This window comes from Stenotrophomonas sp. STEN009, assembly GCF_056760395.1.
In genome coordinates, this window is record NZ_JBRRES010000002.1 from 1 (window position 1) to 115,343 (window position 115,343).

Genomic DNA, 115,343 nt, shown 5'->3' on the forward strand with positions numbered 1-115,343 from the left:
GGCGTAGTGCACGGCGTAGTCGGCACGGTGGGCAGCGCAGCAGGCGAGACGCTGCACGAAACCGTCGGCACCGTAGGTAGCGCAGTGGGCGGCACGCTGCACAACACCGTGGGCGCAGTAGGTGGCACGCTTCACGGAGCTGCCGGCACGGTCGGCGGTGCGGTGAGCGGTGTACTGAACGGCACTGTCGGCACCGTGGGTGGCGCAGTGGGCGGCACGCTGCACAACACCGTGGGCGCAGTAGGCGGCACGCTCCAAGGGGCTGTCGGTACGGTCGGCAGTGCGGTGGGCGGTGTACTGAACGGCACCGTCGGCAACGTCGGTGGTTCCCTGGGCGACACGTTGAACAACACCGTAGGTGCTGTAGGTGGCGTCCTCGATGGAACCGTCGGCACCGTCGGTGGTGCTGTGGGTGGCGCGCTCAACGGCACGGTCGGCACGGTCGGTAGCGCCGTAGGCAGCGCTTTGAACGGTACCGTGGGTGCCGTAGGTGGCGTCCTCGATGGAACCGTCGGCACGGTCGGTAGCGCCGTAGGCGGCGCTTTGAATGGCACGGTGGGTGCAGTCGGCGGCGTCCTCGATGGAACCGTCGGCACCGTCGGGGGTGCGGTGGGCGGTGCGCTCAACGGCACGGTCGGCTCGGTCGGCTGCGCGGTGGGTGGCGCGTTGAACGGCACCGTAGGTGCGGTCGGCGGCGTCCTGGATGGAACTGTCGGCACCGTTGGCGGTGCGCTCAACGGCACGGTTGGCACGGTTGGCAGTGCCGTGGGTGGCGCTCTGAACGGCACCCTAGGTGCGGTCGGCGGCGTCCTGGATGGAACCGTCGGCACCGTTGGCGGTGCGCTCAACGGCACGGTTGGCACGGTTGGCAGTGCTGTGGGTGGCGCGTTGAACGGCACTGTAGGTGCGGTCGGCGGCGTCCTGGATGGAACTGTCGGCACGGTCGGCGGTGCAATCGGTGGTGCGCTGAACGGCACGGTCGGCACGGTCGGCAGCGCGGTGGGCGGCGCGTTGAACGGTACGGTAGGTGCAGTCGGTGGCGTCCTGGATGGAACTGTCGGCGCGGTCGGCGGTGCAGTCGGCGGTGCGCTGAACGGCACCGTTGGCACAGTCGGCAGCGCCGTAGGCGGTGCTTTGAACGGCACCGTGGGCGCAGTCGGCGGTGCAGTCGGAGGCGTGCTCAACGGCACGGTCGGCGCAGTCGGTGGTGCGGTGGGTGGTGTGCTCAACGGCACCGTCGGCACCATCGGAGGTGCCGTGGGCGGTGCACTCAACAATACGGTCGGCTCGGTCGGCAGCGTTGTCGGTGGCCTGCTCGGGGGTGGCAGCACCACGCCGGGCAGCGGGCTGGACGGCGTACTCACCGGCACGCTCGGCAACGTCGGCGGTGCGGTGGGCAACCTGCTGGAGGGCAACCTCAACGGTACCGTCAACAATCTCGGCGGCGCAGTCGGCGGGCTGGTGGGCGGCACGCTGGGTGGCCTGGGCCTGACCCAGCCCTCGGCGATTCCGCCGGACAGCCCGAAGGCACCCGCTCCGGCTGATCCGAATGCGGGACTCATCATCGGTACCGGTGGCCTGGTCGGCAACGTCGGCCAGCTGATCGGCCCGACGACCAGCAGCCTGTTCGGCGGTGACGGCTATCTGCACAACGGCAATCTCAAGCTCAGCAATGCGAACGTGATGCAGGCCTACTCCACGGTCAACGTGCTCGGCCTGCCGGTCGTGAACCTGTCACCGGTCGGCAGCACCCTCAATGGCCTGGGCGGCGCGGTGACCGGTGGCAGCTCGCACCTGACCCTGATCGGTGGCGTCACCTCCGACAGTTACATCTACAACATCAACAACGGCAACCCCGGTGGCCTGCTGGGCCTGCTGCTGCCGACCGATTCGCCGGCATGGGCCGCCAAGTGCCTGGATATCGCGTTGGCCGACATCTCCTGCTGGGCGGTCAACGCCGCACAGGATTACCAGGTGCTGATGGGTGACGGTGCCTTCGCCAACGGCTCCAAGGAAGTGGTGATCGGCGCCAATGCCCGCCATGAGCTGCCGAAGGTGGATGCCAACGTGGCGTTCCCGGGTGCCGGTCCCAACGATCCCACCAATCCAACCGGCGTGCCGACTGCGGACTACGCCGCGCGCATGGGCCACTCGGTGATTGTCGGCGACAGCGCGGTGGGTACTGCCAACGGCCAGACCCTGCTGGGTGCGGAGGCGACCTCGAACCAGGCCAATTCGGTGGCGCTGGGCTACCGTTCTGCTGCGCTGCGCGGCGCACAGGCCAGCTACAGCGCCTATGGCCTGACCGCCGCCCAGGTCTCTGCTGGTGAAGTTTCGGTGGGTACCGCCAACGGTGGCGAGCGCCAGATCACCAACCTGGCTGCGGGTAGCGCCAATACCGATGCGGTCAACGTCGCCCAGTTGAAGGGCGCGATCAGCCTGATCGATGATGTTTCGGCCGGCGCGGTGATGTACGACGTCGATGGCGCAGGCAATCCGGACTATCGCCGCGTCACGCTCGGCAACGGCACGGGTACCACCACCATCGGCAACCTCGCCGCGGGTGCGGTGACCGCCGGCAGCCTGGAAGCCGTCAACGGCGGCCAGCTGGCCACCACCAACGCCGCCATCGCCGGCTTCTTCGGTGGCATCACCGCCTTCGATCCGGTCAGTGGCGCCTTCACCGCGCCGCTGTTCGAGATCAGCACGATCTCCACCGATGGCGCCATTGCGCAGGGCCTGTACAACAATGCGACCGATGCCTTCGACGCCGTCGACGGCTCGCTGGTCAATCTCAACACGCAGATCAACGATATCCGCAACGGCGGCACCAAGTACCTGCGGGTGAACTCCACGGGCGTGGAGGCAGTGGCCACCGGTGCCGACTCCATCGCGGTCGGTACCAACGCCCGCGCCACGGCGGCCAACGCGATCGCGGTCGGTGCCGGCAGCCTGGCTGACCGTGCGAACAGCGTGTCGATCGGTGCCGCGGGTGCCGAACGCCAGGTGACGAATCTGGCCGCCGGTACGGCTGCCACCGATGCGGTGAACCTGGGCCAGCTGCAGGCCTCGGAGGAAGGCGCGCTGCGCTACGACCTCAATGGCGATGGCAGCGTCAACTACGCCAGCGCCACGCTGGGTCAGGGCGGCACGGCGACCACGCTGCGCAACCTCGGCCCGGGCCAGGTGAGCGCCACGAGCAGCGAAGCCATCAATGGTGCCCAGCTGTTCGCTGCCAACCAGGCTGTCGCCACCCATCTCGGGGGCGGCGCGGCGGTCAATGCGGCCGGTGTGCTGACCGCGCCGACCTACACGATCAACAACATCGCCGCCAATGGCACCATCAGCCAGGGCAGCTACAACGACGTCGGCACCGCCTTCGACGCGGTCAGCAATTCGCTGGCCAATGTCGCCGACCAGACCGACGATATCGACAAGCGCGCGGTGAAGTACGATGTCGATGGCAGTGGCAACGTCGTGAACACGGTCACCCTGAGCGGTACCGGCACGGGTGCGGTGAAGGTGACCAACGTGGCGGCCGGCAGCATCCTTGCAGGCAGCAGCGACGCCATCACCGGCGACCAGCTGTTCAGCACGAACTCGACCATCGCCAGCTACTTCGGTGGCAGCACGGCCTTCGACGGCACCACCAATCTGTGGACCGCGCCGTCGTTCAGCATCTCCAGCATCGCCACCGACGGCACCCTGACCGCCAACGACTACAGCAACGTCACCGCGGCGTTCTCCGCGGTGGACGGTTCGCTGAGGGTGCTCAACCAGCGCATCACCAACGGTGGCGGCAGCCCGTACCTGGCAGTGAACTCCAGCGCCGCGGCGGCCGCTGCGGCAGGTGCGGAGGCGCTGGCGGTGGGTCCGCAGGCCAGTGCGGCAGGTGCTTCGGCCGTGGCAGTCGGCAACGGTGCCAACGCCAGCGCGGACAACAGCGTGGCACTGGGTGCCGGCTCGGTGGCCAGCGTCGGCGCGCAGAGCGGCTATACCGGTGCCTATGGTCAGACGGGTGCCAGCAATTCGGCAGGCGAAGTGTCGGTCGGCAGCAGCGGCAGTGAACGCAAGATCACCCACGTTGCCGACGGCTCGGACGATCACGACGCGACGAATGTCGGCCAGCTGAAGAATGGCGTGAACTATGCCATCGATCAGTCCAAGGCCTACACCGACCAGAAGATCCAGAACATCACCAACGTCGCCGGCAGCTTCCGCGCCAACAACAGCAACAACCTGGCCGATCCGGCCGCGACGGGCGCCAATTCCGCAGCCGGTGGTGCAGGATCGACGGCCGCCGGTGCCAATTCGACGGCCCTGGGCAACGGCTCGCAGGCACAGGCCGACAACTCGGTGGCCCTGGGCGCAGGGTCGGTGGCCAACCGTGCCAACACGGTTTCGGTGGGGGCCAGCGGCGCCGAACGGCAGGTGGTCAATGTGGCAGACGGCACCCAGGCCACCGATGCGGTCAACGTGCGGCAGCTGCAGGCCTCGCAGCAGGGCACCATCCGCTACGACACCACCGTCAACGGAGCCACCAACTTCAACAGTGTCACTCTCGGCAGCAGCACCAGCGGCCCGACGACGGTCCGCAACGTTGCCGCCGGTACGGCAGGCACCGACGCGGTCAATGTCGACCAGCTGAAGTCCGGCATGGCGCAGACTCTGGACTGGTCGAAGGCCTATACCGACGAGCGCATGGGCGGCTTCGAGCGCGACCTGCGCAGGACCGACAACCGCGCTTCGGCCGGCATCGCTTCGGCCATGGCCACGGCCTCGCTGCCGCAGCCGAGCGAAGCGGGTCGCAGCATGGCCTCGTTCGCCGCCGGCAGCTACAACGGCGAATCGGGCGTGGCGGTGGGCCTGTCCGGTGTCTCGGAAGGAGGCCGCTGGATCTACAAGTTCAGCGGCTCCACCAACAGCCGTGGCGAGGCCGGTGTGGCCGTCGGTGCCGGCATCCAGTGGTAACCGCCGTAGCCGGGCCGCAATCGCGGCCCGGTTGCCGCGCAAACGTCTACAGGGGGAATGACATGAATCAGCATCGCATCGCCCGCGCTGGCCGCATCGCCGCGTCGCTGGGCCTGATCCTCGCCGCCGGCCTGCTGGCCGCCTGCCGCAGCCACGCGCCCGCCGGTGAGGGTCCGGCGGAGGCCACTGCAGTGGCCTTCCCGGAAGTCTCCAAGGCGTCGCTGACGGAGGGTACCTATCCCGACATCGCCGACCTGCGCCGCTTCGCGCCCGGGATGAGCAAGCGGCAGCTGTACAGCCTGCTGGGTACGCCGCACTTCAACGAAGGCATGTGGGGCGTGCGCGAGTGGAACTATCTGTTCAACTTCCGCACCGCACAGGGCGCCGAGTACTTCACCTGCCAGTTCCAGGTGCGCTTCGACAACAAGGGCATCGCCCAGGCCGGCTACTGGAAGCCCGAATCCTGCGCCGCCGTGCTCGACCCGCCGCGGCCACCACCGCCGCCGCCGGCACCCGCGCCACTGCCCGAACAGCCGCTGCGCCTGGCCGCCGATGCACTGTTCGGTTTCGACAGCGCGGTACTCAGCGCCGAAGGCCAGCAGGCGGTGCAGGGCATCCTGGCGCAGGTCCGTGAGGCCAGCAAGGTGCAGTCGATCCAGGTCGTCGGCTACACCGACCGTATCGGTGCGGCCAGCTACAACCAGCAACTCTCGCAGAAGCGGGCCGAAGCGGTGCGCACGGCCCTGGTGCAGGGCGGAGTGCCGCCGGGCAGCATCAGTGCCGAAGGGCGCGGCGCGGCTGAACCGATCGTGCAGTGCGCACAGCGCAACCGTCGCGAACTGATCGCGTGCCTTGCGCCGAATCGCCGGGTGCAGATCGTCGGGATCGCGCACCCGCGCTGAAGTCTCCCGCGCCGTGGCCATGCCCCGGCATCCCGAGTCCCCCCTGACCACCGGCAGGACGTGGCCACGTCTCCCCCGTCGTCCACCCCTGCCGGTGGCTCAGGTTTTCATACGGTGCACGCGATGAACGCCCAATTCCTGCCTCTGTCCATGAAGACGGAAACCACCCTCAGCGTGTATGGCCAGCTCGGCAATCATGCGGTCGTGCGCATCCCCGGGCGGCGCCTGCCGGGCCTGATCCTGCAGGCCGATACCGTGGCCGGGTTCCTGGCCCAGCTGCAGGAAACCCAGGCCTGCCTGCGCAGTGGCCGGGCGCAGCGTGCCGATGCAGAGCTGGACATGCTGATCGACATGCTGGAGCAATGGTACGCGTTGATCGAGTCGCGGCTGGCCGATGCCGGCGAAGCGCTGTAGCAGCGGGGCGGGCGATCAATCGGCGTCTTCGACGCGCTCGCCCATCAGTTCGCGCTGGCGCTTGTCCAGCTCCTCGGCGTAGCGCCTGCGCACGAAGGCCTCGGAAACAATGCCCAGCAGCTGGCCATCGGCGGCAACCACGGCCAGTTCGTCGGCCTGCGTCCGGTCGAAGCACTGCATCACGCTGACCACATCCGCGCCCGGCAACAGTGACACCTCGCGGTTCTCGGCCAGATCGCCAACGGGTGTCTCCGGCTTCACGCCGTCGGCGTAGACGCGCGGAATCTGCACGATGCCGGCGTAGTGGCCTTCGCTGTCGATCAGGACCACGCGACTGCCGGAGCCCAGCGGGAAACGCTGGCGGAACGCAGCGGCATCCAGCCCGGCCGGAGTGGTGGCAACGCCCTTGCGCATCATCCGCCCGGCGTTGAGGGTGTGGATCCAGCCGACGTCGCGTGCGCTGCGGATGGTTTCACCGCGCAGATGCATGCGCCATGTCGAGAACGAGTAACCGAACCACTGGCGGACCAGTGTGCTGGAGACCAGTACCGCGCTCATCACCACGCTGGTCAGCAGGAAGTCGTGGGTGCCTTCCAGCACCAGCATGGCCATGGTCATCGGCGCGCCGACCACTGCGGCGGCCAACGCGGCCATGCCCGCAAGCGCCGCGGACGTGGCGTCGACCACGGGCACGCCATTGGCCATCGCCAGCAGGCCGGCAAACAGGGTGCCGACCAGGGTGCCCATGAACAGCGACGCAAAGAACAGGCCACCGCGGAAGCCGAAGCCCAGGGAAATGCCCGAGGCCAGAAGCTTCAGGGCGAGCAGGCCGCCGATCCAGATCAGTGGCAGCTGCGTGGTCAGGTCCAGGTGCAGCGCACCGTGACCGGAGGAAAGCACCTGCGGGCTGGCCATGGCCAGTGGAATCAGCAGGAAGCCGCCGACCACCGGGCGCCCCCACAGGGGCAGTGGACTGCGCTTGACCACGCCTTCGATGGAGGCGATCAGCCGCATCACGCCGATCCCCACCATGGCGCAGCAGCAACCGAGCAGGCCGTAGATCGCGTAGTCGGCGGCGCGCACATCGATGGTCGAGGCTGCGGGCAGCAGGTACGCCTCGATGCCAGCCTGGTCGGCGACGAATGCACCCGCCAGTGCGGCCAGGGCCACAGGCGCGAGAGCGGCGGGCGTGTAGGCGCCGATGACGATCTCGAACGCGTAGAACGCGCCGGCCAGCGGAGCCCCGAAGGCCGCGGCGATGGCGCCGGCGGCACCGGCACCGACCAGGATGCGCACATCATTGCGGCGCAGGCGCATGACACGGCCCAGCTGAGAGCCGCTGCCCGCACCCATCTGGGTATACGAAGCCTCAAGGCCGACGGACGCACCGCAGCCGTTCGACAGCAGGGTCTGGGTGAGCACGATCAGATTGTCGCGCATCGACATGCGACCGCCATGCAGGGCATTGGCCTCGACCGCGTCGAGCAGCGGGCGCTTGCGCCGCGCGGCCGCCAGGCTGACCAGCCCGACCAGCAGGCCGCCCAGCGGCAGCACCAGCAGGGCGGTCCAGCTGAGCGTGGGCAGGGAGCTGAGGCGCATGCCGGGTTCCAGCCCGTACAGCGCACTCTGCAGCCCGCGCGCGATGTCCGACTGCAGCAGCGTCAGGCCACCGGCGATCAGGCCGACCAGCAACGCCAGTGCGATGAACCACAGGTCGCTGCCACGCAGGCGCAGTCGCAGGCCCTGGAAGGCCAGATGCAGGCGCGATGGTGGAACCGTGGAGGCCATGGTGGCGGCATGATACGCCGCCATCGTGATCGCCACCGTCACCGCATCGGGCATTTACCGCATCAGAAGCGGTAGCGTCCCTGCAGGTAGAAGGTGCGTGGCGCGGCCACCATGCGCCCGGCATTGCCGTCGACATTGCGGGTGTACCAGCGCTTGTCGGCCAGGTTGTTCACGCCGGCCGTGATCTCGCTGTCGCCCAGCCCCGGAACCTGCCAGGCCACCTGCGCATTCCACAGCCGCACCCCCGGCACGCGGCCCACACGTGCATCGGCGCTTTCCTGCCAGGTGTTGGCAGCGTCGGAGAACTGGCCGCTCTGGTGCGTGCTGGAGACATTGAAGGTCCAGGCCGACAGCGCATAGCGGGCGCCGATGCTGTCGGTGTCGCGCGAGTAGAAGGGCACGTCCTGGCCGCGGTTGTCACCGGACTGCTGGATCGCCTTGGTCCAGGTGTAGTTGGCGTACAGCTCCAGTCCGGCCAGCACGCTGTCTTCGGCGAAGCGGTATTCGAGCGCGCTTTCCACACCCTTGTGGTCGGTCGCACCGATGTTCTGGAAGGTGGGAGGAGTGATTCCCGGCACCTGCAGGATCTGGTTGTCGAAGCGCATCCTGAACACCGTGACGTCCGCGCGCAGTGCGCCGTCCTGCCAGCGGGCGCCCAGCTCGGTGGTCCTGGCCACCTCCGGATTCAGCGGATTGCTGGCGGTCTGCGAGTTCAGCTGGATGTTCTGCACCGGCCCGAACGAGGTGGTGTAGTTGCCGAACACGGTCAGCTGCGGGGTCAACAGGTAGGCGACGTTGAGCGAGGGCAGGGCTTTGTCGTTGCGGCTGCTGAAGGTGGTGCCGCCATCGGCCTGGCGGCGGTCCATGTCGATCCATTCCATGCGCACCCCCGGCGTGATCCGCCACTGGCCGATGGCGATGCGGTCGTCGAGATAGAAGGCGTGGGCGTCGGTGGCATTGTCGAAGCGGTTGATGGGGCTTGCGGCGCCGGTGCGGCGGGTCACCGTGTAGCTGCGGTCGTTGCCGCGCTCGCGCAGGAAGCGGTAGCCAGCGGTGACGTCGTGCACGCTTGCCCCCCAGTGCAGGCGCTGGGTGTAGCGCGGTTCGATGCCGAGCACGCGGTAGTCGCGCGGCTGCACGCTCACCTGGGTGTTGGCAGCGTTGATCAGCGAGCTGGCACGGGTGCTCTCGTTGTAATAGGCCAGTACCTCGAACTCGCTGGTGTCGGACAACGTGTGGGTGTAGCCCAGATCGATGCCCGTGCGGTGGCCCTTCCAGAAGTCATCGGGACGCGTGTTCTGGAACGGATCCGCCTCGTACTGCGCGCGGGTCAGGCCGCCTGGCGTCAGCGAGCGGACGTCGTAGTAGGACAGCTTGGCACGCAGCGTCTGCTGGTCGTCGATGGCGTAGGCGAACTTCAGTGCCAGATCGTTGAAACGGTCGTCGCTGCCTTCGCGCCAGCCGCGACCGTCCTGGCCGGAATAGAGCAGGGCGACGCCCAGGCCGTTGTCGCTGGTGCCGCCGAGGAAGGTGTTGTACTGGGTGCTGTCGCCGCCGCCATGGTCATGGGCGTTGTAGCGGATCCCGACCTCGCCGTGCAGGCCGCTCTGCTGCGGAATGGCGCGGGTGCTGAAGTTGATGATGCCGCCCACGTTCTGCGGCCCGTAACGCACGGCTCCGCCGCCACGCACGACGTCGATCGATTCGATGTTGGACAGGCTGGCCGGCGCGAACGACAGCTGGGGCTGGCCGTAGGGTGCGACGGCCAGCGGCACGCCATCCAGCAGCACCGTCGAGCGGGGTGAGTAGCGGCCGGTGAGGCCGCGCACGCCGATGTTCAGCGACACCGAACTGCCGGCGGTGCCGGAGTTGTCGGTGACCTGCACGCCGGGGATGCGGCGCATGGCGTCGCCGATGCTGGTCGCGCCACTGGCCTCGATGCGCTGGCGATCGACCACCGTACGTGCCCCGGCGAAGCTCTTGACGCTGTCATGCAGGCCGGTGCCCAGCCAACTGCCGGAGACCTGGATGCTGTCGAGCGTGGTCGGGGCGTCCTGGGCGAGGACGGAAGCAAGGGGCATCAGGCACAGGGCGAGGGCTGCCACCAAGGGCAGCTGGGCCGGTTTCGGGGTGCGGAGGGGCATCTGGACGGCGCAGGAAGGTGGTAAATGAGAATTATTGCTGATTCCATTCGTGAATGGAATCGAGGGACGATGGCCTCTGGGGTCGGGTGGTAAAGTGAATGATTGCCTCCTGACTCACCGAGATCCGTCATGCCTGCAGCTGTCTTCTATCCCGTCGGAACCCCTGGCCAGCCGTGGGGAGCGGCGGAACGGGAGCAGTGGCGTGCGCGCCAGCAGCGCCTGCGCCGCTACGACGAGGAAGTACTGCCGCGCATCGAGGCACTGGCAGCGCGCTTCGACAAGGTGGCCTACGGCCAGCTCGACTACGCGGGAGAGACCTATACCCTGTTCGCCCTGCGCAGCCGCGACTGGAACCCGGCGCTGCCGGCGGCGCTGGTCACCGGCGGCGTGCACGGCTACGAAACCAGTGGCGTGATGGGTGCCCTGGAGTTCCTTGAAAAGCACGCGGCCGATTACGCGGGCAAGGCCAACCTGCTGGTGGCACCGTGCGTCAACCCATGGGGTTTCGAGCGCATCAACCGCTGGAACTTCGACGCGATCGATCCGAACCGCAACTTCCGTGCCGGTGGTCCGGCTCGCGAATCAACCGCGCTGATCGAGCTGATCGAACCCCTCAAGGGCCAGTTCGCGCTGCACATCGATCTGCATGAGACCACCGACAGCGATGAAAGCGAGTTCCGCCCTGCGCTGGCGGCGCGCGACGGCAAGCCGTTCGAACCGGGCCTGATTCCTGATGGCTTCTACCTGGTGGACGACAGCGCCAATCCGCAGCCGGCGTTCCAGCAGGCCGTGATCGCGGCGGTGGAAAAGGTGACCCACATTGCACCGGCCGACGACAAGGGCGAGATCATCGGCTCTCCGGTGGTGGCCCATGGCGTGATCGAGTACCCGCTGGTGGAATTGGCCCTCTGTGCCGGCATCACCGGTGCGCCGTACACCACCACCACCGAAGTCTACCCGGACAGCCCGCGCGCCACGCCGCAGCAGTGCAACGACGCGCAGGTGGCCGCGGTCTGCTCCGCGCTGGACTACGCACTGGCGCATCGCTGAGGGGGAGTGCCGAGCCCATGCGCGGCTGCGGTTGCAACAACCTTGATACATCCCGGGCCGATACGGCCCGGCGCTACCGCAGTGCGTCGGCCCACCACAGTGCGGCCGGCCCGGGTGGCGTGTCGCGTCGCCACACCAGGTCGCTGTGGATGCGCCGCGGCCAACCGGGCAGGGCCAGTTCCACCAGGTGTCCGCGGTCGTAGCGCTGCACCAGCGCTCTCGGGAGTTCGGCCCAGCCGATGCCTTCCTCGGCCATTTCCATCACCATCAGGTAGTCCGATGCGGTCCAGGCCGGGCCGGCGACGGCACGCGCGTGATCGACCTGTGCGCTCAAGCGAATCTGTCGATGGCGGGCAAGCTGCGGTGCGGCGCGCGCACCGGCCGCGGCCAGTGCGTGTCCGTGCGCGACATACACCGCCAGCTCGCTGTGATGGGCCAGGGGCTGTGCGATCACTGCATCCGGATAGCGCTCCTGGCGAGGCAGCAGGCCCAGTCCGGCGCGGCCGCTGCCGACCAGTTCCAGCACATCGTGCCCTTCAGCGTCGAGCCACTCCAGTTCGATTTCGGGAAAGGCTTCAGCGAAACGCTGCAGCACCTGTTGCGCCGGGTCCAGCTGGTAAACATCGGAGAACACCACCGTCAGCCGGGGTTCGACAGGTGCAGCCAGGCGCACGCTCAGCTGCCGCAGGCGCGCATCGGCAGCCAGGATTTCCTGGGCATGGCCCAGCACCTGTCGCCCCGGGTCGGTAAGCTGCGGATAGCGCCCGCTGCGGTCGAACAGCGATACGCCCAGATCGGCTTCCAGATGGGCGATGGCGGTGCTGACCGTCGATTGCGTCTTGCGCAGGCGCCGCGCGGCAGCCGAGAAGGAGCCCAGTGCGGCAGCCTCGACGAACGCCTGCAGGGATTCAGGAGAGTAGGGCATCGATCCATCGCTAATATCGATGGATTCCATTTTTGATCCATCGTAAATGGCGATGATACTGGACGCCATCGCCCCTGTCAGCGGGCGCTGTGAATCCTGCTGGAGTTTTCCCATGACCCGTCGTGTTCCCGCCCCAGGCCCCCTGATTGCCTGGGCCTGCCTGACCGTGGCGATCGTCGCCGAAGTGGTCGGCACGTCCTTCATGGCCCATGCCGCCCGCGCCGGTGGCTGGACCGGCTACCTGGTGATGGCCGGGGCGCTGGCGTTGTCCTATTACTTCCTGGCGCTGTCGGTACGGCGCATCGCGGTCGGCGTTGCGTATGCGGTGTGGGAGGGGCTGGGGCTGACCCTGCTGACCCTGGTCGGCATTGCGGTGTTCGGCGAGAGCCTGTCGATGGAGCAGCTGGCCGGCCTGCTGCTGGCGGTGGCCGGCATTGTCTGCGTCACCCTTGGGGAGGCGCACTGATGAATGCAACGGCACTGTTCTTCGTGATCTGTTCCGCACTGATCGACGTCGCGGCAAACATGATGGTGGCCAAGTCTGAAGGCTTCCGCCGCTGGCAATGGGGTGTCGCTGCCGTCGTCATGGTCTGGATCGCCTTCGCGCTGCTGGGCCAGGCAGTACGCCACCTGGACCTGGCCACGGCCTATGCGCTGTGGGGTGCCATCGGCGTGATCGGCACCGCTGCCTGCGGGCGCCTGCTGTTCGGCAATCGCCTGCGGCCCATCGGCTGGATCGGCATTGCACTGGTGACGGGGGCGGTGCTTCTGCTCAGTACCGCATGAGCGGCGACGATTGCAGACCGGAGCGCGCTGTCCGACACTGCGGTTTTTCCGCAACGGAGTGCCGCCATGTTCAGCCACATCACCGTCGGTTCCAATGATCTTGCGGTCTCGCGCCGCTTCTACGACGCACTGTTCGCAGCCATCGGCGGCCGACCGGGCATGACCGATGAAGATGGAAAACTGGTCTACATCAAGGACGGGCGGATGTTCATCGTGACCCCGCCCATCGATGGCCAGCCGGCGTGCCACGCCAATGGCGGCACCATTGGTTTCGCGCTGGAGACTCCGCAGGCGGTGCACGCCTGGCAGGACGCAGGCATCGCCCACGGCGGCAGCGCCATCGAAGATCCACCGGGCGTACGCCACAAGGCCGGGCGGCCGCTGTACCTGGCCTACCTGCGCGATCCCGACGGCAACAAGTTGTGCGCCGTGCACGTGATGCGCTGAACTTCGCGGCGCGCGCGTGATACCACGCGCGTGCTGTCCCTGTGCTGTCATCGCGCGACAGCACTTCATCCTGCGTCCACCGCCGTTCAGCCAGAATCCGCCGGCTCACTCTTTGATCGACCGGAGAACGCCGCCCCGTGGAAGCCCTGGAGCCGCAACAATCCCCGGTGCGCACCCTGCGGCCTGTATTCGCCTTCGCGGCGATCATCGTCGTGGCGTTCGCGCTGTTCGTCAGCCTCTATCCGATCGGTGCCGGTCGCCTGCTGCTCAGCGCACAGGACTGGGCGGCACTCAACGTTGGCTGGTACTACCTGCTGGCGATGACCCTCTATCTGGTGTTCGTGGTCGGCGTGGCGCTGTCCAAGTATGGTGGCATCAAGCTCGGTGCCGACCATGACGAGCCCGAGTTCAGCTATCTCTCCTGGGCGGGCATGCTGTTCGCCGCGGGTATCAGCATCACCCTGTTCTTCTTCTGTGTCTCCGAGCCGCTGACCCATTACCTGCAGCCGCCGCAGGGCGATCCCGCCGCCGGTGAGGCCGGCGCGCGCCAGGCCATGCAGCTGCTGTTCCTGCACTGGGGCCTGCATGGCTGGGGCGTGTTCGCGCTGGCGGCAATGGCCATGGCCTACTTCGCCTATCGCCACAACCTGCCGTTGGCGCTGCGCTCGGCGCTGTATCCGCTGATCGGCAAGCGCATCAACGGACCGATCGGCTACACCGTGGATGCGCTGGGCATCGTCGCCACCGTGTTCGGCATCGGCGCCGACATGGGCTTCGGTGTCCTGCACCTCAACGCCGGGTTGTCGCACCTGTTCGACATCCCGCACTCGAACTTCGTGCAGATCGCTCTGGTCGCCAGCATGATGGGGGCAGCGGTGGCCGTTGCAGTGTCCGGCGTGGAGAAGGGGGTCCGCTGGATGGCCAACATCAACATGCTGCTGGCGATCGCGCTGGTGCTGTTCATGCTGTTCGCCGGGCCCACCCAATACCTGTTCGGCACGTTGATGCAGAACCTGGGCGACTATCTGGGCAGCGTGGTCGGCAAGAGCTTTGACGTGTACGCCTATGGCGGACGGCCGGCATGGCTGGGCGGCTGGACGGTGTTCTACTGGGCCTGGTGGATCGGCTGGGCGCCGTTCGTCGGCCTGTTCATCGCCCGCATCTCGCGCGGACGTACCATTCGCGAATTCGTGTTCGGCGTGCTGCTGATTCCGCTCGGCTTCACCCTGGCCTGGTTGTCGATCTTCGGCAACAGCGCGCTGGACCAGGTGCTGCACCATGGCCAGCAGCAGCTGGCACAGCTGGCCGTGGATGACCCACCGACCGTGCTGTACGCATTGCTTGATGGTTATCCGTGGAGCCGCACGGTGATCGCGGTGACCGTGCTGGTCAGCTTCATCTTTTTCGTGACATCGGCCGATTCGGGCGCGGTGGTGCTGTCCACGCTGTCGTCGCACGGCGGCGCTCCGGAAGACGATGGCCCGCGCTGGCTGCGCGTGTTCTGGGGCACGGTGATCGCCGTGCTCACCGCAGGCCTGCTGCTGGCGGGCAGCATCGATGCGTTGAAGTCGGCGGTGGTGCTGGCGTCGCTGCCATTCTCGGCGGTGCTGCTGCTGATGATGTGGGGCCTCACCCGAGCCTTCAGTGACGAATCGCACCGCAAGCGCGCGCTGCAGTACCGGCCATCGCCGCTGATCGGCGACGATCGCCACCACCAGGGCTGGCGCCAGCGGCTTGCGCAGGCCATGCACTTCCCGGTGCGCGACCAGGTCTACCGCTTCATGGATGACACGGTGAAACCGGCGATGGAAGCCGTGGCCGAGCAGCTGCGCGAACAGGGCTGGGACGTACATACCCGCATCGAAGCCGGCGACATGGAGCTCTCGGTCAACCATGGCGAGCAGCAGGACTTCCTGTACCGGGTGATCCTCAGCGGTTACCTGACGCCGTCGTTCGCCGCCCAGCAGCTGCGCAACCAGCGCTACTACCGCGCCGAGGTGCATCTGTTCGAAGGCAGCCAGGATTACGACCTGGTCGGATACAGCCGCAAGCAGATCATCAACGACATCATCAGCCAGTACGAGCGGCACCTGCAGTTCCTGCACCTGAGCCGGTGATGCACGACCGCTGCGATGGGTGCGGACCGTTGGTCCGCACACTCCGTGGAGCCGAGCCCACGCTCGGCTCCATCAAGCCGGTAGAGCAGCCGAGCATGGGCTCGGCGCTACATGTGCAGTTTCCGCATCAGAACCGGTAGCGTGCCCCCACCGTGACGAACTGGCCGCGCAGGTTGTACTGGCTGATGTCGAAGCCGTTGGAGCCGCCCGCCGGGTCGAATGGCGGGTCCTTGTCGGTCAGGTTCAGCACCGACAGCGACAGCGTGGTGTTGGGAATGCCTTCGTACGCCACGTACAGGTCCAGCTGGTGATAGGGCTTGACGCGATCGCGCAGGCCCGGGTTGCTGGTGGCCGTCGCTACCCGCTGGTCGTAGCCGCTGACATATTGCAGGCTCAGCGTGCTGTTCCAGTCGCCCACCGCCCAGTTCAGTGACGTGGTGCCACGGGTGCGCGGCAGCGCGCCGTGGCGGTTGTTGCCCGCGCCGTCATAGGGCGCCTGACCGGCTACCAGGGGCTGCTTGAAGCTGAGCAGATGGGTCCAGCTGCCGGCGAGGGTGAGGTTGCCCCAGCCGTCGGTGCGGAAGGTGTGGCTGGCCTCCAGGTCGAGACCGGACGTGGTCAGCTCCCCCTGGTTGGCGTACTGGTTGGTGATGAACTGGATGCGACCCTGCGCATCGCGCTGGACCCGGCCCGGAAACAGGGCGGGATTGTCGACGATGAACTGTGCGCTGTCGGGCTTGACCAGGTTGTCCTGCTCGATACGGTACCAGTCCAGGCCGATGCTGCTGTCAGCGTCCGGCGACCACACCGCGCCAACGTTGAGATTGCGCGAGCGTTCGGCCTTCAGGTCGGGATTGCCGGTGCGGATGTTGGTGACACCGCGGCTGCCACCGGGCTGCAACGGGTCGAGCGGGTCGATCACCGATCCGTAGCTGACCGTCTGCCCGGGTGCGATTTCCGGCAGCGAGGGAGCGCGGAAACCGCGCGAGAACGAACCGCGCAGCAGCAGGCTGTCCAGCGGCTGCCAGCGCAGCGCGAACTTCGGCGAGAACGCCTTGCCGAAGTCGTCGTAGCGGTCGCCGCGTCCGGCGACCTGCAGTTCCAATGTGCGATGCAACGGTACGCTGAACTCGGCGTAGGCGGCGCTGACCTGCCGCTCGCCATCGACCACGTTGATCGCCGGCCGCAGCTCCGTTCCGGACAGCACCTGCGCACTGGTCCGTGCATCCAGCGATTCCTTCCGGAACTCCGCGCCCCAGGCGAAGCCGACCGCGCCGGCCGGCAGCTCCCACAGCGACGTCGATGCCTTGAGGTTCAGAGAGTGCAGCTGGTACCAGCCCGGGCGCTTGGTCTGCAGGCGCAGCGCGTCAAGCGCGGCCGGCGTGCTGGCCGGGTCGAGGAAGTTGTAGCTGCCATCGCGCAGGATCTGCTCGAACGCGTAGCGGTTGATGAAGTTGTCCACGTACTCGCGCTGCTCGCTCTGCGAGGTCAGTGCGGCGACCTCCCAGTCCCAGCGCTCGCCCTGGCCACGCACGCCGGCCAATGCACGGTAGAACACCTGCGTGTTGTCCTTCAGGCGCGGGCCGAGATCGAAGAACGTGTACTCGAAGGGCAGGGGAGCGCTGCCCGGGTTGTTCGGATGCCCGACCGGCAGCACTGCCGGAATGTCGAGCAGGGTGCCGGTGGCGGGGTTGTAGGCGCGCAGGCCCGGGCCGACGGTCAGTGGCGCGCTGAAGATCTGGTCGGCCTTGTTGTGGCTGTAGAGCACGTCGGCGAAGGCTTCGACGTTGTCACTGAAGCGGTAGGTCGCGCTCAGCGAGGCCTGCAGGCGTTCGGCACCGGGCTGCAGGGTCTTGAATGGCTGCGCATTGAACGCGCAGGCCTGGCCGGGCAGGCTGCTGCCGAAGTCGCTGTAGGGCCGCAGCTGGCTGCCCTCGGGGCAGGGCGAGAATGGCTGCGGCGCGCGCGGGTTCGCCAGCCAGTTGCCACCGGCAGTGGACCAGCCGGCCAGGCGACCACCGGGCTTGTCGCGGAAATCGCCGCTGCGGGTATAGGCGCGCTGGTCGGCGTCGAGCCGATCGCGCTTGAGCACGTCCAGCCCGAACAGCATGTTCCAGCCCTGCTGTTCGAGGTCACCGAAACCGGCCAGCAGATTGGCCTTGCGTTCGTCGAGGCCGCCCTGGGTGGCCGTACCGAAGCCGCCGCCCACTTCCACGCCCTGGAAGTTCCTGCGCAGGATGATGTTGATGACACCGGCGATGGCATCGGAGCCATACACCGCCGAGGCGCCGTCCTTCAGTACTTCAATGCGTTCGACCGCGCTGATCGGCAGCGCATTGAGATCGACGAAGGTGTCCTGGGTATTGAGGGCGAAACCGAAGTTGGCCACGCGATAGCCGTTGACCAGCACCAGGGTGTTCTTCGGCGACAGCCCGCGCAGGCCGATCGACGCCGAGCCCGCCGCGAAGCTGCCGGTGTACTGCTCGTCGAAGCTGTTGCCGGCATTGGCCGACAGGTTGCGCAGCACATCGGTCAACGTGCTGCGACCGGTCTGTTCGATCTGTTCACGGCTGACGATCTGCACCGGGTTGGGGCCGGCGGTGTCGCTGCGCTTGATGTTGGATCCGGTCACCAGCACGGTGCCGAGCGTGGTGCTGTCCTTGCCGGTATCGGTGGTTTCAGCAGCGCCGGCAGCGCCGGCGGTAAGTCCCAGCGCGATGGCGCCGGCAAGCAGGTTCAGGGTGGTGCGGTACATGGAAGCGACAACGCCGGACAGAAGAGGAGCCGCCAGTACCGCATGCGCTCGCCTGCGCCTTCCAATGACGAAAGCGCATTCAGTTATACATCACAGGTTCTTAACGAGTGACTGGCCCTGTTATCGACCGGTGCTGCGCATTCCTCTCAGGGGTCAGATCCCTTTCCAGCGGAGAGGGATCTGACCCCGGTTGGCCGACCGTCAAGGCCGCAAGAGCACCTTGCCGTTGCGGCCGGAACCTGCGCCGGCTTTGACCGCCGCAGCGATATCGTCGAGTGCGAACACCTGTTCCACCGGCAGCGTCAGTTCGCCGCCGGCTGCACGCTGCAGCAGTTCGCCCACCAGCCGTCGCTTGTCGTCCACCGCCATCGCCTGGCTGACCTTGCTGCCCCAGAAGCCTTTCACGGTGGCTTCCTTGTAGATCAGGCCTCCGGCGGGGATGCGCATGGGCTCGCCGCTCATCACGCCGAAGGACACCAGCGTGCCGTGGTGGCCGAGCAGGTCGACCAGGTCACCGCTGGCGTCGCCGCCGATGGAATCCACGGCGGCCGCCGCCTGCGCTTCACCGGTCACTGCACGCACGCGGTCCTTCCAGCCGTCCACCGAGGTATCGAATACATGATCGATGCCGAGCGCCTGCAGCTGCGCGACCGCATCGGCGTTGCGCACAAGGTTGGCCACATGGACACCCCGCGCCCGCGCCAGCATCGCCAGCGACTTGCCGACCGCGCCATTGGCGGTGTTCTGCACGATCCATTGGCCTGGCTCGACATGCAGGAATTCCAGCAGCATCAGCGCACTGAGCGGCATGGCAATCAGCTGCGCAGCGGTCTCGTCGGGGATCGATTCGGGCATCGGAATCACCATCCGTGCCGGCGCGATGAATGCTTCGGCCCAGGTGCCGTGCACCGAGGCGGCAGCGACACGCTGACCGACCCGAAGGCCGTCGACGCCGTCGCCAACCGCGTCGACCACGCCCAGTGCCTCGCTGCCACCGATTGCCGGCAGCGTCGGCTTGTAGCCATACAGGCCGCGCACGGTCAGCAGATCGTGGTTGTGGATGGAGGCGAGCACGGTACGGATGCGCACCTCGCCAGGACCAGGTTCAGGCAGGGCGGCCTCGGCGACGGCAAGGACGTCGGACGGGTCGCCGAAGGAGGAGTACTGGGCAGCGCGCATGGGGGATGTTCCGCGGAAAGTGGAGGTTGTATCGAAGTGGGGATGCGTGCGGCGTCGACAAGGCGGCGCAGACGCAACACGGCATCCTGCGACGGTTCGTCGCGGAGGGCGCTATTTACTGCATCTTGTGTTGACGATATCCATCATCCCCACTATGTTGGGGCCGTCACTCCCGGTCAGCCGCCGCCGCCGGACGATGCAAGACACGTCCCGCGGCCCGCCCCTGAAGGCTTGCCGTGTCGACGCGGCCGCCCTCGTGCGGACTCAGGTCGCCCCCACGGCCCGGATACCGGCCGCAGGCGCAGGCACTTGCCGACGATCTGGTGTTCCCGCGCTTTGGCATCCCACCCGATCGCCCCGTGCGCCGGTATCGCGTGCAGGGCCGCCATGGCATCGGCGCAATCGTGCGTGCGAGCCTGGAGACGCAGGACCATGACTGAATACACCTACCGCGCGGCCGATCCGGCCGGCGCCGGCGACGCCTTGCGCGCCGGTGGCGAGCGCGTGCCGACCTGGATCACCAAGGAGGCCGGCAACCGACGCCTGCCGTTCGACGCCGGGCGCCTGCAGCGCAGCATCGACGCCATCCATGCCGAGTTCCCGCAGCTGGACGTAGCCGACTACCGCCGCGTGGTACAGGCGATGGTTGAGCGCAAGCCCAGCATCAGTGCCGACGACCTAGTGGACCTGCTGATCCGCGAGGCGGAATCCCGTGTGGACCTGGTCGCGCCGGACTGGGAGCGGTTCGCCGCCCGCATCTACCTGCGCCGCCTGTACAAGCGCGCCAGCCGCAACCGCTTCTACGATGTCAGCCTGAAGTACGGCTCGTACGTAGGCCTGCAGGAGAGCCTGGCCGACCGTGGCGTCTACAGCAATGACATCCTGCGCTGCTACTCGAAGGAGGAGCTGCAGCAGGCCGGAGAGATGATCGATCCCGACCGCGACCGTCTGTTCGCGTACAACGGCCTGTACCTGCTGGCGACGCGCTACCTGGCCAGCGACCGCAGCCGCGAGGTGTACGAGTTGCCGCAGGAGCGCTGGCTGACCATCGCCCTGTACCTCATGCAGGAGGAGAAGCCGCGTGAGCGGCGGATGCAGCTGGTCGGCGAGGCCTACTGGGCGCTGTCGAACCTGTACATGACGGTGGCCACGCCGACGCTGGCCAACGCCGGCAAGGTCGGTGGACAGCTGTCCAGCTGCTTCATCGATACAGTGGACGACAGCCTGCAGGGCATCTATGACTCCAATACGGACATTGCCCGCGTGTCCAAGCACGGCGGGGGTGTCGGCGCCTACCTGGGCTACGTGCGCAGCAGCGGTGCACCGATCCGGGGTGTGCCCAACTCGTCCGGCGGCGTAGTGCCCTGGATCAAGCAGCTCAACAACACCGCGGTATCGGTCGACCAGCTCGGCCAGCGCAAAGGCGCGGTGGCGGTATACCTGGACATCTGGCACCGCGACATCGAGGCCTTCCTCGATCTGCGCCTGAACAACGGCGACCAGCGCCTGCGCGCGCATGATGTGTTCACGTCGGTCTGCGTGCCCGATCTGTTCATGGAGGCGGTCGAGCGTCGGGCCGACTGGTACCTGTTCGACCCGCATGAAGTGAAGCAGGCCAAGGGCTGGTACCTGCAGGACTTCTACGATGAGACGCGCGGTGCGGGCAGCTTCCGCGACCGCTACGCGGAGCTGGTGGCCGACGAGCGCATCAGCCGGCGCACCGTGCGCGCGATCGATCTGTTCAAGCGCATCATGCTCAGCCAGCTGGAGACCGGCAATCCATTCCTGTTCTACCGCGATGAAGTCAATCGCAGGAACCCGAACAAGCACGCGGGCATGGTCTATTCCAGCAACCTGTGCACGGAGATCCTGCAGAACATGAGCCCGACGCGGATGATCCAGGAGATCGTCAGCGGCGACCAGATCGTCACCACCCGCCGCGCCGGCGATTTCGTGGTGTGCAACCTGTCCTCGATCAATCTGGGACGGGCGGTCACCGCGCCGGACGATCTGCTGGCGAAGGACGTGCTGGAACGGTTGATCCCGATCCAGGTGCGCATGCTGGACAACGTGATCGATCTCAATGCCTTGCCGGTGCCGCAGGCCACGATCACCAACCGCAAGTACCGGGCCATTGGTCTGGGCACGTTCGGCTGGCATCACCTGCTGGCGCAGCAGGCGATCCCGTGGGAATCGCCGGAGGCGGAGGCGCTGGCCGACCGCCTGTACGAACGCATCAACTTCCTGACCATCCAGGCCAGTGCCGAACTGGCGAAAGAGAAGGGCCACTATCCGATGTTCGCCGGCAGCGACTGGCACACCGGCCGCTACTTCAGCGACCGCGATTACCGTGATGCGGCCTGGCAGGGCCTGGCGCGTGAGGTGGCCCGCCACGGCCTGCGCAATGGCTGGCTGCTGGCGGTCGCGCCGAACATGAGCACCGCCCAGATCGCCGGTTCCACTGCCTCGATCGATCCCATCTACAGCGCGTTCTACTACGAGGAGAAGAAGGACTTCCGACGGCCGGTCGCGGCCCCCGGGCTGTCGCTGGAGACCTGGCCGTACTACGAGAAGGGCGCCTACGAGGTGGACCAGTTCGCCAGCGTCCGGCAGAACGCCCGGCGCCAGCGCCATGTGGACCAGTCGATCAGCTTCAACCTGTATGTGCCCAGCACCATCCGTGCGAGCACGTTGCTGGAGCTGCACCTGAGCGCATGGCGCGCGGGACTGAAGACCACCTACTACGTGCGCTCCAACGACATCGACATCAGCGAATGCGAGTGGTGCTCGAGCTGATCGCTGCGCCCCAGCCGCGGTAGCGCCGGGCCATGCCCGGCGAGCGCACCGCGCGGCCACCGTACATTCCGCCGGGCACGGCCCGGCGCCATCCTCAGCAGGTAACACCATGGCAACGCCGCTTGACCGCATCAAGATCCTTGAACCACGCCATCCCAACCGCAGCACCGGCATCATCAACGGCCGCACCAGCGGCATACTGAACTGGAACGACATTCCGTACCCCTCGTTCTATCGGGCGTACAAGGAACTGTCGACCAACTTCTGGATCCCCGACGAAGTGGACATGAAGCTGGACGCACGCCAGTACGGTGAACTGTCCGGACGCGAGAAGAACGCCTACGACTCGATCATCGGCCTGCTGGCCACGCTCGATTCGCCGCAGACCCGGTTCATCTACAACGTCGCCGAGTACATCACCGATCCGGCCGCGCATGCCAATGCGGCGATCATCGGCCAGCAGGAAGTGATACATAACGAAAGCTACAGCTATGTGCTCGCGTCGATCACCGATCTGCCCAACCAGAACCGGGTGTTCGAACTGGCCCGCACGCATCCGACCATCATCAGCCGCAACGCGCCGATCATGCAGGCGTACGACGACTTCATGCGCGACAAGACCGCCGAGACGCTGCTGAAGTCGCTGATCCAGTCGTCGATCCTGGAGGGCATCAACTTCTATTCCGGCTTCGCCTACTTCTACAACCTGGTGCGGCAGAACCGCATGACCGGCACCGGCAAGATCATCAGCTTCATCAACCGCGACGAGCTGGCCCATACCAAGTTCATCAGCGAGGTGATCCGGGCCATCGTCGGCGAGAATCCGGAACTGCAGACCAACGAGCTGACTGCCTACGTACACGATGCATTCGAGCACGCCATCACCCTGGAGACGCAATGGTCGTCGGAAGTGCTGGATGGCATCGACGGCATCGATGTGGACGAGATGGTGCGCTATGTGAAGTACCGCGCCAACAAGATGGCCGGCATGCTGGGCATCGAGCGGCTGTACAGCGATACGACCGACAATGTGATGCCGTGGATCAAGGCCTACGCCGACAACTTCACCGAAACCAAGACCGACTTCTTCGAGATGCGCAATGCAAGTTACAAGAAGACCAACGTCGACAACGGCTTCGACGATCTCTGAGCGGGGGCCGGCGCTGGGCATCCTGATCGTGGTCGCCTCGCTCAGTGGTAATACCCGGGAGCTGGGACGGCAGATCGCCGAGCGGTGTCGCGCGGCGGGTCACGCGGTGCATTGGCAGGAGGCCGACGACCTGCGCCAGCCGGCTCCGCTGGCGGCCGATGAAGCCGACCTCGTGCTGCTGGGCAGCTGGACCGACAACGCCGGGCGCACACCGGCGGAGATGAAGGCGTGGGTGGCCGGCATTGCCGGGCAGGGTCAGTGGCCGCGACAGGTGGCGGTGTTCGGCACCGGCGAGACACAGTGGGGCCAGGAGTACTACTGCGGCGCCGTGCACCGCCTGATCCGCTACTTCCACAGCGGCTACCCGCCGCTGGAGATTGAACAGATGCCGCACGGCGAGCGTCACGCCGCCGCCATCGACGCCTGGACCGACGCAGTCCTGGCCCATTACCGGAGTACCACCGATGCAGATCATCGACGCCACCACGCCTGAGCAGCTCCAGCAGCTGTTGGCCGAACATCCCCGGGTCCTGGTGGATTTCCACAAGGACCAGTGCCCGGGCTGCCGGATGCTGGAGATGTCCCTGCAGCGTGTCGCCAGCAGCGGCGCGGGGCAGGGCATGACCCTGCTGCGGGTGCAGCTGGAAGTGCTGGGTGAAACCTTCTTCAGGGAGCTGGGGCTGCGGCAGACACCAACGCTTGCGCTGTTCCGTGACGGCAACGAACGCATCCGCCTGGCCGGATTCCAGTCGCCACAGCAGATCGAAGCCGCCATCGCCCTGCATCTGTAGAGCGGGGCCACGCTCGACAGCGCTGCACGCGTGCGTCGAGCATGGCCCGGTGGCGGCCCTCGGCCGTCAGGCGCCGGCGAAGGTGTCGACCAGCAGCTTCACATTCAGTGCCACGATCACCAGCGCGATCAACCAGGCGATCGTACCCAGCCACCGCGGCGCCACCAGTGCGCCCATGGTCACCTTGTCGGTCACGATCCGCACCAGGGGAATGATCGCGAACGGCAGCTGCATCGACAGCACCACCTGGCTCAGCACCAGCAGCTTCACCGCGCCCTGGTCGCCGAACAGCACGATCACCACCACCACCGGAATGATCGCCAGCGCCCGGGTCAGCAGCCGCCGCAGCCAGGGCGGCAGGCGAAGGCGCAGGAAGCCCTCCATCACGATCTGCCCGGCCAGCGTCGCGGTCACCGTGGAATTCAGGCCCGATGCCAGCAGTGCCACCGCGAACAGCGTCGCCGCGGCGCCCACGCCCAGCATCGGTGCCAGCAGCTGATGCGCCTGCTCGATGTCTTCCACGTCGAAGCGACCGTTGGCATGGAATACGGCCGCGGCCAGGATCAGGATGCTGGCATTGATGAACAGTGCCAGCGTCAGGGCCAGCGTGCTGTCGGTCACCGCCCAGCGCAGCGCGCTGCGGCGACCCTCGTCGGTACGCGGATACGCTCGGGTCTGCACGATGGACGAGTGGAGGTACAGGTTGTGCGGCATGACCGTGGCGCCGATGATGCCGATCGCGATGTACAGGGCGTGCGGATCGGTGACCACCTGTGCGCGTGGAATGAAGCCGCCAAGCACCGCCATGACAGGCGGCGCGGCCATCGCGATCTGGACCACGAAGCAGGCGAAGATCACCATCAGCAGCGCGATGACGAAGGCCTCCAGCGCGCGGAAGCCGCGGTTCATCAGCAGCAGCACCAGCAGCGTGTCCAGCGCGGTGATCACTGCACCCCACAGCAGCGGCAGGTCGAACAGCAGCTTCAGTGCGATGGCGGTGCCGATCACCTCGGCCAGGTCGCAGGCGATGATGGCGGCCTCGCACAGCCCCCACAGGGCCAGGTTGACCGGCTTCGGGTAGCGCGCGCGACAGGCCTGGGCCAGGTCCAGCCCGGTGGCGATACCCAGCCGCGCCGAGAGCGCCTGCAGGATCACCGCCATTAGATTGGACACGAGGATGACCGACAGCAGCAGGTAGCCGAAGCGTGAGCCGCCGGCCAGGTCGGTGGCCCAGTTGCCAGGGTCCATGTAGCCGACCGAGATCATGTAGCCCGGGCCGAGGAACGCCAGCAGGCGGAACCACCAGTGGCCCTTGTCGGGTACTGCCACCGAGGCATTGAGCGCACCCAGGCTGGCCGGGGCAGGGGCCGAAGGGTCATCGGGCGCCAGGGTGTTCATGCGCGTAATATAGCCCATGCTATATCCAATAGCAATGTGAAACAATCGTCTTTATCGCGTCACTGGTCCAGAATTCAGGTTCATTCCCGGACGACTTCGGCAGGACAGGCGCACGCGTGGGCAAGAGCGACGATTCGACATCGCCAAAGAATCCCCCCTTGATCGAGGCCGAGCGCCAGGTCGAGAGCTTCCGGCAGGTGCGCGAGGCGCACCGGATGGAACTGGTGGAGGACTATGTCGAGCTGATCTCGGACCTGCTGGCCGATGGCGGCGAGGCCCGCCAGGTCGACATCGCCACCCGCCTGGGGGTGGCGCAGCCGACGGTGGCGAAGATGCTGCGGCGGCTGGCCCGCGACGGCTGGGTCGTGCAGCGGCCCTATCGTGGTGTCTTTCTGACCGCCGAGGGCGAGGCGCTGGCCCATGCCAGTCGCCAGCGGCACCAGACGGTGGAGCGCTTCCTGTTGGCGTTGGGCGTGGATGCCGATACCGCCCGGCGCGATGCCGAAGGCATCGAGCATCATGTCAGCGAGCAGACGCTGGCGCTGTTCGAAGCATTCGTGCGCAAGGCCGAGGGCGGGTAGGGCCGGTGCCCGCGATCTGAAGGGTGGCGGTAGCGCCGGGCCATGCCCGGCGGCCGTGGAAGGAGCCGCAGATCACTCAAGCGGCGGGCAGCGCGCCTGTTCCTGTGCGCATGCCCGTGCCTGCCACAGCTTCAGCACAGGCTGCAGACCCTCATAGCGCCGCCCATGCCACCCCTTCGCCAGCACGCGACCTTCCGCGTCGATCAGCACCAGATTGGGCGGCGCGGGGCCGGCCAGGGCCTGCAGCACCGGCATGCGCGCGGCCCTGCGCGGGTCCAGCACCGGCCACGGCATGTCCTGGCGGCGCATGTAGCGGCGCAGCGCGGCCTCGCTCTCATCCTGGCTGACGTACACCACCTCGGTGTCCGCACCGGCCTCGCGCAGTGCGTCACGCACGCTGCGCAGGGTCGGCACGAAGGCATGGCAGGGCGCGCACCAGTCCGCACCGAAGTACAGCGCGATCAATCGCGGCGGCGGCGACCACTGCATCGGGCGCAGCGATCGCGCCTCTGGTCGCATCAGCGACGCCGAGACCTGCGCGTGCAGATTCTCTGCCGCGACCGGCGCGGCCATCAGCGCGCTGCCGGCGCACAGCAGAACGCGCAGTGCTTCAGAACGCATAGCGCAGGCTGACATACCACGAGCGCGCGAAGCGGGGCCCGTAGACGTAGTCGCTGTCGCGCAGCGCGCCGGCTTCAAGATCCTTCTGCCGCTGATCGAACACGTTCTTGACTCCGGCTGCCACGGACACCTCCTGTTCGGCGCCCACCCCCAGGTGGCGATGCCAGCGGGCACCCAGGTCGGTCACCCAGAAGGCACGGGTGCGGTGCAGTTCACCCAGCCGGTTGTTCAGCACTGGCATTGAACCGGTGTGGCGCAGCGCGATGAAGGTCTCCCACGGTTCCGAAGGCAACCAGCCGAGCTGGGCCAGCCCGGTCCAGCGAGGGGTCTTGAGGTAGTCGCGGCTGTCGATCACGGTGTCGCCGCCCTCGCCGGTGTCATCGAAGATGCGCTGGGGTTCGCGGAAGCGCGAGCGGTACCACGATGCGCCCGCGGTAAGACGCCATTGCGGCGAGGGTTGCCAGCCCAGATTGGTTTCCATGCCCAGTACGTCCGAGCCCGAGGCGTTGTAGCGCAGCTGGCCGAGCCGGCCATCGGCGCCGCGCAGGATCTCGCCCAGCGCAAAGGTGTCACGGATGCGCGCGTAGGAGGCGGTGGTATCCCACGTCCACACCGGCTCGGCCGGATCCGAACGCCAGTCGAAGCCGAGCAGGGTGGTCAGCGCACGTTCCTCCTTCAGGCCGTCGGCATTGCGCACGCGCACCTGCTCGCCACCGAGCGTGTCCACATGCACATCCTCGACGAAGATTTCCGGTGCGCGGAATCCGCTGGCAATGCCCGCCCGCCACTTCACGTTCTCCGTGGCCTGCCAGGCCAAGGCGACACGCGGTGAGAGCACCGCGTTGTCCAGTTCGGAACTCTTGTCCACGCGCGCGCCGATCACCAGGTCGATGTCCTCGCGCAGGCTCCATTCGTCCTGCACGAAGGCGCCCAGGTTGTGGAAGCTGGCGTCCTCCAGCACGGCCAGGCGCTGGCCGTCACCGGTCCGGTTGTCGTCGCGCAGGCGCTCGTGCTTGTACTGCACGCCGAACGCCAGGGCATGCGCGCCCAGCCGCCAGTTCAACTGGCTGTCGAGGTAATGCAGCGGATTGTGCGTGCGTCCGTATTGCCGCCAGGAGCGCGAGGCGGCGCTGCCGGCCACGGTGGGGTCGAGCTCGGAGGGATCGTATCCGGCTGCCGACGGGTCGGTGACCACATCGCCGAGACCGCCATAGAAGCTGTCGCGATCGATGTCGGCGAAGGCATAGGCGAGGCGGAAGTCGATGTCCGGGCTTACTTCCTGGTCCCAGGACACGCTGCCACGCCGGTACGTGGTGTCGAGCGATTCTGCGATGTTGGCCAGATACTCCGGCTGGTCGAGGCGGTTGCCGCCGCGCCGGCTTTCATCGGTGACCTGCACGTCCACGCGCAGCCGTGTTCCCGGTGTGGGCGCATACCAGGCCTGCAGTCCACCGACCTTGAGATCCTTGCGCGTGATCTCGGTGTAGTCATCACCGTTGTAGTCGATGCCACTGTTCCAGTTGCGCTGGGCGATCACCGACAGCCCGGCATCGATTTGCGCGGCGACCAGATCCAGCCGGACATCTGCATTCTTCTGCGGCGTGCCACGCAGCACATCCACGCCGGCCTGCACATGGCCACCACTGCGCGAGGGCAGGGGCGGAACCAGGTTGATCACGCCGGCCACCGCGCCGGGTCCATACAGCGCCGAGCCACCGCCCTTGACCACTTCGATGCGATCGACGAAGCCGGCGGGAATCTGCTCCAGGCCGTACACGCTGCCCAGCGTGGACAGCAGCGGGATGCCGTCGAACAGCAGCTGGTTGTAGGCACCCGGCAGGCCCAGCAGCTGCACTTCGCTGGTGTTGCAGTTCTGGCAGTTGCTTTCCACGCGCAGGCCATTGATCAGTTCGACCGCACGGGAGAAATCGGTGGCCGCACGCAGCGCGATGTCCTCCCTGCGCAGCACTTCGGTACGGATCGGCACATCGGCAAGCAGGCGCTCGCTGCGCGTGGCGGTACTGACCTTGACCTGCACCCGGTCCAGCTGCGTGGGCGAGGGCGTGCCGGCTAGTACCGGGGTCGACAGGGCAAAGAAGATGGCGGTGACCAGCGGAAGGTGGCACGGCGGCACGGCGTGGGGCATGGAGGCGTCGTCCTTGGGGAAGAGAGCGGCGAGGGCGACCTGGCTGGGATACATGAAAGCAAATGCTCATAGATATAGCAATTGCTATATAAAGCGCGACGCTGCTTTCATGGGCACGGCACAGGACGCCTCATCAGGAACGACGGTGTTATAACATTACAATAGACGACGTCACCCCTGCCGGATGTCATATCCGGCAGGGGTGTTCAGGCGCGGGTTCCGGGCGGGACGCCGGGTGTTACCAGGCGGCGCGCAGGCCGACCTGTGCACCGTGGTTGCGATAGCCGCTGTCGCCGCGCTGCACGCGCAGGTCGCCCCAGGCACTCCAGCGTTGCCCCAGCTGCAGCTGCGCGCCCGCCTGCATTTCGTAGCGGCTGTCGGGCGTCTTCGCGCTCAACAGCTCTTCGTTGAAGCGCATCGAGGGATCTCGCTGGCCGCGCAGCCAGTTGACCGCCAGGAAGGGTTGTACGCGATTGCCGCGCAGGGTGCTCTGTCCAAACAGACGCACACCCAGCCGGCTGTTCAGCCCGATGCTGCGGCCATCCTCGACCCGCGTTCCGTTGTCCTCAACCAGGCTGTCACTGTCGTAGTCGGTCCAGGTCAGCTGTGCCTGCGGCTGCAGGTACAGAGTGCTGGCCTCGCGGGTGCGGATCGCCCAGGCGTAGCCGAGCTCCAGCGACGCGCTGCGGACGTCCGCATCGTAGGTTTCCGCCGCAATGCCCTCGCCCTGCACATCATTGTCGAAGCGGGCAGCCTGCACCCAGCCGTCCACGTACAGACCGCCGCTGCTCTGTGCATCCTGCACCCAGCCCAGGTACACGCCTGCCGATTTGCCCTTGATCCTGCCGCGGGTGCCATAGCCGGACAGCATGGAGACTGCGCGGGTGGTGGCGTCGCCGGTGCCGAGCATCACGCCCACCTGGCCGCGCCCGTCGCTCCAGCGCCACAGATCGCTGCCCAGCTGCAGGACGTTGAGATGCGTGCGAGCATCGACCTGGCCGGCAATGCTGGCCTGGATCTGATCGCGGCCACCACGCACCCAGGTTCCCGGGCGCGCGCGGTCGAAGCCGGGCTCGCCGCGATCGTGACGACGTACCTGGAACATCTGCTTGGCCGCGATCTGGTTGGCCAGATAGGCACCCGGCTCCGGGCGCAGCACGGGTTCGGGATCGGGGTCAGGATCGGGAGGAGGAATCACCGGATCCTCCGGATCGCACTCCGGCAGGGAAGGATTGATATCGCATGGATTGCCCGTGTAGGCCGAGGTCAGGTACCAGTTGCCGTTGGCCGTCGTGGCCGAGCCTTTGTGCAGGAAGTACTCGTACATGCCGCCGATGGCGCGGCCCTGCAGCGCGAAGCTGCCGTTGCTGGCGCCATCGACCTGGACCAGCAGGATGCCGTCGACCGTCTGCGCGCCAGCGCCCGCGATGTTGTTGACAGTGACGTTGGTGGTGCCGCTGGTGGCGCCGGTCACATGCAGGCGCGAACTGGCGGCGGCGTCGCCGGCCAGCACGGTGTTGAAATGCAGGATGCCGCCGTTGCCGGTGTAATCGCCATTGACGGTCAACTGCGCATACGCCGCCTGACCCTCCGCGCCGAGCAGGATATGGCTGTCCGCGCCGAGGGTGAGGTTGCCGGTGCTGCTGTCACCGGACAGCGTCCAGCGTCCGCCCTGGTCGACGATCACCTCGGCCGGGCCGGTGATCTGTCCGGTCAGCACCAGCCCCTCGAGGAAGCGCAGGGTCGTGCTGGCGGTATCGGCGATGACGAAGTTGCCGTTGAGGGTGGACGTGCGGGCGGTGAAATCGAGTGCCAGATCGGGGTCGACTTCCACCAGATTGCCGTTGCCACCGATGAGCGTTGCGCCGTTCTGGACGGTCAGGCGTGCCAGATCGGGAGCACGGCCAATCTCCATTCTCACCTTGACGGCGGGACCGGTGGTGCCCTCTACGCGTGATCCATCCACCAGTACATGCCAGTCCGCAGGGTCCGCATAGGGGGGTTGGCTCAGTCTGGAATTTCCCAGTAGCAGGCCGATGTCGCTGCCGATGGCGGCGGAGCCATCACGCAGCTCGATCGAGCCGGCCAGGCTGCGCATGCCGATGGCTCCGGAGAAGGTCGAGCGCTCGGCAACGATGGTGCCGCCACCACTGGCCTGAGCACCAATGGCGGCACCCGACACCTTGCTGTCGATGAGCTGGACGAAGCTGAGAGGCTGAGGGGTGGGGGCGTTAACCAGCGCGCTGGTTGAAAGGCCGACGCCGCTGGCATTCGTGTTGACGATCTCCGACCTGAGGAAGCGGCCCTGCGAGTTGGTTATCGATGCTCCCGCTCCCGACACATTGCTGGTAATGGTCGTGTCCGTCGCATTGACGACGCCCCCCTCGCGGGCACCCACGCGACCCACACTGACGCCATTGAGGTTCAATGTTCCCTCGACGGAAAAATCTCGGCCCTCATAAGGGCTTCCCGGATCCACCGTCAGCGTGGTGCCGGCCGGGACCGAAACTGACTGGGCATGACCTGTCAGCGGCACGCCGACGCAGGCCGCCAGGGCCAGCGCAAGCGGAGCGACCTGCGCGGGCAGGGCGCGTGAAGCGGATCTCATCGTGTACATGGTTTCTCTCCAGAACGTTGGATGGGCCCGTCCCCACAGGCCGGAGGCGGCACTCTGCGGGGCGACGGCCCGAAGAGCCATGCAATTCGTCTGAAACACCTGCAACGTTTTCCATCCAGCTTCAGCCAGCATCGACCTATTCAGCTGCGGAATTCGTGGGTGCTGGATAGTCCTCGCGAAGTGAAAGCGGCATGAAGCGCCCGTCAGGCTCATGCGAGAACACTTTCACCGATCTAAATCGTGATGTGGGTCACGCAATCGCCCCGGCGGCACCGGCAAACATGCTGCGGCGCAACATCGCAGCGCGGTGGCGCATGGCCACCTGTGCGATCAGCCGCGGCGGAAGGCGGCCGGGGTGCGGGCGCCGACGATGATCATGCGGATCATCGTGGAGATCTGTTCGACCAGTTCCGGATCTTTCTCCGGCGGCAGGTCCATCGCGGTGGCGCCCATCGCGAACACCAGGCGGGTGATCGCCTTGGCCACCAGTTCCGGTGCATGCAGCACCGCGCCGTCGAGGGCCGCCAGGCGCACCAGGTCGTGCTGCAGCTCTTCCTCGAAGTAGTGCAGCTCGCGCTCGACGGCGTGCTTGAAGTCATCCGAACCGACTGCGCCTTCGCGCAGCAGGACGTGCAGCAGCTTGTCGTCTGCGCGCAGCTGCTCCATGAAGGTCTCCACTGATACCCGCACCACGCTGGTGGCGGAGGAGGTCGCGCGCTGCCGCGCCTCGCCGATGATGGTGCGCAGCGAGCGGCCGGCCACATCGATGAGGGCCACGGCGAGTTCGTCCATGTCGCGGAACTGCCGGTAGAAGCTGTTCGGCGCGATGCCTGCCTCACGCGCGACCTCGCGCAGGCTGAGGGTGGACAGGCTGCGGTGCGGGCCGATCAGCTTCAGGGCTGCGGCCAGCAGATCTTCGCGGCTCACCGTACGGCGGGCCGGGCTCTGCGCATCTTCGGGTATCGACAGGACGGTGGCAGCGGCCATGAGGGTTCCGGTGGGGCAAGGCTGAATCATACCCAATCCGGTTCAATATACACGTGTATACACAGGTGTATGTGCGCCCGTATAGTGGCTGCCATGAGCGCTGTCGTCCGTCCGTCCCCGTTTTCCCTGCACCGCTGGCTGTCGCCCACGCTGTTCGATTTCTGGGCCGGCCAGATCAATCCGTTGTGGACGCTGCGCGAGCCCTTGGCACGCCTGGTCCGACGCGAACCAGCGGGCGAGGGCGCGGCCACCCTGATCCTGCGCTGCAACCGGCACTGGGCCGGCATGCGCGCCGGCCAGCACGTCACCCTCGGCGTCGAGCTTGAGGGGCGGGTATGGCAGCGCAGCTACAGCCCGACCCCGCTGAGTGGCCGCGAACTGGCCATTACCGTCAAGGCCGTGGAAGGGGGGCGGGTCAGCCAGCACTTGGTGAACCAGGCGCGGCCCGGTGACCTGTTCCGCATCGATGCCGCCTTCGGTGACTTCCATATGCCGGCCGCCGCGCCGGTGTTGCTGCTGGCGGCGGGCAGCGGCATCACGCCGATGCGCAGCCTGCTGCGCGAGGCCTGCCAGCGACCGCTGGGCGCGCCGGTGGACCTGTTCTACTGGGAACGCACAGCGGCCGCCATCCAGTTCCGTGACGAACTGCATACGCTGGCGACAGCGACGCCGGGCCTGCGCGTGCACCTGCTGACCACCCGCGAGGGCGAGGTGCCGGCCGCGCGCATCGATACCCACGCCCTGCAGATTCCCGGCGATGACACGCCGCTGGCACAGCGCCATGTACTGGCCTGTGGCCCGGACGGCTTCGTTGCCGCCGCGCGCCGCCGCCTTGCGCATCAGGTGGCCGGTTTCCAGGCGGAAGCCTTCACGCCGCCCGCGCCGCTGCTGGATGCCGACGGCGAAGGCGAGGTGTCGCTGACCCTGGCACGCAGTGGGCGCCAGCTGCGCGTGCCGCGCGGCCGCTCCCTGCTGGAGAGCCTGGAAGCGCAGGGCATCAAGCCCCGGCACGGCTGCCGCATGGGCATCTGCAACAGCTGCAGCTGTGAACGCGTCAGTGGCGGTACCCGCCATCTGCGCACCGGCGATACGCATTCCGAAGCGGCACAGCCCGTACGGATCTGCGTGAGTGCGCCGACCACCGACCTGACCCTGGATCTCTGAGGAACCGTTGCCATGACCCGCGCTACCGACCGTGCCCTGAGTCCTGCCGAAATGAACGCCTTCGGCCAGGAACTCGACGCGATCCGCGATCGTGTGATCGGCAGTCTCGGCGCGTCCGATACGCGCTATATCCGGCGCGTGGCCGCTGCCGTGCGCTGGTTCGGCGTCGGCGGCCGCAGCCTGCTGTTCCTGGCGGCGTTCTCGCCGCTGCTGTGGGCACCGCTGCTGTGGCCGGCCGCCATCGCCGGCACGCTCATGCTGGCGCTGTCGAAGATCCTGGAGAACATGGAGCTGGGCCACAACGTGATGCACGGCCAGTTCGACTGGACCGGCGACCCGAAGTTGAACGGCAACACCTACGAGTGGGACATCGTTGCCACCGCCGACAACTGGCGCAAGACCCACAATTTCCGCCACCACACCTATACCAACGTGCGTGGCATGGACGATGACATCGGCTACGGCCTGCTGCGCATCTTCCCGGAACAGCGCTGGAAGCCGTTCTATCTGCTGCAGCCGATCATCGCACCGATCTTCGCGCTGCTGTTCCAGTGGGGCGTGGCCGCCCAGGACCTGCGCCTGGGGCGCTGGCTGAAGGGCCGCATCAGCAGCCGCGCGATGTGGCTGCAGACCCGTCCGGTGGCGCGCAAGATGCTGCGCCAGGTGCTGAAGGATTACGTGCTGTTCCCGCTGCTGGCCGGCCCGTTCTTCTTGACCGTGATGCTGGGCAACCTGGTCGCCAACGGCCTGCGCAACATCTGGACCTACGTGATCATCTTCTGCGGCCACTTCACCGCTGAATCGGAGACGTTCCCCAAAGAATGCCTGCGCAACGAATCGCGTGGCCACTGGTACCTGCGCCAGCTGCGTGGCTCGTCGAACATCAGCGGTGGTTTCCTGATCAACGTGCTGTCGGGCAACCTCAGCCACCAGATCGAACACCACTTCTACCCGGATCTGCCGGCCAACCGCTATGCGGCCATCGCCAAGGAAGTGAAGGAGATCTGCCTTCGCTACGGTCAGCACTACAACAACGGTTCGCTGCCACGGCAGTTCGGCCAGGTGGTGTGGCGCATCCTGCGGCATGCCTTCCCGAGCAAGCCGCGCCGCCTGCCGATGCCGGACATCATGACGGCGCCGGCACCGGCCAACGCGGGCTGATCGATGCGGCCGGCCTGTGCGGCCGGCTCAGCCCGCGCTCTCCTGCGGCGCCGGCTGTTCGCGCTTTAGCCGGCGCAGAAACACCTGCATTTCCTTCCGAGCCTGCTCATCGCCCTGGTGGCTGGCCACGCTCAGGCCCCGTTGCCATGCCTCGCGAGCCGCCTGCGGCTGGCCACCCGCCAGCCAGGCCTTGCCCAGCAGTTTCCACGCCGCCGAGTAATGCGGATCAAGTGCCACGCAGCGGCCCAGATGGGTCGCCGCGCGCGCCGGATAGCCGGCGTCGAGCCAACCCTTGCCCAGCCCGAAGCGCAGCAGCGCGCTGTCGTGGCCGTTGGCGAGCAGGTCCTCCAGTGCCTCGATGGTCATGTCTGTACCTCCCGCAGGGTGTCCAGCGGCCCCGGCAGGAAGCGGCCACGGTGGAACATCAGCGGCGCACCGCCGGTCTCATTGATCTCGATGATGCGGCCGGCCAGCAGCAGGTGATCACCCACCGGCCATTGCGCATGACGGGTGCAGGTCAGGTGCGCGACCGCGCCGGCGATGCGCGGCGGCGCGTCGTCTTCGTCTGGAAGCAGGGGTACGCCGTCGAAACGATTGCGCACCTGGGGATCGGCGAACGTGCGCGCCAGTGCTTCCTGGTCCGCGCCCAGCACGCTGATCGCGAAGCGCGTGGCGCGCTGGAAGGCCTGCAGGCTCTGTGCGTGCAGGGCCAGGTTCCACAGTACCAGCGGCGGCTGCAGCGACACCGGCACGAAGGAATTGATGGTCAGGCCCAGCGGTGTGCCCCGTGCGTCGCGGGTGCAGACGATGGCCACGCCGGTAGGGAAGTGGCCGAGCAGCCGCCGCAATGCACGCGGCGGCAGACTGACCGAGGGTACCGGAGCCGGGGCGGGGAACACCCCTACCCACGGCCCGGCGTAATGGGGAGTGCCGGTGCTCATGCGCCGCCCGCCTGGCGGTAACGGCGACCGACTTCGGCCCAGTCGATGATGTTGAAGAACGCCCCGATGTAGTCCGGACGGCGGTTCTGGTAATGCAGGTAATACGCGTGCTCCCACACATCCAGGCCGAGGATCGGCGTGTTGCCGGACAGGCCGGCCGCCGCGCCCATCAGCGGGTTGTCCTGGTTGGCGCTGCTTTCAACCCGCAGGCGACCGTCGCGATCGCTGGTCAGCCAGGCCCAGCCGCTGCCGAAGCGGGTGAGCGCCGCCTTGCTGAAGGCATCCTTGAAGGCATCGAAGCCGCCGAGGTCACGGTCGATGGCCGCCGCCAGCACCTCATCCGGCGTGCCGCCGTGTGCGCTGAGCACGGTCCAGAACAGGCTGTGGTTGGCGTGGCCGCCACCGTTGTTCCGGACCGCGCCGCGCTGGGCCTCCGGCACGGCATCGAGGCGGGCGATCAGCGCCTCGACCGGCTGTTCGGAAAGGCCGGCCTGCTCGACCGCGGCATTGAGGTTGCTGACGTAGGTCTGGTGGTGCCTGCTGTGGTGGATCTCCATCGTCCGCGCATCGAAATGCGGTTCGAGGGCATCGTAGGCATAGGGGAGCGGGGGAAGCGAGTACGACATCGAAGCAGTCTCCGTAGCGAAGGCCAGGGGCTGGCCGTGGGGAGACTGTTATCGCACCTCAACATTGGTTGAGGTCAACCCGCCTGCGCCTTCATCCCCTCAACCCAGCCAATCCCTGCACGCCCCATCCACCTGATTGCCGCACGCCTGCTGCATCCGCTGCTGCAGCCGCGCCAGCGTCTGCGCGCCCTGGTGCTTGCCACTCCATGCCTTCAGCTGCCCGGCCAGGCGTTCGAAGCGCTGGCGGGTGCGCTGGTGGTAGCCCGACGGCTGTGCCTCCAGTTCGGCGATCAACGAGGCGGTCGCCTGCTCGATGCGCGGCGCATCGTCCGGCGCAAGCTTCAGCAGGCCTTCCACATACAGCACACCCCATTGCACCCGGGTCGCCGGGCCCTGCGCACCGTCGTAGGCACGCTTCAGCCACTCCAGAGCACCGGCGGTGTCGCCGCGCTGCTCGGCCAGCTCGGCCAGCTCGGGCATGTAGTAGTACGGCTGCTCGCTGCGCTTCAGTTCGGCCAGCAGCAGCGACTCCGCGCCGGCGTCGTCGCCGACCTGGCGCAGTGCGTAGACCGCGCTGCTGATCGTAGCCTGGCGTGCATGCGCATCGGTGGCGGCGGCATCGGCGGCGGCCACGCGCTGCTTGACCCGATCAACCAGAGTAGCGGGCAGTGCGCCCTTGGGCTGTTGCAGTCGGGCCAGCGATACTTCGGTCAGCGCGCGCGACAACGCGTCGTCGGCGCGGTCGCCACGCTCGGCGTCTGCGCGCTCGAGCGCGACCAGCAGTTGCTGTCCCAGGGTGTTGCTGGTGGCGGGCCCGGTACTGGCCTGCTTGACCAGCTGTACGCCCGCATAGCCCAGCAGCTCGCGGTTGCGTCGTACCTCCGCGGGGTGCGCCAGCACGGCCTGCAGCAGCTCGCGCACTTCGGTGGGCGAGGCATCGGGCTTTTCGGCTGTCGCCAAGGCAAGCAGAGCGAAACGGCGCTGCAGGGCGGCCTCCGGTGCGGCCTTGGACAGCTGGCGCAGCACGTCCTGGCTGTTGCGTTCGCCGGCCAGGCGGTTGGCGTCGACTTCCCAACCGTAGTCGCCCAACACCTGCCAGTCTTCGGCGGCCAGTTGCTCCGGCGTCGTCAATGCGGTGGCCAGGGTGGCGGCAACGGCACTGCGGCGGCCTGCGGCCACGGTCAGTGCCCGGGTCAGTTCGGCGGCATCGTTGCCGCCGGCCACGCGGGTGATTTCGTTGCGCTGTGGGTCCAGCACGATCAGGGTCGGATAGCCGCGCACGCCGAAGCGCTCGCCCCAGGCCTGCGCACCTTCCTCGTCGCCATCCAGGTAGACGGGAACGAATTTGCTGGTCAGCGCGATGAAGGCCGGGTCCTTGAACAGACCCGCCTTGAGCTGGTTGCACGGTGGGCACCAGACCGCACCCCAGTACAGCAGCACCGGCTTGCCGCTGTCGGCGGCTTCGGCGAAGGCGTCGTCGACGTCGCCCTGGCGCCAGGCGATGGCGGACGCCGGTGCGGGGGCCTCGGCGGAGTTGGCGGTGGAGCCCGGGGCCGGGGTGCAGGCGCTCAGCGCCGAAGCCAGCAGCAACACGGAAAGCGCAACGCGCATCGGCAGCATCTCGAAGGGCAGGGTGACAAGCCATTGTAGGAATGACGGCAGAGGCTGCTGATTCAGTTTGCTCATGAAGGGTGCGCTGCAGGGCATGACGTCCGCCGCCCGCACCCTCTGCCGATACACCACCCCATTGAACCCACCGGCTTGGCACGCACCTGCGGCAGGGCTCCACGCTAAGCTGACAGCATGAGCGATTTCAATTCTGCCTACGCTGCGCTGTTTGCAGAACAGGGCCTGAGCCTGGGACTGATGACGCCGGTGGCGGCGCACGGGTTGGCCGATCCGCATGAGGCGCGGCGTATCGCCCGGTTGGCCGATGACCTCGGCTTTGCCGCGCTGTGGACGCGCGACGTGCCCTTGATGGTGCCGCAGGGACCGGAGGCGACCGCGAGCGCGCTGGATGATCCCTTCCTGTGGCTGGGCATGCTGGCCGCCGCGACAGAGCGCATCGTGGTTGGCAGTGCGGCCATCGTGCTGCCATTGCGCCAGCCGCTGCAGGTGGCGAAGTCGGCCTTGAGCCTGGACCGCATCAGCGGCGGGCGTTTCGTGCTGGGCCTGGGTTCGGGTGACCGCCCGGAGGAATTCGCCGCGTTCGGCGAGGATCTGGAGGGCAGGGCCGCGACGTTCCGTGAGCGCTGGTCGTTGCTGCGGGCGGCGCTGTCGCCGCAGGCACACGAGCGGGCCGCCGTGCTGCAGGTGACCGGAGGCTTCGACGTGCTGCCTGCGCCGGCCGCGCGTATTCCGATGCTGGTGGTGGGTACCGCCAGGCAGAGCCTGCAGTGGATCGCCCGGGAGTCTGAAGGCTGGGCCACCTATCACCGCGAGGAGGCTGCCCAGGAGGGACGCATCGGTCTGTGGCAGCAGGCGTTGGCGCAACAGGGCGCGGCGGGCAGACCGTTCGTGCAGTCGATGCTGCTGGACCTGCAGGCGGATCCGCAGGCACCCGCCGAGCCGTTGCCGCTTGGCCTGAAGGTCGGCCGCGATGGCCTGCGTGACTATCTGCTGCGCGTGCATGCGCAGGGCGTGGCGCATGTGATGTTCAATCTGGTCGACAACGGCCGGCCGGTGGAGGCCGTGCTGCGCGAGATCGGGGAGCGGGTGCTGCCGCATATCCCCCGGTAGCTGTGCTGCGCCCGCCGGGCATGGCCCGGCGCTACCGACGTGTGGGCGGTGTCCTGAACGTTCGCATCTGCGTATCATTCGCATCTTCTGTCCCTGCAGGAGCCCGATGTGACCCCAGGCAATCCCATGCACCCCGTCGGACGGCTGTTCGCCGTGGTTGCCTTCATCGAGGCCATCACCTGGGCCGGCCTGCTGGTGGGCATGTGGCTGAAGTACGGCCCGCAGGCCAACGTCGCCCTGGTCAAGGTGTTCGGGCCGCTGCATGGCGTGGCGTTCCTGGTGTACGTGGCCGTGACCCTGTTCTCCGCAGTGCGCCTGCGCTGGCCATGGTGGGCCAGCGCGCTGGCCCTGCTTGCTGCTGTCCCGCCGCTGGTCACGCTGCCGCTGGAGTGGTGGTTCCGCCGTCGCGGCCTGCTGTCGCCGCGTGTGACGCGCTGACACGGCTGTTGCGGGTCCATTCAATTGAATGGGTATCAAATGCAAATACGAGCCGTTATCATTTAAGGGTGATGCCGCTGCGTGACGTGGCGGCATCGGGCGGAGCGTCGTGCTGGCGTTCTGCCGTCCTTCCCTGTCACGGCTGGTGTTCCATGCACGCACGTCCCGTCGTTCCCGGTTTGCCGGCCCTGGTGTTGGCGGCCCTGATCGGCACCATGGCCATGATGTCTTTCGTCGCCGTGATCGGCCCGGTGGTCCGGCTGCTGGGCCTGTCCGAATGGCACGCGGGCCTGTCGGTGACGGCCGCCGGCGTGCTGTGGATGCTGGCGGCTCGCCGCTGGGGCCAACTCAGCGACCGCATCGGTCGCAAGCGCGTGCTGCTGCTGGCGATGGGCGCGTACACCGGCGTCTACCTCGCGCTCGCCATGTTCATCGATGTGGCCCTGCAGGTCACGCCGCCGGTGGTTGTGTCGGTGCTGGTGCTGGTGGGCGCGCGCGGGCTGATCGGGCTGTTCTATGCCGCGGTGCCACCGACGGCCGCAGCCTTGATCGCCGACCAGGCGCCGGCCGGCCAGCGCACGCAGTTTCTCGCCCGTCTGGGCAGTGCCAATGCACTGGGGATGGTGCTGGGCCCGGCGGCAGCAGGCTGGCTGGCCTACACGCATCTTTCGCTGGCGCTGTATGTGGCCGCGCTGTTGCCGCTGCTGGCGCTGGCACTGCTGGCGTGGCGTCTGCCTTCGACAGCGCCGGCAGCGGCGGCATCGTCAGCACGACGGACACCCCTGCGCCGTCTGGACCGGCGCCTTCGGCTGCCCCAGCTGGCCGCGTTCCTTGCAATGGTGTCGGTGACCATCGCGCAGGTGACGGTCGGCTTCTTCGCGATCGATCGCCTCGGCCTGGCAGCGGCCGAAGGCGCGCGCATGGCCGGCATCGCACTGACGGCTGTGGGCGTCGGGCTGATCCTGGCGCAGGCACTGGTGATGAAGCTGGAGGCGCCACCGCGGCGCTGGATCGTGCTGGGTGCATTGATCGCCGGTATCGGCTTCGCCTCGGTCGCCGCCGTGCAGCAGTCCTGGCAGCTGCCGGCGGCTTATGCGCTGGCGGCATTCGGCATGGGCTTCGTGTTCCCGTCGTTCCAGGCGCTGGCCGCCGATGCGGTGCAGGCACACGAACAGGGTGCCGCCGCCGGAACGGTCGCTGCGGCACAGGGGCTGGGCATGGTGGTCGGGCCGATGCTCGGCACGCTGTTGTATCGGGGCGGGCCGAGCCTGCCGTATCTGCTGGTCGGTGTGCTGCTGCTGTTGCTGTGCGTGCTGGCGGCAACGCACCGGATGAAGGAGGCGACATGAACGATTCGCTCAGGGACGATGCATGGCAGGAGACGGCGCCGTTGCCGTTGCCGGCTGCGGATGACCCCACGCTGTTCCTGCTGCAGCATGCAGGGCAGCATGTGCATGTGCGTGGCTGTCGTGCGGCGCTTGCGTCCGGTCCGCTGGTGACGCTGGCCGGGCGCGTGGCTGCGTTCTTCGCGCAGCAGCGGGGCGGGCCGGGCCTGCTGGTCGGAGCGATTCCGTTCGAACCACGTGCCGACGATGCGCTGTACCAGCCCGAACGCGTGCTGCCTGCGTTGCCGGTGCAGCCGCAGGCTGCGCCTGCGCTGGAGGGTGTCGTGCAGGCCGAACCTTCGGCGGACGACTACGCCGCAGCGGTGGATAGGGCAGTACAGGCCCTGCGTGATCCCCGACAGGACCTGCACAAGGTGGTACTGGCGCGCAGCCTGTTGGCACACACACGCCACGCCCTGACGCCCGATGTGCTGCTGGCGAGACTGGGAGCCGATCCGTCGGTAGCGACCTACGCGGTGCCGCTGCCGGTGGAGCTGGGCCAGGCCCCGGCATGGCTGGTCGGGGCGACGCCCGAGCTGCTGCTGCGCAAGCGCGGCGCGCAGGTGCTGTCGCACCCGCTGGCCGGCTCAGCCCGACGCAGTGCGGATCCGGTGCAGGACGAGCGTGCCGCGCAGACCCTGCTGGCGTCGGCCAAGGATCACGACGAGCACCGTCATGTGGTCGAGGCCATCGTTGATGGCCTCTCTCCCTATTGCAGCCATATCGACGCGCAGGCGCGGCCGGTGCTGCATGCCACGGCCACCATGTGGCACCTGGGCACCCGCATCCATGCCACGTTGAAGGATCCACGGGTGCCGGCCGCCGCCCTGCTGGCGCAACTGCATCCCACGCCCGCCGTATGCGGCACGCCGCAGCAGGCGGCGCTGCAGCGCATCCGCGAACTGGAGCCGGTTCCACGCGGTTTCTACGCCGGTGCCGTGGGGTGGCTGGACGCGCAGGGCGACGGCGACTGGTACGTCGCCATCCGCTGCGCACGACTGCAGGGCACGCAGCTGCGCCTGTATGCGGGCGCCGGCATCGTCGCCGGGTCGCAGCCGCAGGCCGAAGTGGCCGAAACCGCAGCGAAGTTTGCTGCCCTGTTGAACGCGTTGGGCGTCAGTGAGCCCGCGCCCCCGACCGAGCCCCTCGCATGAGCCGATCTCCTTCCCGCCTGCCATTGCAGCAGGTATGGCCCGAAGACCGGGTCGCCCACTATCGCCGGATGGGGCATTGGCGCGGGGAGACCTTCCCGGCCTTCCTGCGCGAGCGCGCCGAACGCTACGCCGATGACATCGCGGTGGTGGCAGGTGATGTCCGACTGAGCTATGCGCAGCTGTGGCACGAGGCCGGGCGCATTGGCAGCGGCCTGCTGGCGCTGGGCCTGCAGCCCGGTGAACGGGTGCTGGTGCAGCTGGGCAACAGCGCGGGCTTCATCGCCACCGTCTGCGGCCTGTTCCGCGCCGGCCTGGTACCGGTGTACGCGTTGCCCGCGCATCGCATCACCGAGCTGGTGCACTTCGCCACGAAGGCCGAGGCCAGTGCCTTTGTCACCGCCGATGTGCACGAGGGTTTCGATCATCGCGGGCTGGCACGGGCACTGCAGGCGGAGGTGCCGGCCCTGCGCCAGGTGGTGATCGACGGCGATGCGGAGGAGTTCGTCGCGCTGGCGAACCTGCAGGGCGACCGCAGCCAGCTGCCGGCCGACCCGGATCCGCAGTCGGTGGCGTTCCTGCAGCTGTCAGGTGGCAGCACCGGCCTGTCCAAGCTGATTCCGCGCACGCACGACGACTACATCTATTCGTTCCGTGCCAGCAACGCGATCTGCGGGATCGACCGCGACAGCGTGTATCTGGTCGCATTGCCGGCCGCGCATAATTTTCCGATGAGCTCGCCGGGCTTCTTCGGTGCGCTGTATGCCGGTGCCCGCGTGGTGCTCAGTCCGGGGCCGGGCCCGGATGTCGCGTTCCCGCTGATTGCACGCGAGAAGGTGACCTGCTGTGGGCTGGTGCCGCCGCTGGCCCTGCTGTGGGCGCAGGCAGCGGCATCGACGAAGCACGATCTGTCCAGCCTGCGGGTGCTGCAGGTGGGCGGCGCAAAACTGGTGCCGGAGGCCGCGCGGCGCGTCATCGATGGCCTGGGCTGCACGCTGCAGCAGGTGTTCGGCATGGCCGAAGGCCTGGTGAACTACACCCGCCTCGACGATCCCGAGGAACTGGTGGTGGCCTGCCAGGGACGTCCGATCAGCCCTGACGACGAGGTCCGTGTGGTCGACGACCACGACCAGCCGGTTGCCGAGGGCGAGATCGGACATCTGTTGACCCGCGGCCCGTACACCATCCGTGGGTACCACAACGATGCCGCGGCCAACGCGCGCTCGTTCACCGACGACGGCTTCTACCGCACCGGCGACCGCGTGCAGCAGCTGCCCGGGGGATATCTGGTGGTGCAGGGGCGTGCCGGGGACCACATCAACCGTGCCGGCGAGAAGATCTCCGCCGAGGAGATCGAAGACCATCTGCTGGCCCATCCGGGTGTGTTCGATGCGGCGGTGGTGTCCATTCCCGATGAGTACCTGGGCGAGCGCAGCTGTGCCTTCGTCATCCGCCAGGGCGAGCCGATCACGGCGCCGGCACTGAAGGCCTGGATGCGCAGGCGCGGGCTGGCGGCGTTCAAGGTGCCGGACCAGGTGGTGTTCGTGGACAGCTTCGATACAACAGCGGTCGGCAAGATCAGCCGCCGCGAACTGCGTGCGCAGCTGCGTGCGCGTCATCTGCAACAGACAGGAGGAACGCGCTGATGGCGCTGCCCCGCATTGCTTCATATTCCCTGCCGACCGCCAGCGAGTTACCACAGCCGCGCGGCCCCTGGCACCCGCAGCGCGAGCGGATCGCGTTGCTGGTGCACGACATGCAACGCTACTTCCTGGCAGCGTTCGACGCGGACAGCGAGCCGCTGCGCCCCGCCGTGGACAACGTCGCGCGCCTGCTGGCGCATTGCCGGGCGCAGGGAATTCCCGTGTTCTATACCGCCCAGCATGGCGATCAGGACCGGCGCGACCGCGGCCTGCAGGCCGACCTGTGGGGGCCCGGCATGCGCCGGAGTGACGAACATGAGCCGATCATCACCGCGCTGGCCCCGCAGCCGGGCGAGCACGTACTGGTCAAGCATCGCTACAGCGCGTTCCAGCGCAGCAACCTGGAGACGCTGATGCGCGCGCGCGGGCGCGACCAGTTGCTGGTGACCGGTGTGTATGCGCATATCGGCTGCACCGCGACCGTGGTCGAAGCCTTCCAGCGTGATATCGAGGCATTCATCGCCGCGGATGCGGTCGCCGACTTCTCGCGCGCCGATCATGAGCAGGCGCTGCACTGGATCGCACGGACCTGTGGCGTACCGATGACCACCGGCCAGCTGCTGGAGACACTGTGATGGATAGGACGGGCGATGTGCTTGACCTGGAAAGGATGCGCGCGGACGTGGCGCGCGTGCTCGAATGCGAGCCGGCCGACATCGGCGATGACGACAACCTGATCGATCTCGATCTGGATTCGATGCGCATGCTCGGCCTCGTTCTTGCGTGGAGCAACACTGGCCTTCCGCTGGAGTTCTCGCAGCTGGCCGAGCACACCACGCTGCGCCAGTGGTGGCAGGTGGTGCAACGGCTGCAGGCCGCACAAGGCGCATGAACGGTGCGGCGCCAGCCTCACCGGTGGCATTGACCGAGGCCCAGGCGGGGCTGTGGTATGCCCAGCGCCTGGCTCCCGACAACCCTGCATTCAACACGGCCCATGCCGTATGGATCGACGGCGCGCTGGACGTGGCGGCGTTCACGGCCGCCGCCAACCAGGCGGCGGCAGAGGCGCAGGCGCTCGCACTGCGCTTCACGGAAGGCAGCGATGGCCAGCCGCTGCAATGGCATGAGCCGGCGCATGTACCGCTGCTGGCAGTCCATGATCTTTCCAGCGCTGCCGATCCGGTGGCCGACGCCAACGCCGCGATGCGGGCCGACCGGCTGAGCCCGGTCGATCCCACCCGCGACCGGATCAGCCAGCAGGTGCTCTACGCACTGGGAGGCCAGCGCTGGGTCTGGTACCTGCGCGTTCACCATCTCGCCGCTGATGGCTATGGCATGGCACTGTTCAGCGATCGTGTCTGCGCGCTGTACGCCGGGCGCGGCGGCGATGCGCTGCCGCCCCTGGCCGGTGTACTGGCCGACGATGCGGCATACCGCATCGATCCGCGTCGCGAGATGGCCGGTGCCTGGTGGCGCGACCACCTGCGGGACGCGCCGGCCGCCGCTGGTCTGGCCGGCATCGCCGCCGCCAGCGATGACGCGCTGCGCTGGGTGCAGCCGCTGGATGCCGCCTTCCGTGAAGAGCTGCTGCAGGCATCGGTGCGCTGGCTGCAGCCGTGGCCGGATGTGCTGGCCGCACTTGCGGCCGAGTACCTGCGGCGGATGAGTGCGGCCGAGGAAATGGTGCTGGGGGTGCCCTACATGGGGCGCCTGGGAAACGCGTCGGCGCGCGTGCCCGCGATGGTGATGAACGTGCTGCCGCTGCGCGTGGCCGCTGCCGAGGGCAGTGTCGAAAGCTACACCCGTGGCATCGGCCGGCAGTTGAGCCAGAGCCGCAGGCATGGCCGGTATCGCGGCGAACAGCTGCGGCGCGATCTGGGCCTGGTCGGTGCGCAGCAGCGCCTGCATGGCCCGCTGGTGAACATACAGCCGTTCTACAGGCCGCTGGCGCTGCCCGGCGTGCAGGCCACGCTGCAGGTGCTGTGCACCGGGCCGGTGGAGGATCTGGTGCTGGGCTTCCGCGGTGATGGCCAGGCCCTGCTGGATCTGGAGATCGAGGCGAACCCCGCCCTGTACAGCGACGCCGACGTGCAGGCGCATGCGCAACGGCTGCTGCATTTCGTGTCGGCGGCGCTGGATGCCGACGACATTGCCAGCGTGCCACTGGCCACCGCGGCAGAGGTCACGCAGGTGGTTCACAGCTTCAACGCGACCACCCATCCATTGCCTGCAACCACACTGGTGGAACTGTTGCAGCAGGGCATGGATCGCGACCCTCAGGCAACGGCGCTGGTCTGCGGCGACGCCACGCTTGAGCATGCCGCGCTGGAGGCACGCAGCTTCGCACTGGCCGCACAGCTGCGCGCGCTGGGGGTGGGGCCGGGCAGTGTGGTGGCGGTCGCGCTGCCGCGTTCGATGGAGCTGGTCATCGCCCTGGTGGCCGTGCTGCGTGCCGGCGCCGCCTATCTTCCGCTGGATCCTGCACATCCCGACGAGCGCCTGGCGCGCATCCTGCGCTCGGCGCGTCCGGCCTGCGTGCTGGCCGACAGCACGATGGCGCACCGGGCCGCAGGCGTGCCGGTGCTGCCGCCCGATCAATGGATGGCACAGGGGTCTGCCGCGCCCTGGCCGGACCCGGCGCCGGATGATGCAGCCTATGTGATCTACACCTCCGGCTCGACCGGCGAACCCAAGGGCGTGGTCATCGAGCACCGCGCCATCGTCAACCGCCTGCTGTGGATGCGCGAGCACTACGGCTTCGGCGCAGACGACCGCGTGCTGCAGAAGACGCCCGCCACGTTCGACGTGTCGGTCTGGGAGTTCTTCCTGCCGCTGCTGTGCGGTGCAACGCTGGTTCTCGCGGGTCCGGATGCGCATCGTGATCCCACCGAGCTGGGCCGGCTGATCCGCGCGCAGGGCATCACCACCGCCCACTTCGTCCCGTCGATGCTGGACGCCTTCCTCGCGGCGCCCGCCTCGCAGGGCCTGCAGCTGCGTCGGGTGTTCACCAGCGGCGAAGCGCTCGATGCCTCGCTGCGCGACCGCTTCCATGCCCGCATCGACGCGCAGCTGCACAACCTGTATGGGCCTACCGAAGCCGCGGTGGACGTCAGTTACTGGCCGGCCCCGGCAGGCGATCGCTCACGGCCGGTGCCGATCGGCTTCCCGGTCTGGAACACCCGCCTGTATGTGCTTGACGCAGGCATGCGACCCTTGCCGGTGGGCGTGCCGGGCGAGCTCTACCTGGGCGGCGTGCAGCTGGCACGGGGCTACCTGGGCCGCGACGATCTCACCGCCGGACGTTTCCTGGCCGATCCCTTCGTGGCGGGCGAGCGCATCTACCGCACGGGGGACGTTGCACGTTGGCGCAGCGACGGAGCGGTCGAGTATCTGGGCCGCAGCGACCATCAGGTGAAGCTGCGCGGTCTACGCATCGAGCTGGGGGAGATCGAGGCGGCGCTGCGGGAACTGCCCGGCATGGAGCGCGTGGAAGTGCTGCTGCGCCACGACCTTCCCGGTGACCCACGGCTGGTCGCCTATGTGCCGGTGGCAATGGCCGACGCCGCTGCCCTGCGCGCGCACCTGGCGGCGCGCGTGCCGGACTACATGGTGCCGTCGGCGTTTGTCGGGGTCGATCACTGGCCGGTGACCACCAACGGAAAGCTGGATCGCAGCGCGCTTCCGAAACCGCCGGAGGTCGGGATGACCGGTGTCGCACCGCGCACGCCACTGGAACATGCGCTGGCCGCCTTGTTCGCACAGGCACTGGGCCGTGAGCAGGCCGTTGCGGTGGATGCGGACTTCTTCAGCCTGGGGGGCGACTCGCTTTCGGCCGTGCACCTGCTGCTGGCCATCGAACAGCGCTGGCGCTGCGAGCTGGGCCTCGGCGTTCTGTTCGCGGAGCCGACGGTGGCGGCGCTGGCCCGGCGTATCGCCGAACCCCCGATGCTGGCCGATCATGCCTTGGGCCCGGTCATCGCGTTGACCACGACCGATGGGACTGAACCCCCGCCGCTGTTCGTGCTGCACCCGGCAGGCGGCATCGCCTGGAACTACCGCGCGCTTGCGCGTGCGCTGCAACCGGCGCGGGCCGTGTACGGGCTGCAGTCGCCGGCACTGGACGCCGCGCAGCCGCTGCCGGCCAGCATCGAGGCGATGGCCAACGAGTACGTGCAGCGTGTAGTGACCTTGCAGCCGCGCGGGCCGGTGCACCTGCTCGGCTGGTCGGTGGGGGGGATCATCGCCCAGGCGATGGCCGTGCGCCTGCACGAGATCGGTCGCAAGGTCGGCGAGCTGGTCCTGCTCGACGCCTATCCCAGTGAGTGCTGGCGGGCCGAGCCGGAGCCGGATCCGATCGCCGCACTGCGGGCGTTGCTGGCCATCGCCGGCCACGATCCCGACGCTCACCCGGAGCTGGACAGCCGCGAGCGCATTCTGGCCTTCCTGCGTCGAGGTGGCAGTGCGCTGGGCGGCCTGCCCGACGTGGTGCTGGACGGCGTGGTGCGCGCGGTCACCGGAACCAACCGCCTGATCCGCGAGCACCACCACCGGCCATTCGACGGCACCCTGGTGCATGTGCGCGCAGGGCGGGACCACCAGGCACGACCACAGCTGCAGTCGGCGCTGTGGAAGGCGCACGCGCGCACGGTGCAGGCGCTGGAACTGCCGTTCCTGCATGCCGAACTGACCGGCCGTGATGCGGTGGCGCAACTCGCGCCATGGCTGTCGGCGCGACTGCGGCATTGGGATGAACAACAGGAGATCGCAACATGCAGTTGACCGGTTTTGAGGGTCGCGTGGCGCTGGTGACCGGCGCAGCCGGGGGGATCGGCACCGCGCTGGTGAAGCTGCTGGTCGCCGCCGGCTGCCAGGTGGTGGCCACCGACCGCGAGTCGCCCGCGATCGTGGGCGAGCGCGTCCATGCCTGTGCGCTGGATGTCAGCGACAGCGCAGCGGTCGATGCGCTCATCGACCAGGTAGAGGCGAAGATCGGACCGATCGCCCTGGCGGCCAGTGTGGCCGGCGTGCTGCAGGTCGGCGCGGTGACGGATACCTGTGATGCCGATTGGCGCCGTGTTTTCTCGGTCAACGCTGACGGTGTGTTCCATCTCGGCCGCGCACTGGCGCGGGTGATGTCACCGCGCAGACAGGGCGCCATCGTCACCGTCAGCTCGAACGCCGCAGGCGTGCCGCGTCACGGCATGGCGGCCTACGCTGCCTCGAAGGCGGCAGCGACCATGTTCACCCGTTGCCTGGGCCTGGAGCTGGCGCCACTGGGCATCCGCTGCAACATCGTCGCACCCGGTTCGACGCTGACGGCCATGCAGACCGGCATGTGGGAAGACGCGTACGGTGCCGAGCGGGTGATTGCCGGCAACCTCGACACCTACAAGGCGGGCATTCCCCTGCGCAAGCTGGCTACGCCGGAGGACGTTGCCCAGTCGGTGATGTTCCTGCTGTCCGAGCAGGCCGGGCATGTGGCGATGAGTGACCTGTACGTCGACGGCGGCGCCACGCTGCGCGGCTGACCCCCTGATGCAGGGCCGGGCCTCAACCGGGGTTGCGGGGCTTGCGCGCGCGCTTCGGTTTCGCCGCATCACCGCCGCTGGCCGCACCGTCCTGCAGCGCCTGCAACCACGACAGGGTATCGACGTAATCGATGAAGTGGCGCAGATAGCCGGGGCTGGCGGCCTGCATCGAATCGAGCATGCGCTGCACCAGCACCGCAGAGTTCAGCGGGCCGCCGTCGGCGGGGGCCTCGGTGCGCAGCGAACGGCGCACCTGCAGTTCACTGCGCAGCTCCGACCACTCGCGCTGCACCTGTTGCAGCATCGGCACCTGCGGGTAGTCCGCCAGTGAGCGCGACCCCGCATCGAGATCGCGCACCAGTGCACGCAGCCCCTCCAGCGCTGGCAGCTTATCTGCCATCCGGTGCCCTGGGCCTGGGAATCGGCGCGATCTCCACGCGGCGGTTGCGCGCGCGGCCATCTTCGCTGGCATTGGAGCTGACCGGCTGCTCGCTGCCGAAGGCGGCGGCGAACACCGCATCGGCCGGTACGCCATCGGCGATCAGGGTACGGGTCACCGTCAGCGAACGCTGCGCGGACAGTTCCCAGTTGTCGGCGAAACGACGGTTGCCTTCGCGCACCGGCGCATCATCGGTGAAGCCGCTGACCATCAGGATCTCTTCGCGGCTGCCCAGGTAGGCAGCCAGCGGTGCGGCCAGGCTGCGCAGCAGCTCCTGGCCCTCCGGCTGCAGCTGGTCTGAATTGAGGGCGAACAGCACACTGCCGCTGATGCCGATGCGGCCATCGACCAGCGTCACCCGGCCCGCCGCCAGCGGGCCGGCCAGTGCCTGCTCCAGCGTCTGCAGGCGCTTGGCTTCGGCCTGGCGCTGCCTGACTTCATCCTCCAGCCGCTGCGAGAGTTCCAGCTGGACCGCTACCACGCCGACCAGGATCAGCACGAACGCGCCGAGCAGCACCGACATCAGGTCGCCGAATGCCGCCCAGATCGGCGCGTGCGAACCGCCGTCGACCTCCAGCTCGTCGCTCATGCGGTGCCGGCCTTACCGCGGCGCGCGGCCAACTGTTGCAGCTCCTCCATCACCTGCTTCTGCGACAGCAGGCTCAGGTCGACCACCTCGCGCGCCTGCGCCACGTAATAGGCCAGCTGCTCGTCGCTGCGGGCCAGCGAGGCATCCAGCGCGCCACCGATCTGTTCCAGCCGGCCCGACAGCTCGGCCGATGCGGCGCCGAACTGGGCCACGGCGTCGCCGAAGGCGCCGGCAAGGTGGCCGACTTCAGTGGCGCTGCCATCGAGCAGTGCGGCGATGCCGTCGAGCTTGCCGGTTTCGGCCGCGATGTGGTCGGTGAAGCGGTTGCCGACGCGCTCCAGCAGTTCCGCCGAGCCGCCCACCAGTGCATCGACCGCGCTGCGTTGTTCATGCGAGGCATGGTTGATCGCATCCAGAAGGGTCTGCACCGTCGCCAGCAGGCGGCCGCGCTCCTCCAGCATCGCGTTGTCGCGCACCAGACTCTCGGAGAGCGTGCTGCGCAGCTCGTTGATGACGTCGGCAGCGGCCTTCGGTGCGGCGGCAGCCGTCTGCAGCAGGGTCGAGACTTCCGCGAGCGTTGCGCTGGCCTGGGCACGGCCGTTCTCGCCGATCTGCTGCGCGGTCTCCGCCAGCGTGTCGCAGATCTGCTGCTGCTGCGCAGCCAGGCGTTCTCCATTGGCGTGCAGGCGTTCGGCCAGATCGTTCGACAGGGTGTGCAGCGCGTCGCTCCAGCGTTGCAGGCGCTGCTCGTCACCGGCCTGCAGTTGTGCCTGCAGCGCGGCGTGGGCCTGTTGCAGATGGGTGCTGGCGGCCTCCCAGCGCGCCTGGCGCTGCTGCTCGTGGTCCTGCAGCAGCGACTGGCTGGCTGCATGACGTTCTTCAAGCGCGTGAAGCAGCGACTGGGCCCGTTCGTCCAGATGCTGACTGACCGCCTCCAGTGCCTGCCGCTGGCGCTCGACCAGCGTGGTGTTGAGCGCATGCTGCTGGTCGGCCGCAGTGCGCCACGCGTCGGTCTGGCGGTCGGCATCCGCCTGCAGCCGTTCGCCGATGCGTGCCACCACTGCTTCGCCGTGTGCACCCTGGGCATCGCTGAAGGCCTGCAGATGCTGGCGAAGGTCGGTCACCAGCGCCTGCTGTGCCTGGGCCTGTTCGGCCATCACCCGCGTCCAGCTGGCTTCAGTCGATACGCGGCTGCGCTCGAAGCCGTCCGCCAGCCCGGCCAGCTGCTGCTGCACCGCCTGTTCAACGCGCGCATGCAGGGCCTGGCCGTGGCTGGCCAGGCCAGCCAGCGTGGTTTCCGCCATCGGCTGCAGGGCACCGCCGATGGCCGCTGCGCTGGCTTCGGCGCCTTCGCGCAGCGATTGCTGGAGGGAGGCCGCCAGGCGCTCCTGCAGCGCCTGGCTCTGGCTGAGGAACTCGGCCTGGCCGGCCAGCAGCCGTTCGTTGGCCGCCAGGCTGTGCTGCTCGAAGGCACCGGTCATCGCCTGCAGGCGGTCGACCAGGGCCGGCAGCGCTGCGGACTGCGCCTGCAGCAGTCGCAGGGATTCGGCGCGTTGCCACGCCTGCGAATACGGGTGCAGCGGGCCGGAGATGGCACGGTCGAGCTGCTGCACGGCCTGCAGGCGATCCCGGCGCAACAGCGCCGAAAGCAGCCCCAGCATGGCCGAACTGGCGACACCGGCAATCGACGTACCGAAGGCGACGGCCAGGCCCTGTACCGGGGATGCCAGCGAGCCGCGGATGGCGGCCATGTCGGTGGCGCTCTGCAGGGCGAGGCCGGTGCCGCGCAGGGTGTCCATCATGCCCAGCAGGGTGCCGAGCATGCCCAGCAGCACCAGCAGGCCGACCAGGTACGGTGTCAGGACCGGGCCGGGCAGGGCGGTGCGCTCACCTTCCACGCGCAGGCGCACGGCATTGCGCAGGCTTGCCGGCACGCGCTCCAGCCAGGGTGCCAGGCGCTCCTCGGCGGCGGACAGATCGCCCAGGGCATCGCGCAGGCCCGCGCTGGCCTGGCGATAGCGGTACAGCTCCACACCACCGGCGATGTAGCAGGCGGCAATGACCGCCGCGACCGCTGCACCCAACTGGTGCACCGAAACGTAGCCGATGCCGATCCAGCACACGGCCAGCAGGCCGACAAGGAAGACAACGACAGGGAAAGCAGTTCTGGACATGGTGTTCCGGGTCAGTGGGAGCGCAGGGCTGCCAGCAGCCCCTCGATCGGGTGGAAGCGCAGCTGCAGCTCGGCAAGCAGCAGCGAGCGCATGTCATGGCGGAATGCGGTGCGCCAGCCAGGCTGGCCATGCACGCGGTCGAAGCGGGTGCCCAGCACTGCCGGGGCGATGGCCAGCAGGCTGTGCTCGCGCGGGCTGAGGGTCTGCTCCATCACGGCGTCGATCTCGGCCAGCCGCGCCAACTCGGGCGAGGCCCGCAGCAACTGGTCACGGAGGCGTCCGCGCAGGCGCCCGGTCGCGGTCTGGATGGCCTGCTGCAGTACCCGGTAGCGCTGCCGCAACGAGGCAAAGGTGGGTGTGGCGGCCGCCTCGGCCAGATCGAGCAGGCGCTCGGCTTCGGCATCGTCACGAATCGACGCCAGCAGGCTGGCATGGGCCTGCTCGCAGTCGGCCAGCAGGTCGTCCATTGCCTCGCCCGCGTCCGCCGCTGCAGGCACGCGTCCGCCCAGTGCCGTCGACAGCGCGACAGCACGGCTCCAGTCCACCCACTGACCGAGGCGATCGGTCAGGACGGGACTGGTGGCCGGCATCGCGCCGTCGCTGAGACGGGCGAGCAGGCGAAGGAAATGCGGTCCACCCAGGACCGTCTGCGCTGCGTTCGCCATCAAGGGGTGAGGGGCCAAAAACCGTTGATTTTACAGCCAGATGAGCCTGGCTGGATGAAGGGCGGGACGGGTGGGCGGGCCCGCAGGCGCCACAAGGCTTAGAATGACCGGCTGCACTCACCACGTTCGACCTCTGGAGCACCCATGACTGTTGCGCAGTTCTACCCGATCGGCACCCCCGGACAGCCCTGGGGCGATCCGGAACGCGCGCAGTGGCGGGCCCGCCAGCAACGCCAGCGCAGCTACCATGACGATGTGGTGGCGGCGCTGGAACGCCTGGACGAGCGTTTCGACGTGATCCAGTACGGGCAGCTCGATTACGCGCCGGACCACTATCCCCTGTTCGCCGTGGTCAACCACGACTGGAACCCGGCACTGCCGACGGCGCTGGTTACCGGCGGCGTGCATGGTTATGAGACCAGCGGCGTACACGGTGCCCTGCAGTTCCTGGAGCAGCAGGCCGAGCGCTACCTGGGGCGTCTGAACCTGATCGTGGCCCCCTGCGTGAGTCCGTGGGGCTATGAGCGCATCCAGCGCTGGAACCCCGCTGCCCTGGACCCGAACCGCAGCTTCCGCGACGGCGGCCTGATCGAGGAAGCCGCCTCGCTGATGCGCTGGGTGGCCGGGCGCAAGGCCGACATCCGGGTGCACCTGGACCTGCACGAAACCACCGACAGCGACCTGCACGAGTTCGACCCGGCCCGTTGCGCCCGTGATGGCAAGCCCTTCGAGCGGGACACCATTCCCGATGGCTTCTACGTGATCGGCAACAGCGAAGACCCGCAACCGGCATTCCAGCAGGCGCTGATCGCCGCCGTGGCGCCGATCACCCATATCGCCCCGGCCGATGCCGAAGGCAACCTGGTCGGCCTGCCGTTGCAGTCACCGGGCGTGGTATGGGGTGAATCGCGCTCGATCGGGGCCTGCGCCGGATTCACCGATGCGCGTTTTGCCACCACCACGGAGGTCTACCCGGACAGTCCGCGTACCCACCCGCAGGAGTGCAACGACGCGCAGGTCGCGGCGGTCTGTGCGGGCCTGGATTTCGCCCTGGCGCACTGATCCCGACCGGGAATGCGACCGATCAGGATGACGCTGCTACGCGGCCATTACTCGGCGAAACTGGCGGTGTCCTTGCCTTGCCGCTTGGCGTGGTAGAGGGCTCGGTCGGCCAGTGCCAGCCAGTCCTCGACACTGCCGTGTCGCGGGCTCGCAGCGACTCCCATGCTGACACTGAAATCGCTCGCCGGTCCTGTCCGGCGTGCGTTCTCGTGCAGGCGTTGCCGGATGCGTGCCGCCATCTGCATGGCGTCTGACGTGGCGCAGTCGCGCAGCAGCACGACGAACTCATCCCCCCCGAGCCGTGCAGCTGTATCGGCCGGGCTGGCGAATTCGCGCAGTGTCGTGGCGATATGCCGCAGGACCTGATCGCCGGCGCGATGCCCCTGCGAGTCGTTGATGCGCTTGAAGTCATCCACATCCAGCATCAACAGGCACGCCATGCCACCGTGGCGCTGGGATTTGTCCAGCGCCTGCTGGGCACGGTGGATCAGGAAGCCCCGGTTGGCCAGCTCCACCAGCGGATCCATCCGGCTCAGCCGCCGCAGCTGCCGGTTCTGTGATTTGACCCGGCGCGCGAGTTGCCAGCTCAGGATGCTGAGGCCGATGCCGTACACGAACAGGAACGGCATGCTCAGCATGATGCTGCGTTGCGAGGTGGTCGGCTGGTAGGGGAAGCCCAGCGCGAACCAGACGAGTCCAAAACCCAGCACCAGCGCCAGCGTCGCCCGCAGCGCCAGCCGCACTCCCCCTGCTGCGATCTTGTCGGCCACCAGCAGGGCGGTGAACAGTGCGCTGGGCACGATGCTGAGGGCGATGAACGCGATCCACGCGCCGCCAAGGAAGGAATCGAACACCATGCAGCGGAACTGGGTGGCGGCCGGCTCGGGGGAACGCCGGGTGAGGACCAGAGCGATCGTCGGCCATGCCAGCGCGTTGAGCAGCAGCAGCGTCCATGGCCACACACCATCCTGGCGTTCGAGCAGGATGGAGGCCAGGGGGAGGGCCGCCAGGCTGCTGCCGACGAACCGCATCCAACCGATGCGCCGCGCCGCGCCGATACCCTCGACGGCCACCTCGGTCGAATCAGTGAAGTAGGGCATTGCCGATCCCCCCAAGATCGCACGACCAACGGCGCTCCACGGTGGAGCGCGCTCCAGCAGTCTGGCATTGCGACGTCAACGGCCCGTGCATGCTGCGGTCGCCGACGTCAGCGCCGGATGGCAACACGGGGCCGCGGGCGCCGGGCGCCGGTTTGCTTCGGTCCGGAATCATCGAGGGCAGCGCGGCAGGCGTCTAAACCTTCTGCACCCCTGCCGCATCCAAGGCAGGCGGCAATCTGCCGTTGCCCTCCACTGGAAGCCATCAATGCGCCAGTCCATACGTTCGTGGTACGTCGCCCTGGTTGCGGGGCTGCTTGTTCTTCCGCAGTCCCGCGCCGCGGCCGGGACGATCACCCTTCCTTTCGAGCAGGACAAGGATCACCGGATCTATGTGGAAGGGCGGATCAACCAGTCAGGACCGCTGCGCTTTCTTGTCGACACCGGCGCTGACGGACTGGCAGTCACGGTTGCCACCCGCAAGGCGGCGTCGATGCAGGTCGATGACCGCTCCGAGAACACCGGCTCCGACGGCGTGAGTTTCGTGGACTACAGTACCCACAACACGGTCGTCGTGGGAGACATGCGCCGGACGATGGGGGCGGCCGTGATCGACTACGGCAAGCGTCCGTTCGACGCCGTGCTTGGCTGGACATTCTTCGCGGGGCGCATCATCGAGATCGACTACGACCGCAAGCTGCTGCACGTGCACGACCGGTTGCCGGATCTGCACGGATACACCCGCGCGAACGTCCGCTGGATCGACAATACGCCCGCCATCGAAGTGCTTCTGCGTGAGGGTGGCTCGACACTTGCGGCCTGGCTGTTCGTGGACACCGGCAGCAACGGCGCCATCGATCTGGGTCATGCGTACAGCTCGCGCCACCGACTGCAGGAGGTGTTCACCCGCACCATCGGTACCTCACAGTTCAGCGGCTCGGCGGGCAGGAAGATCCGGGCCGTCGATGCACGGATCGCATCGGCCGATGTGGGCGGGCTGCGACTGGAACAGCCCAAGGTGTCGTTCACCATCGATGAGGATGGATCCAATGCCGACGGCACGCTGGGCAGTGAAGCACTGCGCAACTTCAACATCCTGCTGGATACCGGAACCGGGCAGCTCCATCTGCGGCCAAACGGTAACGCGCGCGCGCTGCCGAACTAGCCCTTCAGCGCCCACCGCTGGACGCAGCAGCGGCAGGCAGCGCAGGAAGGGCTGACCCATCGCGCGTCTGCGCCCGATGGGTCAGCCAGGGCTGCGTTCACCGACGCAGCGCGTCGACGATCACGCCGGTGGCGATTTCAACAAGCAGATACTCGGTGTCGCTCTGGCGGACCCAGCGCTGGCCGCGGCCGGGATCACGCAGCCTGTAGCGTGCGTAGTCATCCACCCAGTAGCGACGATCCACTTCCGCCCACGGCAGATGATCGCCGCGCCGCCATGCCTTCTTCTGCCATCCTGGCGGCGGTGCGTCGCGATTGTGCGGCCCGCCTGCGTGCGATGGGGGACCGTTTCCGCGGGCGTGGTGCGGCGGATCCGCCCAGGCCGGTGCGACGGCGAGCAGTGCCACCATCAGAGCAGGTACGACGTGTCGGGTCCTCATGGCATCCTCCTGTCAGTGGCCGGTCCTGCCGGCCTGGTGAGGTGGACCATAGGCCAACGCCCGTGAACGGAATCATGCTGTCTGTTTCCCTGCCGAGGGGGCGGCGCCTGTTGGCGGCAGTGTCGAATCGAGGATGTCCAGCAGGGCACGCAGACGGTCCATGTGGCGCAGATCCTGGTGATAGCCCACCCAGATGCCCCGCGAAGGGGGCGTCCCGTGTGAGTCGATGCGCTGCAGTCCGGCTATCGCGTCACCCAACGCACGGGGCAGCACGGCGATACCGGTACCGTGCAGGCACATCTGCGCCTGGACACTGCGACTGGTACTGGTGAATGCGCGCGGCGAACGCGGAAACCGCTGCAGCAACCATTCCACGTCGGGGAAGTGCGACTGCGCGGTGTTCATCAGGATGAGTCCGACCGAATCGGGGTCGTCCTGCAGCCGAGCGATGGTCGAGACCGAACCATACAGGCCGTAGGGCAGGGTCATCACGAGGCGCTGGACGATGTCCGGCTCACTGAACGGCACGATGCGGAACGCGACGTCGGCATCGCGGCGCGACAGGTCAAGCAGTCGATAGCTGGCGATCAGTTCCGGAACCACCGCCGGATGCCGGCGTACCAGTTCGGCGAGCACGGGCGTCAGCACGTGGCAGGCAAACCAGTCCGCGCTCGAAATGCGCAGAATGCCTTCCAGCCGGCCCGGGCTGCCTTCCAGGCGGCGCTCCATGGCCAGGGCGGAGTTCTCCATGGCTTCGGCCAGGGCCAGCACCGCATCACCGGCATCGGTCGTGACCAGCCCGTCCCGCGTCCGCCGCAGCAGGGGCTGCCGGGCGTGCTGTTCAAGGGCCTTCAACCGGCGGCCTACCGTGGGATGGCTGACACCAAGGCGCCGCGCCGCCTCACCCAGTGATCCGCCCCGCACGATCGCCAGGAAGACACGGACATCACCCCATTCCATGATCGTGCTCGTTCAAAAATGTACGACGAATGTGCATCAGTGTCAGTCCACATACAAGTTTGAAAGGTCCAGCATGGGCCCCGGTCGCACTGACCGCCTCCCCCTGGAACTGGATCCGCTTGATATGAACACGCTGAAAGACAAGGTCGCGCTGGTCACCGGCGCTTCGAAGGGCATTGGCGCTGCGGTTGCCCGCCGCCTGGCGGCCGACGGCGCCAGCGTCGTCGTCAACTACGCCTCGAGCCGGGAGGGCGCCGAACAGGTCGTTGCCGATATCGAAGCCGCCGGTGGTCGGGCGTTGGCGGTGCGCGCCGACGTGCGTGACGCGCGCGAGGTCGATGCAATGGTGGCCACGGCCCTGGATGCGTTCGGCAGGCTGGATGTAGTGGTGAACAACTCGGGCGTGTACCGGTTCGCGAAGATCGAGGACACCACCGAGGCGCTCTATCGCCACCAGTTCGACATCAATGTGCTGGGCCCGCTGCTGGTCACTGCCGCCACCGTTCCCCATCTGCGGCCCGGCGCAAGCATCATCAACATCAGTTCATTCGTGACCCGCATCCTGCCGGTGGACAGCGCCATCTACACCGGTTCGAAGGGCGCGATGGACGCCATCACCGGCGTGTTGTCCAGGGAGCTGGGTCCGCGCGGTATCCGTGTCAATGCGGTCAATCCCGGCCTGATCGAGACCGAGGGCACACATGCTGCGGGTGTCGTCGATTCCGGGTTCCAGGCCTGGAATCTGGCGCAGACACCACTGGGCCGGACAGGCCAGGTACTGGACGTGGCGCCGATCGTTGCGTTTCTCGCCTCCGATGATGCGCGATGGATGAGCGGCGACACCCTGCTTGCCTCAGGCGGCATGCGCTGAGTGGGGGACGACATGAATCTACCGGCTGACGCTGCGGGCCCCGTGTCGCCCGATCCGCGCCGTTGGATGGCATTGGCTGTACTGCTGACAGGCACGCTGCTGCCGCCGCTCGACTTCTTCATCGTCAATGTCGCGTTGCCGGCCATCCGTGTCGATCTGCACGCGCCCCCGGATGTCTCGCAGCTGGTCATCTCGGTCTACGCCACGGCCTACGCGGTGACCCTGATCCTGGGAGGCCGGCTGGGCGACATCTACGGCAGGAAACGGGTGTTCATCGCAGGCATGCTGGGGTTTGGCCTGGCATCGGCGCTGTGCGGCCTGGCGCCTGCGGCTGAAGTGCTGGTGGCCGGACGGCTGCTGCAGGGGATGTCGGCCGCGCTGATGGCCCCGCAGTCATTGGCATCGATCCATGCCCTGTTCCCGCACAGCGAGAAGCGCCGTGCGCTTGGCCTGTATGGCGCCACCTTCGGCCTCGCATCGGTGGGCGGGCAGCTGCTGGGAGGGGTGCTTGTGACAGCCGATCTGTGGGGGACAGGGTGGAGGAGCGTGTTCCTCATCAATCTTCCCATCGTCGCAGCCGCGGTGCCGGCTGCATTCGTGCTGCTGCGTGAGTCGCACGCCCGCCAGGGAGCACGGCTGGACGCTGTCGGAGCGGTGGCGCTGGCGGCGTCGTTGCTGGCGCTGGTGGTACCGATCATCGAGGGCCGCCAGCGCCAGTGGCCGTGGTGGTGCGTAGGACTGCTGCTGGCAAGCGGCCCCCTGCTGCTGTTGTTCTGGAAGCATGAGCAGCGCTGCGTGCGGCGTGGGCAGATGCCGCTGGTATTGCCATCGCTGCTGCAGATACGCGGGTTGAGGCGCAGTCTGTCAGCGACATTCTTCTTCTACGCGCTGGCTGCGTTCTTTCTCGTCTTCGCGGTGTATCAGCAGTCCGCGCTGGGGCGCAGCAGCGCGTCGGCGGGGTTGGCGATCCTGCCGTTGGGGCTGGGTTTCCTTCTCGGGCCGCTGTGTGGTTCGGCGTTCCGGCGGCTGGCTGCACAGGGTGCATCGCACGGGATGGTGATGGAGGTTGCGGGCCTGCTGGCGGTCGCAACGCTCGCGCTGCTGGACATGCCGTCGTGGCTGCCGCTTCCGCTGTTTCTGATCGGCGCAGGACAGGGCATTGCGCTTCCGGCGCTGGTGAAGCAGAGCGTGGACCATGTGGATGCCCGCCACGCAGGGCTGGCCGCAGGCATCGTGAGTGCGACACTGCAGATCAGTGCGGCGCTGTCGGTGGCATTGGTGGGCGGTGTGTTCTTCGCCGTCGCGCCTGACACGGCAACGCCCGCGGAGGTGCGCACCGCGTTCGTGGTGGCCTCGCTGGTGATCGCGGCATCCTTGGCGATTGCCGCCGGATTCGCTTGGCGACGTGGTTGAGACGGGGTCTTCACGCGACGTCCACGTCTTCCACCTGCAGCTGAAAGCCAATCGGAGAGTGTGCCGAAACGCCGCTATATTCCAGACACCCCAGACGAAGGAGGGAGTGGAATGATTCTTACCAAGCAGCACCTGATGATGGCACGTACGCTCGGTGTGGCGATTGTCGCCACCGTAGGCCTTGGGGCCTGCGCCACCTACAAGGACGATTTCGCAACGATCAACTCGCGGCTCGACCAGCTTGATGTGAAGGTGCAGGGTGCGGCGCAGAGCGCCGAGTCGGCCAATCAGTCGGCGCAGCAGGCCAACCAGCGTCTGGATCAGATCGAAGGCCGCGTCCAGCAGCTTGAACGGGCACCTCGCCGCACTCCGCGCGGCTGACCGCCTGTAGCCTGCACATCCGAGTCAGGGGCCCAGTGGCCGCAGCGGCCACTGGTGTCCTCCCGTCACACAGCTTTCGAGGAATGCTCCCATCCATACCCACTCATCCCTTGCGCGCCATGCCCATCGCGCTGCTCTGGCAGTGGCGTTGGCGTTCCTGGTGGTCGGTGTCGTCAATGCGGAAGATGCCGTCGCGCCGCCGTCGGCCGCCGTTGATGAACTGCCACCCGGCCAGGATGTCTCCGAAACCGTGATCGAACTGGCGGGCTGGGTCGTGGCTTCCAAGGACAGCCAAGGCTATCCGTTCGCGGTCATGGACAAGGCTGCCGCGCAGATCCTGGTGTTCGGTGGCGACGGCCGGCTGCGCGGCGCGGCCCCTGCATTGTTCGGTTCAGCGACCGGCGACCACACCGCGCCCGGCGTTGCGGGTCTCGCCCTGCGTGCCATTCCGGGACGGGACCGCACCACGCCTGCAGGTCGCTTCGTGGGCGGCTACGGCCCTTCGATCGATGCAGGGCGGGTGCTGTGGGTGGACTACGAGTCCGCAGTCTCCATCCATCCGACTGCGACCGGCGTTCCAGCAGAGAGGCGTGTCGAGCGCCTGGCATCGCCGTCGCCGGACGACAACCGCGTCACCCACGGCTGCATCAACGTCTCGCCGGAGTTCTACGAACGCATCATCCGTTCCACCTTCGAGCGGGGCGGGGTGTTCTACATCCTGCCGGACGTGGACCCGATCGAGCAGACCTTCCCCGAGTTCGCACAGAGCCGCGCGGCTGCGCAGCACAACGGCGGCAAGCGCGCGCGATCTGCCCGCAGGTAGACGCTCCACCGCCGGCCCGGTGGGCGGCGCGGTCAGCCTGGCACGCATCCATCCGGACACTGGCCGCGGCTCTTCCTGTTGCCCGGCAGCGTGCACCCGCTGCCGGAAATCGTTCATGATGGGCCCAGTCACACTCCCGTGGCAGCGCAGGCCGCATGCTGTGATGCGCCGACATCACGCGGCAACAGGCAGGACGGTGGAGCAAAAAGGTGGACCAGCCATGAGCCAACTCACCGACGGTTTCGGACGCAGCTTTCCGTACCTGCGCCTGTCGTTGACCGAAGCCTGCAACTTCCGTTGTGGCTATTGCCTGCCGGAGGGGTACCAGGCCGATGGCCGCCCGCGCTTCCTGCAGGTCGAGGAGATCAGCCGCCTGGTCCGCGCCTTCGCGGCGCTGGGCATGAGCAAGATCCGGCTGACCGGTGGCGAGCCCAGCCTGCGCAAGGATCTTGATGACATCATCGCGGCCGTGGCGGCGGTGCCGGGTATCGGCAAAGTGGCCATCACCACCAACGGCACGCAGTTGCCGCGTCGCCTGCCGGGTTGGCACCGCGCCGGCCTGACGGCGCTGAACGTCAGCATGGACAGTCTGCGGCGCGAACGTTTTGCCGCGATCACCGGGCATGACCGCCTGCCGGAGATCGAGCAGGGCCTGGCCCTGGCGCAGGCGCTGGGGCTGCCGTCGATCAAGCTCAACGCGGTGCTGCTGCGCGGCCTCAACGACGATGAGCTGCCGCAGTGGATGGCGTACCTGCGCGACCGTCCCTTCAGCGTGCGCTTCATCGAACTGATGCGCACCGGCGACAACGAAGCCTATTTCCAGCAGCATCACCTGCGTGCCGACGGGGTGATCGATCAGTTGCTGGCAGCCGGCTGGCGCGAGCGTGCACGGGCGGCCGATGCCGGCCCGGCGCGCGAGTTCGGCCATCCGGACCATCGTGGCAGCATCGGCATCATCGCGCCGTACTCGCGCGATTTCTGCAAGGGCTGCAACCGCTTGCGGGTAACAGCCAGGGGAGACCTGCGGCTGTGCCTGTTCGGCGACTTCGGCGTGCCGCTGCGCGCGCTGCTGCAGCACGATGACGACCATGACGCGCTGCTGGCGCGCATCACCACCCAGCTTGGCCTGAAAGCGGCCGGGCATGGCCTGCACCAGGGCCGGACCGGGCTGACCCCGCACCTGGCTTCCATCGGAGGATGAGCAGCACGATGAGTGGGGAACTGAACGCGGCATTCCATATGGCCGATGTCCGCAACAAGCGCATCAGTCGCCGGCGGGCGGTGGCGGTGGGCGAGCTGCATGCCGGTCCGCTGGCGTACCCGTTGATCGTCGAGCGTCGCCTGCCGAAGGGCGATGCGCTGGTCATGGCCGAGATCGCCGGCCTGCAGGGGGCGAAGATGGCGTCGATGCTGATGCCACTGTGCCATCCGCTGCCGCTGGAGCTGGTGCAGGTGTTCTGCGCGCCGGTGCCGGAACGGCACGCCATCCGGGTCTGGTGCGAGTGTGCCAGCGAGGCGCGTACCGGTGTGGAAATGGAAGCGCTGGCCGGCGTCAACGCGGCGCTGCTGACCCTGTACGACCTGAGCAAGCCGGTGGAACCGGCGCTGCGCATCGAAGGTATCCGCCTGCTGTTCAAGGAGGGCGGCAAGCGCGGCCTGTGGCTGCATCCTGATGGCATGGATGATGCCGAGCGCGCGCGCTTCAGACCGCGTGCGCCGAAGGGCCTGCAAGGTGCGGCCTGCGCGGTGATCACGCTGAGCGACCGTGCCAGCGCAGGCACTTATGAGGATGTTTCTGGCCCGACCCTGGTGGCCGGCCTGAACAAGCTGGGCGGCGAGGTGGTGGCTGCCGACGTGCTGCCCGATGGCATCGAGCCGTTGGCGGATCGCCTGCAGGCATTGGCCGCCGACGGCGTGCGCCTGTGCCTGTGCACCGGCGGTACCGGCCTGGGCCCGCGCGACCTCACCCCGGAGGCGCTGCGTTCGTTGAACGCGCGGCCGGTGCATGGCCTGGCGCAGATGGTCCGGGCGCTGAGCGCGCAGCACACGCCGATGGCCTGGCTGAGCCGCGCCGAGGTGGTGCAACTGGGCAGCATGCTGGTGTTCGCGCTGCCCGGCAGCCCGAAGGCGGCAGCGCAGTGCCTGGACATCCTGGCGCCGGTGCTGGGCCACGCCCTGGTGATGGTCGAGGGTGGTGACCACGCGTGATTCTCTACAGTGAAGCACTGCAGCACCTGCTGGGGGCGGCCACGCCGCTTCCCGCCGAGCGTCTGCCCCTGCAGGAGGCCGCAGGCCGCACCCTGGCCAGTGACATCCACAGCGCGCAGGCATTGCCGCCGTTCGACAATTCGGCGATGGACGGTTTTGCGCTGCGCGCCAACGGGGCGGCGTTGGAGTCCGGTACCGAATTCACGGTGCAGGGCTGGCAGGCGGCGGGTGATGGCGATGCCGAAGGCGGCGAGGGCGCCTGGGAGATCATGACCGGCGCGCGCATGCCGGGTGGCCTGGACACGGTGGTACCGATCGAGAACGTGCAGATCCTCGCCAGCGAAGCGGGCCGTCCGACCCGGATCGCGCTGAAGAGCGTGGTCAGGCCGGGCCAGAACGTACGTCTGCGGGGCGAGGACGTAGCCGAAGGCGAGTGCGTGCTGCGGGCCGGACAGAGGGTGGATATCAACGCACGGACCCTGCTGCACGCCCTTGGCGTTGGCGAGGTGGCGGTGATGTCGCGACCGGCGGTGGCGGTGATTGCCACCGGCAAGGAGCTGGTAAGCGAGGCGGCGCAGGCGCTGGCGTCCGGGCAGATCCGTGACAGCAACCGCCCCTACCTGGTCGGGCGGCTGCACGCGGCCGGAGCTGAGGTGGTGTGGCAGGGCACCGTCGGTGATGATGTGGCCGCGTTCGATGCAGCGCTGGACCAGGCACTGGCGGCCGGTGCGCGGGTAATGATCAGTACCGGTGCGGTCTCTGCGGGCCGTTACGACTTCGTGCCCGACGCACTGCGCGCGCGCGGGGCGCGCATCGTGTTCCACAAAGTGGCGATCCGTCCGGGCAAGCCGTTGCTGTTTGCGGTACTGCCCGACGGTGCGCTGTATTTCGGCCTGCCGGGCAACCCGGTGTCGGCGGCAGTGGGGCAGCGGTTCTTTGTCGAGCCTGTACTGCGCCGGCTGCTGGGGTTGGCGCAGGAACCGGTGCTGCGGCTTCCCCTGCAGGCGATGGTGCGCAAGCCGCCCGGCCTGCGCGTCCACGCCCGTGCGCGGGTGGAGCTGGACGAGCAGGGCCAGCTGAGTGCGCGGGTGCTGTCCGGACAGGAATCGTTCCGTCTGATGTCCATGGTGCAGGCCAACGCCTGGGTGGTGCTGGAGGACGAGGGCGATCTGGTTCCGGCCGGCAGCGCGGTGCGCGTACAGGGCTGGGGCCACGCCGACCCGGTGCAGCTGACGGGCAGGGAGTGGGAATGAAACAGGTGACGTTGCAGTTGTTCGGTGCGTTCTCCGATCTGGATGACCGTCGGGAGATCACGCTGGAGGTGCCGGGTGCGACCGTGGCCGACCTGCGCCAGGCGCTGCGCGAGCTGCTGCCGGTGCGTTGGCCCGGTTTCCGTGCCGGCCTGCTGGACTATTCGGCCTTCGCCGACCAGCAGCGCGTGCTGCGCGATCACGATGTGCTGCCGGAGGATGGCCGCGTGGCCATCCTGCCGCCGGTGAGCGGGGGCTGAGCGATGGACGCGAAGCCGATTGCGAAGGTGGTGGACCGGGCGCACGGGGCGATCGACCCGGCAGAAGGGATCGCCGCGGTGTCCGACCCGGGTTTCGGCGGTATCGACGTGTTCATCGGCAAGGTACGTGACGTGAACGTCGGTCGGGTGGTCACGGGCATCACCTACGATCTGTTCGAGCCGCTGGTGCTGAACGAAATCCAGCGCCTGGCGGCCGAGGTGGAGGCGGCGTTCGGGCCGCGCCTGAAGCTGTATGTGGCGCATGCCAGGGGGCGGCTGGGCATCGGCGATGTGGCTGTGGTGGTGGCCGCCGGCAGCCCGCACCGGGACGAAGCATTCCGCGCGTGCCGGCAGCTGATCGAGGCAGTGAAGCACCAGTGCCCGATCTGGAAGCAGGAACACTATGAGGATGGCGACAGCGCCTGGAGCGAGGGCTGCAGCCTGTGCCATGCGGACAGCACGCCCGCACATGGCCATGACCACGAGCACGGCCATTGACGGCATCGTGCTGGCTGGAGGCCTGTCCAGCCGCATGGGCCGCGACAAGGCGCTGCTGCCCTGGCGCGGGCGCACCATGCTTGAGCACATGCGTGACGTGTTGATCGAGGCCGGTGCGCAGCGGGTGTGGGTGAGCGGTGACTATCCGGCCTTCGATGGCATTCCCGACCAGGTCGCGCGCTGCGGCCCGCTGGGCGGGATTTACAGCGTGTCTCTGGCCATGCCCGATACCGTTGCGTGGGTGGTGCCGGTGGACATGCCCAGGTTGACCGTCGCCCTGCTGCATCGGCTGCACGGGGTGCCTTCCGCCTGCAGCGTGTTCTCCGGCGAGCCATTGCCGATGTGTCTGCAGATCGATGATCATTGCCGGCGGGCCCTGCGGACCTTGATCGAAGATCCACAGGCGCGGCGTTCGCTGCGTGCCCTGCAGGAGCGGCTGGCGGCGACGGCGTTGCCGCTGCCTGAGAATGAGCGTGCCTTGCTGTTCAACTGCAATACCGGGGCCGACTGGGAGTCCATCGCAACATGAAAGTCCAGCTGCAGCGGCAATCCATGCGCCTGCGTGTCGATGAAGAGGAACTGGCAGCACTGCTGGCCGGTGACTCGCTGGAGAACCTGACCCGGTTTGGTGGCACGGGCGGGTGGGGAACCGCGTTGTCGCTGCATGGGGGCGACCAGGCGGTGCTGCTGGACGGTGGCACGGTCTGCCGGCTGGTGCTGCCGCGCGATGCAGTGCATGGGCTGGCAGCACGACTGCCGTCGCGTGAGGGTCTGGAATTTTCCATCGCGCTGGATGATGACAGTTCGTTGCAGCTTCAGTTCGACGTGGATGTGCGCGACAGCATGCGCCAGCGCGGCCATCAGCGGCGGGGGCAGCGTCCGCCGCCGTGAGACCGGCCGTGGCACGCCTGCCGTATGATGAAGGCCTTCATCCAGGCATTTCGTGATGTTCTCCACTCCGTACCCCCAGGTTCGCCAGGGCGCGGCGACGCCGAACCCCGCCGCTGCCGATGACGGCGACGCGCTGCACTTCTGCAGTACCTGTGCATTCTCCGATGCCTGCATGTCGCAGGGGTATGACAAGGCCGCGCTGGGCGAACTGCATGTGCTGGTCGACCATGTCGGCCCGTTCCACGCGGGCGACTACATCTTCCGCGCCGGCGAGCCGTTCGATTCGATCGCGGCGGTGCGTGCCGGCATGGTCAAGACGTTTGTCGATGACAGCCAGGGCAACGAGCAGGTGCTCGGTTTCAGTCTGCCCGGTGAGGTGATCGGCCTGAACGCGATCCACGAGGCACGCTTTCCCTGCAATGCCGTGGCGCTGGATACCGTGTACCTGTGCCGGATCTCATTCCCCAGGCTGAGCCTGCTGGCCACCCGCATGCCGGGCCTGCAGGCGCGGCTGTTCAGCCTGCTCAGTGCGGAGATCGGCAAGGTTGCCCTGCTGGCGGCCAACCATCGCACCGAAGAGCGGATGGCCGCGTTCCTGCTGGACATGTCCGAGCGCTACGCACGCCGCGGGTTCTCCGCCACCCGGTTCAACCTGACGATGGCACGCACCGAGATCGCCAATTACCTGCGGATGGCACCGGAAACCGCCAGCCGCGTGCTGCGCCGGCTGAGCGATGATGGGATCATCGCGGTCAGGCAGCGGGAAATCCTGTTGTTGCAGCCCGAGCGCCTGGCATTGCTGGCATCGGCCGATGAATCCGATCCGAACTGAATCTGGCCGGGAGCCGAAGATGATGCGAGCGGGACTGATGTTGCTGGGGATGCTGGCGTCGCTGCCGGCGTACGCAGCCGGGCTGACGGTATCGGCGGCGTCGAGCCTGACCGAGAGCTTCCGTGAACTCGGTGCCGCCTATGAGAAGGCCCATCCCGGCGCCCGGGTCGATTTCAACTTCGCCGCCTCCGGCGTGCTGCTGCAGCAGATCAGCCGGGGCGCACCGGTCGATGTGTTTGCTTCGGCCGACGAAGTCACCATGGATCAGGCACAGCAGCAGGGCCTGCTGGCTGCCGGTACCCGCGAGGTGTTCGCGGTGAACGCGCTGTGGGTGGTGGTGCCGCCGCAGACCAGGGGCGGGCCACGTAGCCTGAAGGATCTCGCGGGTGCCGACGTGCGGCGCCTCGCGCTGGGCAACCCGGACAGCGTGCCGGTCGGCCGCTATGCCAAGGGTGCGCTGCAAGCGGCGGGCCTGTGGCCGTCGGTACAGAGCAGGATCGTCACCACGCAGAACGTGCGCCAGTCGTTGGATTACGTGGCGCGGGGCGAAGTGGACGCCGGTTTCGTCTACGCCACCGACGCACAGGCCATGGCCGGCCGCGTGCGTCGTGCCTTCGCAGTGCCGGTGTCCGGACGCATCGCCTATCCGCTGGCGGTGACCCGGGCCAGCACGCAGCCAGCCGAAGCCAGGCGCTTCGCCACCTTCGTGCGGTCGGCACAAGGTCAGGCGATCCTGGCCAGGCATGGGTTCGGCAAGCCCTGACGGATGGACCTGGACTGGAGCGCGCTGGGGTTGTCGCTGAAGGTCGCCGGCTGGGCCACGGCGATCAATCTGGTGCTGGGCGTTGGATTGGGGGCGTTGCTGGCGCGTCGGCGCTTCCCCGGCCGCGAACTGCTGGATTCGCTGCTGACCCTGCCGATGGTGCTGCCGCCGACGGTGCTCGGTTATTACCTGCTGGTGCTGATAGGGCGCAACGGCCCCATCGGCGCGTGGTTGCAGTCGTGGTTCGGCATCAACCTGATCTTTACCTGGCAGGCGGCGGTGGTCGCCGCGGCAGTGGCTTCGCTGCCGCTGGTGTTCAAGCCGGCACGCGCGGCGTTCGAGGATGTGGACGGGCAGCTGGAGCAGGCCGCGCGCACGCTCGGCGTGTCGGAGGCGGCGGTGTTCTTCCGCATCACGCTGCCGCTGGCTTGGCGCGGCATTCTCGCCGGCCTCCTGCTGGCGTTTGCCCGGGCGATGGGTGAGTTCGGCGCGACGCTGATGGTGGCCGGCAGCATCCCGGGTCGTACGCAGACGCTGTCGATCGCCATCTACGAGGCGGTGCAGGCAGGGCAGGACGGCAGGGCCAATGCGCTGGTGATCCTGACGTCGGTAGTGTGCATCGTCATCCTGCTGCTGGCGGCACGCCTGGTGGGCGGGCATCGCAGGGAGCTGCGCGATGTGGCTTGACCTGAAGGTGCAGCGCCGGATGCAGGCAGCGGGCCAGGTCTTCGAACTGGACGTCACGCTGCAGTGCACGCAGCGCCAGGTGGTGGTGTTCGGCCCGTCCGGGGCAGGCAAAAGCCTGACGCTCAAGGCCGTGGCCGGACTGCTGCGTCCCGGACAGGGCCATGTGACGCTGCAGGGGCAGGTGCTGTTCGATTCCCACGCGCGGGTCGACTTGCCACCGCAGCGGCGTCGCCTGGGGTACGTGTTCCAGGACTACGCGCTGTTTCCCCACCTGAGCGTGCGCCAGAACGTGGCGTTCGGGCTGCAGCGGGGGTGGTTCAATCCACGCCGTGGCCAGCGCTTCGACGTCGTCGAGCAGTGGCTGCAGGCGTTCCGTATCGACCACGTGGGGGATCTGCTGCCGTCGCAGATCTCCGGCGGCCAGCGTCAGCGTACGGCCCTGGCGCGGGTCATGGTGACGCAACCGCAGGCATTGCTGCTGGACGAGCCGTTCGCTGCACTGGACCACGACCTGCGCCAGCACCTGCGCGAGGAGCTGGCGGCGGTGCTGGACAGTACCGGCATTCCGCTGCTGCTGATCAGCCACGATCCTCAGGATGCCGTTGTCTTCGGCCAGCAGGTCGCGCACATGGCGGACGGCCGGGTCGTCGGCGATTGATGCATGCGCTCGTGCCGGGCCACGGCCGGCCGAATCGATGCAGGGTCAGTACAGCTCGCAGTGAATGCGGCCCTCCCCGCGCAGCAGGTCCCAATGCCCCTGGCCGCCAATGGCGTCGACGGCCTCGCGCACCGCGTCTTCCAGGTGGCGCTTGTTGCCGCACAGGTACAGGTGCCCGCCGCGGGACAACACCTGCCTTACTTCGCGGGCGCGCTGCCGCAGCACATGCTGCACATACACCTTTTCGGTTCCGTCACGCGAGAAGGCAGGATGCAGGCCGGCGAGCACGCCGCGCGCATGCCAGTCCTGCAGCTGCTCGCGATACAGGTAATCGTGTTCGCAATGCTTCTCGCCGAACACAAGATGCAGTTCGCGTCCGCAGCCATTGGCCTGCACCTGCTGCACCAGGCCGATCAGCGGCGCGATGCCGGTGCCGGTGCCGATCAGCAGCAGGGGCGCGCTGCCGGTGTCGGCCAGATGGAAGCCGGGATTGGAGCGGCAGTACACGCGGGCGTGGCTGCCCCCCCGCAGCAGGCTGCCGGTGGCGGTACCGGAACGCTCGCGGCCGCGCAGGGTGTAGCGCACTTCGCGTATGCACAGGCTCAGCTGGCCGTTGCCGGGATGCGAGGCGATAGAGTAGGCCCGTGGCAGGCGCGCTGACAGGATGTCGCGCAGCCTGGCCAGCGGCACGCGGTCCGGGCTGGCGTGGTCCTGCAGGATATCCAGCACGTCCAGACCGTGCAGGTAGGCATCCAGCTCGCGCTTCTGGCTGACCTTCAGCAGCGACTTCAACCGCTCGCTGTCGCCCAGCCTGGCCAGCTCGCGCAGCACGCCCCTACCCAGCAGCCGCAGTTCGCGGTCCTGCAGCATGGCGATGGCCGCATTGTCGCCGTACCAGGTGGCAAGGGCCTGCAGCAGTGCAGGGTCGTGGTCCGGCAGCACGTGCACCGTGTCGCCGGCGCGGTAGACCATGCCGCTGCCGGCAATATCCAGCTGCAGGTGCCACGCGGCCGGATCACTGCTGTTGACGCGGTGGCGCTCGACGATGGGCGCGGCGAAGGCATTGTCGTCACCGTAGGCGGTAACCTGCAGGTGCAGGTCCTGGCCGGCGGCGGCATCGCCCTCGAGCACCTGGCGGAGCACCGGCTGCCACTGCTGGAAGAACCGTTCATAGCCGAGGTCGGCGTCGACCCGCCGCAGCAGCGGCTGCGCTTGGCGTTCGCTCAGCGCCGCGTCCAGCGCTCGGGTGAAGCCGCAGAATCGAGGGTAGCCGGTGTCGCCCAGGCCGAACACCGCGTAGCGCAGGCCGGGCAGCGACCCGGTCTGGCACACGCTCTGGAAGAAGCGTTCGCCGTTGGCGGGCGGCTCGCCGTCGCCGAACGAACTGGAGATCGCCAGCAGCACATCCCCCTGGCCCAGGCTGGCAACGTCAATGTCGTTGAACGGCAGCACCTGCGGCGCGAGCGCTTGCAGGCCAGGGTCCGCGCCCAGGCGCTGGGCCAGGGCGCGGGCATTGCCCGATTCGGAGGCGAAACCCACCAGCAGGCGGCGAACCGGTGTGGCAGCGATGGTGTTCACGCGGCCTCGTAGAAGTCGTCGAATTTCTCCTTGCTGAACTCGACCTGCTCGAAGTCCTGCATCAGGTCGTTCACCACACGGCGGATGCTGATGTACGCGGTGATGTTGCCTTCGGCGTCGAACAGCGGCTGGACGGTGGTGTCGACCACATAGAGCACGCCACCCTTGCCCAGGTTCGGCACGATGCCGGTCCAGATGCCGCCGGCCCTGATCGTGTCCCACATGTCCTTGTAGACGGCCTTGGGCACATCCGGATGGCGCACGATGCTGTGCGGCTGGCCGATCAGTTCTTCACGTGCGAAGCCGGTGAGCGTGCAGAACAGATCATTGGCGTAGGTGATGTTGCCCTGCAGGTCAGTGGTGGAGATCACCATGACCTTCTGCAGGGCGTTCAGGAGCTGGCTGTTGTCGGGGGTGTCGTGCATTGCAGGGTCCTTGTGGCTGCCGGAGACGCCGGCATGTTCGGGTCCTGCATAGAGATACCCCCCGCGTGCCGGCGGTCGGTTTGACATTGGTCAAGGGGGAGGCAGGGACCGCCTGCGACGGGATGTCGCATATGGCACCCAGCCGACCGCCACCACCCAGGCCACGGGCAGCGCGCGCACGGCATCCAGGTGGATGTCCCGTCCGGGAGGCATCGATGGGCGTGATGAACGCGGCATGCGTACTCAGCTCATGACGCGTTGTCACAAAGAAATCGCCAGGGCTTCACGGCCGATTGATCGCATGCGGGGCTATTGTCCTCCTGAGCCTCTCGCTGACGTCCCCCACGTTCTGCGTCGACTTCCCTCTCCGCTTAAGCGCCCGTCCGGGCGCCGTTGGCGTCCGTCTGCCTGAACACTTCCGAGATCATCGCCATGGCCCGCGTCGTCCAGTCCGCTTCACCCGTTGCGACGCCTCCCGGTGCATCTGTACCAATCGGGACCCGCCGGGGCCACTCACAGCCGTTGAAGTTGCCGGAACTGGTACAGCGCGTGCTGTTTGTCGCGACCGAAATGGCCGACTTCGTCAAGGCGGGAGGCCTGGGCGATGTGGCCGCGGCCCTGCCACGCGCGGTGCGCGGCGCGTGTGATTCGCGCGTGCTGCTTCCCGGCTACCCGGAGGTGCTGCAGCGCCTGCCGCAGCTGCGGGCGGTGGGGCAGGTCAGCCAAAGAGCCGGCCTGCCTGCGTGCACCATCGGCATGGCGGTGCAGGCCGACGGCCTGCCGATCTACGTGCTGCTCTCGCCTGAGCTGTATGAGCGGGAAGGCTCGCCCTACGTGGATGGGCAGGGACAGGAGTGGAAGGACAACGCGGTTCGCTTCGCCACGCTGTCACACGCGGCTGCGGAGATTGCGGCCGGGCGTGCCGGGCTGGACTGGTCACCGCAGCTGCTGCACCTGAATGACTGGCCGGTGGCCATGGCCGCCGCCTACGTGCGTTGGGACCGGACGGCCGTGCCGACGCTGCTGACGATCCACAACCTGGCTTACCAGGGCCTGTTCCCGTATGCGCTTGCGCCGGTGCTGGGCGTACCGGCCGCGCACCTGGATGAACTGCACTTCCACGGACAGATGTCATTCCTGCAGGGCGGCATCACCAATGCCACGCGGCTGAACACAGTCAGCCTGCGCTATGCACAGCAGATCACCGCCCCGGATGATGGATGCGGACTGCATGACCTGCTGGCCCGGCGCGCCGCCGGCGGTCACCTGAGCGGCATCGTCAACGGCATCGACGCCAGCTGGGATCCGCGACGCGACATCCACCTAAAGGCGCACTTCGGCATCGGCGAATGGACCGGACGCGCGACCAACGCACATGCGGTGCGCAGGGCGTTCGGCCTGGCGCCCTCGACCGGCCCGCTGTTCGCGGTGGTTTCCCGCCTGGTGCACCAGAAGGGCCTGGACATCACCTGTGACGTGGCGCCACAGATCGTCGCGGCCGGGGGGCAGCTGGTGGTCATCGGCGGCGGCGAGCCGCAGGTGGAAGCACAGGTGCAGGCGCTGGCCCGGCGCTACCCGGGCCGGGTGGGCGCATTCATCGGGTTCGAGGAAGCGCTGGCGCGCCAGATGTTCGCCGGCGCGGACTTCCTGCTTATGCCTTCGCGTTTTGAACCCTGCGGGCTCAGCCAGATGTACGCGCAGCGCTTCGGCTGCCTGCCGGTCGCGCATGCGACGGGCGGGCTGGTGGACACCGTCGAGGATGGCGTGACCGGTTTCCTGTTCCACGGTGCCAATGCCGATGGCCTGCGCCGCTGCGTGGAGCGGGCGATGCGCACCTTCCGTCTGCCAGGCCTGCTGCAGGCCATGCGCCGCGCCGCCATGCTGCGGCCGGGCGGCTGGGATGCGGCCGGGCGAGCCTATCTGGCGCTGTACCAGCAGACCTGCCAGGTGGCCGCATGAGCCACGACAGCGCGCATCTGGCGGCCCTTGAGGACGACACCACCGCAGACACAGCACTGGATCACCGCATCGCGCCGGCGCTGGAGGACCTCGTCCATGCCCGCCCGGCAGATGCATTTGCCTGGCTTGGCCCGCACCGCCAGCGCGAGGGTGAACGGCGGTTGCGCGTGCTGGTGCCGCACGCGCAGCGCGTCGAGGTGATCGGAGAGGACGGGCGACGCTGGGATCTGCACCCGGGCCCCTTGCCCGGCCTGTTCGAGGGCGCCGCCGGTGAAGCGGCGGTGCCGCTGCTTGCCCTGCATTTCGAGCAGGGTGTGGAGCAGGTGCACGATGCCTATGCCTTCGGCCCGCTGCTGGACGAGGCGCTGCTGCAACGCTTCCATGCCGGTGATGCCGATGCGGCGCGCCAGCTGGGCGCGGTCCCGATGCAGGTGCAGGGGATCGCCGGCGTGCGCTTCGCGGTGTGGGCGCCCAATGCGCGGCGGGTCGCCGTGGTCGGCGATTTCAACGGATGGGATGGCCGACGCCATCCGATGCGGCTGCGCCATGCGGCTGGCGTGTGGGAACTGTTCCTGCCCGACGTGCAGGCGGGTGCCCGCTACAAGTTCCGCATTGTCGGGGCTGATGGCCAGGTGATGCCCGACAAGTTCGACCCGATGGCGCGCTGGGCCGAACTGCCACCGGCCACCGCCTCACGCGTGCCTTCGGCGGCGCCGATGCAGTGGCATGACGAGGGTTGGAGGGCGGCCCGGCGCCAAGCGGGCGCCGGCGCGCCGCTGTCCATCTACGAGGTACATGCGGGCTCCTGGCAGCGCGGCGATGATGGCGCACCGCTGGACTGGGATGCGCTGGCCGACCGGCTGATTCCGTACGTGGCCGGACTCGGCTTCACCCACATCGAACTGCTGCCGGTCAGCGAGCATCCCTTCGGCGGTTCCTGGGGCTATCAGCCGCTGGGGATCTACGCACCGACGGCACGCCATGGGACGCCGCACGCCTTTGCGCGCTTCGTGGATCGCTGTCACCAGGCCGGAGTGGGGGTGATCGTGGACTGGGTGAGCGCACACTTCCCCAACGACGCGCATGGCCTGGCCGGTTTCGACGGAACCGCGTTGTACGAGCATGCCGACCCGCGCGAAGGGGTGCACGCCGACTGGGACACGCTGATCTACAACTATGGCCGCAACGAAGTGGCCGCTTACCTGATCGGTAGTGCCTTGGAGTGGGTGGAGCGGTTCCACATTGACGGACTGCGCGTGGACGCAGTGGCGTCCATGCTGTACCGGGATTACAGCCGTGCTGACGGTGAGTGGATACCCAACGAGCAGGGCGGGCGAGAGAACCTGCAGGCGGTCGCCTTCCTGAGGCGGATGAACCAGACCCTGCGTGAGCGCTTCCCGGACGTGTTGGTGATTGCCGAGGAATCCACCGCGTGGCCGGGGGTGACCGCGCCGGTGGAGGAGGGCGGGCTTGGCTTCACCCACAAATGGAACATGGGCTGGATGCACGACACCCTGCAGTACCTGGGGCGCGATCCTGTCCATCGCCAGCATCACCACAGCGAGATCAGCTTCGGCCTGGTCTACGCCTTCTCCGAACGCTTCGTGCTTCCGCTGTCGCATGACGAGGTGGTGCATGGCAAGGGCGCGCTGCTGGCCAAGATGGCAGGCGAACCGGCGCAGCGGCTGGCCCAGCTTCGTGCGTATTACGGCTTCATGTGGGCGCACCCGGGCAGCAAACTGCTGTTCATGGGCGGCGAGTTCGGCCAGGGACATGAGTGGTCGCACGATGCAGCACTGGACTGGGAACAGGCGACCAGCAGTGAGGGCCGGGGCCTGTCGCGTCTGGTGGGCGACCTCAATGCCGTCCTCCGCTCCGAACCCGCGCTGCATCGTGACGAGCGCGATGAACGCGGTTTCGACTGGAGCGTGGCCGATGACAGCCGCAACAGCGTGTATGCCTTCATCCGCCGGGATCCTGCCGGCAGCGGCCGCACCCTGCTGGTGGTGAGCAACTTCACCCCGGTGCTGCGCGAGGGTTACCGGGTTGGCGTGCCGCAACCGGGGCGCTGGACGGAACGCCTCAACACCGACAGCGCGCATTACAACGGCGGCAATGCGGGCAACCTCGGAGCGGTGCAGACCGAGCCAAGGCCGATGCATGGCCACGCCCAGTCGCTGCGGCTGACCCTGCCGCCGCTGTCCACGCTGTACCTGCAGGTTGATGCATGACCACAGCGTCCCCGCGTCTGGGCGCTTGGCGTGCGGCCGGTGAGGGGGTGGAGTTCCGTGTGTGGGCGCCGGACGCGGACACGATGACGCTGTGCCTGCAGGGCGCGCTGCGGCCGATGCAACGCGAGCCGGACGGTTGCCACTGGCTGCGGACACAGGCATCGCATGGCGACCGGTACCGGTTCCGCCTCCCTTCAGGCCAGGACGTGCCAGATCCGGCCTCGCGCTGGCAGCCGGACGGCGTCGATGGCGACAGCGCCGTGGTGCTGGACACCGGCAGGGCGCAGGCCACGTGGCAGGGGCCCGCCTGGCAGGACCTGGTCATCTGTGAGGTGCACATCGAGGCAGGCGGCGGCCTCGCTGCACTGACCGCGCAGCTGCCGATGCTGGCCGCAACGGGCATCACCGCCATCGAGCTGATGCCGGTTGCGCAGTTTCCCGGCCGGCGCAACTGGGGCTACGACGGTGTGTTCCCCTACGCACCGGCCCATGTCTACGGCGGGCCGGCAGCGCTGAAGGCTTTCATCGACGCGGCGCATGATGCCGGACTGTCGGTGCTGCTGGATGTGGTCTACAACCACTTCGGACCGCAGGGCAACCCTCTGCGTGACTACGCGCGGGCGTTCTTCCGTGACGATCGCAGCACCCCCTGGGGTGAGGCGATCGACTTCCGCCAGCCCTGGGTGCGGCGCTTCTTCATCGACAATGCGCTGATGTGGTTGCGCGACTATGGCTTCGATGGGCTGCGCCTGGACGCGGTACACGCCATCGACGATGACCGCTTCCTGCAGCAGCTGGCCGATGAGGTGCGCGCGGAGGTGCCGCACGCGCACCTGGTGCTGGAGAACGAACGCAACCAGGCGCGGTGGCTGCGCGGTGCCTATCAGGGGCAATGGAACGACGACTTCCACAACGCGCTGCACGTGATGCTGACCGGCGAGCAGGAAGGCTATTACGCGGCCTACGCCGGTCGCGCCGACGCGCTGCTGGCCCGGTGCCTGGCAGAAGGATTCGCCTGGCAGGGTGAACCTGATCTGGGCGGCCATCCCCGCGGCGAACCCAGCAGTGACCTGTCGCCCGCGCGTTTCGTTGTATTCGCGCAGAACCACGACCAGGTGGGCAACCGTGCCTTCGGCGAGCGCCTGTCGATGCTGGTGGATCCGGCGCGGCTGCGCGCGGCACTGGCGCTGACCCTGCTGACGCCGATGATCCCGCTGCTGTTCATGGGGGAACCGTGGCAGGCGCGGTCGCCGTTCCTGTTCTTCACCGACTATGCGCCGCCGCTGGACGAGGCGGTGCGCGAGGGACGTCGCCGCGAGTTTTCCGGCTTCAGTGCCTTCGCCGATGCCGCCTCGCGTGCGCGTATTCCGGACCCGAACGATCCGGCCACCCTGCAGGTCTCGTACACGCCGCCGCCCGGCGATGATCCCTGGTCGCAGCAATGGCTGCGTTGCACAGGCGGGTTTTTGGCCCTGCGCAGACGCTATCTGCAGCCCGGCCTGCTGCAGGCCCGGTCGCTGGGTGCGCGGGTGCTTGGCGAGGGGGCGGTGCAGGCGGGTTGGCAGCTGCCATCGGGCCAATGGTGGATCGCGATCAATGTGGGCCCACGGCCCGTGGCGCATGCGGTGCCGGCCGGCGAGCGCGTTGTGGGTCCCGACGTTGCCGGTGTGCTGCCGGCAGGCGGCAGTGTTGTTGCGTGCTGGGTGGCGGCATGAGGACGGATACATCGGTTCGGGACGCCGCACGCCGGGCAGGTCTCCTGGAGCGCTGGACCGACGTGGCCGGCGTCGAGCGCGAAGTCGCGCCGGACGTGCTTCGCGCGGTGCTGGAAGGGCTGCACTGCGATGGTGCGCCGGTGCGCGCCCGCTTGCTCACCGCCTGCTGTGGCCAGGTACTGGTAATGCCGGAGGCGACGGGGGCGGCGTGCTGGGTGGATGAACAGGGGCGCGAGCTGCCAGCACGGCCTGATGCGCAGGGGCGCTGGCGAGTTCCGGATCAACCGGGCTATTGGCAGTGGCGCCGGGGCGGGCGGCAACAGGCGGTCGCGGTGGCGCCGCCGCGAGCCTGGTGGCCACCGCGCATGCTGCGCGGTTGGGGTCTGTCGGCGCAGGTCTACAGTCTGCGCGCCCGCGGCGATGCAGGCATCGGTGACAGCGCCGGCTGCACACGGTGGCGTGAGCTGCTGCATCGGCATGGAGGCGATGCACTGGCATTGAGTCCGCTGCACGCCGGCTTGCCACCCGGCCCGGGCTACAGCCCCTATTCGCCCAGTGACCGGCGCTGGCTCGATCCGCTGCAGGTATCTCTTCCGCAGGTGCTGCCGGAGGCTGCCGACAGCGTGCTGCGCCAGGACGAGGCACTGGCGATGGCAATTGATGCCGCCACCGCTGCACGCCGCATCGACTGGCCGCACTCGGCGGCATTGAAGTGGCGCTGGCTGCGACAGGTGCGCCACTGGCTGCGGCAGCAGGCACCGGCGCAGTGCGAGCAGATCGAGACCTGGTGCGATGCGCAGGGCGAACCGCTGCTGCACTATTGCCAGCACGCCGCCGACGGGATCACCGGGAGCGCCGACGACCATGCATTTGCGCAGTGGCTGGCGCAGCAGGGCTGGGTGCAGGTGCACGCGGCGCTGCGCAGTGATGGCGCGTCGATCGGATTGATTGCCGATCTGGCCGTGGGCTGTGCGCCGCAGGGCGTCGAGGCTCGTACCGGTGGCGCCGATCTGCTGCAGGGGCTTGAACTGGGTGCGCCGCCGGATGCGTTCAATCCGCTCGGCCAGGCCTGGGGCATCACCAGCTGGTCACCGTTGGCGTTGCACCGCGAGGGCTTTGCACCGTTCATCCGCGTACTGCGCGCCGTGATGGCCGGTCGCGGCGGCCTGCGCATCGACCACATCCTCGGCCTGCAGCGGCTGTGGGTGTTGCCTCACGGCGCTGGCGCTGGCGCCGGGCAGGGCGTGTACCTGCGCTATCCATTCGATGACCTGATCAATCTGCTGGTGCTGGAATCGTGGCGGCATCGCTGCGTGCTGATCGGTGAAGACCTGGGGGTGGTGCCGCCGGGCATCCGCCAGCGGCTGGCAGCCCGGGGCATCCTGGGTATCGAGGTGCTGCAGTTCGCCCGCAACGGCGAGCGCTTCCTGCCGCCGCCGCGGTGGCGCCGCGATGCGGCGGCCATGCCGTCCACCCATGACCTGCCACCACTGGCCGGCTGGCTGCGCGGGCGCGACCTGCGCTGGCGTGCCCGCCTGGGTGAGCTGGAGGACCTGCCGGCAGCACTGCGCGCGCGCGCGCGGGACGTGCAGGCGCTGGCCACGGTCTGCGGTGGTGACGGCGCGACCGTGGAGGACGGAGCGCTGTCACTGGTTGCCCATGCAGCGTCGCGGCTGGCGCTGCTGCCATTGGAAGATGTGCTGGGCAGCCGTGCGCAGGTGAACCTGCCAGGCACCGTCAGCGGCCATCCGAACTGGCGACGGCGGTTGCCGCTGGCGTGGGACGGTGCCGCCGCCGATGCGCGCCTGGCGCGCCTGAGCAGCACGCGCCGCAGGGCAGGGCGATGACGAGGTTGCGTGCCACCGCGCGCCTGCAGGTGCATGCAGGCTTCGACCTGGAGGCGGCCGCAGCGCAGGTGCCGTATTACGCCGCACTGGGCGTCAGTCACCTTTACCTGTCGCCGATCGCGGTTGCGGTGCCGGGGTCCACACATGGCTACGATGGCATCGACCCGGCCAGCATCAATCCGCAGCTGGGCGGCGAAGCGGCCTTCCGCCAGCTGGCCACCGCGGCGCGCTCACACGGCCTGGGTCTGATCCTGGACATCGTGCCCAACCATCTGGCGGCATCCCCGCACAGCCACTGGTGGAGCGATGTGCTGATGCACGGGCGTCGAAGCCGCCACGCGGGCTGGTTCGACATCGACTGGGAGGCGCCGGGCTGCGAAGGCCGGCTATGGTTGCCGGTGCTGGACCGGCCACTGCACGATGCCGTGCGCGACGGCGTACTGCGGGTGGGGGTGGACGATGAGCGGCCAGGGTTGCGCCATCATGGGCTGGTCCTGCCGTTGTCGCCGCGCAGTCATCCCCTGGACGCCGCGCAGTGGCCGGCGTGGGCCGAACGCTGCAACCGCAGCGTCGAGCGGTTGCAGGCACTGCTGCAGCGGCAGCACTACCGGCTGGCGTGGTGGCGCACGGCAGGCGATCAGGTGAACTACCGGCGCTTCTTCGATATCAACGAACTGGCCGCGCTGCGGGTGGAGCGCGACGAGGTGTTCGAAGCGGTGCATGCGCTGCCGCTGCGGCTGGTGCGTGAGGGCTGGGTGGATGGCCTGCGCATCGACCATGTGGACGGCCTGTCGTCGCCCGGCACCTATCTGCAGCGCCTGCGCGAAGCGATCAACGCTGCCTGCGCGGCCGGGAGCCGTGATCCGGAGGCGGTGACTCTGCACGTCGAGAAGATACTGGCCGAGGGCGAGCAGCTGCCCGAGGGGTGGGCCTGCGACGGGACCACCGGCTATGACTTCATGGACCAGGCTGGCGCGTGGCTGCACGATCCGGCAGCGGCGCCCGCGCTCTCACGCGCCTGGAAGGCGGCGAGCGGCGACACGCGCGACTTTGACCAGATACAGCAGGACGCGCGCGGGATGCTGCTGCGCCAGTCGCTTCACACCGACTTCCAGCGCCTGCTGCGCAATGCGCAGCAGGTTCTGCAGCCCCGGCTGGCCGAGGCCGACATCGGTACGGCCGCCCTGGCGCGCGCGCTGGCCGCGCTGCTGCGGCACTACCGCACCTATCGCCCGTATTCGCTGCGTGACGCGGGTGAGCGGAAGGCATTGGTCGCCGCTGCTGCCGCCGCGCGAGCCGCGCTGGACGGTGCCGGACGGGCGGCACTGGACCTGCTGCTGCAGGCACTTCCCGGCCAGCCACCGGCTGAAAGCGAGCTGCGCGTGCGATTCGGGCAGCTGGCCGCGCCGTTGAACGCCAAGTCGGTGGAGGATACCGGCTTCTATCGTTACTTCAGACTGCTCTCACGCAACGAAGTCGGCAGTGATCCGCAGCGGCTGGGCATGCAGGGACGCGAGCTGCTGCAGCATGCAGCGCGGCGCCTGCGACGCCATCCCGAGGCACTGCTTGCGCTGGCGACCCACGATCACAAGCGGGGCAGCGACAGCCGGGCGCGGCTGGCGGTGCTCAGCACCTGCACGGCGGAGTGGCGGGATGCTGCACGGCGCTGGAGCCGGATGGCCGCCAAGGCCGGCATGCCGCTGCCGTTGCCGGGCGCCGAAGCGTATGCGCTGTGGCAGGCGCTGGTGGCGGCGTGGCCGATGCAGGGCGCCCCCGGTGCCGACTTCGCATCGAGGATGGCGGACTGGCTGACCAAGGCCCTGCGCGAGGGCAAACGGATCAGCAACTGGTCCGATCCCGATGTGGCAGTGGAGGACGCCGCTGCGCAGTGGCTGCACGCGCTGCTGGAGGGAGCACCCTTGCTGCCGGTGCGCGAGGCGCTGGCGACCTTCGTGGCCCGCATCGCGCCGGCGGGCGCCTGCAATGGATTGGCACAGCTGTGCCTGCAGCACTGCCTGCCCGGTGTGCCTGACCTCTATCAAGGCGGCGAAGGCTGGGACCTGAGCCTGGTGGACCCGGACAACCGCCGGGCCGTGGACTATCCGGCGCGGCAGGCATGGCTGCGGGACACGCGCTCCTGGCCCGCGCTGCTGCAGGACTGGCGGGACGGCGGCATCAAGGCATTCCTGCTGCGGCAGCTGCTGGATTGCCGCCGCAGGCACCCGCACCTTTTCCTGTACGGCGAGCTGCAGCCGCTGTCCGCGCCTGCGCGCTCGCCCTGGCTGGCGTTCGTGCGCAGGCACCAGATGCAGGTGCTGCTGGTGATCGTGCAGCGCGGCTCGCCCGTCGCCGTGCCCGGGCCCGGCCTGAACGTTGCGCGTGGCGTCGCCACCGGCCCAACGCTGCGCGGGCTTCCGGCAGGACGCATGCGCAACCTCCTGGACGGACGCATCGAACATTTCAATGAAACCGCGGATGCAGCACGGCTTCTGGCTGGCAGCCCGCTGGCGGTATGGATCAACGAGGAGACGGGTAGGGATGGACAGCAGGGAACGACGGCAGCGGATTGAGGCTTTGGCCCACCAGATATGGGAAGCGGAAGGGCGCCCGGACGACCAGCAGCAGCGGCACTGGCACATGGCCGAGCGGCTGGTGGAGGCCGAGATTGCCGCGGCGCGTGGCGAGGAGGACTGCGATGGCGAGCCGTAAGTGGGCACAGACCTCGCGCGTGCGCGAAGGCCGGCCGTTCCCGCTGGGTGCAACCTGGGACGGGCTGGGCGTGAACTTCGCGCTGTACTCGCGGCATGCCACCCGGGTCGAACTCTGCCTGTTCGACGCGCGCAACCGCGAGGTGGAGCGCATCGCGCTGCCCGAGTACACCAATGAGATCTGGCACGGCTACCTGCCCGATGTAAGGCCCGGGCAGCGCTACGGTTACCGGGTGCACGGTCCGTATGCGCCGGAGGAAGGGCATCGCTTCAATCCCAACAAGCTGCTGCTGGACCCTTACGCCAAGCAGATCGTCGGCGAGCTGAAGTGGGCGCCCCACCTGTTCGGCTACACCCTGGGCCATCGCGATGGCGATCTCAGTTTCGACCGCCGCGACAGCGCCAGCTACATGCCACGCTGCGCCGTGATCGATCCGGCGTTCAGCTGGGGTGTCGAGCGTGCACCCGAAACGGCCTGGGACAGGACCGTGATCTACGAAGCGCACGTGCGCGGCTTGACCATGCAGCATCCTGATGTCCCGCAGGCCGAGCGCGGCACCTTCTCTGCACTGCGGCATGATGCGGTGGTGGACCACCTGAGCCATCTGGGTGTGACCGCCATCGAGCTGCTGCCCGTGCACGCCTACGTGGACGACCAGCAGCTGCTCGAGCGTGGGCTGCGCAACTACTGGGGGTACAACACCATCGGCTTCTTCGCCCCGCAACCGCGTTACCTGTCGATGGGCACCGTGGCCGAGTTTAAGCAGATGGTCGCGCGGCTGCACAATGCCGGCATCGAAGTGATCCTGGACGTGGTCTACAACCACACCGCCGAGGGCAACGAGCTGGGCCCCACGCTGTCGTTCAAGGGCATCGACAATGCCAGCTACTACCGATTGGCCGATGATCGCCGCTATTACATCAACGACACCGGCACCGGCAACACGTTCGACCTGACCAATGCCGGCGCGCTGCGCATGGTGATGGACTCGCTGCGCTACTGGGTGACCGAGATGCGGGTAGACGGTTTCCGCTTCGACCTGGCGACCATTCTTGGCCGTGAGCGCCATGGCTTCGACGCCTCGGGCAGCTTCCTCGATGCGGTACGCCAGGACCCGATCCTGAGCCAGGTGAAGCTGATCGCCGAGCCCTGGGACATCGGCCCGGGCGGCTACCAGCTGGGCCAGTTCCCGCCGGGTTGGGCGGAATGGAACGACCGCTTCCGCGATACAGTGCGCGCGCTGTGGCGTGGCGATGGCGGGCAGCTGCCGGAGTTCGCCACCCGTTTCACCGGCTCGGCCGACCTGTTCGAACACCACGGCAGGCGGCCGTCGGCCAGCATCAACCTGGTAACGGCACACGACGGGTTCACCCTGCACGATCTGGTGAGCTACAACGACCGCCACAACGAGGCCAACGGCGAGGACAACCGCGATGGCCATTCGCACAATCTTTCCAGCAACCACGGTGTGGAGGGCGACACCGATGATCCGGCGATCCTCTCGTTGCGTGCACGGCAGATGCGCAACCTGCTGGCCACGCTGCTGCTGTCGCAGGGCACGCCCATGCTGCTGGCCGGCGACGAGTTCGGCCATTCGCAGCAGGGCAACAACAACGCGTACTGCCAGGACAACCCGCTGAGCTGGATCGACTGGGAGCGTGCCTCGCAGCCGGCGGCGCAGGCGCAGGTGGCATTCGTGCGGCGTGCACTATCGCTGCGCCGGCGCTATGGCCTGCTGCGCAGGAACCGGTTCCTGCGCGGTGAATACGATGAAGCGCTGGGCCTGCGCGATATCGACTGGCGGCATCCGGACGGCCGCAGCATGGAGGAGGCGGACTGGCACGACCCCGAACTGCGCGCGCTGCTGATTGTGCTGGACGGTCGAAGCCCCGACAGCGGCCTGCGTGAGCCCGGGCGGCATGTCAGCCTCGCCCTGCTGTTGAATGCCGGAGACCAGCCGCAGCGGTTCCGCGTATCGGATCAGGCGCTGTCGTTCCGGCGCGTACTGCTGCAGACCGACGAGGCGCCGCTGGAGCAGGACGGCACCGGCGACTGGACCCTGCCGCCGCGCAGCCTGTGCCTGCTCGCGGCCAGCAGCGCCTGATTGCAGCGCGCCCGCTCGGCGCGAAGACCGATCGGCAGCGCCGGGTCCCGCCCGGCCTGCCGTGAATCAGCCCAGCAGATGGCGCAGCAACCCGGCCGAGACCACGCCGATCAGCACGGTCGGCAGCATCGACAGCCGGGTGGCGGCCAGCAGGGTGATGGCCAGCGCAGCCAGATCGGCGGGCTTGTCGGCAACGAAATCCGGGGCGATCACCGAGATCAGCACGCAGCCCGGCGCGGCCTCCATGACCGTCACCGCACGCTTGCCGAGGGTGCGGTTGCGCAGGGCCAGGAAGCCGATGATGCGGGTGAGGTAGGTAACGGCTGCCATCAGCACGATGGTGAGCAGCGAGCTCCACTGGATCATGCCGCGTCCTCCGCCAGCAGCCAGGCGGCCACCAGCCCGGCCAGCGCACCGCTGGCGACGTACCAGGCGCCCGGAACCAGCAGATGGGTGCCTGCGGCCACCAGCAGGCTGACCAGCCAGGGCCGCGCTGCGCGCAGGCCCTGCCACATGCCACGCAGCAGTACCAGGAACACCGCGGGGAAGGCCATGTCGAATCCATAGGCATGGATGTCGCCCAGCAGCGGGCCGGCGATCGCCCCCAGCGTCGTGCAGGTCACCCAGACCCCATACAGGCCGGCCGAGGTGCCCAGGTAGTAGGCGAGGCTGAAACCGTGCATGCGCCGCCGCGCGTCGGCGACACCCAGGGCCCAGCTTTCGTCGCACATGAAGAACAACGCCGGCAGCGTACGACGGCGTGGCAGGTGCTGCAGCAGCGGTGCCAGGCTGGCCCCCATCAACAGATGGCGACTGTTGACCAGCGCGGTGATCGCTACGATGAGCGCGATGTGCGGAGGTGACGTCCACAGCTCGATGGCGGCGAACTCCGAGCCGCCGGCGAAGTTGAGCCCGGTCATGAGCGGTACTTCAAGCGCCGACAGGCCCTTCTGCGCAGCCTGTGCACCGAGCACCAGGGCGAAGGGAACGAAGCCGATCATCACCGGCACGGCAGCGCGCAGGCCGCGCAGGAACTCGGCGCGGGGCGTGACGTGGCAGGGGGCGTCAGGCGGAAGGAGGGAGGGTTGGGCGTCCATGTAGCGGAAGCGAGTGAGGGGGGCTTCATCCTAGCGGCGACGGCACGAAATCGGGTTGCGTTGATGCCATTCAATTGAGAATGTTGCGCATCTGATGCGGCAGATGGTCATAAGGCTGAAATCCAATGCAATCTCAACTCGATAACCTTGATCGCCGGATTCTCGAGGCGCTGCAGGTCGATGGTCGTCTGCAGAACCTGGAGCTGGCCAGGCAGGTCAGTCTTTCGCCGTCGGCCTGCCTGCGCCGGGTCCGCCTGCTGGAGGAGGGCGGCTACATCGACCGCTACGTGGCGCTGCTGAACGAGACCAAGGTTGGACGGGGCTTCACCGTATTCGTGCGGGTCTGGCTGCGTGGGCAGGACGAGGACACCACCAACCACTTCATAAACAGCATCAAGTCCCTGCCGGAAGTGCTTGAATGTCATCTGATGGCGGGCGACTGCGATTTTCTGCTGCGGGTGGCCGTGGCCGACCTGGACGCGTATCGCCAGTTCCAGATCCGGCATCTGAACAGGATCGCCGGGGTGCAGAACACCAAGACCGAGATCCCGATGCAGCGGATCAAGCAGACCACCCGGCTGCCGCTCTGAGGCCGTGCCGCGCCGGTCGCCGGTGCGGTGGTCATCGCAATGACATCTGCCCCCGGTAGGGTCTGACCCCGCTTGCCGGTCGCGCGCGGGCGACCTCCCGGTCGTGCCGCCTGCCTCCGTCACAGCTGCGGTCGCTGCCGAGGGTCATGTGTTCAACGTCAGGGGGCTGGATGGACGCCACGCGGTCAGAACATGGAGAGTGGCCATCGCTGCGTGGCTGCTGCTGGCCTTCGTCGCCACGGCCGAGGACGACGTCCGTGCCTACGACATTCCGGCGCAGCCGCTGGAGCAGGCAGTGGAGCGCTTCAGCGTCAGCAGCGGGTGGTCGGTGATGTACGCCGGCGAACTCGCTGCCGGTCGGCGCAGTTACCCGCTGCACGCCAGCCTGCCGCCGCTGCAGGCGCTGCAGACCCTGCTGCAGGAGACCGGCGTCGAAGCCGAGGTGATCGGCGCGCAGCGCGTGGTGCTTCGGCTGGGCGCGCAACCCGAACGCGCAGCCGGTCCCGTCGGCCTGCTGCCGGAATCCGAGCGCAGCCGTCGTTTTGGAGGGCTGCAGCAGCGGCTGCGCGACGCGTTCTGTGACGACCCCCTGCTCGCACCGGGCCGCTACGCGGCGACGCTGCGTTTCCGCATCACCGCCGAGGGCCATGTCGACGATGCCGAACTGCTCGTCGGCAGCGGCGACGCCCGGCGCGATCGGCGCCTGTTGCTTGCCATCGGCAGGCTGGCGCCGTCCATCGACGCCGCCGCGTTGCCGCAGCCGGTGACGCTGCAGATCCAGCCCTCCCGTGCCGACCACGACTGTGGCCGACGGCAGCCCCTTCCATGATTTCAAGGATTCGAACATGAGCAACGGAACGGCCGGGGCGGTGGACCTGATGGATCACCTGCTGGGGGCTTACGATGAACTCAAGCGCCGGCTGGTGCGCAAGCTGGGCTCGGAAGAGCTGGCAGGCGATGCGCTGCAGGACACCTGGATGCGCCTGAGCGCACGCCGCGACCGGCTGGACCCGGTGCAGAATCCGGCGGCCTATCTGCTGCGGATGGCGATGAACACCGTGATCGATCGGCAGCGCGCCGACCATCGCCTGCTCAGCCTGGAAGAAGTGGACGCGCTGATGGAGATGGCCGATCCGGGCCCCGGTCCAGCTCAGGCTGCGGAGCTTGATCGTGCCCTCGAAGACATGGTCGGCCTGCTGCACCGCATGCCCGAACGCCGCCGCCGGATCCTGCTGGCGATCCGCGTGGACGGCCTGCAGCAGCGGGACGTGGCCGCGCAGCTGGGCGTGTCGCTGCGGCTGGTGCAGCGCGAACTGAAAGCGGCCCAGGACTATCTGGCCGAGCGCAGCGGGCAGGGCCGGCAGGTGCGGTTCTGACCGGCGGCGTCCGTCTACACTTTGACGCCGAGCAGAACCCCGCAGCGTGCGGGCATGGCTGGACTGCGCATGGACCCTGATGATCGCCCGCACCGCACGCTCGACGCCGTGGAGCGCCAGGCCCACGCCTGGGTGGTGCGTCTGACGTCGGGCGAGGCCACGGCAGCCGACGGACGCAGGTTCCGCCAATGGTGCGCGACCGATTCGCGTCACCGCGAAGCGTTTGCCCGTGCGCGGCGGCAATGGGAGCAGGTGCGCGTGGCCGGTGAGCAGGTTCCGGCTGCGGCGCGCCAGCCGCAGGCACCGGGCCTGGCACGGCGATGGAGCCGGCGTGCATTCCTGGGGGCGGCCATCGCCGCCCCCGCCAGCCTCGCCGTGGTGGCAGCGATCCGTCCACCGTTGGGGCTGTGGCCGTCGGTGAGTGCGATGGCGGCCGACTTCCATACCGGCACCGGCGAGCGCCTCCAGCTTGCGCTGACGCCGCAGTTGACGCTGGAGCTGGATACGCAGAGCAGTCTGCGGCGCCGGATGGGTGCGGGTGGCGAGGGTTACGAGCTGGTGCAGGGGCAGGCGGCATTCGAGACCACAGCGGGTTCACGCCTCGCACTCTACGCGGGGCCGGGCTGTGTGATCGCCGATGAGGGCGCAGCCCGGCTGGACGTGCGCAATGCCGGGGGCCACGTCCGGGTGACGTGCCTGCGCGGCAGCGCCCGCATCGAGCACCCGCAGGGCCGGCTGCGGCTGCAGGCCGGACAGCAGACCCGCTACGACGAACGTCTGAGCGGCGTGGTGGCCGAAGCCGTGGCCGGCGAGGTCAGCGCCTGGACCGAAGGCATGCTGGTGTTCCGCCGCGCGCCGTTGCGCGAGGTGGTGGACGAGATCAATCGCTATCGCCGCGGCAGGGTCCTGCTCGGTGACGGCGCACAGGCGCGAGCGCCGGTCAGCGGTCGCTTCCGCATCGATGACCCGGACGCGGCGCTGGAACAGCTGCGGTTGACGCTGTCGTTGGAGCTGCGTCGCTTCCCGGGCGGTATCGCCGTCCTGGGGTAGAGTCCCCGGCCGCGCGCGTCGCGTGGCTGCCGCATGCAAGGAGAAGCCAAGGAATGCGCAACGAGACCATCGGTGTGCTCGACCTGCGACGCAACCTGTCCGCATTGCTGGAGACCACGCAGCGGCGTCCATTGACGGTGCATCGCTATGGATCGCCCTGGGTCTGCGTGGTCTCCGATCCGCAGTGGCAGGAACAGTCCGTGCTGCTGGATTTCGACCCGCAGGGCCATCCGCTGGCTGCCCTGCTGAGGTTGCAGCAGGCGCTGTCGCTGCCGGAGAAGGGCAGCGTATCACCGGCAATGGCGGCCCGCGGTCTGCTGCTGATGGCGATGCATGGCATACAGGGCCTGCCACAGTTGCACGACCAGGTGATCCATCACCGCTTGTGGCACTGGTTCGTGGCCGGTGCGGTGACCGCGATGGACGGATGGCAGTTGCCGGCACTGCGCCAGGCCACGGCCGCGTTGCTGGCCGACGCGGACGCGGCCGGGTTGCTGTCCGCATTTGCCCGACGTCCCGACGTGATGGTGCTGGCACGACAATGCGGCGGCATCGCTCCGCTGCTGGATGCCGATGCCTGCAGGCGCATGACGTCGCTGTGACAGAGCGGCTGAACCGCAACGCACGGCACATCACGCGCAACGCGCTGTCGCTTCATCGACCCTGCTGACGTCTTCTCCAGAGTACGGCGCATCCGCGTCGTGGAGCGCAGGCAGCGTCGATGGCGGAACGTCGCAGGATCAGCATGCTCGAGCTGGATCGTCACCTGAGCCGGTCGCTGGAACAGGCCCGGCACGCGCCGCTGTGCGTACAGCGCTACGGGCATCCGTGGGTCTGGGTGCTTTCCAGCGACGCCTGGGCGGACGCCGCGCGATGGGCGGCGCTGGACGTCGAGGCGCATCCGCTGCTGGCGCTGCGCCGCGCAACCGATGCGCAACTGCCGGCGTGGCCGGAAGCAGCCATCGCGACGCTGCCCCTGGACATGGACGATGTCCGCATGCTGCAGCGTGCCGCTCTGCTGCTGTGGGTGCAGGCACTGGACAGCGCGCAACGGGTACACGATGACCTGCGCCATCACCAGGTGTACCGCCGCTTCGTCGGCTTCGGCCGTGGCAGCGCCTGGTCGCCGACGCAATGCGTGCGGATCCTGCAGGCCAGTCGCCACCCGCTGCTGCGTCGCTGCGTGGAAGGCGCGTTGGCGGCGGTACCTGCAACGCTGCTGCAGTCGGCTGGCGTGCCGCCGGCGGGCGCCAGCGCAGACAGGGTGGAGCAGCAGCAAATTGCAGGTGGATGTTTATCGTACTGACACATGCGCCGCTGACCATGGTGCAGCGGTCCCTTCCAGGATGACGAGGGCGGAACAATGGCAAGACAGCTTCGTGGTGGCAGGGCCCGGCAGCACGGTTTCAGCCTGATCGAGATCATGGTGGTGGTGGTGATCATCGGCATCCTTGCCGCACTGATCGTGCCGCGCCTGATGGATCGTCCCGATCAGGCGCGGGTGGTGGCGGCACGCCAGGACATCGCCGCACTGATGCAGGCGCTGAAGCTCTATCGCCTGGACAATGGCCGCTACCCCAGCACCGAGCAGGGATTGCAGGCGTTGGTGGCGCCGCCCCAGAGCAGCGGCGCGATGCCGACAACCCCCTATCTGGACCGCCTGCCGAACGACCCGTGGGGGCATCCGTACCAGTACCAGAACCCGGGCGCGCACGGCGACATCGACGTGTTCTCCCTTGGCGCGGACAGCAAGGCCGGAGGTGATGCCGGCAATGCGGACATCGGCTCCTGGCAGCTGTGAGGTCCACCGATGTCGCCTCCGATGGCAGCCTTTCCGTGTCGTCGCCAGCAGGGCATGGCGGTGATCGTCGCGATGCTGGTGGTCGCACTGGTGGCGGTGATCGCGACCGCGCTGCTGACCCGCCAGGCCGCGCAGCTGCGTGCGCTGCGTGGCGACCAGCTGCGGGCGCAGGTACGCATGGCCGTGGATGCCGCGCTGGAGCGCGCGGGGCAGCAGCTTCGTGACGACGCGCGCGAGCAGCTGACCACCGTGCGCGGCGGTCGCTGGGCACGGCCGGTGCAACTGGATGCGCCGCTGCCGGTGCGCCTGCAGATGGTGGACGCGCAGTCGCTGTTCAACCTGCGCAACCTGTTGTCGCAGGGCCAACCGGATGCGCAGGCGCGGCAGGCCTTCGTGGCGCTGTGCGTGGGGCAGGGGGTGTCTGCGGCCGCATGCAGCGGTGCCGCGGACCACATCCAGGCACGGCTGCGCGACGGTGATCGCGCCGCGCAGGCGCCCCTGCCGCGCGAAGCCCTGATCGGGCAGGCGCTGGCCGGTGCCGAGCCACGCGCCGTCCGGGCGTTGTCCCGGCGCACGGTGGTGTTGCCGGCGCAGACGCTGGTCAACGCCAATACGACTGACCTGGCCGTGCTGCAGGCGGTTGCACCCGGCGCTGATCCGGGCCGGCTGCGGGCGCTGGTGGACGAGCGCGATGGCGGCCGCTGGCTGCTCAACCGCGGTGATATCGCCAACCGCCTGCAGGTGAGCAGCGAGCAGATGTCGGTGATGCCGCTGGGCATCCACAGCGAATGGTTCCTGGCGGTCGGTCAGGTCCAGGCAGACGACCGCGACGTCGATTTCCGCGCGTTGATCTGGCGTGAGTACCGCGATGACAGCGTGCGCGTGCAGCGTGTATGGACGAGGATCGGCGCATGAGCGTGCAGCTGCGGGTGCGCCTGCCGGCGCTGGATCGACTGCAGGCCGACAGCCGGGTGGAGTGGGCGCAACTGCAACGCGGTGACGTGGCGGCGCATGGCTGCGAGGCGCTATCGGCGCTGGGACAGCGCCATCCGCAGGCACAGGTGCACGCCTGCCTCGATCCGCATGACCTGATCCTGCTGGAACTGCAGCTGCCGCCGCTGTCAGGTCGCCGGCTGCAGGCCGCGCTGCAGGGCGAGGTGGAGGCGATGCTGCTGGACGACCTGCAGGATGTTGCGCTGGCCAATGGGCCGCAGGCGGCTGACGGGACCGTGCCGGTGGCATGGCTGGGCCAGCAGGCCGTGGCCCAGGCGCAGCAGCTGCTGGCGTCGTGCGGCCTGAGCCTGCAGGGGCTGTACCCGACGCCGCTGCTGCTGCCGTGGACGGAGGGGCGGGCCACGCTGGAGGCGAAGGGCGAGCACCTGCTGGTACGCAGCGGGCGCGACCGCGGCTTCGTGCAGTGGAGTGGCGGGCGCGACGTGGCAGGCGTGCTGCAGGCAACCTCCCTGCGCCTGCAGCAGGCCGGCGTGCAGGCCGTGCAATGGGTGCATGCGGTGCCCTCGGGTTGGCCCGGACACCTGCAGACCAGCACAGTGGCCGCGGGCAGCGAGGCCAGCGGCCCGCTGCCGGCATGGGCACTACCGCTGCAGCGCGGCGGACGACGCCTGCCACGAGTGGCGATCGTGCTGGCACTGGCGGCCGGGGTGCTCGCCGCGACGGGCCTGCAGTTGCAGGTCTCGCGCTGGCGCGGCGAAGGTGAGGCGTTGCAGCGGGAAATGACGCGGCAGTTCAGCGCGCAGTATCCGGAAATCACCGAGGTACTGGATCCGGTCCTGCAGGCACGGCGTGCGTTGGCCGCACCGGTGCAGACGGCTCCACTGCCGCGGATACAGCAACAGGTCGCGCTGGCATTGCAGGCGGTTCCGGAGCTGGCCGGCCGCGTTCGCGTCATGGACTACACGCCCGGCGCGCTTGAACTGGAACTGGACGCCGATGCGCAGGCGCTGGCCGATGATGCGCAGCATCTGGAACGATGGCAGCAGGCGGCGCAGGCGCAGGGCCTGCAGCTGGTCCGCCAGGGCGGTGGCCGCCTGCGGCTGAGCACCGGGGGCAGCCGATGAGGGTACGGACTTCGTGGATGGAAGGCGGCATCGCGGCGCTGTCGCAGTGCTGGCGGCGCCTGCAGCTACGCGAACGCGTCATGCTGACGACGATGGTGGGTGCACTGCTGGCCGCTGCGCTGTGGGCATTCTGGCTGGAGCCCCTGCTGAAGCAGCGCAGCTACTGGCAGGTTGAGCTGCCGCGCCTGCAGGCACAGATGCGGGCACTGGCGCCCTTGCTGGACGCGCGCGAGCGCCAGCGCCTGGCCCGGGAGCAGCGGCCGACACTGACCAGCCTGCGTTCGCGGATCGCCGCCGCCGGCCTTGTCGATGCCGTGCGGGTCGACGCGCGCGAGGGACGCTGGCACGTGCAGGTGCAGTCGGTGCCCGCCGATGTGCTCTGGAACTGGCTCCTGCCGCTGCTGGCCGACCCGACCATCGAACTGCAACGACTGCAACTGCAACGCACAGGGGACGCGGATATGCCGGCGGCACGCATTTCAGGAAGCATCGTGATGAAGGCCGTTGCGGGTGAGCTTCGATGAGGTCGATGCACGGTCTTGCCTGTGGCGCGGTGCTGGCTCTGGTCGTGGGGATGGTCCACCTGCCCGCGCCGGCATGGGCGCAGGATGCCAGCGACGAGCCGGTGCAGTTGAATCTGGTGGATACCGATATCGGTGGCGTGCTGCGGATGGCAGCGCGTTTCACCGGCCGCCAGTTCCTGATCGATCCACGCGTGACCGGCAAGATGACGGTGGTATCGGATGGTCCTGTCAGTCGCGCGCAGGCCTATCAGCTTCTGCTCGGCGCACTGCGCATGCGTGGCTTCGCCGTGGTCGAGAACGGTGGCATCAGCCGGGTCGTGCCACAGGCCGATGCCAAGCTGCTGGGCGGCCGGGTAGGCGGCGGAGCGGCAGGTGGAGAGGTTGCCACACGGACCTTCGCGCTGCGTTACGAGAATGCGGCCGCACTGGTCGCGGTGCTGCGGCCGATGATCAGCCCGGACAACCCGATCACCGCCAACGCGGGCAACAATACTCTGGTCATCACCGACTATGCCGACAATCTGGAACGCATCGCGCGGGTTATCGCCAGTGTGGACACCCCGGCTGGCATGGACACCGACGTGGTCAAGCTGCAGCAGGGGATCGCCGTGGATGTGGCCGCGATGGTCGCACCGTTGCTGGATGCGCAGGGCGCCGAGCCGGGCCAGAAGGTGGTGGTGATGGCCGATCCGCGCAGCAACAGCGTGCTGCTGCGCTCCAGCAGCCCGGGGCGCACGCGGTTGGCACGCCAGCTGGTGGAGAAGCTGGACCGGGCACAGGACGAGTCCGGCAACCTGCATGTGGTCTATCTGCGCAATGCACAGGCCACGCAGCTGGCGGGCGTGCTGCGTGGCGTGGTGGCCGGGCAGAGCGACGCGCAGGCGATGGGCAGCAGCGAGGGCATCACGCCGCTGCCTGGCGGGTCCGCTCGCAGCGCGCCGACGCAGCCGCAGCCGCAGCAGGCCGGGGCCACGGGCAATGCGCTGCCGTCGCAGCGGCTCGATCCGGACCGGCGCGACCCCGCTGATGCCGGCAGCAGTGGCTTCAGCCAGAACGGCATCTCCGTACAGGCCGATGTCGCTACCAACACGCTGCTGATCTCGGCGCCGGAGCCGGTGTACCGCAACCTGCGTCGGGTGATCGACCAGCTCGACCAGCGGCGCGCGCAGGTGCTGGTGGAAAGCCTGATCGTGGAAGTCAACCAGACCGATGCCGCTGAACTGGGGGTGCAGTGGATGTTGGGCAATGGCCGCACGTTCGCAGGCACCCACTTCGGTGGTGCGACCGGCGGCAGCGGCCTCAATGGCACGGCGCGCACCACGCTGGACGTGCTGCCGCGCGATGGCCTCAACGTGGGCGTGATCGATGGCACCATCACGCTGCCGGGCGTGGGCCAGATCCTCAACATGAAGGCACTGGCCAACGCGCTGCAGAGCAAGGGCGGTGCCAACATCCTGTCCACGCCGAACCTGATGACGCTCGATAACGAGGCCGCCAGCATCATGGTCGGCCAGACCGTCCCATTCGTCAGCGGCCGCTATGTCACCGACGGCGGAGGTGGCAGCAACAATCCGTTCCAGACCATCGAGCGCGAGGACATCGGCCTGAAGCTGCGGGTGCGCCCGCAGATCTCCGAAGGCGGGACGGTGAAGCTGGACATCTATCAGGAAGTGAGCAGCATCGACGGGCAGAGCTCCAGCAGCGAGGGCATCATCACCAACAAGCGGGCACTGGACACCAGCGTGCTGCTCGACGACGGCCAGATCATGGTGCTGGGCGGCCTGCTCGAGGACAGCGTCAGCCACGGTCGCGACGCGGTGCCGGGCCTGGGCCGGATTCCGGTACTGGGCGCGTTGTTCCGCAGCGACACGCGCAGGCGCGCCAAGACCAACCTGATGGTGTTCCTGCGACCGCACGTGGTGCGTGACCCGGCGGCCGGCCAGCGCCTGACCCGCGATCGCTACGACTACATGCGCAACGCCCAGGCCGGTGCACAGCCGGTGCAGAGCTGGGCATTGCCGGCGCTGTCGGCGCCGCAGCTGCCGCCACAGGACCTGGGTACGCTCGGCCAGGGCAACGCGCGCGACGGCCAGGGGCGACCATTGCAGAACACCAGTCTGGCCGCCCTGTACCCGACCGGCGAGGGCACTGCGCAACATGTGCAGTTCGCGCAGGGCCTGGACTCCGCACGCGCCGCGCAGGCGGTGGCGCAGGTGCGGGCATTGGGGCTGCAGGCGTACGCAGAAGCCACACCCGGCGCAGCGGGTCAGCGCCTGCGGGTGCGACTGCCACGTGATCCGGCACAGCTGGACCCGGCCCTGCAGCAGCTGCGGGGGTTGGGATACACCCCGGAACTGGTGATCGGGCCGTGACCGTGGCCAACGATCTGCGATCACTGCCGTATGCCTGGGTGCGCAGCCACGGGGTGATGCTGGCCGACACGGGTGATGGGCCGGTCCTGCTGGGCACCGCCGAGACCCCGGCCTGGGCTGTCGCCGAGCTTCGCCGCCTGCATGGACCCCTGCCGTTCCAGCAACTGGACAGTGCGGCCTGGCAGCAGCGGCTGGGCGAACAGTATCGTGACGGCGGCGACGCCGCGGCGGTGGTCGGCGCGGCGGAGAGCGAAGTCGACCTTGACCGGCTGATGCAGGACATGCCGGAGATCACCGATCTGCTGGACGCACAGGATGACGCGCCGGTGATCCGCATGATCAATGCGCTGCTGGCACAGGCCGCGCGCGATGGCGCCAGCGACCTGCACATCGAGCCGTTCGAGACCCATTCGGTGGTCCGCTACCGTGTCGATGGCACGCTGCGCGACATGGTGCAGCCGCGGCGCGCCCTGCATGCCGCCCTGGTGTCGCGCATCAAGATCATGGCGCACCTGGATATTGCCGAGAAGCGCCTGCCACAGGACGGGCGCATCGCCCTCCGCGTAGGCGGCCGGCCGCTGGACATCCGCGTGTCCACCGTGCCGACCGGGCACGGCGAGCGCGCGGTGCTGCGGCTGCTGGAGAAGGATGCCGGCCGGCTGCAGCTGCAGCGCCTTGGCATGGCCGACGACACCCTGGCCACGTTCACCGGCCTGATCCGCCAGCCACACGGCATCGTGCTGGTCACCGGCCCGACCGGCAGTGGCAAGACCACCTCGCTGTACGCCGCGCTCGGCCAGCTCGACAGCAGCACCAGCAACATCCTCACCGTGGAGGATCCCGTGGAGTACGACTTCGCGGGCATCGGGCAGATCCAGGTCAATGCGCGTATCGGGATGACCTTCGGCACCGCCCTGCGCGCGATCCTGCGCCAGGACCCGGACACCATCATGATCGGTGAGATCCGCGACCTGGAAACCGCGCAGATCGCCGTGCAGTCGTCACTGACGGGTCATGGCGTGCTGGCCTCGCTGCATACCAACGATGCGATCTCGGCAGTGACCCGGCTGGCAGACATGGGGGTGGAACCGTTCCTGCTGGCGTCTTCGCTGCGCGGTGTGCTGGCACAGCGGCTGGTAAGGCGCCTGTGCATGCAGTGCCGGCGCGCGGAGGTCGATGCCGACGGTCGCACGGTGTGGCGGGCAGTGGGCTGCACGGCCTGCGCACACAGCGGCTACCGTGGGCGAACCGGCATCCATGAGCTGTTCGTGGTTGATGATCGGGTGCGCGCGCTGATCCATGAAGGGCAGGGTGAGCCCGCGCTGCGCCAGGCGGCACGGGCCGCCGGCATGCGCAGCCTGCGCGAGGACGGCCAGCGTTGGGTCGACAGCGGGCTGACCACGCTGGAGGAAATCCTGCGCGTCAGCGGCGACGGTTGACGCGACGATGGCGCTGTTCGACTACCAGGCCGCCAACGCGCAGGGACGCATCGAAAAGGGCCAGCTGGATGCCGACAGCCCGCGTGGCGCGCGCCAGCTGCTGCGCGGGCGTGGGCTGACGCCCGTGCAGGTCAGCCCCGCGCGCGGCGCAGGCGGGGGCTGGGGAACACGCCGGCTTTCAGCGAGCGAACTGGCCTGGGCCACCCGCCAGCTGGCCAGCCTGCTCGCCGCCAGCCTGCCGCTGGAGGGCGCATTGAGTGCCGTCATCGAGCAGGCAGAGCGACCGCATGTGGCTCAGGCGCTGACCTCGGTGCGCGCCGATGTGCGTGCGGGTCAGCGCTTGACCGTGGCCCTGGCGGCCCGGCCGCGCGACTTCCCGCCGATCTATCGCGCCCTGGTCGGCGCCGGCGAGGACTCGGGCGACCTGGCGCGGGTGATGGAACGCCTGGCCGATTACATCGAGGAGCGCAATGCGCTGCAGGCCAAGGTGCTCACGGCGTTCATCTATCCAGCGGCGATCAGTCTGGTATCGGTGGCGATCGTGATCTTCCTGCTCAGCTATGTGGTGCCGCAGGTCGTGACGGCGTTCGTGCAGGCACGACAGACACTGCCGATGCTGACCCAGGTGATGCTGGCCGCCAGCGCGTTCGTGCGCAGCTGGGGTGCATGGACAGCGCTGGGCATCGGCCTGCTGGTCGCGGCATGGCGGCTGGCGTTGCGACGCACCGATCTGCGCCTGCGCTGGGATGCGATGCTGCTGCGCGTACCGGTGATGGGCCGCTTCGTGCTTGGCGTGAACAGTGCGCGCTTCGCCTCGACGCTGGCCATCCTGCTCGACGCCGGCGTGCCATTGCTGCGCGCGCTGGAGGCAGCGCGGCAGACACTGGGAAACACGCTGCTGGTGCGCTGCGCCGAGGATGTTGCCGCGCGCGTGCGTGAGGGCGCGGCACTGGGCGCTGCGTTGAAAGTGCAGAAGGTCTATCCGCCGATCCTGGTGCATCTGGTCACCAGTGGTGAAAAGACCGGCACACTTGCGCCCCTGCTGGATCGCGCCGCGCAGACCCTCTCGCGCGAGATCGAGCGGCGCGCGATGGCACTGACCGCACTGCTCGAGCCGACCATGATCCTGGTGATGGGCGGGGTGGTGCTGACCATCGTGCTGGCGGTGCTGATGCCGATCATGGAAATGAACCAGCTCGTGCAGTGACGGGCGTGCGGCGCACAGGCCACGCTTCTCCACACAATCCTCCATACCTTTTCTCGATCTTCCACAGGTTTCTTAAGCGGCCTGTCATCGGCACGGACGAGCATGAGCCTGTCGTCGCGGAGCGGGCTGGGAGGCCCTCAGCGACAGCAGGCGTGTAGTGACCGTTCCTCCCTTGGCGTTTCCCTTCGCAGCAAACCCTTCAGGAGAAGATCATGTACAAGTACAAGACTCTGGCCGCGCTGGTTGCCACCGCGCTGCTCGCCACTGCCGGCGCCGCGTCGGCGCAGACCGTTACCGGCGGTGGTGCATCGCTGCCGGCCGACCTCTACAAGGGCCAGGCTGACAGCATCCTGCCGGCCAACTTCAGCTACGCCGTGACCGGTTCGGGCACCGGCAAGAAGGCGTTCCTGGAGAACAATTCGGCGCTGTTCTCGACCACCGGCACCGTGCATTTCGCTGGCAGCGACTCGGTGCTGAGCGCAACCGAACTGAGCACCTACACCACCAACTACAACCAGTCGACCAATGCGAACCGCTACGGCGCCCTGATCCAGGTGCCGTCGGTGGCCACCTCGGTGACCATCCCGTTCAACAAGCCGGGTTCGGCCGTCAACCTGAGCGTGGCGCAGATCTGCGGCGTGTTCTCCGGCGCGATCAGCGACTGGTCGACCATTGACGCCAACCGCAGCGGTCCGATCCGTGTGGTCTACCGCACCGAAAGCAGCGGCACCAGCGAAATGTTCACCCGCTTCCTGGCTGCGGCCTGCGCCGCTGAGCCGGCTGCGACCTCGAACCTGGTCGGCGGCACGTTCGCCGTGAAGTCGACCTTCGCCGACCTGTACAAGCGCGATGCCAACAACAACCTGCCGGCGTTCCTGGTTGCCGCGCCGGCCACGGGCGGCACCTCGCTGTACAACGCTGTCTATGCGGCGGATGGCCGCATCGGCTACGTCGGCCCGGACGTGATCCCGAGCCTGACCGATGCGACCAAGGTTGCCAAGGTCAAGGGCTTCTCGCCGGACCAGGTGAGCGTGCAGGCCACTCTGGATACCGTCGCTCCGCCGACCGGCACCGCTGCCGAGAACCCCGCCAACTGGGTGCCGGTGTTCGGCAACCCCTCGGCCGGCTATCCGATTGCCGGCTACACCAACCTGGTGATCGGCCAGTGCTACAAGGATTCGGCGGTTGCCACCAGCCTGCGCGGCTTCCTGGCCCGTCATTATCCGGCGACCTACCCGGCGGCCTACGAGGCGTCGATCACCGGCCATGGTTTCATCCCGCTGACCAAGGCCTGGCGCGATGCGATCCGCAACCGCTTCGTGCTGGCCAGCAGCGCAGCCGGCCTGAACAATCCCAGCACCTGTGCGGGCATCGGCCGTCCGCTGTAATCCGCAGCACCGCGTGAACCCTGTTTGACCCGGCGCCGGCCCCTGTGGCCGGCGTCGCCATTTCCGCCGTGCGGCGTGCAGCGCCATCGCCCCCTGCACGCTGTCGGCTTCATGTCATGCGAACCGTCTATCAGTGGCAGGGCATGCGTTGCGCGTGTCTGCGATCACCGCCGCCAGTGCGGTCCACCAGGTTGATGAGGTTACGATGTCGCACCCGCTCCCGTCCGCTGTTCATCCGGCCGCGCCGATGCGCCGCAATCATCCGATGGCCTGGGCCATCGCGGTCGCACTGGGAAGCGTGGTCGCCCCGGCCAGCCAGGCCCAGCAGGCGTTCAGCCCGGCCTGGTTCGCCGAACGCGGCGCAGCGCAGGGCGCGGCCACCCAGAGCGGGCGCATGCCCAACGGCGTGCCCATCCAGTTCCAGTTGCCGGCCCAGCAGCAGGATGCTGCGCGGCAGAAGCTGCAGCAGTCGATCGACAATCTCGGCACCGCCGCGCAGGCCATCGCCCTGCAGCAGCGCCTGCAGGATCAGGCGCGGCAATCGCGGCGGGAGGCCGGGTTCATCGTTGCCGACGGATTGGGCAGGGACGGGTTGAAGGTCGATGAGAATCCGTTGACCCGGGGCTGGATCAACGCCCGCGAGGCGATCCAGTCACAGGGCAGTGACGGACGTGTCCAGGTCAGCATCGAGCAGACCGCGGACAAGGCGATCCTGAACTGGGAGACCTTCAATATCGGCGGCAACACCACGCTGAACTTCCTGCAGAACCCGGACTGGGCCGTGCTCAACCGGGTGAACGATCCGAATGCGCGGCCCAGCCAGATTCTCGGCCAGCTCACCGCGGGCGGCACCGTGTTCGTGGCCAACCGCAACGGCGTGGTGTTCGGCAACAACAGCCAGGTCAACGTCCGCAACCTGGTCGCGGCGGCGGCGCGCATCAGCGACGGCCAGTTCCGCGACACCGGGTTGTACAGCGCGGATACGAATACGGCGGCCCTGAGCGATGCCGTTGGCAAGGTGATGGTGGAGCGGGGCGCACGTATCGCGACCCACGAGCCGACCAGCGCCACGCGTGGCGGCGGTTACGTGCTGCTGGCGGGACACAGCGTGGAGAACGCCGGCCAGATCGAGGCACGAAAGGGCCAGGTGCAGCTGGCGGCCGGCGACAGTTTCGTGATCCGGCGCGGCGTCGGCACCGCAGCCAATACCAGCTCCACCACGCGTGGCAATGAAATCGCGCCGCGCTTCATCGCTGACAGTACCGCGGGCAGTGTGCGCAATACCGGCCTGCTGCGTGCCCGCGAGGGCGACGTGACCCTGGCCGGACGCAATGTCGAGCAGGCCGGCGTGGCCGTGGCCAGCACGACGCTCGCACAGCGCGGTACCGTGCATCTTCTGACCTCGGTCAGTGATGCCGGCAGCACCGTCATGCTCGCCGATGGATCGACCACGGCGGTGCTGATCGAGGACGATGGCAAGGCCACGGCACTGGACACCCAACGCGACAGCCTCATCAAGGAATCGGCAGAGCAGGATGCGATCCGCGCGGGCGCGCGCTCGGCAACCTTCGACAATCTCTCCCAGCACAACGACCGACGCGACCAGTCGCGGGTGGAGATCGTGTCCGGTGGCACCATCCATTTCCGTCCGGACTCGCTCACGGTTGCCACGGGCGGCCAGGTCATCGCCGATGCGGCGGCCCGCAGCTATGTGGACGATGCAGCACGCGTGGACGTGTCGGGTGCCGTGGGCGTGCAGGTCTCGATGGAAAGCAACAATGTCCAGATCAAGGTGCAGGGCAACGAACTGCGCGATGCGCTGGACAACCGCGACAGCGGCAAGCTGACCAGCAGCGAGGTCTGGGTCGACCGCCGCAGGCTCATCCACGTGCCGGCTGGCACCGGGGGCTACGAGGGTGAGCGCTGGTATGCCGCAGGCGGCCTGCTTGAAGTGGGCGGCTACCTCGACAACCAGGGGCATTCGATCGGCGAATGGGCCGCGCAGGGAGGCACCGTCCTGCTGGGTGGCAGTGAAGTGATCACGCATGGTGGGTCACGCATCAACCTTGCGGGTGGTAGCCTGGATGTGCAGAGCGGCGTGATCCGGCAGAGCTGGGTGCGCGGCGTGGATGGCCAGGTGTACCGCCTTGATGACGCACCGGCGGAGATCCTGTTCGACGGGGTGTACAACGGCCATGAGGTGAAACAGGAGCGCTGGGGCGTCACCGAGACGTTCCGCGATCCGGTCGTGTTCGCGGCGCAGCGTGTCGACAACGGGTATACGGTCGGCCGCGATGCAGGACGCCTGATCGTCTCCGCCCCGACGGCGGTGCTGGAGGGCCGTGTGGAGACCGCCACTTTCCAGGGCGCGCAGCAGAACCGCCGGCCTGATGCCGCACTGGACGGCTATGCACAGGCGCAGACGGCGGCAGCGCGCAATGCGCAGCTCTACCTCGGGCGTTATGACGGCCAGGGCCGCAGCGGCGTGTTCGGTTCGGACGTGCGCGTGGATGACAATGCGCCGAAGACGGCGGCGTGGTCACTGCTGGCACCGGTCGGGGAGGAGCGGCGCGACACGGTATGGCTGGACATCGCAGAATTGAGTGCCCAGCAGTGGGGGCGGATCGATCTGGCGAGCGCCGATCGCATCAGCATTGACGGCCGTCTTCGGTTGCAGGCGGGCGGACAGCTGAACCTGATTGGCAGCGAGGTTGAACTGGCGGGCGACATCGGCATTGCCGGTGGCCAGCTGTCGGCGGGCAACCTGCTGGAGGTGCTGGGCAGGCCGACGGCACTGCTGCACGATGGCCGCGCACGCACCGTTATTGCCGACGGTACCCACATCGATCTTGCCGGTGAATGGAGCAACGCAGCGTTGGGAGAGCCACTGGATGCGGGTGGTGCCTGGACGGATGGCGGCCGCCTGAGCTTGGGCAACAGCCATGACGTGAGGGTGGGCGCGGGGGCGACGGTCGACGTCGAGGCCGGCGCCGCGCTGGACCTGCGCGGCAAGGGTCGTGTCGGCAAAGGGGGCAGCATCAGTCTGCAGGCGAACAGCAGCACGGTGGCAACGGACGGCAGCGGCCGGGTGCAGCTGGGCGACGGCAGCCGGTTCAGTGGCCGTGGCCAGGGCAGCGGCACGTTCTCGCTGGGCACCGGTGGCCGGGTGCGGGTGGGCGATGCGGATCCGGCCGATGCAGCCGCGCTGCAGATCGATGCCGGCCTGTTCGGCAGCGGCTTTGCCCAGTACGACATCAATGGCCATCAAGGGCTGGAGGTTGCCGATGGCACGCAGCTGGCAGCGCGCATGCCGGGCCTTCGGATCACCGCCGACGCGCGCGCCGCGACGGACCGGAAGGACGCACTGGAGCGCTGGCTGGCACCGCTCTACAGTGCCGATCCGCTGAGCGGGCTGGTCCGCCAGCGCAGCGGTGCCAGCGTGAGCCTGCGCTCGGATCGCAACAGCGTCGGCGGCGACCTGCGGGTGGGCAAGGCCGCACTGATCGAGGTCGACCCGGGGCAGGCGATCTCCCTGCTCGGCGCCGGCAACATCGACGTGGAAGGTACGCTGCGTGCGCAGGGGGGACGCATCAGCATCGACGATGTGCGCCTGCCGACCACGCTGTATGCCGGGCAGCGGAGCGAACGGACCTGGCGGTTCGCCGACGGTGCGCTGCTGGATGCCAGTGCGGATGCGGTGTCACTGGCCGATGCCGGTGGCCGCCTGCAGGGACAGGTGCGGGCCGGCGGGCGCATCGAGATCGGCGGCGCGCTCGACTGGGAGAGCTCTGCGTCGGTGGACAACCGTCCGCCTGAAGCCTTCGTCGTGCTCGAGCGTGGCGCGCAGCTGCGGGCAGCAGGCGCCTCGGCGCCGCTGGATGTCGACGGGAAGGGACGGACCCGGGTGGACAGCGACGGCGGGCAGATCGTGCTGCGTTCGGCCAACGCTCTGTACCTGGACGGCGCAATGGATGCCTCTGCCGGCGGCAGTAGCGCGCGTGGCGGCACCTTGGGCGTGGCCTTTGGTGGCAGCGTTCATGCGCGCGGTGCGAGCGAGGAAGTACTGCGCGCGCGTGGCATCACGCTCAGCCAGCGCAGCCCGGTCGACGCGGTGCTGCCGGACCGGCTGGAGTACGGGCACGCGGCGCTGTCGGTGGAGCAGATCCAGGCCGGTGGCTTCGACACCCTGTCCGTGTTCGGTGACGTCCGCGCGGAGGGCGATGTCGACCTGCGCATGGGCCAGAGCCTGCGCATCTACGGGCAGGGGCAGTCAAGCCTCGGCATGGCCGTGGCAGCACCGCAGTCCAGCGGCATTTCGCTGAGTGCTCCGCACCTGCTGCTGGCACAGTCGCACTGGCAGTCGCTGCCGGGTGAGAACCTGGTGGTTACCGATACCGTGGCGTCGGCCGCGGAAGGCGACCACGTGCTGTCGGCGAGGGCTGATCTGATCGACATCCGTGATGTCACCTGGCTGCCCGGCTTCAACCAGGTCGTGCTGGACAGCCGCAGCGACGTGCGGCTGCTCAACGCGGTGTCCAACGGCGGATCGATCAGTGCGTTGATGGCGAGCGGGTCGATGGATGTGAGTGCCGCCCGCCTGTACCCCACCTCCGGTGCGACGGGCTATCTGGTCGCGGGTGCGTCTGCGGCGACCGTGGCGACGCCTGGATACTGGTCGGATCCGGATGCGGTTCTGCGCATCCGGGGTACGGGCACGGCGGCGACCACTCCGCCGGAGTCAGCGCTGGGCGCGTTGCAGTTGGTGGCAGCGACCGTGCAGCAGGGCGGAAACGTGCAGGCGCCGATGGGGGCGCTGCAACTGGGCGGCCTGATCCTGGGCGGCACACGTGCCAGCCGGGTGGAGCTGTTGCCGGGCAGCATCACCTCCACCAGTGGCGCAGGTCTGGCGCTGCCCTACGGCGGTACCGTGGACGGCGTGTCGTGGAGAAGAGGCAGCAGCAGCCTGGAATCACTGACGCCGGGTGGCATTGCGTCCAAGGGCGTGACCGTAACCGCCAACGATGTGGATGTGCATGCCGGTGCGCTGCTGGACGTGTCAGGTGGCGGCGAACTGACCGGCGCGGCATTTGTCTCAGGCCGCGGTGGCTCCGTCGACGTGCTGCGCACTGCGCTGGCCGATGCCAACCCGCGCTATGCGTTCAGTGCCTCCGGCAACCCGGTGTACGCGATTGTGCCGGGACGTGCCGGCAGCTTCGCACCCAGCAGTGATGATGGCTTCGCTGCTCCAGCGGTGGGCCAGCAGATCACCGTACCCGCCGGCGTTCCCGGCCTGCCTGCGGGGACCTACACATTGCTGCCGGCCAGCTTCGCGCTGCAGCCGGGTGCATTCCGCGTCGAACTGGGCGCGACGGGAACCTCCGGCGTACCGCAGCCGATCCAGACCGGCACCGGGGCCTGGCGCGTGTCCGGCCAGCAGGGATCGGCACTGGGTGGGGTGGCGTCGCCGCTGCTCACCGACATCCTGCTGACGCCGGCGGCGGTGGTGCGCCGGCATTCCGGCTACAACGAAACCAGCTACAACAGCTTCGTGCAGGCCACCGCCGACCGTCGTGGCGAGGCGCGCGGCTGGCAGACCATCGATGCGCTGGGGCTGACCCTGGCACTGGGTGAAGGCGCTGGCCGCGAGGGAACCGCGGCCATCGACTTCGCCGGCACGGCGCGCTTCTCCGCGGCCAATGAAAAGGGACGCGGCGGCACCCTGGTGGCCACGCTCGCCAGCCCGGCCGTGGGTTCGCTGGAGGTCGCCGCTGCCGGCAGTCCGTCGCAGGCGCACGATCGCGGCGCGACCTTCACCGACGACGCACTCAATGCGCTGCGCCCGGAGCGCATGGTGATCGGCGGACAGTTCAATGAGACGGCTTCGCTGGTGGCGGTGTCCGGCGCGGTGCGCGATGTGGCGATCCGCTCCGGTGCGACCCTGCAGGCGCCGGAGATACTGGTGGCTGCGGCGTCCGGTGGCAGCGGCATCCTGGTCGAAGCCGGGGCGACACTCGATACCTTGTCTTTCGCACGCGACACCGCGTCCGCGCCGACCGTGCCCTATCAGGTCAATGGCGGCCTGCTGGCCGTCTCGAACCAGCGCCTGAACCTGATCACCGGTACGACCGGCGTGGCGGCAGGGCCGGTCGCGATCGACATCGGCGGCTGCCAGACGGACTGCGAAGGCGAGGCACGGCTGGTATCCGATGGCAGCATCGGGGTGGCCACCGATGGCGTGCTGCAGATGCGCGATTCCGCCCGTTATGGCACGCGCCAGCTGGGCGTGAGCATGGCGGCGCTCAACCTCGGCAGCGCCGAGGCGATCGCGCAGGCGGCGGCCGCAGGGGCGTTGCCAAATGGCATGACCATGAACCAGTCCGTGCTGCAGCAGCTGCTGCGCGGCAATGATGCCACCGGCGCACCGGCGCTGGATACGCTGAGCCTGGTCGCACGCGATTCGGTCAACGTGTTCGGCAGCGTCGACCTGGATGCGCGCGACAGTGCCACCGGCCGCGGTGGCCTGCAGACGCTGGTACTGGGCGCGCAGGCCATCCATGGCTATGGTGCGGCGAGCGACCGTGCGCGCATCCTGGTGGACACACTGGTCTGGGACGGTTCGCTGGCGGCGACGCAGGCGGCGGGCAGCGATGCATCGGTGCCGCCGGCCGATCCCATGGTGGACCGGCTTGGCGCGGGGCAGCTGGACATCGTCACCCGCAACCTGCAGCTGGTGCGCGCCCCGTTCAGCCGTCCCAGCTCCGAGGTGCCCGCGAACCGCCAGGTGCTCGGCTTCAGCGCGCTCAACCTCAGCGCGTCCGGGCAGCTGCTGTTTTCCGCGCAGGGTACGCTGGACGTGTACCAGCAGCGCGGCGACTATCTCGCGGACAAGGGCTGGCAGTACAGCGGTGGCAGTATCGGCATCGACACGCCGCTGCTGACGGCCGATCCGGGTGCGCAGCTGCGGGTGCGGACCGGCGGCGACTTCCGTCTGCAGGGCGGCCGCGGCACGACCGGGGGCGACGCGCTGGGCAGCGAACTGAGCATCGATGCGCAGCGGATCGCGCTGGACAGCACGATCGCACTGGCCTCCGGCCGGCTGTCAGTGAACGCGCGCGACGGCATCGCGCTCGGCGGCCAGGCGGCGCTGGATCTGGCGGGACGCAGGGTTACGCTGTACGACGTGGACCGGTACAGCTGGGGCGGCGACGTGCTGCTGTCCAGCGATGCGGGTGACGTCAGCACTGATGCCACCTCACGCATCGATCTCTCGGCGCGCAACAACCGCGGCGGACGGCTGACGGTGAACGCCCTGGCCGGGCGGGCCGATCTGGCCGGTGGCATCGAGGGGGCTGCCAGTGGCCGTTACGACGCAGGTGGCACCGTGGTGCCTTACGACGGCGCAGACATCGTGGTTCGCGCCGGCACGTTGCAGGACTTCGCAGGCCTGAACCAGCGCTTGAACGCAGGCGGTGTCACCGGCGGGCGCACGTTCCGGATCGGTGAGGGTGATCTGCTGATCGGTGATGAGGTGAAGGCGCGCAGGGTCGACATCAGCCTAGACGCAGGCAGCCTGCGCGTGGCGGGGCGCATCGACGCCAGTGGCGAGCAGGTCGGCGCGATCCGCCTGTACGCACGTGACGGTCTGCAGGTGGAGGGAACGCTGGATACGCATGGCACCGGCCTGCGCGTGGACAGCCAGGGCAAGATCATCGACAGCCCGAACCGGGCCACGATCGAACTGGGCAGCGCCGCCGGCGGGATCGACATCGGCGCCGGCGCTCATCTGGACCTGCGCGCGGGGACGGCGGTGGCGGTGGGCGGCGGCCGCGGGCAGAACGACGGCGTGGCCCGCGGCACCCTGAAGATCGATGCGCCCCGCATCGGCGGCAACGATGCGGCGATAGCGGTCGCCAACGGTCTGCGCGTCGAAGGTGCGGCCGATATCCAGGTCAATGCGGTGCGACGCTATGAGGACGCGCCCTTGGCGGACACTGTCGACGTCAACGGCAACCGCGCGCAGCGCGTCACCCAGCAGTGGCTGGACCAGATCGTCGATCCGGACAACCGCGCGTGGATGGACGGCGCGCTGGCCAATGCGGATCTCCGACAACGCACGGCTGCGCTGGGCACGCATCGCCTGCGCCCCGGCGTGCAGGTCCTCGCCCGCCGCAGCGAGGCCAATCCCGGAGGTGACCTGACCGTATCCGGTGACATCGACCTGTCCGGCTACCGCTATGGGCCTGAGGCCGATCGCAATGATCCGGCGCGGCGCGGCTTCGGCGAGTCGGCGTCGCTGGTGCTGCGCGCGGAGGGCAACATCAACGTGCACGGCAGCATCAACGATGGCTTCGCGCCGCCACCGGCCAATCCGGACGAGGCAGGATGGCAGTTGCATGAGAGCCGCAACGGCACCGCCGGTCACACCCCGTTCGGCGGCGACCTGGTGGTGCCGGTGGAGGGCGTGAGGCTGCAGCCCGGTACGGAGTTCCGGGCCGGTACCCGCCTGAACTATGACGTGCCGGTCGAATCGGTAACGCTTCCGGTCGGTACCGTGCTGCCCGCGCCGATGGTGATCTCGCAGAACCTGCGCCTGCCCGCGGGCACGGTGCTGGGTGCGGCGGTGACCACCGACTCCGGGCAGACGCTGGCGGCGGGCACCGTGCTGCAGGAGCCGCTGGTGCTGGCGGCCGGTGCGCGACTGGGGGCCGGCTTCCGCCTGCGCAGCGATGTGCAGATGGCCGCCCAGGACTGGCCGGCCGGCGCGATGCTGCCGGTGACCCTGCGCCTGGCACGGGAAGTCGAGCTCAAGGTGGGTGCGTACATACCATCGTTGACCAAGGTGGAGCTGCCCGGCGACGCATCGGTGAACCTGCGTCCTGCCGACGCCAACGGCAACCAGGGACGCAACTGGGCGCTTGCCCCGATGCTGGCCGAAGGTACGACATCGTGGGACATGACACTGGTGGCGGGGGCTGACAGCGACGCCGCGGATCCGCGTTCGCGACGCTGGGGAAGCGACGGCAGCGTGGTGCTTGCCGATACCCATCAGGGCTCGGTCGGCACCGTGACGACCGAGATCATCTGGGTGGGCGACCGGGTCCTGACCGAACAGGCGTCACTGGACTGGATGGGCGACACCTCCTATGCCGGCCGTCCGATTTCCGAGCTGGCAGACATGTTCGGCTTCAGCGAGGATGAGTTCTGCGCGCTTTCCGATGGCTATTGCGGCCCCGCGCCGCGACAGGTCGCCGCGCAGGGTTCGCTGGATTTCTGGGGCGATGAATCCTATGTCGGCACGCCGGCAAAGGACTTCGCCGAGCTGTTGGGCATGACCGAGGACGAATTCTGCGGAATGGCACCGGGCTACTGTGCCGGCGGTGGCACCCAGACCGAGGTCACCACCTACGGCAAGCGCGCCGGTACACCGGCCTGGAGTGTCCTGCGCACCGGCAAGGGCGACCTGGAACTGCTCGCGGCGGGCGACGTTGCGATGAAGTCCGGGTTCGGCGTCTATACCGCCGGTACGCCCAGCTCACTCGGCGAGGGCCGTGACGCCGCGTTTGATTCACCGCGCGCGGCGGCGCCCTGGAACACCGCGCTGCTGGGTGAGAACCTGGTGCCGGGCAGCTATGACGCCGCAATCGCGGGATACCAGGCCTGGTATCCCGATCATGGCGGCAACCTGCGCGTCGAGGCCGGACGCGATATCGTCGGTGATGTCTGGACCGCGCGCGCGGAGTCGGGCACCAGTGAGCGCGACTGGGCGCTGTACTCCAGTGCCGCGGTCGGCAATTGGCTGTGGCGGCAGGGAACCGGCAGCACCACCGGCGTGGAGCCGGTGCCGACCAGCTGGTGGATGAACTTTGGCGCCTACACCAACGTGTCCGCTGCTGCTGGCGCCTCTCCGCGGATGGTCGGCTTCACCGGCTTCGGTACATTGGGCGGCGGCAACTTGACGCTGGAGGCCGGGCGTGACGCCGGCGTGCGCGATGCGATAGGTGACGCGCTGGACTCGACGATCGCACCGCGCTCGGGTGCGATCATCGCGGCGGTGGGATCGACCGGCCGGGTCAGCGATGGCCAGCTGCACCTGACCGGCGGCGGCGACCTGCAACTGCGTATCGGTGGCGCACTGAATCCGAATCTGCGGGCGACGTTCTCCAGCCTCAATGCCTCCAGGGCGGGACAGAATCTCGATCTCAACGGTACCTTCATCAACCTGCGTGGCAGCCTGCTGCTCGATGCGGGACGCATCGGTGCAATGGGCGTCACCCTGGACAGCTACGGGACGCTGGGCCAGCTGCGTGCGGCCGATCTGTTCGCCGCCGACGCCGCCCGCCCGATGGGCGGGCCGGTGCTGGTGCTGGGCGATGCGGTCGCACAGCTGCAGGCGCGGGGCGATGTCGTGCTCGGCGGCGTCGCCGATGCCGGCCGGGTTCCACTGGCCAACTACAGCACGGTGGTGCAGGACAACGGCAGCCGCGCTGCGGGCAGCACCTGGTTCTCCCTGTGGACCGCCAACACAGCCGTGGATCTGTTCAGTGCCGGTGGTGACCTGGCGCCGGGCCTCGCCGGGCCGGAGAACGTGACCGGCAGCAATCTGTGGCCCGAGCAGGTTGCGCTGGCACCGGGCAGCCGGGAGGAGCTGCTGAACTACTGGCTCTATCCTTCGCGCTTCAGCGCCGTTGCCGCCCAGGGTGACATCAAGCTGGACCGGATCAGTGCCGTGACGGGGACGCAGGATGTGATCCTGCTGGCGCCCTCGGCCACCGGGCGGCTGGACGTCCTGGCCGGCGGCAGCATCTTCGCCCGCAGCGGCGCGACCCAGATCACGCGCTCGGGCGCGGATGCGCGCCTGCCGGGGCCGTTCGACCCCGCATTCGTTGCCGAGCAACGCGATGCCAGCGGTAATGTGACGCGTCCGCGGCACAACCTGTCGGTCGATGGCAACATCGCCTCGCCGGAGGCATCGCTTCCGCTGTTCGCGTTCGGCCCGGGTACGCCGTTGTCCACGGTCTCCTCGGCACTGGCACCAAGCCGCTTCTACGCCGTGCAGGGCGACATCATCGGCCTGGCGACAGGCGCCCAACGCACGCTCGACGGCACCGCCTGGCAGCGCACGCAGCTGAACTGGTTCGAGGCAGCAGGCGCGGTGCAGCTGCGGGCAGGGCGGGACATCCTCGGCGTGTCGATGACCGCGTTGAACAGCGCGCCCACCGATATCACGGTGGCGGCGGCGGGACGTGACATCGTGCATCTGGACGCGACGATCGCCGGCCCCGGCAACGTCGAGATCAGTGCCGGCCGCCAGCTGCGCCAGGAAGAGGCGGGCAGCATCGTCAGCCTCGGTGGCATCGTGCAGGGTGACACCCGTCCGGGTGCCAGCATCGCGCTGACGGCCGGCAACCAGCAGATCGATTTCGCCGCCCTGCGTGCCCGCTATCTGGATCCCGCAAACCTGGCCGATCCCGCGCAATCGCTTGCGTCGCAGCCGGGCAGGGCAGTCAAGGTCTACGACCAGGAACTGAAGCAGTGGCTGCAGCAACGCTTCGGCATGGCCGCCGATGGCGAGGCAGCGCTGGCAGCGTTCGATGCGTTGCCGCAGGAACAGCAGCGCATCTTCCTGCGGCAGATCTACTACGCCGAGCTGCGCGAAGGCGGACGCGAGTACACCGATGCGGAAGGGCCGCGCTTCGGCTCCTATCTGCGCGGGCGCGAGGCCATCGCCACGCTGATGCCGGACAGGAATGCGGCCGGTGCGACGATCGACCGAACCGGCGATATCGTGATGTACGGTGGCTCCGGTGTGCGCACCGAGGCGGGCGGCAACATCGAACTGATGGCACCGGGAGGCCAGATCGTGGTGGGTGTACAGGGGGTGGTGCCGCCTGCCAGTGCCGGCCTCGTCACCCAGGGGCAGGGCGATATCCGCCTGTTCAGCCAGGACAGCGTGCTGCTGGGCCTGTCGCGGGTGATGACCACCTTCGGTGGCGACATCCTGGCGTGGTCGGAACAGGGCGACATCAATGCCGGTCGCGGCTCGCGCACCACGCTGTTGTACACACCGCCACGGCGCGTCTATGACACCTGGGGCAATGTGATCCTGTCGCCCCAGGCGCCGGCCAGTGGTGCGGGCATTGCCACGCTCAATCCGATCGCGGAAGTCGCGCCGGGTGATGTGGATCTGATCGCGCCGCTGGGCACCATCGATGCGGGCGAGGCGGGCATCCGTGTGTCGGGCAACATCAATCTGGCCGCGCTGCAGGTACTCAACGCGGCCAACATCCAGGTGCAGGGAGACAGCAAGGGCCTGCCGGTGCTGGCATCGGTGAACGTCAACGCGCTGGCTTCGGCCAGCGCCGCCGCCAGCAGTGCCAGCCAGGCGGCGCAGGATGTGATCCGCAAGAGCCAGGAGGATGCCCGGCGCAACCAGCCTTCGGTGATCAGCGTGCAGATCCTGGGCTTCGGCAACGCCAGCAGCAGCATCAACCCGCCGGCACGCGGCACGACCGCGGCCAGCGGCTACGACGTAGATAGTGCTTTCCAGTTCCCGCAGGCCCGCGAACCGCAGGCGCGTGGAGAGGGTGGCACACAGCGGCGATAGTTGCCGGGGGTGATCCACGCGGTGCGTGGCGATCCGCAATCGGGCCCGCTTCCACGGAGCGGTGGCGGCCCCGCCAGGGCGGCCGGGGGGGGCGGGCCCCCCCCTGGGGGGTGGCGCCCCCCCCCCGGGCCCCCCGGGGGGGGGCCCCGCCCCGGGTGGCCGGGATGGCGGACGCTGCGCCCCGGATGACGTGGGTCGACGGCGTGCAGCTGCGTTTGCGGCTAGAGTTCAAGGACGCGACGGTAGCTCAACGGACCGCGGCCATCACGCAGCCGCAGCCTCAGTTCCAACCCGGTGGCCGGCAGCAGCACGCCCTGACTGGGCAGCGTCGTCCAGCCGGCGCCCGGCTGCCAGGCGCGCACATCGAAGAACTGGACATCGTGCGCTACGGCCAGCCCGCGTGACTGCTCAGGTGGCGGCAACGGATAGCGATCCGATGGCGGCCCGCTGGCCCGCCACAGGGTATTGCCCTGGCGCCACCAGCGCACCCGCTGCCAGCGCAGCCCGTCGCTGCCGACGCTGCGGGTGATCTCCAGCGCGAAACTGCCGTCGGCCTGCCGTTCGCTGACCAGCGCCGGCGGCAGCAGCCGCTGTGGCTCGTCAGCGGGGCGTACCGCACCATTCATCAGGGCATCGTCCGCACGCATCTCGATGTCGCGCTGGAACTGCTGCAGCACCCGCAATGCGGCATTGGTGCCTGCATCAGCCTGGCGCAGTCGCTGGTCACTGGTGGACACGCTGTCCAGCGCACGCCAGCAGATCACGGCCAGCACGCCCATGAGGGTGATCGCGATCATCACTTCGATAAGGGTGAAGCCCTGCACGCGCCGTTTCACGGTGCAGCGGTCCATGGCAGCAGCATGCGTGCCAGCGACTGCGTTGGTGCATCCTCCGCCACCACGATGAGCTCCAGCTGAGGCTGCCCGTCGCTGCCGCTGCCCAGATGCTGCCGCACCAGGAAGCGGCTGCGACCCTGCACGCAGCGCTGCTGCACATCCGCGGGCGGTTGCGCGGCCAGCCGCAGTTCCTGCCAGCGGTCCTGTGCGCACAGCAGTGCCAGACGTCGGTCGCGCAGCCGCGACTGGTCATCGGTTGCCACTGCCACCGAGCGCATCACCGCCGCCAGCGCGACTGCCACGATGGCCAGTGCGATCAGTACCTCGATCAAGGTGAAACCCCGCCGCGGCCGCATCACTGCACGACCTGCAGCTGTCCACTGCCGTCGTCGCGAAGGCGCAGCTGTCGCCCCTGCAGCGACAGCGCCAGCTCCCACGGCACGCCGATCCATTCCGGACTCAGTTCGATGGCTGCCGCCGGCTGTACGGCGATGCCCGGGCTCTGCCACCGCTGGGGGCGCAGCAGGTCGTCGCGCTGCACGTCGGTCCAGCGGTCGCCCTCGCGTCGGCTGAAGCGGTAGCCCTCGGCATCCGCCTGCCAGCGGAGGCTGCGGCCATCGATGCGGGCCTCATCGCGTGCCAGCTGCAGGCGTTGCGCCAATCGCTCGCCTTCCTGACGGAGCTGGCGCGCAGGATCGAGCAGTGTGCCCAGGCCCAGGCCGATGGCCGTTGTACAGATGCCGATGATGACCAGCACCACCATCAGTTCCAGCAGGGTGAAGCCGCGCGGGATGCGCCGCATCGACATCGCCTCCTGTGCCTGCCGATCGCGGACAGGGTAGCGGCGGATGATGAAACAAAAGCGTCAGCGGCGACTGCTAGCGTGGTGGCCGTCAATGTCGACGAAGGTGCGGAACATGGACGGCAGGCGCTGGGATCGCAATCACCTGCTGACACTGCTGGCGGCGACGCTGCTGCTGGCCGTGATGGCCTACTGGGGCATTGCCCTGCTCGCTGCAGGACCACCCGCGGCGGCCAGCGCGGTAAGGCCGTCGACACCGGCCCGGCCACCGTTCGACGCTGCGGCCAGCGCTCCGCTGGTGCGGCTGCTGTCACCGGGTGCGATCCACACCGAGGTAGTGGTACTGGGTGTGATGGCCAGCGCGCACGCACCGCTGGCACTGCTGTCGGTCGATGGTGGCGCTGTCGATGCCTATGTGCCGGGGCAGCGCCTGGGACCGTCCACGGTACTGGCCGGCATCGGCGCAGAGACCATCGAACTGCAGCAGGCGGGGCGGTCGCGCAGCCTGCCGGTGCCCGCGCTGCCGCCCGTTCCTGCCGACGGCATCGTGCCTGCCGCTGCGGGGCGGCACTGAGGCGCGATCAGCGAGAGGGGCGCTGCGGTGTCACCGAGCGACCAAAGGCGTCGCCCATCCGTTGCCGGGTGCCTTCCAGGTTGTACTGCATGAGCTGGTTGCCGGGCTGCCGCATCAGCCGCTCCGACTCGGGCAGGCGCGGTGATCGTGCACGTGGCGGTGCCGGTGCGAGCCTGCGCTGCAGACATTCCCAGGCCGGAATGCGCTCTCCGTTGACCTGCACGTCGATGCAGGGCGGTGTGTCCGCGCGCGTTGCGCGGTCATCGGCGTGCGCAATCGGCATCGCGATGGACGCGAGCAACGCCACGGCAGGCCAGCGCCATGCAGTCAGGATCATGCTCATCTCCTATCTCCCGCCACCCCATGTCGGCTGCTTCATGGACGGGTGGCGGGCGCAGTGTCCGCCTGCGTGCATTCCGCCGCCGTCAACAGATGACAGTGCTGTCACAAAACTGTTGGCGGCTTTGACGCGCCCTGCACGTCCTGTGGGTAGACCCACGCGCCGCTCCCTGGCCACTTCCTTCGATACGACGCGATGCCTTCAATGACGCCTGTTCCGTGCCGAGCTGTCCGACTCCCGCTGCGCCTGCGTCCGCGGGCACTCGCGCTGGCCGTGGCGTCCCTGCCATTGCCGCTGCTCGCGCAGGATGCCACGCCGGCGGCCAGGGTGAACATCAACGAGTACATCGTGCGCGGCAACACCGTACTTGATCCGCGTCTGATCGAGCGCGCCGTTGAGCCCTATCTCGGCCCGGGCAGGACGTTGGCCGACGTCGAGCAGGCGCGCGATGCAGTCAGCGCGCTGTACCAGCAGGCGGGATACCAGTCGGTGTACGTGGAACTGCCCGAGCAGCAGGTCAGTGCCGGCGTGGTGCTGCTGAAGGTGCAGCAGACGCCGATCGGCGAACTGCGCGTGGTCGGTGCGGCGCCTGCTGCGGCGGCGCGGATCCGCGCACGGGTACCGGCGCTGGCCGAGGGCCAGGTGCCGGATTTCGACCGGGCGCAGAAGGAACTGACCGCGCTCAACGAAGGCGGTCGCCGCCAGGTGATGCCGCTGGTCCGTGAGGGAAAGACGCCCGGCACGATGGACGTGGACCTGCAGGTGGAAGAAAAGTCGCCCTGGCGAGCGAGCGCCGCACTCAACAATGACCGCAGTGCCGACACCGAGAAACTGCGCCTGAGTGCCTCGCTGGCGCATGACAACCTGTGGGGACGCGGGCACAGCGCCAGTCTCGGCGTGTTCCTCGCTCCGCAAGATACCGATCAGGCCAAGGTGTTCTCGGCGTCGTACACGCTGCCGTTTGAAGGCAGCGCCTGGAGCCTGGAGGCATCGGGCTATACCTCCGACAGCCGTGTGCTCAATGCCGGCGGCCAGGGGGGCGCGGGAACCGGCACCAACGTGATCGGCAATGGTCATTCGATCGGCCTCAAGCTCAATTACCGCCTGCCCGGCAGCACTGCATGGTGGCGGCAGCTCAGCCTCGGCGTCGACTTCAAGGACACCGAGGAGGACACCTGGATGGGCAGCGACAACCTGAAGACTCCCCTGAAGTACGCACCGCTCACGCTGG

The 115,343-nt window shown here is 68.3% G+C and carries 94 protein-coding genes (1 of these 94 running past the window's edge); 65 read left to right on the forward strand and 29 right to left on the reverse strand.

All coding sequences use genetic code 11. The annotated features are described in order from the left end of the window. The first annotated feature begins 6 nt into the window (after positions 1-6). The 3 genes from ACVOMM_RS01080 to ACVOMM_RS01090 all read left to right on the forward strand — a co-directional run bounded on the left by ACVOMM_RS01080 (position 7) and on the right by ACVOMM_RS01090 (position 6,287). Complete coding sequence (locus ACVOMM_RS01080) at positions 7-4,971, forward strand: hemagglutinin (protein ID WP_481525826.1); 4,965 nt, start codon at positions 7-9, stop codon at positions 4,969-4,971. A gap of 62 nt (positions 4,972-5,033) precedes the next feature. Next, a complete protein-coding gene (locus tag ACVOMM_RS01085; protein WP_481525763.1) occupies positions 5,034-5,873 on the forward strand; it encodes an outer membrane protein assembly factor BamE in 840 nt (279 codons plus the stop codon). Between the two features lie 123 nt (positions 5,874-5,996). Beyond that, positions 5,997-6,287 (forward strand): DUF6959 family protein, encoded by a 291-nt coding sequence (locus ACVOMM_RS01090; RefSeq protein ID WP_053517836.1) that lies wholly within the window; start codon positions 5,997-5,999, stop codon positions 6,285-6,287. A gap of 15 nt (positions 6,288-6,302) precedes the next feature. Here the strand turns inward: ACVOMM_RS01090 and ACVOMM_RS01095 are convergent, their stop codons facing one another. Together ACVOMM_RS01095 and ACVOMM_RS01100 are read right to left on the reverse strand one after the other, a co-directional pair. Continuing rightward, complete coding sequence (locus ACVOMM_RS01095) at positions 6,303-8,099, reverse strand: chloride channel protein (protein ID WP_481525827.1); 1,797 nt, start codon at positions 8,097-8,099, stop codon at positions 6,303-6,305. A 38-nt stretch (positions 8,100-8,137) separates the two neighbouring features. After that, on the reverse strand, positions 8,138-10,156 hold the full coding sequence (locus tag ACVOMM_RS01100; RefSeq protein WP_481525764.1) for a TonB-dependent receptor family protein: 2,019 nt from the start codon (positions 10,154-10,156) through the stop codon (positions 8,138-8,140). 192 nt (positions 10,157-10,348) lie between these two features. Between ACVOMM_RS01100 and ACVOMM_RS01105 the strand changes: the two genes are divergently transcribed. Next, positions 10,349-11,269, forward strand: coding sequence for a M14 family metallopeptidase (locus ACVOMM_RS01105; RefSeq protein ID WP_180875306.1), 921 nt, complete (start codon positions 10,349-10,351; stop codon positions 11,267-11,269). A gap of 73 nt (positions 11,270-11,342) precedes the next feature. On the opposite strand, the gene ACVOMM_RS01110 is transcribed toward ACVOMM_RS01105, so the two are convergent. Beyond that, positions 11,343-12,194, reverse strand: a complete 852-nt coding sequence (locus ACVOMM_RS01110) for a LysR family transcriptional regulator (protein WP_193395903.1) — start codon at positions 12,192-12,194, stop codon at positions 11,343-11,345. 112 nt (positions 12,195-12,306) lie between these two features. On the opposite strand from ACVOMM_RS01110, the gene ACVOMM_RS01115 reads away from it, so the two are divergent. The 4 genes from ACVOMM_RS01115 (at position 12,307) to betT (ending at position 15,544) form a co-directional block, all read left to right on the forward strand. Next, positions 12,307-12,660, forward strand: a complete 354-nt coding sequence (locus tag ACVOMM_RS01115) for an SMR family transporter (RefSeq protein WP_481525765.1) — start codon at positions 12,307-12,309, stop codon at positions 12,658-12,660. Beyond that, entirely contained in the window at positions 12,660-12,980 is a 321-nt protein-coding gene (locus ACVOMM_RS01120) for a DMT family transporter (protein WP_459062082.1), read from the forward strand. The genes ACVOMM_RS01115 and ACVOMM_RS01120 overlap by 1 nt, the downstream gene beginning before the upstream one ends. Before the next feature lie 66 nt (positions 12,981-13,046). Beyond that, positions 13,047-13,427 (forward strand): VOC family protein, encoded by a 381-nt coding sequence (locus tag ACVOMM_RS01125; protein WP_481525766.1) that lies wholly within the window; start codon positions 13,047-13,049, stop codon positions 13,425-13,427. Between the two features lie 137 nt (positions 13,428-13,564). Further along, entirely contained in the window at positions 13,565-15,544 is a 1,980-nt protein-coding gene (gene betT / locus ACVOMM_RS01130; RefSeq protein WP_481525767.1) for a choline BCCT transporter BetT, read from the forward strand. Between the two features lie 127 nt (positions 15,545-15,671). Here betT and ACVOMM_RS01135 read toward each other — a convergent pair whose 3' ends face one another. After that, positions 15,672-18,299, reverse strand: coding sequence for a TonB-dependent receptor (locus tag ACVOMM_RS01135; protein WP_481525768.1), 2,628 nt, complete (start codon positions 18,297-18,299; stop codon positions 15,672-15,674). A gap of 201 nt (positions 18,300-18,500) precedes the next feature. After that, positions 18,501-19,478: a zinc-binding dehydrogenase gene (locus ACVOMM_RS01140; RefSeq protein WP_065175232.1), complete on the reverse strand. Its 978-nt coding sequence runs from the start codon at positions 19,476-19,478 to the stop codon at positions 18,501-18,503. A 432-nt stretch (positions 19,479-19,910) separates the two neighbouring features. Between ACVOMM_RS01140 and ACVOMM_RS01145 the strand changes: the two genes are divergently transcribed. The 4 genes from ACVOMM_RS01145 (at position 19,911) to ACVOMM_RS01160 (ending at position 24,215) form a co-directional block, all read left to right on the forward strand. Continuing rightward, positions 19,911-22,274, forward strand: a complete 2,364-nt coding sequence (locus tag ACVOMM_RS01145; protein ID WP_481525769.1) for a ribonucleoside-diphosphate reductase subunit alpha — start codon at positions 19,911-19,913, stop codon at positions 22,272-22,274. Between the two features lie 109 nt (positions 22,275-22,383). Next, complete coding sequence (locus ACVOMM_RS01150; RefSeq protein WP_481525770.1) at positions 22,384-23,424, forward strand: ribonucleotide-diphosphate reductase subunit beta; 1,041 nt, start codon at positions 22,384-22,386, stop codon at positions 23,422-23,424. Positions 23,425-23,437: 13 nt separating this feature from the next. Further along, a complete protein-coding gene (locus ACVOMM_RS01155) occupies positions 23,438-23,917 on the forward strand; it encodes a flavodoxin (protein ID WP_065182973.1) in 480 nt (159 codons plus the stop codon). Continuing rightward, positions 23,889-24,215, forward strand: a complete 327-nt coding sequence (locus ACVOMM_RS01160) for a thioredoxin family protein (RefSeq protein ID WP_053517820.1) — start codon at positions 23,889-23,891, stop codon at positions 24,213-24,215. Before ACVOMM_RS01155 ends, ACVOMM_RS01160 begins: the two co-directional genes overlap by 29 nt. 66 nt (positions 24,216-24,281) lie before the next feature. Here the strand turns inward: ACVOMM_RS01160 and ACVOMM_RS01165 are convergent, their stop codons facing one another. Then, positions 24,282-25,613, reverse strand: coding sequence for an Nramp family divalent metal transporter (locus ACVOMM_RS01165; protein ID WP_481525828.1), 1,332 nt, complete (start codon positions 25,611-25,613; stop codon positions 24,282-24,284). 116 nt (positions 25,614-25,729) lie between these two features. Here ACVOMM_RS01165 and mntR point away from each other — a divergent pair, with 116 nt between their 5' ends. Continuing rightward, complete coding sequence (gene mntR, locus ACVOMM_RS01170) at positions 25,730-26,194, forward strand: manganese-binding transcriptional regulator MntR (protein ID WP_053517818.1); 465 nt, start codon at positions 25,730-25,732, stop codon at positions 26,192-26,194. Between the two features lie 72 nt (positions 26,195-26,266). Here the strand turns inward: mntR and ACVOMM_RS01175 are convergent, their stop codons facing one another. From ACVOMM_RS01175 to fabR, 4 genes are all read right to left on the reverse strand, one after another. Next, entirely contained in the window at positions 26,267-26,815 is a 549-nt protein-coding gene (locus ACVOMM_RS01175; protein WP_481525771.1) for a thioredoxin-like domain-containing protein, read from the reverse strand. Then, a complete protein-coding gene (locus ACVOMM_RS01180) occupies positions 26,805-28,961 on the reverse strand; it encodes a TonB-dependent receptor plug domain-containing protein (RefSeq protein WP_481525829.1) in 2,157 nt (718 codons plus the stop codon). The genes ACVOMM_RS01175 and ACVOMM_RS01180 overlap by 11 nt, the downstream gene beginning before the upstream one ends. Positions 28,962-29,199: 238 nt before the next feature. Then, positions 29,200-31,578, reverse strand: a complete 2,379-nt coding sequence (locus ACVOMM_RS01185; protein ID WP_481525772.1) for an autotransporter family protein — start codon at positions 31,576-31,578, stop codon at positions 29,200-29,202. Between the two features lie 330 nt (positions 31,579-31,908). Then, positions 31,909-32,565 carry an HTH-type transcriptional repressor FabR gene (gene fabR / locus ACVOMM_RS01190; protein ID WP_053517811.1) on the reverse strand — a complete coding sequence of 219 codons (657 nt, stop codon included), beginning with the start codon at positions 32,563-32,565 and terminating at the stop codon, positions 31,909-31,911. A 93-nt stretch (positions 32,566-32,658) separates the two neighbouring features. Between fabR and ACVOMM_RS01195 the strand changes: the two genes are divergently transcribed. Continuing rightward, on the forward strand, positions 32,659-33,729 hold the full coding sequence (locus tag ACVOMM_RS01195; RefSeq protein WP_197600077.1) for a ferredoxin reductase: 1,071 nt from the start codon (positions 32,659-32,661) through the stop codon (positions 33,727-33,729). Positions 33,730-33,741: 12 nt separating this feature from the next. After that, on the forward strand, positions 33,742-34,890 hold the full coding sequence (locus ACVOMM_RS01200; RefSeq protein WP_053517809.1) for a fatty acid desaturase family protein: 1,149 nt from the start codon (positions 33,742-33,744) through the stop codon (positions 34,888-34,890). Positions 34,891-34,917: 27 nt separating this feature from the next. Here ACVOMM_RS01200 and ACVOMM_RS01205 read toward each other — a convergent pair whose 3' ends face one another. From ACVOMM_RS01205 to ACVOMM_RS01220, 4 genes are all read right to left on the reverse strand, one after another. Continuing rightward, positions 34,918-35,256 (reverse strand): tetratricopeptide repeat protein, encoded by a 339-nt coding sequence (locus ACVOMM_RS01205; RefSeq protein WP_180875296.1) that lies wholly within the window; start codon positions 35,254-35,256, stop codon positions 34,918-34,920. Next, positions 35,253-35,831: a flavin reductase family protein gene (locus tag ACVOMM_RS01210; RefSeq protein ID WP_481525773.1), complete on the reverse strand. Its 579-nt coding sequence runs from the start codon at positions 35,829-35,831 to the stop codon at positions 35,253-35,255. The genes ACVOMM_RS01205 and ACVOMM_RS01210 overlap by 4 nt, the downstream gene beginning before the upstream one ends. Further along, on the reverse strand, positions 35,828-36,457 hold the full coding sequence (locus ACVOMM_RS01215) for a superoxide dismutase (RefSeq protein WP_180875294.1): 630 nt from the start codon (positions 36,455-36,457) through the stop codon (positions 35,828-35,830). Before ACVOMM_RS01215 ends, ACVOMM_RS01210 begins: the two co-directional genes overlap by 4 nt. A gap of 99 nt (positions 36,458-36,556) precedes the next feature. After that, positions 36,557-38,077, reverse strand: a complete 1,521-nt coding sequence (locus tag ACVOMM_RS01220) for a thioredoxin family protein (RefSeq protein WP_481525830.1) — start codon at positions 38,075-38,077, stop codon at positions 36,557-36,559. 183 nt (positions 38,078-38,260) lie between these two features. On the opposite strand from ACVOMM_RS01220, the gene ACVOMM_RS01225 reads away from it, so the two are divergent. From ACVOMM_RS01225 to ACVOMM_RS01265, 9 genes are all read left to right on the forward strand, one after another. Continuing rightward, positions 38,261-39,196 (forward strand): TIGR03571 family LLM class oxidoreductase, encoded by a 936-nt coding sequence (locus ACVOMM_RS01225; protein WP_164152566.1) that lies wholly within the window; start codon positions 38,261-38,263, stop codon positions 39,194-39,196. 126 nt (positions 39,197-39,322) lie between these two features. Then, a complete protein-coding gene (locus tag ACVOMM_RS01230; RefSeq protein ID WP_164152567.1) occupies positions 39,323-39,634 on the forward strand; it encodes a DUF3817 domain-containing protein in 312 nt (103 codons plus the stop codon). A 152-nt stretch (positions 39,635-39,786) separates the two neighbouring features. Further along, a complete protein-coding gene (locus ACVOMM_RS01235) occupies positions 39,787-40,983 on the forward strand; it encodes an MFS transporter (protein WP_262100552.1) in 1,197 nt (398 codons plus the stop codon). Beyond that, positions 40,980-42,173 (forward strand): isochorismate synthase, encoded by a 1,194-nt coding sequence (locus ACVOMM_RS01240; protein WP_414487398.1) that lies wholly within the window; start codon positions 40,980-40,982, stop codon positions 42,171-42,173. Before ACVOMM_RS01235 ends, ACVOMM_RS01240 begins: the two co-directional genes overlap by 4 nt. Next, positions 42,170-43,816 carry a (2,3-dihydroxybenzoyl)adenylate synthase gene (locus ACVOMM_RS01245; protein WP_481525774.1) on the forward strand — a complete coding sequence of 549 codons (1,647 nt, stop codon included), beginning with the start codon at positions 42,170-42,172 and terminating at the stop codon, positions 43,814-43,816. Before ACVOMM_RS01240 ends, ACVOMM_RS01245 begins: the two co-directional genes overlap by 4 nt. Continuing rightward, entirely contained in the window at positions 43,816-44,448 is a 633-nt protein-coding gene (locus ACVOMM_RS01250) for an isochorismatase family protein (protein ID WP_180875289.1), read from the forward strand. The genes ACVOMM_RS01245 and ACVOMM_RS01250 overlap by 1 nt, the downstream gene beginning before the upstream one ends. Continuing rightward, the gene (locus ACVOMM_RS01255) at positions 44,448-44,705 is read left to right on the forward strand and encodes a phosphopantetheine-binding protein (RefSeq protein ID WP_053517795.1); all 258 of its coding nucleotides are present in this window, start codon (positions 44,448-44,450) and stop codon (positions 44,703-44,705) included. The genes ACVOMM_RS01250 and ACVOMM_RS01255 overlap by 1 nt, the downstream gene beginning before the upstream one ends. Continuing rightward, the gene (locus tag ACVOMM_RS01260) at positions 44,702-48,592 is read left to right on the forward strand and encodes an amino acid adenylation domain-containing protein (protein WP_481525775.1); all 3,891 of its coding nucleotides are present in this window, start codon (positions 44,702-44,704) and stop codon (positions 48,590-48,592) included. Before ACVOMM_RS01255 ends, ACVOMM_RS01260 begins: the two co-directional genes overlap by 4 nt. Continuing rightward, complete coding sequence (locus tag ACVOMM_RS01265) at positions 48,583-49,341, forward strand: 2,3-dihydro-2,3-dihydroxybenzoate dehydrogenase (RefSeq protein WP_128987976.1); 759 nt, start codon at positions 48,583-48,585, stop codon at positions 49,339-49,341. The genes ACVOMM_RS01260 and ACVOMM_RS01265 overlap by 10 nt, the downstream gene beginning before the upstream one ends. A 22-nt stretch (positions 49,342-49,363) precedes the next feature. Here ACVOMM_RS01265 and ACVOMM_RS01270 read toward each other — a convergent pair whose 3' ends face one another. Genes ACVOMM_RS01270 through ACVOMM_RS01285 form a run of 4 tightly spaced genes read right to left on the reverse strand, consistent with a single transcriptional unit; the run spans position 49,364 to position 53,208 of the window. Continuing rightward, positions 49,364-49,741: a DUF2894 domain-containing protein gene (locus tag ACVOMM_RS01270; RefSeq protein ID WP_481525776.1), complete on the reverse strand. Its 378-nt coding sequence runs from the start codon at positions 49,739-49,741 to the stop codon at positions 49,364-49,366. Next, a complete protein-coding gene (locus ACVOMM_RS01275; protein WP_053517790.1) occupies positions 49,731-50,369 on the reverse strand; it encodes an OmpA family protein in 639 nt (212 codons plus the stop codon). The genes ACVOMM_RS01270 and ACVOMM_RS01275 overlap by 11 nt, the downstream gene beginning before the upstream one ends. Continuing rightward, entirely contained in the window at positions 50,366-52,543 is a 2,178-nt protein-coding gene (locus ACVOMM_RS01280; protein ID WP_481525777.1) for a DUF802 domain-containing protein, read from the reverse strand. The genes ACVOMM_RS01275 and ACVOMM_RS01280 overlap by 4 nt, the downstream gene beginning before the upstream one ends. Before the next feature lie 11 nt (positions 52,544-52,554). Continuing rightward, positions 52,555-53,208: a DUF3348 family protein gene (locus tag ACVOMM_RS01285; protein ID WP_481525778.1), complete on the reverse strand. Its 654-nt coding sequence runs from the start codon at positions 53,206-53,208 to the stop codon at positions 52,555-52,557. A gap of 144 nt (positions 53,209-53,352) precedes the next feature. On the opposite strand from ACVOMM_RS01285, the gene ACVOMM_RS01290 reads away from it, so the two are divergent. Continuing rightward, a complete protein-coding gene (locus ACVOMM_RS01290) occupies positions 53,353-54,270 on the forward strand; it encodes a M14 family metallopeptidase (protein WP_053519777.1) in 918 nt (305 codons plus the stop codon). Positions 54,271-54,317: 47 nt separating this feature from the next. On the opposite strand, the gene ACVOMM_RS01295 is transcribed toward ACVOMM_RS01290, so the two are convergent. Then, positions 54,318-55,370: a sensor domain-containing diguanylate cyclase gene (locus tag ACVOMM_RS01295; protein ID WP_481525779.1), complete on the reverse strand. Its 1,053-nt coding sequence runs from the start codon at positions 55,368-55,370 to the stop codon at positions 54,318-54,320. 265 nt (positions 55,371-55,635) lie between these two features. On the opposite strand from ACVOMM_RS01295, the gene ACVOMM_RS01300 reads away from it, so the two are divergent. Continuing rightward, positions 55,636-56,532: a retropepsin-like aspartic protease gene (locus ACVOMM_RS01300; protein WP_481525780.1), complete on the forward strand. Its 897-nt coding sequence runs from the start codon at positions 55,636-55,638 to the stop codon at positions 56,530-56,532. 97 nt (positions 56,533-56,629) lie between these two features. Here ACVOMM_RS01300 and ACVOMM_RS01305 read toward each other — a convergent pair whose 3' ends face one another. Continuing rightward, positions 56,630-56,971 (reverse strand): RcnB family protein, encoded by a 342-nt coding sequence (locus tag ACVOMM_RS01305; RefSeq protein ID WP_481525781.1) that lies wholly within the window; start codon positions 56,969-56,971, stop codon positions 56,630-56,632. 72 nt (positions 56,972-57,043) lie between these two features. Beyond that, complete coding sequence (locus tag ACVOMM_RS01310; RefSeq protein ID WP_197571132.1) at positions 57,044-57,931, reverse strand: LysR substrate-binding domain-containing protein; 888 nt, start codon at positions 57,929-57,931, stop codon at positions 57,044-57,046. Positions 57,932-58,055: 124 nt separating this feature from the next. Between ACVOMM_RS01310 and ACVOMM_RS01315 the strand changes: the two genes are divergently transcribed. From ACVOMM_RS01315 to ACVOMM_RS01385, 15 genes are all read left to right on the forward strand, one after another. Continuing rightward, the gene (locus ACVOMM_RS01315; protein ID WP_164152885.1) at positions 58,056-58,802 is read left to right on the forward strand and encodes a glucose 1-dehydrogenase; all 747 of its coding nucleotides are present in this window, start codon (positions 58,056-58,058) and stop codon (positions 58,800-58,802) included. Between the two features lie 66 nt (positions 58,803-58,868). Then, positions 58,869-60,215, forward strand: coding sequence for an MFS transporter (locus ACVOMM_RS01320; RefSeq protein WP_481525782.1), 1,347 nt, complete (start codon positions 58,869-58,871; stop codon positions 60,213-60,215). A gap of 111 nt (positions 60,216-60,326) precedes the next feature. Continuing rightward, positions 60,327-60,596: a hypothetical protein gene (locus tag ACVOMM_RS01325; RefSeq protein ID WP_053519770.1), complete on the forward strand. Its 270-nt coding sequence runs from the start codon at positions 60,327-60,329 to the stop codon at positions 60,594-60,596. A 142-nt stretch (positions 60,597-60,738) separates the two neighbouring features. After that, on the forward strand, positions 60,739-61,419 hold the full coding sequence (locus ACVOMM_RS01330; RefSeq protein ID WP_065183014.1) for a L,D-transpeptidase: 681 nt from the start codon (positions 60,739-60,741) through the stop codon (positions 61,417-61,419). A gap of 220 nt (positions 61,420-61,639) precedes the next feature. Further along, a complete protein-coding gene (moaA, locus tag ACVOMM_RS01335) occupies positions 61,640-62,620 on the forward strand; it encodes a GTP 3',8-cyclase MoaA (protein ID WP_111186840.1) in 981 nt (326 codons plus the stop codon). Positions 62,621-62,628: 8 nt separating this feature from the next. Next, positions 62,629-63,627 carry a bifunctional molybdenum cofactor biosynthesis protein MoaC/MoaB gene (gene moaCB, locus ACVOMM_RS01340; protein WP_481525783.1) on the forward strand — a complete coding sequence of 333 codons (999 nt, stop codon included), beginning with the start codon at positions 62,629-62,631 and terminating at the stop codon, positions 63,625-63,627. After that, positions 63,624-64,880 carry a molybdopterin molybdotransferase MoeA gene (locus ACVOMM_RS01345; protein ID WP_481525784.1) on the forward strand — a complete coding sequence of 419 codons (1,257 nt, stop codon included), beginning with the start codon at positions 63,624-63,626 and terminating at the stop codon, positions 64,878-64,880. The genes moaCB and ACVOMM_RS01345 overlap by 4 nt, the downstream gene beginning before the upstream one ends. After that, positions 64,877-65,137, forward strand: coding sequence for a MoaD/ThiS family protein (locus tag ACVOMM_RS01350; protein ID WP_053519765.1), 261 nt, complete (start codon positions 64,877-64,879; stop codon positions 65,135-65,137). The genes ACVOMM_RS01345 and ACVOMM_RS01350 overlap by 4 nt, the downstream gene beginning before the upstream one ends. Positions 65,138-65,140: 3 nt before the next feature. Then, positions 65,141-65,635, forward strand: a complete 495-nt coding sequence (locus ACVOMM_RS01355; RefSeq protein ID WP_065183010.1) for a molybdenum cofactor biosynthesis protein MoaE — start codon at positions 65,141-65,143, stop codon at positions 65,633-65,635. Further along, positions 65,607-66,164 carry a molybdenum cofactor guanylyltransferase gene (gene mobA, locus ACVOMM_RS01360; protein WP_481525785.1) on the forward strand — a complete coding sequence of 186 codons (558 nt, stop codon included), beginning with the start codon at positions 65,607-65,609 and terminating at the stop codon, positions 66,162-66,164. Before ACVOMM_RS01355 ends, mobA begins: the two co-directional genes overlap by 29 nt. Further along, a complete protein-coding gene (locus ACVOMM_RS01365; protein ID WP_481525786.1) occupies positions 66,161-66,526 on the forward strand; it encodes a hypothetical protein in 366 nt (121 codons plus the stop codon). The genes mobA and ACVOMM_RS01365 overlap by 4 nt, the downstream gene beginning before the upstream one ends. Positions 66,527-66,581: 55 nt before the next feature. Further along, the gene (locus ACVOMM_RS01370; RefSeq protein ID WP_053519761.1) at positions 66,582-67,358 is read left to right on the forward strand and encodes a helix-turn-helix domain-containing protein; all 777 of its coding nucleotides are present in this window, start codon (positions 66,582-66,584) and stop codon (positions 67,356-67,358) included. A gap of 19 nt (positions 67,359-67,377) precedes the next feature. Next, positions 67,378-68,121 carry a molybdate ABC transporter substrate-binding protein gene (gene modA / locus ACVOMM_RS01375; RefSeq protein ID WP_481525787.1) on the forward strand — a complete coding sequence of 248 codons (744 nt, stop codon included), beginning with the start codon at positions 67,378-67,380 and terminating at the stop codon, positions 68,119-68,121. A 3-nt stretch (positions 68,122-68,124) separates the two neighbouring features. Further along, positions 68,125-68,808 (forward strand): molybdate ABC transporter permease subunit, encoded by a 684-nt coding sequence (modB, locus tag ACVOMM_RS01380; protein WP_065176130.1) that lies wholly within the window; start codon positions 68,125-68,127, stop codon positions 68,806-68,808. After that, on the forward strand, positions 68,798-69,466 hold the full coding sequence (locus tag ACVOMM_RS01385) for a sulfate/molybdate ABC transporter ATP-binding protein (RefSeq protein WP_128988275.1): 669 nt from the start codon (positions 68,798-68,800) through the stop codon (positions 69,464-69,466). Before modB ends, ACVOMM_RS01385 begins: the two co-directional genes overlap by 11 nt. 45 nt (positions 69,467-69,511) lie before the next feature. Here the strand turns inward: ACVOMM_RS01385 and ACVOMM_RS01390 are convergent, their stop codons facing one another. After that, positions 69,512-71,044, reverse strand: a complete 1,533-nt coding sequence (locus ACVOMM_RS01390) for a flavodoxin domain-containing protein (protein WP_481525788.1) — start codon at positions 71,042-71,044, stop codon at positions 69,512-69,514. Beyond that, positions 71,041-71,469 (reverse strand): PAS domain-containing protein, encoded by a 429-nt coding sequence (locus tag ACVOMM_RS01395; RefSeq protein ID WP_053519756.1) that lies wholly within the window; start codon positions 71,467-71,469, stop codon positions 71,041-71,043. Before ACVOMM_RS01395 ends, ACVOMM_RS01390 begins: the two co-directional genes overlap by 4 nt. Positions 71,470-71,901: 432 nt before the next feature. On the opposite strand from ACVOMM_RS01395, the gene glgA reads away from it, so the two are divergent. Genes glgA through glgX form a run of 7 tightly spaced genes read left to right on the forward strand, consistent with a single transcriptional unit; the run spans position 71,902 to position 84,034 of the window. Then, the gene (gene glgA / locus ACVOMM_RS01400; RefSeq protein WP_081284459.1) at positions 71,902-73,428 is read left to right on the forward strand and encodes a glycogen synthase GlgA; all 1,527 of its coding nucleotides are present in this window, start codon (positions 71,902-71,904) and stop codon (positions 73,426-73,428) included. Then, positions 73,425-75,659, forward strand: coding sequence for a 1,4-alpha-glucan branching enzyme (locus tag ACVOMM_RS01405; protein ID WP_481525789.1), 2,235 nt, complete (start codon positions 73,425-73,427; stop codon positions 75,657-75,659). The genes glgA and ACVOMM_RS01405 overlap by 4 nt, the downstream gene beginning before the upstream one ends. Then, positions 75,656-77,374 carry a malto-oligosyltrehalose trehalohydrolase gene (gene treZ / locus ACVOMM_RS01410; protein WP_128988267.1) on the forward strand — a complete coding sequence of 573 codons (1,719 nt, stop codon included), beginning with the start codon at positions 75,656-75,658 and terminating at the stop codon, positions 77,372-77,374. The genes ACVOMM_RS01405 and treZ overlap by 4 nt, the downstream gene beginning before the upstream one ends. After that, positions 77,371-79,221, forward strand: a complete 1,851-nt coding sequence (locus tag ACVOMM_RS01415; protein ID WP_481525790.1) for a 4-alpha-glucanotransferase — start codon at positions 77,371-77,373, stop codon at positions 79,219-79,221. The genes treZ and ACVOMM_RS01415 overlap by 4 nt, the downstream gene beginning before the upstream one ends. After that, positions 79,218-81,791 (forward strand): malto-oligosyltrehalose synthase, encoded by a 2,574-nt coding sequence (gene treY, locus ACVOMM_RS01420; protein ID WP_481525791.1) that lies wholly within the window; start codon positions 79,218-79,220, stop codon positions 81,789-81,791. Before ACVOMM_RS01415 ends, treY begins: the two co-directional genes overlap by 4 nt. After that, on the forward strand, positions 81,760-81,930 hold the full coding sequence (locus tag ACVOMM_RS01425; RefSeq protein WP_481525792.1) for a DUF2934 domain-containing protein: 171 nt from the start codon (positions 81,760-81,762) through the stop codon (positions 81,928-81,930). The genes treY and ACVOMM_RS01425 overlap by 32 nt, the downstream gene beginning before the upstream one ends. Continuing rightward, positions 81,917-84,034 carry a glycogen debranching protein GlgX gene (glgX, locus tag ACVOMM_RS01430; RefSeq protein ID WP_065176123.1) on the forward strand — a complete coding sequence of 706 codons (2,118 nt, stop codon included), beginning with the start codon at positions 81,917-81,919 and terminating at the stop codon, positions 84,032-84,034. Before ACVOMM_RS01425 ends, glgX begins: the two co-directional genes overlap by 14 nt. 66 nt (positions 84,035-84,100) lie before the next feature. Here the strand turns inward: glgX and ACVOMM_RS01435 are convergent, their stop codons facing one another. Together ACVOMM_RS01435 and ACVOMM_RS01440 are read right to left on the reverse strand one after the other, a co-directional pair. Continuing rightward, a complete protein-coding gene (locus tag ACVOMM_RS01435) occupies positions 84,101-84,400 on the reverse strand; it encodes an AzlD family protein (protein WP_053516356.1) in 300 nt (99 codons plus the stop codon). Beyond that, positions 84,397-85,131, reverse strand: a complete 735-nt coding sequence (locus tag ACVOMM_RS01440) for an AzlC family ABC transporter permease (RefSeq protein ID WP_065176122.1) — start codon at positions 85,129-85,131, stop codon at positions 84,397-84,399. Before ACVOMM_RS01440 ends, ACVOMM_RS01435 begins: the two co-directional genes overlap by 4 nt. A 125-nt stretch (positions 85,132-85,256) precedes the next feature. On the opposite strand from ACVOMM_RS01440, the gene ACVOMM_RS01445 reads away from it, so the two are divergent. The 15 genes from ACVOMM_RS01445 to ACVOMM_RS01515 all read left to right on the forward strand — a co-directional run bounded on the left by ACVOMM_RS01445 (position 85,257) and on the right by ACVOMM_RS01515 (position 111,560). After that, complete coding sequence (locus ACVOMM_RS01445) at positions 85,257-85,721, forward strand: Lrp/AsnC family transcriptional regulator (RefSeq protein WP_481525793.1); 465 nt, start codon at positions 85,257-85,259, stop codon at positions 85,719-85,721. 148 nt (positions 85,722-85,869) lie between these two features. Next, positions 85,870-86,550, forward strand: a complete 681-nt coding sequence (locus tag ACVOMM_RS01450) for a TonB-dependent receptor (RefSeq protein ID WP_128988257.1) — start codon at positions 85,870-85,872, stop codon at positions 86,548-86,550. Between the two features lie 16 nt (positions 86,551-86,566). After that, positions 86,567-87,097: an RNA polymerase sigma factor gene (locus tag ACVOMM_RS01455; RefSeq protein ID WP_481525794.1), complete on the forward strand. Its 531-nt coding sequence runs from the start codon at positions 86,567-86,569 to the stop codon at positions 87,095-87,097. A gap of 69 nt (positions 87,098-87,166) precedes the next feature. After that, positions 87,167-88,147 (forward strand): FecR family protein, encoded by a 981-nt coding sequence (locus ACVOMM_RS01460; RefSeq protein ID WP_481525831.1) that lies wholly within the window; start codon positions 87,167-87,169, stop codon positions 88,145-88,147. 53 nt (positions 88,148-88,200) lie between these two features. Continuing rightward, positions 88,201-88,749, forward strand: coding sequence for a hypothetical protein (locus ACVOMM_RS01465; RefSeq protein WP_065182997.1), 549 nt, complete (start codon positions 88,201-88,203; stop codon positions 88,747-88,749). Positions 88,750-88,892: 143 nt separating this feature from the next. Continuing rightward, a complete protein-coding gene (locus ACVOMM_RS01470; protein WP_481525795.1) occupies positions 88,893-89,453 on the forward strand; it encodes a hypothetical protein in 561 nt (186 codons plus the stop codon). A gap of 57 nt (positions 89,454-89,510) precedes the next feature. Then, the gene (gspG, locus tag ACVOMM_RS01475; RefSeq protein WP_065176116.1) at positions 89,511-89,948 is read left to right on the forward strand and encodes a type II secretion system major pseudopilin GspG; all 438 of its coding nucleotides are present in this window, start codon (positions 89,511-89,513) and stop codon (positions 89,946-89,948) included. A 54-nt stretch (positions 89,949-90,002) separates the two neighbouring features. Beyond that, positions 90,003-90,863: a type II secretion system minor pseudopilin GspK gene (gene gspK, locus ACVOMM_RS01480; protein ID WP_481525832.1), complete on the forward strand. Its 861-nt coding sequence runs from the start codon at positions 90,003-90,005 to the stop codon at positions 90,861-90,863. Next, positions 90,860-92,026: a type II secretion system protein GspL gene (gene gspL, locus ACVOMM_RS01485; RefSeq protein WP_481525796.1), complete on the forward strand. Its 1,167-nt coding sequence runs from the start codon at positions 90,860-90,862 to the stop codon at positions 92,024-92,026. Before gspK ends, gspL begins: the two co-directional genes overlap by 4 nt. Positions 92,027-92,043: 17 nt before the next feature. Continuing rightward, positions 92,044-92,550, forward strand: a complete 507-nt coding sequence (gene gspM / locus ACVOMM_RS01490; RefSeq protein ID WP_460255761.1) for a type II secretion system protein GspM — start codon at positions 92,044-92,046, stop codon at positions 92,548-92,550. Next, positions 92,547-94,922, forward strand: coding sequence for a type II secretion system secretin GspD (gene gspD, locus ACVOMM_RS01495; RefSeq protein ID WP_481525797.1), 2,376 nt, complete (start codon positions 92,547-92,549; stop codon positions 94,920-94,922). The genes gspM and gspD overlap by 4 nt, the downstream gene beginning before the upstream one ends. 2 nt (positions 94,923-94,924) lie before the next feature. Then, positions 94,925-96,361 (forward strand): type II secretion system ATPase GspE, encoded by a 1,437-nt coding sequence (gspE, locus tag ACVOMM_RS01500; protein WP_196768767.1) that lies wholly within the window; start codon positions 94,925-94,927, stop codon positions 96,359-96,361. Positions 96,362-96,368: 7 nt separating this feature from the next. Beyond that, on the forward strand, positions 96,369-97,568 hold the full coding sequence (gene gspF, locus ACVOMM_RS01505; protein ID WP_128988248.1) for a type II secretion system inner membrane protein GspF: 1,200 nt from the start codon (positions 96,369-96,371) through the stop codon (positions 97,566-97,568). Positions 97,569-97,780: 212 nt separating this feature from the next. Further along, a complete protein-coding gene (locus ACVOMM_RS01510; RefSeq protein ID WP_053516316.1) occupies positions 97,781-98,956 on the forward strand; it encodes a substrate-binding domain-containing protein in 1,176 nt (391 codons plus the stop codon). 205 nt (positions 98,957-99,161) lie between these two features. After that, complete coding sequence (locus tag ACVOMM_RS01515; RefSeq protein ID WP_481525798.1) at positions 99,162-111,560, forward strand: filamentous haemagglutinin family protein; 12,399 nt, start codon at positions 99,162-99,164, stop codon at positions 111,558-111,560. Between the two features lie 221 nt (positions 111,561-111,781). Here ACVOMM_RS01515 and ACVOMM_RS01520 read toward each other — a convergent pair whose 3' ends face one another. The 3 genes from ACVOMM_RS01520 to gspH are packed head-to-tail and all read right to left on the reverse strand — an operon-like array spanning position 111,782 to position 113,198. Beyond that, a complete protein-coding gene (locus ACVOMM_RS01520) occupies positions 111,782-112,396 on the reverse strand; it encodes a prepilin-type N-terminal cleavage/methylation domain-containing protein (RefSeq protein ID WP_180875282.1) in 615 nt (204 codons plus the stop codon). Next, positions 112,393-112,752, reverse strand: a complete 360-nt coding sequence (gene gspI, locus ACVOMM_RS01525; protein WP_219631540.1) for a type II secretion system minor pseudopilin GspI — start codon at positions 112,750-112,752, stop codon at positions 112,393-112,395. The genes ACVOMM_RS01520 and gspI overlap by 4 nt, the downstream gene beginning before the upstream one ends. Continuing rightward, positions 112,752-113,198 (reverse strand): type II secretion system minor pseudopilin GspH, encoded by a 447-nt coding sequence (gspH, locus tag ACVOMM_RS01530; RefSeq protein WP_065183020.1) that lies wholly within the window; start codon positions 113,196-113,198, stop codon positions 112,752-112,754. The genes gspI and gspH overlap by 1 nt, the downstream gene beginning before the upstream one ends. Before the next feature lie 115 nt (positions 113,199-113,313). Here gspH and ACVOMM_RS01535 point away from each other — a divergent pair, with 115 nt between their 5' ends. Then, on the forward strand, positions 113,314-113,772 hold the full coding sequence (locus ACVOMM_RS01535; RefSeq protein WP_128988298.1) for a general secretion pathway protein: 459 nt from the start codon (positions 113,314-113,316) through the stop codon (positions 113,770-113,772). 7 nt (positions 113,773-113,779) lie between these two features. On the opposite strand, the gene ACVOMM_RS01540 is transcribed toward ACVOMM_RS01535, so the two are convergent. Further along, positions 113,780-114,055, reverse strand: coding sequence for a hypothetical protein (locus ACVOMM_RS01540; RefSeq protein WP_231108720.1), 276 nt, complete (start codon positions 114,053-114,055; stop codon positions 113,780-113,782). A 261-nt stretch (positions 114,056-114,316) separates the two neighbouring features. Between ACVOMM_RS01540 and ACVOMM_RS01545 the strand changes: the two genes are divergently transcribed. After that, positions 114,317-115,343, forward strand: the 5' portion of a protein-coding gene (locus ACVOMM_RS01545) for a ShlB/FhaC/HecB family hemolysin secretion/activation protein (protein ID WP_180875258.1). 596 nt of this gene lie beyond the right edge of the window; the window shows 1,027 of its 1,623 coding nt (coding positions 1-1,027); its start codon is at positions 114,317-114,319; its stop codon lies off the right edge, out of view.

Coding starts and splice junctions, on each gene's coding strand:
- ACVOMM_RS01175 (WP_481525771.1), bottom strand. CDS start 26,815: ATGCGTTCTGAAGCACTGCGCGTTCTGCTGTGCGCCGGCAGCGCGCTG.
- ACVOMM_RS01165 (WP_481525828.1), bottom strand. CDS start 25,613: ATGAACACCCTGGCGCCCGATGACCCTTCGGCCCCTGCCCCGGCCAGC.
- gspL (WP_481525796.1), top strand. CDS start 90,860: ATGAGCGTGCAGCTGCGGGTGCGCCTGCCGGCGCTGGATCGACTGCAG.
- modB (WP_065176130.1), top strand. CDS start 68,125: ATGGACCTGGACTGGAGCGCGCTGGGGTTGTCGCTGAAGGTCGCCGGC.
- ACVOMM_RS01460 (WP_481525831.1), top strand. CDS start 87,167: ATGGACCCTGATGATCGCCCGCACCGCACGCTCGACGCCGTGGAGCGC.
- ACVOMM_RS01245 (WP_481525774.1), top strand. CDS start 42,170: ATGAGCCGATCTCCTTCCCGCCTGCCATTGCAGCAGGTATGGCCCGAA.
- ACVOMM_RS01285 (WP_481525778.1), bottom strand. CDS start 53,208: ATGGCGAACGCAGCGCAGACGGTCCTGGGTGGACCGCATTTCCTTCGC.
- ACVOMM_RS01200 (WP_053517809.1), top strand. CDS start 33,742: ATGACCCGCGCTACCGACCGTGCCCTGAGTCCTGCCGAAATGAACGCC.
- ACVOMM_RS01405 (WP_481525789.1), top strand. CDS start 73,425: ATGAGCCACGACAGCGCGCATCTGGCGGCCCTTGAGGACGACACCACC.
- ACVOMM_RS01320 (WP_481525782.1), top strand. CDS start 58,869: ATGGCATTGGCTGTACTGCTGACAGGCACGCTGCTGCCGCCGCTCGAC.
- ACVOMM_RS01150 (WP_481525770.1), top strand. CDS start 22,384: ATGGCAACGCCGCTTGACCGCATCAAGATCCTTGAACCACGCCATCCC.
- ACVOMM_RS01185 (WP_481525772.1), bottom strand. CDS start 31,578: ATGTACACGATGAGATCCGCTTCACGCGCCCTGCCCGCGCAGGTCGCT.
- ACVOMM_RS01220 (WP_481525830.1), bottom strand. CDS start 38,077: ATGCTGCCGATGCGCGTTGCGCTTTCCGTGTTGCTGCTGGCTTCGGCG.
- ACVOMM_RS01265 (WP_128987976.1), top strand. CDS start 48,583: ATGCAGTTGACCGGTTTTGAGGGTCGCGTGGCGCTGGTGACCGGCGCA.
- ACVOMM_RS01140 (WP_065175232.1), bottom strand. CDS start 19,478: ATGCGCGCTGCCCAGTACTCCTCCTTCGGCGACCCGTCCGACGTCCTT.
- mobA (WP_481525785.1), top strand. CDS start 65,607: ATGGCCATGACCACGAGCACGGCCATTGACGGCATCGTGCTGGCTGGA.
- ACVOMM_RS01125 (WP_481525766.1), top strand. CDS start 13,047: ATGTTCAGCCACATCACCGTCGGTTCCAATGATCTTGCGGTCTCGCGC.
- ACVOMM_RS01455 (WP_481525794.1), top strand. CDS start 86,567: ATGAGCAACGGAACGGCCGGGGCGGTGGACCTGATGGATCACCTGCTG.
- ACVOMM_RS01225 (WP_164152566.1), top strand. CDS start 38,261: ATGAGCGATTTCAATTCTGCCTACGCTGCGCTGTTTGCAGAACAGGGC.
- ACVOMM_RS01370 (WP_053519761.1), top strand. CDS start 66,582: ATGTTCTCCACTCCGTACCCCCAGGTTCGCCAGGGCGCGGCGACGCCG.
- ACVOMM_RS01260 (WP_481525775.1), top strand. CDS start 44,702: ATGAACGGTGCGGCGCCAGCCTCACCGGTGGCATTGACCGAGGCCCAG.
- ACVOMM_RS01365 (WP_481525786.1), top strand. CDS start 66,161: ATGAAAGTCCAGCTGCAGCGGCAATCCATGCGCCTGCGTGTCGATGAA.
- treY (WP_481525791.1), top strand. CDS start 79,218: ATGACGAGGTTGCGTGCCACCGCGCGCCTGCAGGTGCATGCAGGCTTC.
- glgA (WP_081284459.1), top strand. CDS start 71,902: ATGGCCCGCGTCGTCCAGTCCGCTTCACCCGTTGCGACGCCTCCCGGT.
- ACVOMM_RS01135 (WP_481525768.1), bottom strand. CDS start 18,299: ATGTACCGCACCACCCTGAACCTGCTTGCCGGCGCCATCGCGCTGGGA.
- ACVOMM_RS01445 (WP_481525793.1), top strand. CDS start 85,257: ATGCAATCTCAACTCGATAACCTTGATCGCCGGATTCTCGAGGCGCTG.
- treZ (WP_128988267.1), top strand. CDS start 75,656: ATGACCACAGCGTCCCCGCGTCTGGGCGCTTGGCGTGCGGCCGGTGAG.
- modA (WP_481525787.1), top strand. CDS start 67,378: ATGATGCGAGCGGGACTGATGTTGCTGGGGATGCTGGCGTCGCTGCCG.
- ACVOMM_RS01510 (WP_053516316.1), top strand. CDS start 97,781: ATGTACAAGTACAAGACTCTGGCCGCGCTGGTTGCCACCGCGCTGCTC.
- ACVOMM_RS01205 (WP_180875296.1), bottom strand. CDS start 35,256: ATGACCATCGAGGCACTGGAGGACCTGCTCGCCAACGGCCACGACAGC.
- ACVOMM_RS01230 (WP_164152567.1), top strand. CDS start 39,323: ATGCACCCCGTCGGACGGCTGTTCGCCGTGGTTGCCTTCATCGAGGCC.
- ACVOMM_RS01120 (WP_459062082.1), top strand. CDS start 12,660: ATGAATGCAACGGCACTGTTCTTCGTGATCTGTTCCGCACTGATCGAC.
- gspH (WP_065183020.1), bottom strand. CDS start 113,198: ATGCGGCGCATCCCGCGCGGCTTCACCCTGCTGGAACTGATGGTGGTG.
- ACVOMM_RS01515 (WP_481525798.1), top strand. CDS start 99,162: ATGTCGCACCCGCTCCCGTCCGCTGTTCATCCGGCCGCGCCGATGCGC.
- ACVOMM_RS01180 (WP_481525829.1), bottom strand. CDS start 28,961: ATGCCCCACGCCGTGCCGCCGTGCCACCTTCCGCTGGTCACCGCCATC.
- ACVOMM_RS01090 (WP_053517836.1), top strand. CDS start 5,997: ATGAACGCCCAATTCCTGCCTCTGTCCATGAAGACGGAAACCACCCTC.
- gspM (WP_460255761.1), top strand. CDS start 92,044: ATGGAAGGCGGCATCGCGGCGCTGTCGCAGTGCTGGCGGCGCCTGCAG.
- ACVOMM_RS01195 (WP_197600077.1), top strand. CDS start 32,659: ATGAGCGCTGTCGTCCGTCCGTCCCCGTTTTCCCTGCACCGCTGGCTG.
- glgX (WP_065176123.1), top strand. CDS start 81,917: ATGGCGAGCCGTAAGTGGGCACAGACCTCGCGCGTGCGCGAAGGCCGG.
- fabR (WP_053517811.1), bottom strand. CDS start 32,565: ATGGCCGCTGCCACCGTCCTGTCGATACCCGAAGATGCGCAGAGCCCG.
- ACVOMM_RS01160 (WP_053517820.1), top strand. CDS start 23,889: ATGCAGATCATCGACGCCACCACGCCTGAGCAGCTCCAGCAGCTGTTG.
- ACVOMM_RS01095 (WP_481525827.1), bottom strand. CDS start 8,099: ATGGCGGCGTATCATGCCGCCACCATGGCCTCCACGGTTCCACCATCG.
- ACVOMM_RS01300 (WP_481525780.1), top strand. CDS start 55,636: ATGCGCCAGTCCATACGTTCGTGGTACGTCGCCCTGGTTGCGGGGCTG.
- ACVOMM_RS01105 (WP_180875306.1), top strand. CDS start 10,349: ATGCCTGCAGCTGTCTTCTATCCCGTCGGAACCCCTGGCCAGCCGTGG.
- ACVOMM_RS01215 (WP_180875294.1), bottom strand. CDS start 36,457: ATGTCGTACTCGCTTCCCCCGCTCCCCTATGCCTACGATGCCCTCGAA.
- ACVOMM_RS01540 (WP_231108720.1), bottom strand. CDS start 114,055: ATGCCGATTGCGCACGCCGATGACCGCGCAACGCGCGCGGACACACCG.
- ACVOMM_RS01270 (WP_481525776.1), bottom strand. CDS start 49,741: ATGGCAGATAAGCTGCCAGCGCTGGAGGGGCTGCGTGCACTGGTGCGC.
- ACVOMM_RS01415 (WP_481525790.1), top strand. CDS start 77,371: ATGAGGACGGATACATCGGTTCGGGACGCCGCACGCCGGGCAGGTCTC.
- ACVOMM_RS01440 (WP_065176122.1), bottom strand. CDS start 85,131: ATGGACGCCCAACCCTCCCTCCTTCCGCCTGACGCCCCCTGCCACGTC.
- ACVOMM_RS01275 (WP_053517790.1), bottom strand. CDS start 50,369: ATGAGCGACGAGCTGGAGGTCGACGGCGGTTCGCACGCGCCGATCTGG.
- ACVOMM_RS01355 (WP_065183010.1), top strand. CDS start 65,141: ATGGACGCGAAGCCGATTGCGAAGGTGGTGGACCGGGCGCACGGGGCG.
- ACVOMM_RS01295 (WP_481525779.1), bottom strand. CDS start 55,370: ATGCCCTACTTCACTGATTCGACCGAGGTGGCCGTCGAGGGTATCGGC.
- ACVOMM_RS01465 (WP_065182997.1), top strand. CDS start 88,201: ATGCGCAACGAGACCATCGGTGTGCTCGACCTGCGACGCAACCTGTCC.
- moaCB (WP_481525783.1), top strand. CDS start 62,629: ATGAGTGGGGAACTGAACGCGGCATTCCATATGGCCGATGTCCGCAAC.
- gspF (WP_128988248.1), top strand. CDS start 96,369: ATGGCGCTGTTCGACTACCAGGCCGCCAACGCGCAGGGACGCATCGAA.
- ACVOMM_RS01210 (WP_481525773.1), bottom strand. CDS start 35,831: ATGAGCACCGGCACTCCCCATTACGCCGGGCCGTGGGTAGGGGTGTTC.
- gspD (WP_481525797.1), top strand. CDS start 92,547: ATGAGGTCGATGCACGGTCTTGCCTGTGGCGCGGTGCTGGCTCTGGTC.
- ACVOMM_RS01395 (WP_053519756.1), bottom strand. CDS start 71,469: ATGCACGACACCCCCGACAACAGCCAGCTCCTGAACGCCCTGCAGAAG.
- ACVOMM_RS01235 (WP_262100552.1), top strand. CDS start 39,787: ATGCACGCACGTCCCGTCGTTCCCGGTTTGCCGGCCCTGGTGTTGGCG.
- gspG (WP_065176116.1), top strand. CDS start 89,511: ATGGCAAGACAGCTTCGTGGTGGCAGGGCCCGGCAGCACGGTTTCAGC.
- ACVOMM_RS01385 (WP_128988275.1), top strand. CDS start 68,798: ATGTGGCTTGACCTGAAGGTGCAGCGCCGGATGCAGGCAGCGGGCCAG.
- ACVOMM_RS01145 (WP_481525769.1), top strand. CDS start 19,911: ATGACTGAATACACCTACCGCGCGGCCGATCCGGCCGGCGCCGGCGAC.
- ACVOMM_RS01425 (WP_481525792.1), top strand. CDS start 81,760: ATGGACAGCAGGGAACGACGGCAGCGGATTGAGGCTTTGGCCCACCAG.
- ACVOMM_RS01115 (WP_481525765.1), top strand. CDS start 12,307: ATGACCCGTCGTGTTCCCGCCCCAGGCCCCCTGATTGCCTGGGCCTGC.
- ACVOMM_RS01310 (WP_197571132.1), bottom strand. CDS start 57,931: ATGGAATGGGGTGATGTCCGTGTCTTCCTGGCGATCGTGCGGGGCGGA.
- gspI (WP_219631540.1), bottom strand. CDS start 112,752: ATGCGGCCGCGGCGGGGTTTCACCTTGATCGAGGTACTGATCGCACTG.
- ACVOMM_RS01315 (WP_164152885.1), top strand. CDS start 58,056: ATGAACACGCTGAAAGACAAGGTCGCGCTGGTCACCGGCGCTTCGAAG.
- ACVOMM_RS01100 (WP_481525764.1), bottom strand. CDS start 10,156: ATGCCCCTTGCTTCCGTCCTCGCCCAGGACGCCCCGACCACGCTCGAC.
- ACVOMM_RS01535 (WP_128988298.1), top strand. CDS start 113,314: ATGGACGGCAGGCGCTGGGATCGCAATCACCTGCTGACACTGCTGGCG.
- ACVOMM_RS01240 (WP_414487398.1), top strand. CDS start 40,980: ATGAACGATTCGCTCAGGGACGATGCATGGCAGGAGACGGCGCCGTTG.
- ACVOMM_RS01470 (WP_481525795.1), top strand. CDS start 88,893: ATGCTCGAGCTGGATCGTCACCTGAGCCGGTCGCTGGAACAGGCCCGG.
- ACVOMM_RS01255 (WP_053517795.1), top strand. CDS start 44,448: ATGGATAGGACGGGCGATGTGCTTGACCTGGAAAGGATGCGCGCGGAC.
- gspK (WP_481525832.1), top strand. CDS start 90,003: ATGGCGGTGATCGTCGCGATGCTGGTGGTCGCACTGGTGGCGGTGATC.
- ACVOMM_RS01110 (WP_193395903.1), bottom strand. CDS start 12,194: ATGCCCTACTCTCCTGAATCCCTGCAGGCGTTCGTCGAGGCTGCCGCA.
- ACVOMM_RS01280 (WP_481525777.1), bottom strand. CDS start 52,543: ATGTCCAGAACTGCTTTCCCTGTCGTTGTCTTCCTTGTCGGCCTGCTG.
- ACVOMM_RS01085 (WP_481525763.1), top strand. CDS start 5,034: ATGAATCAGCATCGCATCGCCCGCGCTGGCCGCATCGCCGCGTCGCTG.
- ACVOMM_RS01350 (WP_053519765.1), top strand. CDS start 64,877: ATGAAACAGGTGACGTTGCAGTTGTTCGGTGCGTTCTCCGATCTGGAT.
- ACVOMM_RS01250 (WP_180875289.1), top strand. CDS start 43,816: ATGGCGCTGCCCCGCATTGCTTCATATTCCCTGCCGACCGCCAGCGAG.
- ACVOMM_RS01435 (WP_053516356.1), bottom strand. CDS start 84,400: ATGATCCAGTGGAGCTCGCTGCTCACCATCGTGCTGATGGCAGCCGTT.
- ACVOMM_RS01325 (WP_053519770.1), top strand. CDS start 60,327: ATGATTCTTACCAAGCAGCACCTGATGATGGCACGTACGCTCGGTGTG.
- ACVOMM_RS01305 (WP_481525781.1), bottom strand. CDS start 56,971: ATGAGGACCCGACACGTCGTACCTGCTCTGATGGTGGCACTGCTCGCC.
- moaA (WP_111186840.1), top strand. CDS start 61,640: ATGAGCCAACTCACCGACGGTTTCGGACGCAGCTTTCCGTACCTGCGC.
- ACVOMM_RS01290 (WP_053519777.1), top strand. CDS start 53,353: ATGACTGTTGCGCAGTTCTACCCGATCGGCACCCCCGGACAGCCCTGG.